Here is a 115,343-nt window from a genome sequence, read left to right on the forward strand (position 1 = left end):
TTTACGGCGTGACAAAAACGATCAAAGGCTCGTTCTGGCGTTAAATTTGATCTCACTCGCAAAATGAAATGTTTCTTCTGTAATCGTGTTTTATGAAAAATATATTTGTTTATAATCGCTTCACGTTTCAATTACCCCCGGTCGCCTTTTCCGAGGTTCTACATCGCCTACCGCGCTCGGATTTCAGGCACCACCAGCATGTAAAGGAAGAGCATATGGGCACAATCAGACTGACCACTGCACAGGCGCTGGTTAAATTTCTTGATAACCAATTCATTGATGTTGATGGCGTTGAGACGAAGTTTGTCAAAGGCATCTTCGCCATCTTCGGTCATGGCAACGTTCTGGGTTTGGGTCAGGCGCTGGAGCAGGATAGCGGCGATCTGGTAGTGCATCAGGGACGTAACGAACAAGGCATGGCGCATGCTGCAACGGGTTTTGCTAAGCAATCGCTGCGTCGTCAAATCATTGCTTGCACCTCTTCCGTTGGGCCGGGTGCGGCAAACATGATTACCGCCGCCGCTACCGCCACGGCAAACCGTATTCCTCTGCTGCTGCTGCCGGGCGACGTGTTCGCGACCCGCCAGCCCGATCCGGTGCTGCAACAAATTGAACAAGCGCACGATCTCAGCATCAGCACCAATGACGCCTTCCGCGCCGTCAGCAAATACTGGGACCGTGTCAGCCGCCCAGAACAGCTGATGACCGCCTGTATCAATGCGATGCGCGTGCTCACCGATCCGGCAGAAACCGGCGCGGTGACAATCTCTCTGCCACAAGATGTGCAAGGCGAAGCCTGGGATTACCCGGAATATTTCTTCCAAAAACGTGTTCATCGTCTGGATCGCCGCTTACCCACCGCGGCACAGTTAGAAGATGCCCTTTCGCTGATTGTGCGTAAACGCAAGCCAATCATTGTTTGTGGCGGTGGCGTGAAATACTCCGAAGCGGGCGAAGCGCTGCGTCAGTTTGCTGAACGCTATCAAATCCCTTTTGCTGAAACCCAGGCGGGTAAAGGCACAATCATTTCCGATCATCCGCTCAACGTGGGCGGCGTCGGCGAAACCGGCTGTCTGGCCGCCAACTTGCTGGCGAAAGAGGCTGATTTGGTGATTGGCGTGGGGACGCGCTACACCGATTTCACCACCGCATCGAAATGGATTTTCCAGAACCCCGAGGTCAGCTTCCTCAACGTTAACGTCAGTAATTTCGACAGCTACAAGTTAGATGGCGTGCAGTTGCTAGCGGATGCGCGTGAAGGATTAACGGCGCTGAGCGCGGCGCTGGTTTCCCAAAATTACAGCAACGATTGGGGCAACCAAATCGAGCAGGCTCAAAGCAAACTGCTGAAAGAGACGCAGCGTGTTTATCAGGTTGAATACAGCGAAGGCTTTACCCCAGAAATTGCCGATCACATCGATCGCGAAGCGGTATTTGCTGAGTTCAACCGTTTGACACAATCCCTGCTCACGCAAAGCAGCGTGCTCGGCACCTTAAACGAGCAGCTCCCAAAGGATGCAGTGATTGTGGCAGCCGCGGGCAGCTTGCCGGGCGACCTGCAACGCGTGTGGCGCACCAAAGATTACAACGCGTACCACGTTGAGTACGGCTATTCCTGCATGGGTTATGAAGTGAATGCCGCACTGGGCGTCAAACTGGCGCAGCCGCAACGTGAGGTTTACGCGCTGGTCGGTGATGGTTCATTCATGATGCTGCACTCCGAGCTGGTCACATCCATTCAGGAAGGCGCCAAAATCAACGTGGTGCTGTTGGATAACATGACCAACGGCTGCATCAATAACCTGCAAATGGAACACGGCATGGATAGCTTCACCACCGAATTCCGCTTCCGTAACCCGGAAGGTGGCAAGCTGGATGGGGGTTTTGTCCCGGTTGATTTTGCTTCTATTGCCGCCGGTTACGGCTGCAAAACCTATCGTGTGACCACGCTGGATCAGCTCAAAGCGGCGCTGGAAGATGCGAAGAAGCAGACGGTATCGACGCTCATTGATATTAAAGTCTTACCAAAGACCATGATTCATAAGTACTTCAGCTGGTGGCACGTGGGCGTGGCGCAGACGTCGGATTCAGAACGCACCCAAAGCGTCGCCGACAGCCTAAACGCGCACCTGGATCAAGCCCGTAAGTATTAATCTCAGGGCCGGTTCCCGGCCCCTTTCTCTTATCCGAATGAACCCTACAGGTATAATTATGACTTTGAAACTTGGCGTAATCGGTACAGGTGCAATTGGTCAGGAACACATTCGTCGCTGCAATAACGTGTTGCAGGGTGCGAAAGTGGTCGCCGTATCTGACATCAACGTTGATGGCGCACGCGCAGCGTTGCAACGCCTGAATATCGAAGCAGAAGTCTATCAAGATGGTCATCAGGTGATTCAATCGCCTGAAGTCGACGCCATATTAGTGACTTCATGGGATCCGACTCATGAAGAGTTTACCCTGGCTGCGATTGCTGCCGGTAAACCGGTGTTCTGTGAAAAGCCGCTGGCAATGAGCGCTGAAGGCTGCCGTCACGTGGTAGAGGCGGAGATCAAACACGGCAAGCGTCTGGTGCAGGTAGGCTTTATGCGCCCTTACGATTCTGGTTATCGCGCCCTGAAAAAGGTGATTACCGATGGTGAAATTGGCGAACCGCTGATGCTGCATTGCGCCCATCGCAACCCAACGGTGCCGGAAAATTACACCACCGATATGGCGATTACTAACACCCTGATTCACGAACTGGATGTGCTGCGCTGGCTGACCAACGACGATTATAAAAGCGTGCAGGTGGTCTTCCCACGCGTGACGTCGAAGAGCCACGCCAAATTGAAAGATCCGCAAATTGTGCTGTTTGAAACGCAAAAAGGCGTGCGCATCGACGTGGAAATTTTTGTTAACTGCGCTTACGGCTACGACATTCAGTGTGAAGTGGTTGGCGAAACCGGTATTGCCAAACTGCCTGAGCCCTCTTCTGTTCAGCTGCGTAAAGATGCCAAACTTTCGAACACCATTTTGGTCGACTGGAAAGATCGTTTTATTGATGCCTATGACGTTGAGCTGCAGGCGTTCATCAATGATGTGAAAGCGGGCCAGTTAACGGGCCCCTCAGCCTGGGATGGCTTTGCTGCTTCCGTTGCTGCCGATGCGTGCCTGAAGGCGCAAAACAGCGGCGCGATTGAGCCAGTAGAAATGCCGCCGCGTCCTGATTTTTATAACCACTGATCCCGCGCTTTCATTGTGGGCGGCACTGGCCCGCCCTTATCAAAAGGATTACAAGATGAACAAAGATAACGTGAAGCTGGCAATAGCGCCGATCGGTTGGACCAATGATGATATGCCTGATTTGGGCAGTGAAAACACTTTTCAGCAGACGGTGAGTGAGATGGCGCTGGCAGGATTTACTGGCAGCGAAGTGGGCAGCAAATACCCGCGCGATCCGGCAATTTTAAAGCCGATGCTGGATATTCGTGGCATTGAGATCTGTAACGCCTGGTTCAGCACCTTTTTTGCCAACGGCGACAAAGCTAAAACCATCGACGAGTTTGTGAACCACATGAACTTCCTGCACGCGATGGGTGCACGTGTCATTGGCTGCTCTGAGCAGAGCAAAAGTATTCAGGGCACCACGCTGGCGGTGCTGGAAGAGAAGCCTGTTTTCACCGATGAAGAGTGGCGTTTAACGGCGGAAGGTTACAACGAGCTGGCGGCTATCGCAGCTGAAAAAGGCATGCGCGTTACGCTGCATCATCATATGGGAACCGGCATTCAGACCACTGAAGAGATTGACCGTTTCATGGCGCTGACCAACGAAAACGTCGGTCTGTTGTATGACACTGGCCATGTTTACTACTCAGAAGGCTCACAAGAGAAGATGCTGGCAGTGCTGAAAAAATACCTGCCGCGTATCTTCCACGTCCATCTGAAAGATGTGCGCGATGACGTAGTGGCAGAGGTGCGTCAAAATAAACTCTCTTTCCTCGATGGGGTGAAAAAAGGCACGTTTACCGTACCCGGCGACGGCGTGATTGACTTCAAACCGGTGTTCAAAATCCTCGACGATTACGGCTACAAAGGTTGGATGGTGGTGGAAGCGGAGCAAGATCCTGCGCTGGCTAATCCCTTTGAATATGCCGTAAAAGCGCGCAAATACATTCGCGAAAATGCAGGTTTGTAACGTTTAATCCTTCTTTAACCTGAAATCTGACCGTAATAAAATGGTGGGGATGTCGTGCTTCGTCACGCATCTCCACGGATTCTGTGAGGTATTTCATAAACCCATGAAATAAAGCCCTCATTACACGCAAAGAAATGAAATTTTCCATCCATCTGGTACTATAGCGCTCATTATCCAGCCATTATTCTTATTAAACGGGCAGAAGTAATGACCAATAATCCCACCCAACTTTCCTTGCTGCAGGACGATATTCGTCGCCGCTATGAAACACTGAGCAAGCGTCTAAAACAGGTCGCTCGTTATATCCTTGATAACAGTAACAGCATTGCTTTTGATACCGTGGCTTCCATCGCATCCCAAGCGGATGTACCGCCTTCCACATTGATTCGCTTTGCCAATGCGTTTGGCTTCAGCGGTTTCAACGAAATGAAACAAGTTTTCCGTCAGCATCTGATGGAAGAAACGGTGAACTATACCGAGCGCGCCCGCCTGTTTCGTCAAACCTCTACCGATGACAGCGCCAGCGCACCAGAAAGCCCAGCCGAAATCCTTAACGTTTTCACTATGGTGAACAGCCAGGCATTGCAGCAGCTGGCGATGCAGGTGAATCCGGACCAGTTAAATAAAGCCGTTAAGCTGCTTAATGAAGCTGAAAACATTTACGTTATTGGCCTGCGCCGCTCGTTTAGCGTGGCGTCCTATCTGGTTTATGCTTTGCGCCACCTTGAACGTCGTGCCTTCCTGATTGATGGTCTGGGTGGGATGTTCACCGAGCAGCTCAGCCTGGTAAACCCGAAAGACGTGGTGATCGCCATTAGCTATTCACCTTACGCACGTGAAGCCGTTGAAGTGGTTGAATTAGGGGCTAAACGCGGCGCGCATCAAATCGCCATTACCGACAGCCAGGTCAGTCCGCTGGCCGCTTTCAGCGATGTCTGCTTCGTGGTACGTGAAGCGCAGGTTGATGGCTTCCGTTCTCAGGTCGCTTCGTTGTGCCTGGCGCAGACGTTGGCCGTTTCGCTTGCCTTGAATAATGCGGATAAGAATGTCGAAAAGAAGTCATAACTGATAGAGATCATTGCTGAGCAGGGTGTTTTATCAAACATTCGCGTTCAGGCATAAAAAAGGCAGCCATTTCAAGGCTGCCTTTTTGTTTTCCGCCATTATTTGCTGCGCGGATAGTCATCACTGTTTACCCAGGCGTGATCTTTCTCCCAGGTAAACTTCCACAAACGTTCCGGGCCAGCCATCACGTTGAGGTAATAGTTGTTATACCCCGCCAGAGTCGCGACCGGATGATAACCGCGCGGCACAGTAACCACATCGCGGTTATAGGGCGCCATGCACTCATCCAGCGAGCGATCTTCGGTATAAACGCGCTGCATCGCAAATCCACGCTCTGGATCGAAACGGTGATAATAGGTCTCTTCCAGATAGGTTTCGTTTTCGCTGTTTTCCTGATCGTGCTTGTGGCTTGGATATGAGCTGGTGTCGCCCTCATCGGTATACACTTCCACGACCAGCAGGCTGTCGGCGGGTTCATTATCCGGCAGAATATTATGTACCAGGCGTTTATTGCGCCCTTTTCCGCGCTGTTCAACGCCGACGTCAGCGGGCGCAATCAGGCGAGCCGGTAAATTGCCCTGACTTGGCGCATTACATACCGCCAGCTCAAGGTCGCTGTCCGCCTGAATCTCGACTTCATCGTTGTGCGGCACATACACCGAATAGGGTGGAACGCGTTCAAAGGGTGACATGCGTTTGCCGATGCCAGGAAACTCAGCGTGGCGCGTTTTCACTGATGCCAGCCCCGCCACTAACACTAAACAAAGCTCTTTTTCACCGCTGCTCAGACGCAGGATTTCTGCCTTTTTCAGCAGGTAAGCGTCAAAGCCAACATAACGCCAGCCTGCACTTTCCGGGGTGACATGCTGAATACGTCCCTGGCTGTCAGGCTGTTGTGCTTTAGAAAGTAAAGACATCCTAATCCTCCTTCTCCGTCATCATTCAAGCGACAACTGCGTTAATAGCGTCTGTTTACCTCTATCAAGGATTGAGGATGCAAACGCATGTTCCACTGCTGTCGCCTGAAGGTTTTCGGGTATAAAAATGAATTAGCCCAGCGTCGGCATGCTGAATTCAGAAACGGTTTGCTGACCACTCGGCCAACGGGCGGTTGCGGTTTTCATGCGGGTATAGAAGCGTACGCCGTCTGGGCCGTGCACGTTCAATGCACCAAAGACCGAACGTTTCCAGCCGCCAAAGCTGTGGAAGGCCATCGGCACAGGAACCGGTACGTTAACACCCACCATGCCCGCTTCAACATCCTGCACAAATTCGCGCGCGGTATTGCCGTTGCTGGTAAAGATAGCGCTGCCGTTGCCAAATTCGTGGCTGTTAACCAGTTTCAGTGCGCTGTCGTAATCAGGCGCGCGCATAATGCTCAGCACCGGTCCAAAAATCTCTTCACGCCAGATCACCATGTCAGACGTCACGTTGTCGAACAGCGTGCCGCCAACGTAATAACCTTCAGCATGGCCAGGCACCTGGAAGTTACGGCCATCCACCACCAGTTTTGCACCTTCCTGCTCGCCTTTATCTATGTAGCCAAGCACTTTTTTCTGATGTGCCGCAGAAACCACCGGCCCCATCTCATTCTCTTCTGAACCTTTGTTGATGCCAGGGCCGACACGCAGCGCTTTCACCAGCGGAGTCAGGCTCGCAATTAACTTATCAGCCGTATCATCGCCAACGGCAACCACAACTGGCAACGCCATGCAGCGTTCGCCTGCGGATCCAAACGCGCCGCCCATGATGGCGTTCACGGTGGCATCCAGATCGGCATCCGGCATCACAATGGCGTGGTTTTTCGCTGCACCAAACGCCTGAACGCGTTTGCCGTGGGCGCTGGCTGTTTTATAGATATGTTCTGCGACGCCGGAAGAACCCACAAAGCTAACAGCAGCGATGCGTGGATCTTTATACAACTGCTCTGCATCGTCGTTGGAACTGTGAACCACATTAAAGACACCGTCCGGCAGACCCGCTTCGGTCAGCAGTTCTGCCATGCGAACAGCGGCAGAAGGGTCGAGTGCAGGCGGCTTAAGAATGAAGGTATTACCGCACGCCAGCGCGATAGGGAACATCCATAACGGCACCATCGCCGGGAAGTTGAACGGGGTAATACCCGCCACAACACCCACCGGCTGCATCAGCGAGAAGCTGTCAACGCCAGTGCCGACGTTAGCCGAATATTCGCCTTTAATCAGGTGTGGAATACCGCAGGCAAATTCAATCACTTCGATGCCGCGCGTCAGTTCGCCCAGCGCATCTGACCAGACTTTACCGTGTTCAGAGACGATCAATGCCGCCAGCTCATCGCGATGTTGTTCCATCAATGCTTTAAAATTGAACAGCACGCGCGCACGACGTAGCGGAGAGGTTTTTGACCAGGCTGGAAAGGCATTGTGTGCAACTTCAATCGCCTGAGCGACTTCATCAGCGGTACTTTGCGTCAGTTCGCGGACCACTTTGCCGGTTGCCGGATCATAAACAGGAATGGTTTCGTTGCTGGCGCTGTGGGTGGTTTTGCCGCCAATAAAGTTTCCTACGATATTCATGTTGTTGCCTCTTTGAATGTTTACGTTCCCTGCAGACTGCGCGTGCTGGAAGTCACGTTGCCTGATCAGGCGAAGCCTAAAGCGTGTTATGAAGCTATTACAGTGGAACAAATTTTTCAAATAGTTCTTTTTGGAAAATTTCTTTTTAGCGGCACAGATCGCATTTTTCTTCGCGGCTTTGCGTGTTGGCATCAAAATGCATTTTAGCCAGTGATAATGCGCCTCCAGCAGCGGCAGCAGTGCCATAAAATCTTATGCGTTTTTTCAAAGAAACAGGGTGGAGGAGCTGTGCTATGGAACGAAATATGAAATTATTGCGAAGCAGATCTAATAATACGCATTCCATTATTCACTATTAATGAAATAAATGTTTTCTTTGCTGCATCTTATCTCCCCTAACAGGAGCCGCAGCATGGCCATTGATCCCACTCGTTTCTGTATTAACCGAAAAATTGCCCCTGCCCTTTCGCTGGAAGCCTTCTTCCAGTTAGTACAGCGCCTGGGATTAAGCAAAGTAGAGCTGCGTAATGACATGCCGAGCGGCAAAGTGACAGATGATTTATCACCTGAACAACTGCGCGCGCTTACCGAGAAATATCACATTGAAATTGTCACTATTAATGCGCTTTATCCCTTTAACCGTGCCGACGATGCGCTGTTGGAAAAAGCGGAGGCGCTGTTAAAAGAGGCAAAAAGTATCGGTGCGAAAGCCTTGGTGATGTGCCCACTGAACGAAGGCGTTGCCATCTCACCTCAGCAGACGCTGGAAGCGATGCAGAAACTCGCGCCGCGTTTTGAACATTATGGCGTGCAGGGTTTAGTTGAGCCGCTGGGTTTCCCGATCAGTTCGCTGCGTTCTGCCGTACAGGCACAGCAGTTGATTCGTGATGCCAACGTACCGTTTAAACTGCTGCTGGATACTTTCCACCACCATCTGTATGAAAATGCCGAACAAGAATTTCCGGCAGAGATTGATGTTAACCAGATTGGCCTGGTGCACTTGTCCGGCGTGGAAGATACCCGCCCAACGGCTGAGTTGACCGACGAAGAACGCATCATGTTGAGTGATCACGATGTGTTGAACAGCGTGGCGCAGGTGAAGCGCCTGGAGATGCTTGGTTATAAAGGTGTCTACGCGTTTGAGCCTTTCTCATCCGAACTAAACCGCTGGACGCCAACCGAAATAGAACGCCAAATTCGTTTCAGTATCGAACTGCTACAAGCCTAATCCCCTGCGCGGCGCTGACGTCTTTGCGCCGCGTGACCTTACCCTTATCTGTGTCTTGTGACACATTTTTTGGCCTCGGTCGGAGGCCGCTTTTTTACTTTTCCTCTCTTTCACTCTTCAGCGCGGTGGGCTGATGACGAATCATGCGTAATGTGCAAAACAGCGCAAAGCAGACCAACAGCGCGGTGAGCAGATAGACCAGCGGCACACCTGCGTAGCTCATGATAAACCCGGCAATTGGCCCGGTGATCCCCAGAGATAAATCCATAAACGCCGTGTAGGTTGCTAACGCGCTGCCCTGATTTTGCTGCGGCACCACTTTTACCGCCACCACGCCAATTGCCGGGAATACCAGCGAGAAGCCTGCGCCGGTGAGAAACGCCCCCGCTTTTGCCATCCAGGGCTCGAATGCGCCCGCCACCAGAAACAGACCAACCGCTTCCACTGCCAGGCAAACGCTGGCAACGCGCAGTCCACCGTGACGAGTAATCGCATTGGGAAACAGCAAGCGTGCACCGACAAAAGCGGCACTAAACAGCGTGAGCGCAAAGGCGGCACCTTCCCAGCCTTTCGCCTTGTAGAACAGTGTAATAAAGGTCGCAATAACGCCGAAGCCCGCGGATCCCATCGCCAGGATCAGGCCAAATCCATACACTTTTCCCAACACGGCGCGAAACGGCAGTGGTCTGCCTTTGCTCGCTTTTACCGCTGGGCGCGGTATTGCCAAAGCAATGGCGACCACAGAAATAGTGATAATAATGGCGGAGAGCCACAATAAGCCGCCCATACGAAAAATCATGACGCCGAGCGGCGCACCAATCGCCATCGCGCCATAGGTGACGATGCCATTCCAGGATATTACCCGACCAATATGCAGCGAGCCGACGCGCGCCACGCCCCATAGCGAGGTGCCCGTTCCCGAGAAACTTTGGCCCACGCCAAGAATTAATCGTCCCACACACAGCAACACCAGGCTCAACGTTGGTGTGCTGAGCGTCAATGCTGCCGCCAAAATGCATAACCCGCTGATCAAACACCCCACCAACCCCCAAACCACCACTTTTTTTGGTCCCCAGAGATCGGCGTATCGCCCAGCATGCGGACGACTCAGCAGCGTGGCGAGATACTGCAAGCTGATGACTAATCCCGCCCAAAAAGCGCTGTAGCCGAGCGTGTCGTTGACAAAACCCGGCAGCACCGCCAACGGTAAACCGATAGTGAGATAAGTAGCAAAGTTGTACATCACAATGGAGATAATCAGGAGGGTAATCTGGGAATGACGGGGTGCAGATTGCGCTGCGGGTTGGTCTGGCATGAGTGATTGCGCTCGTCTTTAGCTGAATTTTTTAGGCTCAAGAAATGACTATACCTTAAATAATTCGGATTGCGGCAAGGCGGTGGCTGATCGGCCCCGCTTACAGACAACAATAGAGAGGAGGTTCGCTATTGTGCTCTGCGAGCGGTTTACCGTACCGATTTGCGTCAGCGGCAACGCAAACCATCACGATTTTATCTGGCGACAGTGTGAACAGGGTGTGGTGGGACAATAGCAACAGTCGCATTGCTTTCCCGTCTGACATTGATATTGGGCGCGCGGGCATGACTGCGTCGCCACGTGAGTGAGCTCTTACCGTTTCTCTGATAAATCAGTTTGTTAATCCGGCTTAGGCTACACTTCTCTCAGCCAATTTTATTTCAGGAGAGGGAATGAGCGAGCTACAGCAGGAAAAAATTGGGCAAAATATTCTGATTAAACTGGCGATGCTGGTCATCGTTCTGGCGGGTATCCGCGCAGCTTCCGATATTCTGGTTCCGCTGTTACTCGCGGCCTTCTTCGCTATTGTGCTTAATCCGTTGGTGACGATGTTGATGCGCCGCGGGTTACGTCGTGGAGTGGCGATCACCTTGGTTATTACGGTGATTATGTTGGTGATGTTGCTGCTCATCGCGGTAATAGCCAGTTCGGTGAGTGAATTTTCGGATATCTATCCGCAATTACGCGCCACCCTGGAACAGAAAATGACGGTTGTGCAGCATTTAGCAGCGCAGTTTCACCTTAATATCTCCACCGAGTCTCTGGTACAACGCTTCGATCCCAGCATGATGATGAATCTGGCCACCAGTGCGCTAACCCGTTTTTCCGGTGCCATGACCAATATTGTGCTGCTGGTTCTGACGGTGGTTTTCATGCTGTTTGAAGTTCACCATCTGCCTTACAAAATGCGTAACGCACTGGTCAATCCCAAAATACGCATCGCGGGATTGCACAAAGCATTGAAAGGCGTCACGCATTATCTGGCATTAAAAACGCTGGTTAGCTTAGTTACCGGCGTTGCCGTCTGGCTCAGCTTAGTGTTGCTGGGCGTGAAGTTCGCGCTGCTGTGGGGCGTGGTGGCGTTTATTCTCAACTTCATTCCTAACATCGGTCCAATCCTTGCGGGTATTCCACCGTTTATTCAGGCGCTGCTGCTGAATAGCCTCTTTGATGCCGTGATGGTGGCGGCGCTGTTCTCTGCCATTCACATGGTGTTCGGCAATATGCTGGAACCGCGCCTGATGGGGCGTGGACTGGGTTTATCAACGCTGGTGGTCTTTTTGTCGTTGATTTTTTGGGGCTGGTTGCTGGGGCCGGTCGGTATGCTGCTGTCGGTGCCGCTGACCAGCATTACGAAAATATTGATGGAGACCACGCCGGGCGGTAGCCGTCTGGCGATCATGCTGGGTACCGGACGTCCCAAACGCGCGAAAGGATTAACCAAGTAAACGCTGCTGCACGTGTTGTAGATGCTTTTCCATCGACGCACGTGCAGCGGTTTCATCACCCGCGACAATCGCCTCGGCAATGTGCTGATGATCCTCATTCATTTCTTGGGCAAATGCGTTATCTGCGTAGTGCCGCTCCAACCGTTTAAAATGCGGACTTTGACGCTTGTTCCAGAGATATTCCATCATGTCGCGCAGCAGATCGTTGCCGCTCATTTCGCTGATTAACAGATGAAATTGTTTATCTTGTTCCAGAAACGCGGCGTCATTTTCATTAAACTGCTGCAATTCTGCTGTCAACGCCAGCAAGGCGGCGCGCTGTTGTGCAGTGCCATGACGCGCTGCAAAGGCAGCTAACATCCCTTCAAAAGCTTCACGCGCCTGAAGCAGGTCGTGCAGACTGAAGCTTTCTGTTTCTCTGATGTCATTTTTTACGCCGCCCTGCGGCAGCGCTTGCGCCACATAAATGCCATTTCCGGTACGAATATCCACCCAGCCCGTCATTTCCAAAACAATTAAGGCTTCGCGTACCGATGAGCGACTCACACCAAGTTGCTTCGCCAGCTCACGTTCCGCAGGCAATAATCCGCCCGGCACAAATTCGCCCTTTTTAATGCTGTCCATAATCGCGTTAGCGATTTGACGATATAAACGTTCTGCTTTCAGTACAGGTAGCGCCATCTCTTTCTCCTTTGCGTGCGCAGAAGACCGACGTGTCGCAGCGCTCACATTTTTTCATGCTGCGATCCCGATCACGGCCTTTTATAACGCACTATCTTACTCTTGGTCCAGCGGCCTGACCACTGGGCCAAATCACAAAGGGAGTGAAAATGGAACACACTTGGCGTTGGTATGGCCCGAACGATCCGGTTTCTCTGGATGATGCACGTCAGGCGGGTGCAACAGGCATTGTGACCGCGCTGCATCACATTGCGAATGGCGAAGTCTGGCCGGTGGAAGAGATCAAAGCGCGTCAGGCGTTACTGGCGGAAAAAGGCTTGATCTGGTCGGTGGTCGAAAGCATTCCGGTGCACGAATCCATTAAAACCCAGCGCGGCGATTATGCGCGTTACATCGCTAACTATCAGCAATCGATCCGCAACCTGGCGACCTGTGGCATTGATACGGTGTGCTACAACTTCATGCCGGTACTCGACTGGACGCGAACCGATCTGGCGTGGGAATTGCCCGATGGCGCAAAAGCCCTGCGCTTTGATGCGGATGCTTTTGCCGCCTTTGAACTGTTTCTGCTGCAACGTCCCGGTGCCGAAAAAGATTACAGTGCTGAAGAGCAGCAAGCTGCTGCTAACCGCTTCGCCGCCATGAGCGAAGAGGAAAAAACAACGCTGGTACGTAATATTATTGCCGGTTTGCCAGGCGCCGAAGAGGGCTATACGCTGGAACAGTTCCAGGCGCAGCTGGCGCAATATGACGGTATCGATAAAGCCAAACTGCGTGAACACATGGCGACTTTCCTGCGTGCCATCGTGCCGGTGGCGGAAGAAGTGGGTATTAAACTGGCGGTGCATCCTGATGATCCCCCGCGCCCTATTCTCGGTTTGCCGCGCATTATTTCGACGCAGGAGGATATGCAATGGCTCAAAGAAACTGTCGACAGCCTGCATAACGGCTTCTGCTTCTGCACCGGTTCATATGGCGTGCGGGCAGACAATGCGCTGGTCGAGATGGCGGAAACGTACGCTGACCGCATCAACTTTATCCATCTGCGCGCCACCAAGCGCGAAGAAAATCCCAACAGTTTCCATGAGGCGGCGCACCTGGCCGGTGACGTCGATATGGTCGGCGTGATCAAAGCGATTCTGACAGAAGAACAACGTCGCCGCCGGGCGGGGAACCAACGCGCGATTCCGATGCGTCCCGATCATGGCCACCAAATGTTAGACGATCTGCACAAGCGTACCAATCCCGGCTATTCAGCCATTGGCCGTCTGAAAGGATTAGCGGAATTGCGAGGCGTTGAAGTGGCGCTGCGCCAAACGTTTTTTCAGGATTAAAGGCCATAAGAAAGCCCCGAACAGGTTGCGCTTTTCGGGGCTTTCTTTCAGCGATTAAGGGGCTGCGTTAAATACGGTTCTATCCGTAATCGCCTGCACGTTCACGGCGTTTGGCAAAATCTTCAATTCGCTGAAGAGATTCGAGACTTCCTGCACTTTGGCAATATCGTCCGGTGTCACAGGGCGAATACCGTGGGAAATACGGGCGGTAATTTTCTGCGCATCCTGTGGTTTCAGGCGCGTTAGCTGTGCATAAACGTTGTTATACGCTTCTGGATGGCTGATCGCCCATTTACGGGCTTTTTCGAGTCGCTGGGTGAAATCAGCAATCGCCGCACGCTTACCCGGATCGTCGAGCGATGCTTGCGTAGCAGTCACAAATGACAACGCTGTGGTAAGCCCTTTTCCATCACGCAACACGCGTCCACCCTGTTGTTCCGCAATACCTAAATAGGGATCAAAGGTTGCCCAAACGCCGATTTGACCGGAGTTAAAGGCTGCACTGGCATCGGTAGGCAACACAAAACGTACCGGCACGCTGTCGCGTTTTACCCCCGCTTCATCCAACGCCTGATACAGCAAATACTGCGAGATACTCCCGCGTGCCGATGAGACCACCACTTCTTTACCCGTTAAATCTTTTACGCTGTGGATCGGCGAGTCGGCGGGAACCACCAAGCCATTTGAGCCGCCATCACCAACATTGGTGGCAATTATTTTCAGCGGCACGCCGCCGGAGGCGGCCATCAATACTGGCAGGTCGCCCGCGTAAGAGGTATCAACCGCGCCCGCCCGCTGTGCTTCAAACAAAGGTGCAGCACCCTGAAAATTCGCCCAGCGGTAGTGATAAGGCGCATCTTTCATTACGTCTGCCGCTTCCACCAGCGAGCGCAGATTGCGAGCTTGATCGCCCAACACCAGCGTCACCTTACTCAAATCCTCTGCTGCCTGCGCACTGAGATTCACACTGACTAACAGGGCGACGAGCGCCACTCTGATGATTTTCATCTTTATCCCTTACAGCGCGTTACGGTTGAGCTGGCGGATGTAGGCATCCCAATGCAGTAGATATTTTTTATTGGTAATGCTGTTTTCAAACGTCTGCGCGGCTTTCTCTGCCACCGCATCCGGCAGAATCAGTAATTCAGCGCCGCCAGACTGCGCCGCAAGCTGCGCCTGGCACGCTCGCTCAAGGTAATAAAGGTTGTAGAAAGCTTCTTCGATGCTGCCACCGCTGGTCAGCAAGCCATGATTGCGCAGGATCAGCGCATTGAGAGAACCGAGGTCGGCGACGATGCGCTGCTGTTCATCCAGATCGAGGGCGATACCTTCGTAATCGTGGTAACCCACGCGCTGGTGAAACCGGGTACTGTGCTGAGAAATCATCAGCAAACCCTGTTTTTGTGCCGATACGCCAATTCCTGCGGCGGTGTGGGTATGCATTACCGCATGTGCATCTGGGCGCGCACGATGAATAGCACTGTGAATAACAAATCCCGCTGGGTTAATTCCCAGCCCTGTTGGGTCGTCAATAATATTGCCGTCAATATCAATCTTCACCAACGTTTCAGGTCGAATTTCATCAAACGTTTGCCCATAAGCATTGATAAGAAAGTGGGGTTGATCGCCCGGCACACGCAGCGAAAAATGGGTGTAGATGTGATCGGTCCAACGGAGTTTTGCGGCTAATACGTAGGCTTGTGAGAGCTTAACGCGAGCCTGCCATTCGGCATCGCTTACGCGCTGTTGTAAGGAAGTTGAGGTCAGAATTGCCGTGCTCATGTCCGCTCCTTGTTGCTGAATATGTGCTTGCGGTCATCGTGACACAGCCTTTTCACGTCAGGGAAATGCCAAAAACGGCAAAACATTGTCAATATTTGCAATGAACGGTCGATAATTGACCTTAATCAGTTTTGATCTTAATCAAAACGCTACCCTGCATCGCCCGAGGACATGCTATGCTGCGCTGACTCATTAGCACCTCCTCAATACGGATCACTTTTAGAGGATTTTGCGGTGCCGCCACTGAAACGAAAACGTGATTACGCCAGGCTCATCATTCTCCTCGCCGGCGCATTGCCATTGATTCTTGGCACTATTTTTACCGTTATCGATGCTCACCATACGGTTCACCAGCAACAGGTGAGCGCCGCAAAAACGCTTTTGTCTCAGGCCGAAAAAATGAGCGACAGCGGCTGGGATATGATCACTTCTCTGCGTAAATACCATTACCAACCTTGCAACCAAATCGAAGATAAATTACAGCTTGCAGGCACGCTAAATGCCTATTTCAGGGCCATTGGGAAGTTACAGGATGACAGAGTGGCCTGCTCATCCGCGTATGGCTTAAACCCGGGTTCGCTCAAAGAGATGATCAGGCGCGATCCGCCGGTAACAGGCCGCGCCTGGTGGAGTTTGTCGATTGCCGGCACCGCAGGCGTGCCCAATCGCCCTGCGGTGATCTTTGTGCGCCAATTGCCAGACGGTGAAGGTTTTTGGGCGGTGATTGATGGTCAATACCTGATGGACTTCATGGAGGCCATTGGTGAATCGCGCGGTTATCAGCTCTCAATGCGCTTCAACGACGGCGCGCCTATTTCTGTCGGTAAAGTTGAGACGGTGAAAAATCGTTTTTTTGATGCTCAAACCTATCAGACGACCTCATTGCGCTACCCGATTAGCGTCAATATCGTGGCACCAGGCGCTGAATTAGCCCGTGCCTGGCGTCAGGTTCTGTTTGTCTTTCTGCCGATGGCTGCCATTTTTTCAATTCTGTTGATGATCCTTACCGCTAACTGGCTGCAACGGCGGATCTCATGGCGCGATGAAATACGCCGCGCCATTAATGGCCGCCAGTTTACCGTGCATTATCAACCGGTTTACAACGACCAACTGCAGCGCTGCTCCGGTGCCGAAGCATTAATGCGCTGGACGTTGCCTAACGGCACCGTGATCCGTCCCGACATTTTTATCAGCGCGGCTGAAGCCGAAGGCATGATTGTGCCGCTAACACGCCACTTAATGGAGTTGATCGCTGAGGATGTGCAGGATTGGGAAGTTGAGCCGGGTTTTCATTTAGCCATTAACGTGGCCGCTGAACATTTACAGCATCCTGAATTCGTCAGCGATATGCTGCAATTTGTCGAAAAAGTGAAGCATCAACAATTTGTTATTACGCTGGAATTAACGGAGCGCAGTCTGATTAAAGATGGCGACGCCGTGGCGCGTAAACTTGATGCGTTGCGTGAAGTCGGCATTAAGGTCGCGATTGATGATTTTGGCACCGGTCATTGCTCGCTGAGCTATTTAATGACCTTCTCGCTCGATTATTTAAAAATTGATCGGGGTTTTATTAACGCTATTGAATCGCTGGGCGGTGAAACACCGGTACTGGACGCTATTATCAATCTCAGCTTTAAATTGCGTTTACAGGTTTTGGGTGAAGGCGTGGAAACGCCGTTACAGCTTCTTTATTTGCAACAACGCGGCGTGGTGTTTATTCAGGGCTACTATTACGCTCAGCCCATGAGTAATAGCGCGCTGAAAATCTGGCTCAAAGAAAAAGGCCCCTTGCCCATTCACGTTGAGGATCATGATGCGTCTGAATTGCACCCTTCTTGATGATTATCAGAATATCGCCTTATCACTGGCGGACTGGGAATCGCTGCAACCCGTTGTCACCTCGCGTAGCCTGCAACAACATATTGATGAACCCGACCAGCTGGTTGAGCAACTTGCCAACAGCGATATTTTAGTGGTGATGCGCGAACGCACAGCCATTGATGCGGCGCTAATAGCGCGTTTACCTGCGTTAAAACTGATTGTGACCTCTGGCATGCGCAATGCCGCGATCGATCTGGCTGCTTGCCGTGAGCGTGGCATTGAAGTGTGCGGCACCAGCAGCAGCAGCGCGCCGCCAATGGAGCTGACATGGGGACTTTTACTCGCACTGGCACGGCGCATTACCGACGAGAATCAGGCGCTGCGCACCAACGGCCCTTGGCAGCAATCTCTGGGTATGACGCTGCAAGGTAAAACGCTGGGATTAGTGGGTTTAGGCAAAATAGGCAGCGCGATGGCAAAAGTCGCGCAGGCGTTTGATATGAAGGTCTGTGCGTGGAGCCAGAATCTGACGGCTGAACGCGCAGCAGAATGTGGCGTAACCCAAATGCCCACGTTAAAGGCGCTGCTGGCAAACAGCGATGTCGTCTCACTTCATCTGGTGCTTAGCGATCGCACGCGTAACCTACTGGACGCCAGCACGTTGGCGCACATGAAACCGGGCGCGCTGCTGGTTAATACTTCGCGTGCTGGGCTGGTTGATCAATCCGCGATGGTTGCTGCTCTCAAATCGGGGCAGCTTGCGGGAGCTGCACTGGATGTATTTGAAACTGAGCCGCTTCCTGCCGATCATCCTTTGCGCAATTTGCCTAACGTCGTGGCTACGCCGCATCTGGGTTACGTCGCCGACAGCAATTATCAGGCTTACTTTGCTCAGGCGGTAGAAAATATCGCGGCGTGGCTGGATAACAAGCCGCTGCGTTCTCTACTTAAATAGTGGCGCGCGGCGCTTCATGGCGACGCGTAACGCCACTTCAACGGAATCTTCATTCCCTGCCTGCAGCGGCGCGGCGGATTGCGCCTGAAGGCGCTGATTAATCCGCTCCAGCGTCGGCATTAATTGCCCCACCAAGCGCTGATATTCATCCAGTTGAGCGCTATTTTTGCCGGTACGGGTAGAAATGTGTAGCGCTTCGCCTAATTGCTGCAATTGTCGGATGCACTCCTTGCCCTGCCTGGTCAGCCAATCGTTTGCGCGCCGAAGCAAATCATCAGGATTTTGTGCTAGCTGTTGCAGTGCTTGTTCAGCGCGATCGTCACACTGAATCCACAACTGCGGAATCACCTTAGTAGCAGGCTTTCGTCGAGAGAGGGGCCGATAATTGATTAATTTTCTTTCTATGGTGTCAAATTGAGACAGCCAGGAGTTCTTGAAGGGCTGAAGCGATATCCGTGTCATTTATCCTCCTTACGTCATGACGCGCAGAGTATTACCGAATGTTTCAAATCTGGCAAGTTTCAATAAGCAGTCAAAATATACATTACTTTAACTTAAGATTAACCTTATTAAGCGCATTACTGGCGCTTTTCAGCACTGCGGAAAAATCCATCAATCGTCATCAGACACCGCCATTTTTAACCCACTAGCCTGCTGCTTGTTACCCGGCCAAAACGGTCATTATCAGGTCAAACATGACAAATATCACACTAAAACGGTATACTGTGTCGCTTGAAGCGATAATTTCGACAGGAATTAGTGCTTTTACCGCCAGGGGAAAAGGCACTTTTCCGGCTATGCTTAAATTTCCTCAACGCAGCGGTCTGAATGCATTTGCTCGGTTCGCGCCGTTGAGGACTTTCATGTTCCATTACAGGGTAATTCTATGAAATTGCGTAGGAAGCGTGTAAAACCAATTGGGCTTGATGATGTCACCATCATTGATGATGCCCGTTTACGTAAAGCCATCACCGCGGCATCTTTGGGCAACGCGATGGAGTGGTTTGATTTTGGTGTATACGGCTTTGTAGCCTATGCGCTGGGCAAGGTGTTCTTTCCAGATGCTTCTCCCAGTGTGCAGATGATTGCTGCGCTGGGTACTTTCTCTGTTCCTTTCTTAATTCGTCCTTTGGGCGGCTTGTTCTTCGGTAGACTGGGCGATAAATATGGTCGCCAAAAGATTCTCTCTATTACCATTATCATCATGTCGATCAGTACGTTCTGTATCGGCCTGATACCGTCTTACGCCTCAATCGGCATTTGGGCACCTATTCTGTTGCTGTTGGCAAAAATGGCACAGGGCTTCTCGGTGGGCGGTGAATATACCGGTGCATCGATCTTCGTTGCCGAATATTCGCCGGACCGCAAACGCGGCTTCATGGGCAGCTGGCTCGACTTCGGCTCCATCGCGGGCTTTGTGTTGGGTGCAGGCTTAGTGGTGCTGATCTCCGCCATTATTGGCGAAGAGAGCTTCCTTGAATGGGGCTGGCGCTTACCGTTCTTTGTGGCGTTACCGCTGGGCATCATTGGTCTCTATTTGCGTCATGCGCTGGAAGAGACGCCGGCGTTTCAGCAGCACGTTGAAAAACTGGAACAAGGCGATCGCGAAGGCCTGCGTGACGGTCCAAAAGTCTCTTTCAAAGAGATTGCCACTAAACACTGGCGCAGCCTGCTGGCATGCGTAGGGCTGGTGATTGCAACTAACGTAACCTACTACATGTTGCTCACCTACATGCCAAGTTACCTGTCGCATAACCTGCATTACTCCGAAGATCATGGCGTATTGATCATCATCGCCATCATGATTGGTATGCTGTTCGTTCAGCCCGTCATGGGAATGTTGAGCGACCGCTTCGGTCGTCGTCCCTTTATCATCATTGGCAGTATCGCGTTACTGATCTTCGCGATTCCGGCGTTCATGTTGATTAATAGCGGCGTATTAGGATTGATTTTTGCGGGTCTGCTATTGCTTGCTGTGATTCTGAATGCTTTTACCGGCGTGATGGCATCGTCGCTGCCCGCCATGTTTCCAACACACATCCGTTACAGTGCGTTAGCCAGCGCCTTCAACATTTCGGTACTGATTGCGGGTCTGACGCCTACCTTTGCTGCCTGGCTGGTTGAAACCACCAACAATCTTTATATGCCGGCTTACTACCTGATGGTCATCGCCGTGATTGGTTTAATTACCGGTATCTACATGAAAGAGACCGCGAACAAACCACTGAAAGGCGCTACGCCTGCGGCGTCTGACCTTAATGAAGCGCGTGAAATTCTTCAGGAACATCACGATAATATCGAGCAGAAAATCGAAGATATCGATGAAGAAATTACGCGCCTCGAAGCGAAGCGTAAAAACCTGGTGCAGCAGCACCCAGACATCAACGAGTAATCTTTTCTCTCCCGCCGCCCGGCGGGAGATTTTTTTCTGTCTCTGCTCTCCGCCGCACACAAACCTTCATCCCTTGCCGCCAAAGGGAGTAAACTATCGCCACTTTTTTATACTGGTAAGCAATGAATATGTCTGATTTCTCCCTTATTCAGCGCCCTAGAAGGCTGCGCTCTAGCGCGTCAATGCGCGCAATGTTTCAGGAATCCTCTCTTAGCGTGAACGATCTGGCGTTGCCAATCTTCGTTGAGGAAGGTGTTGATGATTACAAAGCGATTCAGGCAATGCCTGGCGTGGTTCGCATTCCAGAAAAACGTCTCGCTTATGAAATCGAACGTATTGCGAAAGCGGGCATCCGCTCAGTCATGACATTTGGTATTTCTCACCACCTTGATGCCACAGGCAGCGACGCGTGGAATGAGAATGGTTTGGTGGCGCGTATGTCGCGTATCTGTAAAGACACCGTGCCGGAAATGATTGTTATGTCTGACACCTGTTTTTGTGAATACACCAGCCACGGTCATTGCGGCGTGCTGTGCGATCACGGCGTCGATAACGACCAAACGCTGATCAACCTGGGCAAGCAGGCGGTGGTTGCCGCAGCAGCCGGTGCTGACTTTATCGCGCCTTCAGCGGCGATGGATGGCCAGGTGCAGGCGATACGTCAGGCACTGGATGCAGCTGGATTCACCCAAACAGCTATCATGTCTTACTCAACCAAGTTTGCTTCATCGTTCTACGGCCCGTTCCGTGAAGCTGCGGGCACGGCTCTGAAAGGCGATCGCAAGACTTATCAGATGAATCCGATGAACCGCCGCGAAGCGATTCGTGAGTCGCTGTTGGATGCCGCAGAAGGCGCAGATTCACTGATGGTGAAACCGGCTGGCGCTTACCTCGATATCCTGCGTGATATCCGCGAGCGCACAGAGCTGCCGCTGGCTGCGTACCAGGTCAGTGGTGAATACGCGATGATCAAATTCGCTGCGCAGGCTGGTGCTATTGATGAACGTAATGTGGTACTGGAAAGCCTCGGTGCGATTAAGCGAGCCGGTGCAGACCTGATTTTCAGCTATTTTGCCCTTGATCTCGCAGAACAAAAAGTGCTCTGATCCCCTCTCTCAAAGACAGCGTACTGCATCGCTTCAGTCGCTGTCTTTTTCTTCGCCGCAAGGCAAACACCAGAACCTGGCTTCAGCTAAAAAAATAAAAGGTCTCTGTGATGAAAGCACCTAAGTTTGCTGCCGACGAGGCACAACGTTTATCGCAACTGCGTGCGTTAAATATCATGAATACACCAGCGGAAGAGCGTTTTGATCGTTTAACCCGCCTGGCTCGCCGCCTGTTTAACGTTCCTATCGCGTTAGTCAGCCTGCTGGAAGCCGATTATCAATGGTTTAAATCTTCTCAGGGATTTGACCAAACCCGTTCCCCGCGCACCACCTCATTTTGTGGCCATGCCATTCTCCGGGACGACGTTCTGGTTGTCGAAAACGCATTAGAAGATCAGCGTTTTCACGATAATCCTCTGGTCACTGGCGATCCCCACATCCGCTTTTATGCGGGATGTCCGTTGCGGGCACCGGGCGGCGCAAAACTAGGCACCCTGTGCATTATCGGTCGGGAGCCGCGTCAATTTACTGAAGATGATGAGGTGACCTTGCGCGATCTGGCCGCCATGGCTGAAGCGGAGCTGGCAGCATTTCAGACCGCAACCTGCGATGAGCTGACACAAATTACCAATCGTCGTGGTTTTATGACGCTGGGCCAGCTGGTGTTGAATGAGTGCATTATCAAGCAAAAGCCTGCTTGTCTGACTTTTCTCGATCTCGACAAGTTTAAGCAGATCAATGACACGTTAGGACACCGTGAAGGCGATCGCGCCCTCATGGATTTTGCCGATGCGATGAAAGTGGTTTTCAATCACTCTGATCTTTTCGCCCGCCTGGGCGGAGATGAGTTTGTGGTGCTATTTAATGGCCTGAAGCAACCGCAGGCAGAAGCATTGTTGCAACAGTTCTCACGCTATTTGCAGCAGCAATTTAGCCACCTTAACCGCCGATATAACCTGCAATTTTCAGCTGGCGTGGTGGAATTTGATGCAGCCCAGCCGCAGACGCTGGAACAACTGCTGCATAACAGTGATGAACAGATGTACCTGAATAAAAAGAGCAAGCAAGCGCTGATATCCGCTATTCAGGCGCCGTAGCGCCTGAACGGGTTTACCTGGCCAGATCGTCTATCAACGTCTGGTTAAACTTAGCTGGCTCTTCCATTTGCGGCGCATGTCCCATACCAGGAAGCTCAATCAATCGCGCCCCTGGAATCAGCTTCGCAACCTCTTTGCCCAACACCTTATAGTTGCCCAGCGTCGCTTTCACCGCCGGTGAGGCGATATCGCTGCCGATAGCAGTGGTGTCTGAGGTACCGATGATTAACGTAGTCGGCACGTTAATCTCTTTAAATTCGTAATACACTGGCTGGGTAAAAATCATGTCGTAAATCAGTGCTGAGTTCCAGGCGACCTTTTTATGTCCTGGCCCGCTGTTCAGCCCAGCCAGCATATCAACCCATTTGTCATATTCTGGTTTCCAGCGTCCCACATAATAGGTTTGCTGCTCATATTTTTTAATGCCTTCCGCGCTTAATTTTAACTCACGCTCATACCATTGATCGACGGTGCGATAGGGTGCGCCTTTGGCTTTCCAGTCTTCTAAGCCAATTGGATTCACTAACACCAATTTTTCCGTTTGATTGGGATACATCAGCGCATAACGTGTTGCCAGCATGCCGCCGGTTGAATGCCCAATAATTACCGCTTTTTGAACGCCCAGTTTAGTCAACAGTTGATGGGTATTTTCAGCCAACTGTTGAAAGGTGTACTGGTAATTAGCGGGTTTGGTCGAGCTACAAAAACCAATTTGATCGGGGGCAATCACGCGATACCCTTTTTCACTCAGATCACGGATTGTCTCTTCCCAGGTGGCCCCGCAAAAATTCTTCCCGTGCATTAGCACTACAGTTTTCCCGTTGGCATTTTGCTGCGGCTTTACATCCATATAGCCCATGCTAAGCGATTGCTGTTGTGATGAAAAATTGAAGTGCTGCAACGTATAGGGGTAGGTAAAGCCTTCAAGCTGCTCGCCATAAACATTGGCGGCAAGGGCAGGTGCGGCGCTGAGTAAGGTCAGCGAGGTGAGCAAAGCGGCAAGCGGTTTCTTCAACACGTATGTCGGGCCCATCCGAATTTCTCCATGCGATAAAAAGAGCACTAAGCCTGGCACGACCCACCTGAAAATGTATTGATACGCCGTGCTATGTGGTTAATTCAGATTCAACCGTCATTTAACCCGGCGATGCCCTTGAATAGATAAATTATTTTGGAATAAGCAAATTAATTCCATCATCTAATTCCTCTATTCCTTCAGAATCTATAACATCCAAACAACAAAAGCCCTTAAAAAATCACCATTTCAAAGACCGGTCTTATATCTAAAAAATAAAAATTCATTTCCTGATAAATCTTTACTAAAGCAGCGTGTAGAGAAAGATAAATTATTCTAAACTTCCCGCATCTTAAATGAGGTGGCTTATGAACGAGAATAAATACAATGAAGGTGTGATTATCTCCATCACTGAATGGATTAATAACAATCTCAATCAGCGCTTGAGTATTAATGACATTGCCGAGAAATCCGGTTATTCCAAATGGTATTTACAAAAACTGTTTGCGCGTTATCACCATGAAACGCTGGCACGCTATATTCGCAAGCGGAAATTAGCCGCCTGCGTGCATGATTTAAAAAACAGTAACGCGCCGATTATTAGTCTGGCCGTGAAATACCATTTTGAAAGCCAGCAATCTTTTACTCGCTCGTTTAAACAGGTTATGGGATGCACACCGAGCGTATGCCGTAAACGACAGCTGAATGCAGAAACACAGGCGCAACTGGAGAAAAGTCATAACCCTTGTGCGCTCTGCTTTCACTCGACTAAGCAAGAGATTATGCGCTGCGGGTCATCACAACGCATGGCACTCGCTTCCACGCGACACCTTATTCCGTCGCGCTACGTTTCCTGATTAAGATTCGTCAGGCTGATAATATTGCACACCAATCTGAATACGCTCGCGACCATTGGCAACGCGATGACGATTGGTGTCGCGCAATGAATAAACGCAACCACAATACTCCTGTTGATAAAAGTGTTCGCGCTTGCTGATTTCAATCATGCGCGCTGCACCTCCGCCTTTACGCCAGTTAAATTCCCAGTAACTCAGATCGGGATAATGCGCCGCGGCGCGCACGCCACAATCATTAATTTGCTGCATATCCTTCCAGCGCGAAATTCCCAGTGAACTGGTGATCACCGGAAAACCATTTTCATGGGCGTAAAGCGCGGTGCGTTCGAAACGCATATCAAAACACATGGTACAGCGTGCGCCGCGTTCCGGTTCCCATTCCATGCCGCGCGCCCGTGCAAACCAGTCATCACGATCATAATCCGCATCCACAAACGGCACGCCAAATTTTTCGGCAAACCGAATATTCTCCTGCTTACGCAGCTCATACTCTTTAAGCGGATGAATATTTGGGTTGTAGAAATAGAGGGTATATTCGATGCCAGATGCCAGCATCGCTTCCATCACTTCGCCGGAACAGGGCGCACAGCAAGAGTGCAACAGGACTTTACGATGCCCACCGGGCAGCGGCAGCGGTGATCGTTGAAAGGGTTGAGTCATAAGCACCTTCAATGTAAAGCTTGAAAGCGGCAGTGTAGTTTCCGGCGCGTTATGTTGCAAAATTTCGCTTTATAAAGGCAGTAAGCCACCGCCCTTTGCGCATTTGTGCGGCAGCGCAGCTGAGCAAATCGTTGTTAACCTCTTTGTTCTCTAATGCTTTTCCTGCCGTATCACTTAAATCGACCCCGCTAAACTGACTTTTATGTGACCGGCAGCACGTCTGCATCAGCTATGTTTACATAACATTAACAATATTGACAAAGCTGAACCTTCAAGGAGAAATGCATGAGTGCCGCTCACAAAAAAACCAGCCAAAATCGTTTTACCTGGTTCGTCTGCTTCATGGCCGCATTGTCTGGCCTGCTGTTTGGATTAGATATTGGCGTGATTGCGGGAGCGCTGCCGTTTCTTTCCGACGACCTGCATATCTCTAATCACGAACAGGAATGGGTAGTCAGTTCAATGATGTTTGGCGCAGCAATCGGTGCGCTGGGTGCAGGCTGGATGTCTTCCAAGCTGGGACGCAAAAAAAGCATGCTGGCCGGCGCCACGCTTTTTGTCATCGGCTCATTGTGGTCAGCGTTTTCTCCTGATGTTGAATCGCTGGTGTGCGCCCGTGTGATGTTGGGTTTAGCAGTGGGCATTGCCTCTTACACCGCCCCCCTTTATCTGGCAGAAATCGCGCCAGAACGCGTGCGTGGCTCAATGATTTCGATGTACCAACTGATGTTAACCACTGGCATTGTCGTGGCTTATCTGTCGGATACCGCTTTTAGCTACAGCGGTAACTGGCGCGGAATGCTGGGTGTGATCGCTATTCCTGCGGTGATCTTATTCATTGGCGTGCTTTTTTTGCCCAACAGCCCACGCTGGTTGGCAGCGCATGGCCGCTTCAATGAAGCTCAACGGGTGCTAGACCGGCTGCGTAATAGCAGCGAACAAGCGAAGCAAGAGCTGGAAGAGATTCGTGAAAGTCTGCAAGTGAAACAACGCGGCTGGTCACTGTTTAAAAGCAACAGTAACTTTCGTCGTGCCGTGTGGTTGGGCATGCTGCTTCAGGTTATGCAGCAGTTCACCGGTATGAACGTAGTGATGTATTACGCGCCAAAAATATTCAATATTGCTGGCTTTTCCAGCACCAGCGAGCAGATGTGGGGCACGGTGATTGTCGGCCTGGTAAACATGCTGGCGACGTTGATTGCGATTGGCTTTGTCGATCGCTGGGGACGTAAACCGATGCTCACCACCAGTTTTCTGGTGATGGCGGTGGGTATGGGCGCGCTAGGCACGCTGCTGCACATGGGGGTTGAAACGGACTTCCGCAAATACTTCGCCATCGCCATGCTGCTGATGTTTATCGTTGGTTTTGCCATGGCGGCAGGGCCGGTGATCTGGCTACTTTGTTCTGAAATCCAGCCGCTAAAAGGCCGTGACTTTGGCATTACCGCCTCAACCACCACCAACTGGGTCGGTAATATGATTGTTGGCGCGACCTTTTTAACCCTGCTCGACAAGCTGGGCAATGCCAACACCTTCTGGTTCTATGCGGCGCTGAACCTGGTGTTTATTTTACTGACGATGTTGCTGGTGCCAGAAACCAAACACGTCACGCTGGAGCACATTGAGCGCAATTTGATGAAAGGAAAAGCGCTGCGGGATATCGGGGCGTAACCGCCCCGCTTTTTCTACCATTGCAGCGTATGGCCGGCGTAGTCAACAAAGTGATGACCGCCGCGCCCGCGCCAGGTATTGAGCTGCTGGATAATACCGGCAGCACTCTCTTCCGCCGTCAGCGGCGCAGATTCACCGCCCATATCCGTTTTTACCCAGCCGGGATGTAGCGTTAGCAGCGTGCCGCGTTGTGCTTCGACTTCACCCGCCAGCGTGCGAGTCAGCATGTTTAACGCCGCCTTACTGGCAGAATAGATCGGCATCTCTGCATCTGGGTTTTCATTCAGGCTACTTAACGTTGAGGAGGTAAAGGCAAGCACGCCTTTCTCATCACTCAGTAAAGGCAGCAGCACTTCTGCGGTGCGCACCGGCGCCACCGCGTTGGTAAGGAACAGCTGAGCCAGCTCATCATCTTCGCTTTGCGCCAGCTTTTGATGTGAAGGGCCAAAGATGCCCGCATTAATCAGGATCAGGTCAAACCGTTGCTCACCAAGCTGCGCCGCGAATGCGTTTACCGCCTGCGGCTGTGTCATATCCAGCCGGTGCCAGTCACTCTTCGCAACATGGCCCGCCGCAGGAATTTCACTGCGGTAAGTGGCTGTCACATCCCAGTTTTGAGCTGAAAATGCTTGAACAACTGCCAAGCCGATACCGCGTGACGCCCCTACCACTAATACTTTGCCTTGCTGTGCCATAACCGTTCCTCTTTTTTACGTTAACTGCCAGCTTAGCTTTTCATTCATGAGGCATTGATTCGCAAATGCGGTTTGACGGGCGCATAGCACGAGGTGTAAAAAGATGAGGCGAAAATGTGGCGAATGATGCCTGTCCAGATAATAAAAAGTCGGGACATTTCTCGCACAACTCCCCTTTTTATTGATTTTAAAGAAAAACATCAGCAATAGTTGCGGTTTTATAAGGTAATGTCCTTCATTAAAACGCAGCACCCGGACTTATTCATCATTTAAATCAGCGGGCATCCTGCTGATTTAATTTAACATTCAAACAGGAATAAAATGGATATTCTTAATAACCTGAATGGCCTTTCCAATAAAATTAAGCAGCAATCAGCCATTATTCAAACTGAGGAAGCCACAAAAAGCGCTTTTGTTATGCCTTTTATCAGTCAGGTCTTGGGTTATGATGTATTTGACCCGGCAGAAGTTATCCCAGAGTTCATTTGTGATGTCGGTACAAAAAAGGGCGAAAAAATAGATTTTGCCATTCTAAAAGGGGGGGAAATCCAGATCCTTATTGAATGCAAAAAAATCGGCGAGTCGCTTAATATCAAACATGCCTCACAGCTTTTTCGCTATTTCCACGTCACAAACGCCAGGATCTCCATTCTCACTAATGGACAGGTCTATAAGTTTTTTACCGACCTGGACGCGCCGAATAAAATGGACGAAAAGCCATTTTTAGAGCTTGATTTACTTGATATTGATGAACACGTCATACCTGAAATCAGCAAACTGAGCAGAAGCGCTTTTGATGTCGATTCCATTGTGAGCGCAGCAGGTGAACTCAAGTACATCAGCCAGATCAAAAAACTGATCTCCACTCAATTCAGTACGCCCGATGAAGACTTCGTTAAATTTTTCGCGTCACGCGTCTATGATGGAATTATCACACAAAAAGTCAGGGAGTTATTTCTGACCTTGACCAAGAAAGCCGCGACGCAATGGTTAAATGATCAGGTCAATGAGCGTCTTAAATCAGCAATAAATGGAACCGCTTCTGCCAGCATCAATATATCTACCGAAACGCCTAACAAAGAAGAGAATGCGCAGGAAGAGCAAGGTAGCGCACTCATCGTGACGACAGAAGAGGAAATCGAAGGCTTCCATATTGTGAAGTCAATCATTCGGAAAATGGTCAAGCCCGAACGCATTACCTACCGCGATACGCAAAGTTATTTTGGTATTTTATTGGATGACAACAACAGAAGACCGATTTGCCGCCTGCACTTTAATCGCAGCCAACTCTATATCGGGATTTTTGATAAAGAGAGAAAAGAAACGCGCCACCCTATTTCATCACTCAACGATATTTATAATTTTGCAGCAGTATTAAGAGAAACAGCGGTGCAATATCAGGGGTAATCATCCAGCCAGGATTTTATCCTGGCTTACTTTTAAAGCGGATCGGTGCGGTTACCTTCACCTAAATCACGCTGCATGATAACGGTGTCAAGCCAGCGGCCATGTTTAAATCCTACCGACTCTAGTGTGCCAATAAGCTTATATCCGCTGGCATAATGCACATTGAGCGAGCCTTGATTAGCGCTGTCGCCCACCACCGCCAGCAGTTGACGAAAACCTTTCTGCTCCGCCCAGCTAATGGCGCACTCCAGCAGCGCACGGCCTGCGCCACGCTTTTGAAAATCGACGTTGATGTAGATGGAATCTTCGAGGGTGAAACGGTAGGCAAAGCGTTCTCGATAACGGCCAAGGTAACAGTAGCCTTTTACCTCGCCGTCATGAATGACCACCAACCACAGCAAGCCTGCTTGCTGAATTTTCCTCAGCCGATTAAGCATCTCAGCTTCGCTGGGCGGTTCGGTTTCAAACGTTGCCGTGCCATGCAGCACATGCCAGGCATAAATTTTTTGTATTGCAGGAATATGTTCTTCTTCTGCCTGAATAATTTCCATCTCGACGACCCCCTCAGCGGCTTTTTTCACAGCCTACTCCTGTTGCGATTAAGAGAGGAGCGTCGTCGTGATAAGAAAAATTTATAACTCTTCTGGTGACTCTTCTGACTGCGGACTTTTAGTCACCGCTTGCGGATCGCCATAGGCCAAAGCGCTGGCGCTGGCCGGATCGAACAGGGAAAGGCTCTCTATCTGATCAACCATAAGCACTTTACGAAAGGCCATGGCATTTTTAGGTTCAGATTCCAGCGTAATATCATGCTCCGCGTACCATTTGCTGTAGTTGTGTTCGACCGCTAATTTCAGCGTTTTGCTGTCACGGTAGCCGCTGAGCATCGGGATCAAGACGATATTGGCCGTGCTTTCATATTCAAACGTGGCGGCGTGTATCATGCCAATATAGATACGACGTGATTTTAAAGTTATCCAGGCCAGCTCACCCTCTTCCATACATTGAAACAGCAACTGCTCAACGCCGTTAGAACGGGACAACTTCTGGTAGAGATCTTTGCGTCCCGGCGCATTGAGACGTGCGCTGCCGGACCAGTTGGAACGATAGAGGCAAAATAGTATCGCGAATGCCAGCATCACCACGACCGGCGCCTGGATGCCGAGGAAACTCCAGTTCATGAACTCGATTTGCCATTTTAAATGCACGCCGGGGATTTCCTGCAGTGCATTCGCAATCGCTGAGATACCTAACAGCACGATCCAAATAATACCGGTGGCAAACACGCCCTGTAATACGAAGATGCAGCCGTAAAGCGCGACCAGGAAGTAAACATCCCAACCCGATGATCGCCGAATTTTAAAGCGGCTAGAGAGATCGCGGCTGGTGTACCAATACCCGCTGACCATCAACACCATAAAGATTGCCGTACCCATGTCACACTCCTTTTAAAGCGTTCACATGGCGAGCGAAATCTTCGCGTACCTCATCACTGGTGACATTAACCGACGCGTTGCCATCCTCATCAATGATGATGCGATCACCATCAGCGATGGATTCGTTGATGTCCTGGCGTGACATGAGTTGAATGAATTTTTCTGGACTGGAAAAAACGGAAAGAACATATCTAAACATATTTCTCACTTCATTTGGCTTAAAGTGAAAGTATGTGACCGGATACCCATTCCTGCCATTTTATTAAGGGTAAAAGTTCCTAAATTCAAATAATTAACCAAGCGACTGGCACTTAGTTCAGGGAATACTGAGGCTTACGTAGCGCTGTTTTGCAGCGCGCTCTGTGTCGTGCAAAATATGTTTTGCCTTGCCGAGGATAATTTCCCCGGCGACGGAGAAACAGCGGGGATTATCGCCCCTTCTTTTTACGTCCCGGCTGGTTAAAACGCTTACGCGATGCAGCATTGCTCTCCGCTTTTTCTGCGATTTTAGGGCGGTTAACGCCCGGCTTTTTAGCCGCGCCTGACTTAGCCTGCGTTTTCTTCGCCGGTTTGGCTTCTGAAGAGGAGTTTTCAATCAGTTTAAACAACGCAATCAGCTCATCGTCATTTAAATCGCGCCATTCACCCAGCGGCAGCCCTTTAAGATTGACGTTCATGATACGCGTGCGTTCAAGCTTGGTGACTTCATAACCAAAGTGTTCACACATCCGACGAATCTGTCGATTAAGCCCCTGTACCAGCGTAATGCGAAACACAAAAGGCGCTTCTTTCTTCACTTTGCATTTTTTTGTCACCGTTCCCAGCATCGGCACGCCCGCACCCAAACCGTGAATAAATTCATCGGTTATCGGCTTGTTGACGGTGACCAGATACTCTTTTTCGTGATCGTTGCCAGCTCGCAGGATTTTGTTGACCAGATCGCCATGGTTGGTCAGGAAAATCAGCCCTTGCGAATCTTTATCCAGACGACCAATCGGAAAGACGCGTTTGCTGTGATTAACGAAATCAACAATATTGTCTCGTTCACCCTCTTCCGTCGTGCTGACGATTCCCACCGGTTTATTCAGCGCAATCAGTACTAAGTCCTCTTCGTCGCGCGGCTCAATAAGCTGACCATTGACTTTCACCACATCCCCGGCTGTGACCTGATCGCCGATTGCGGCTCGCTTGCCGTTAATAAAAACATTTCCCTGTTCGATATAACGATCGGCATCGCGACGAGAACAGATACCGCTCTCGCTAATGTATTTGTTAAGACGAATGGATGAGTTGATCAGCATGATGCCTCCTTAAAAATCGAACGATACATTAAAGCGCCTGCGCACATGCCCAGGCTGAGCTCCACGCCCATTGAAAGTTATAGCCACCTAACCAACCGGTTACGTCTACCACTTCGCCAATAAAAAACAGTCCAGGCACATCACGCGCTTCCATGGTTTTCGAAGAGAGTTGAGTGGTGTCCACGCCACCCAGCGTGACTTCCGCCGTGCGATAGCCCTCAGTGCCGTTTGGCTGAACTCGCCATTGATGTAGCGTTTGTACCAGCTCGGCCTGCTGTTTGCTGTTGAGCTGCTTCAGGCTGGCGTCCGGCACGACCTTCATCTCTTGCAGAATTTCGACCAGACGCTTAGGCAGCAATTTAGCCAGGCTGTTTTTTACACTGAGATTGGGATGCGCCTCGCGCTGCACGTTAATAAACGCGTCCAGATCATTGGCCGGCGATAAATTGATAGTGACGAATTCACCGGGCTGCCAGTAACTTGAAATTTGTAATACCGCCGGTCCCGACAAACCGCGATGCGTAAAGAGCATCGCCTCTTTGAACAGCGTGCCGTCCTGCGCTTCAATGGTACTGTCGATGGCGACGCCGGAAAGGGTTTGCAGCTGATCCAGCAACGGCTTGTGCAGCGTAAACGGCACCAGCGCGGCGCGAGTGGGAAAGACGCTAAGACCGAACTGCTCAGCAATTTTATAGCCAAACGGGGTTGCGCCCAATCCTGGCATCGACAATCCGCCGCTGGCGATCACCAGCTTTTTAGCCCGCACCGTGTCGCCATTCAGTTGCAGCGTATAGCCAGATTCATCACGACTGACACTCAATACTTCCGAGCGTAGACGCAGCGTAACCTCTGCTTTTTCGCACTCTTTCACTAATAGTTCGACGATTTGCTGCGCCGAATCATCACAAAATAGCTGTCCTAAGGTCTTTTCATGCCAGGCGATGCCATGTTTGTTCACCAGATCGATGAAATCCCATTGGGTATAACGCGCCAGCGCAGACTTGCAGAAGTGAGGATTGTGCGACAGATAAGCCGCGGCTTCGGTATAGAGATTGGTGAAGTTGCAGCGGCCGCCGCCCGACATCAAAATTTTACGGCCCGGCTTCTTACCGTTATCCAGCAGCAGCACGCGACGGCCACGAAGGCCAGCCTGCGCGGCACAGAACAGGCCTGCGGCACCTGCACCAATGATGATAACGTCAAACTGTTCCACTGCTTCTTACCCACTTTATCTGAAAGGCGCAGATTGTAGTGATCTGCTCACTCCGACGCCAGCGTCAAAAATTTGCCGTAAATGTGTCATAATGTAACTGACTAATTTTTAGACCTTTTTACCCCGTTATATCGTGTAAATTACAACTTAACAGTAAATTAGGACTATATTTTCCTTTCCCATACAGCACGTTGTCGCGGATAATGCGCCGCGTTCATGTCCTCCCAAAATGGCGTAACGTTTATGCTACATCTGTTTGCTGGCCTAGACCTCAGTACCGGCCTGTTATTGGTTCTTGCCCTGCTGTTTGTATTGTTTTACGAAGCAATCAACGGTTTTCACGACACGGCCAACGCAGTTGCGACGGTCATCTATACGCGTGCCATGCGTGCCCAGCTTGCTGTGGTGATGGCGGGTGTATTCAACTTCTTTGGTGTGCTGCTCGGTGGTTTGAGCGTTGCCTATGCCATTGTTCACATGCTTCCCACCGACTTGCTGTTGAATGTCGGATCGGCTCACGGTCTCGCTATGGTGTTTTCTATGCTATTAGCGGCGATCATCTGGAACCTCGGCACCTGGTATTTAGGGTTACCGGCTTCCAGCTCCCATACCTTGATTGGTGCCATTATCGGTATCGGTCTCACCAATGCGTTGATGAATGGCACTTCGGTGGTTGATGCACTCAACATCCCGAAAGTGATCAACATCTTCCTGTCACTGATTCTGTCGCCCATCGTGGGTCTGCTGATAGCGGGTGGATTGATTTTCATTCTGCGTCGCTACTGGAGCAACACCAAGAAGCGCGCCCGGATTCATATGACGCCTGCTGACCGTGAAAAGATCGATGGCAAGAAAAAGCCGCCGTTCTGGACGCGTATCGCGCTGATTGTTTCTGCAATTGGGGTGAGTTATTCGCACGGTGCGAATGATGGTCAGAAAGGCATTGGCCTGATCATGCTGGTCCTGATTGGCGTTGCGCCTGCGGGATTCGTGGTGAATATGAATGCGTCGGGTTATGACATCACGCGTACCCGCGATGCAGTTAATCATCTCGAACAGTATTATCAGCAGCACAATGAATCGCTGACGCACATCATCCAGATGGCTCCGCCTGCGCTGCCAACCCCGGAAGAAGTGCCGTCAGGTCCGCAGCAGTTCCATTGTGATAGCGCACGTGCGCTGCAAGCCGTTCAGCGTGCGCAAAGCTTGCTGAATAACCTGCAGAGCTACGATCAGCTTTCTGTGGAACAACGCAGCCAGATGCGTCGCCTGCTGCTGTGTATCTCTGATACCGCAGATAAAGCGGCTAAGCTGCCGGAAACCACTGGCGATGACAAACGCTTCCTTAACAAGCTGAAAAGCGATCTGCTCGGCACGATTGAATATGCGCCGGTGTGGATTATTGTGGCAGTTGCGCTGGCATTAGGCATCGGCACAATGATTGGCTGGCGTCGTGTTGCGACCACAATTGGTGAAAAGATCGGTAAAAAAGGCATGACTTACGCACAAGGGATGTCCGCGCAGGTCACGGCTGCGGTTTCAATTGGTGTGGCCAGTTATACCGGCTTGCCGGTTTCCACCACGCATATCCTCTCTTCTTCTGTCGCGGGTACCATGCTGGTAGACGGCGGCGGCTTGCAGAGTCGAACCATCAAGAACATTGCCATGGCGTGGATATTCACCTTGCCTGTCTGTATTGTTCTTTCAGGCTCGCTGTACTGGATAGCATTAAAACTGGTGTAAATCAGTTTGAATAGAGGGCGACGCAAGTCGCCCTTTTTTAATGCCAGATAGCCATCGCTATCAGGCTAATCACCACTAATCCGCACAAAGAACTGGTCAGCATAAACTGCCCACGTACCCGCTCGCAGCGACGAATAAACTCTTCATCGTGGTGATCAAGATAACGCTTAGCCCAGATATAACGTACCAGCCGGACTTGTTTGCTTGGCTGCCCATGAGAAGTGAAAAAGCCCGCGCCATCGACATATTGATAGAGCAGCGGATCGCAGCCTCGCAATACCGCCAGCAAGGCGCGCAGAGAAGAGAAATAGCGCGCCATATTCACAATACAAACCACACACAGAGCCCAAAAAAGCGCGATGGTGCTGATCATCATGTTCCCCCTCCCGGCTGGAGCCGCGGAGACGCTTGCAGCGGAATAACGCTAAATACGCCCCACAGAAATTGCCAACCACTGAATGAACCAGACTGCGATGTTGTTCTGACAAGCTCGGGCGCTCAGTACCATACGTGAGTAACCGTCATTTTCAGTGTAGGAGAAATGTTTCATTTTTTTCCAGCGATGATTTTCGTTCGGCGCGAGCAAAAATAGCGGACCTTTGATCTTATTCACAACCGTAGCGGCCGCGGAAGCATTTGTTAACATTCGCAGCTATACTCAACGGTAAAACAATATGACGCCTGCCTCGCAGGCAAACACTTTGGTGGCGCTCATCGCCCGTTCGCGCAAAGGATTTCGCCCAGCTGTGACGCGGCAGGAATACCGGTTGCCATCCTTAATCTCGTGGAAGGAGTTATATCATGGCTTATAAACATATCCTGATTGCAGTAGATCTTTCTCCCGAAAGCCAACTGTTAGTGGATAAAGCCGTTTCGTTGGCTCGCCCTTATGATGCAAAAATTTCTCTGATTCACGTAGACGTGAATTACTCCGATCTCTACACCGGTTTGATTGACGTAAATCTTGGCGATATGCAAAAGCGTATTTCTCAGGAGACGCACCAGGCATTAAGAGGCTTATCTGACTCGGCGGGTTATCCAATCAGCGAAACCCTGAGCGGCAGCGGCGATCTTGCCCAAGTGCTGGTAGACGCAATCAAAAAATATGATGTGGATATGGTGGTCTGCGGTCATCATCAAGATTTCTGGAGCAAACTGATGTCCTCAGCGCGTCAGCTCATCAACACCGTTCATATCGACATGCTGATCGTGCCGTTGCGCGATGAAGAAGACGAATAACGCGGTTTTTTCGCCTAAAAAAGCCGGTTGAATAACCGGCTTTTTTTATGCTTATTTTGCCAAGGGCGGATAGATATCGAAGCGATGGCTTTTTGTCACCACCGCCGATTGCGTCTCAATATTTGCCAGCGGCGGTGCGTAATCGGGGCGTTTCACCACGATGCGCTTTTTCGCTAAGCGCCGCGCCGGTTCCAGCAACGCGTCAGCATCCTCATCGGCACCTACCAGGGACTGAAATACCCGCATCTCTTTCTTCACCATGGCGCTTTTCTGGCGATGTGGATACATCGGATCGAGATAGACTACGTCAGGTTGTGGCGATATCTCGCTTAACGCCAGGGCGCTGGACGCATGGATCAATGTCAACCTTTCACGTAGCCAACCCCCGATTTCGGCATCCTGATAGCCGCGCTGTAAACCATCTTCTAACAGCGCTGCCACCACCGGATGACGCTCAAGCATCCGCACCCGGCAACCTAACGCTGCCAGCACAAAGGCATCACGTCCCAGACCGGCTGTTGCATCAACCACATCAGGCAAATAACCGCCTTTAATGCCCACCGCTTTCGCTACCGCTTCACCGCGTCCGCCGCCAAAACGGCGACGATGCGCCATCGCACCGGAGACGAAATCGACAAAAATGCCGCCCAGCTTCGGTTCATCGCGCTTACGCAACTCAAGATGTGTAGGCGTTTGTACCAGCGCCAGCGGTGCATCGTCGTCATGCTCCAGCTGCCAGCGCTGCGCTAAAAGTGATAAGGCGCCCTCTCCGGCGCCTGATTCATCGATCAAACAGATTTTCACGTAACGACTTATCCCTGAATGCCGTAATGTTCCAGCATCGCATCCAGCTGCGGCTCACGTCCACGGAAGCGTTTAAACAGCTCCATCGGCTCTTCAGAGCCGCCGCGCGTCAGGATGTTATCAAGGAAGGATTGACCGGTTTCGCGGTTGAAAATCCCCTCTTCCTCAAAGCGTGAATAGGCATCTGCGGCCAGTACATCTGCCCACAAATAGCTGTAATAACCTGCTGCGTAACCGCCGGCAAAGATATGGCTAAACGCGTGCGGGAATCGGCCCCATTCTGGGCTTGGCACCACGGCAACCCGGCTTTTCACTTCGCGCAGGGTTTCCAGAATTTGTGCACCTTTCTCTGGATTGAATTCCGTGTGCAAGCGGAAATCGAACAAGCCAAACTCCAGCTGACGCAGGATAAACAGCGCCGCCTGATAGTTCTTCGCCGCCAGCATTTTATCCAGCAATTCTTTTGGCAGCGGTTCGCCGGTTTCAAAGTGACCCGAAATAAACGCCAGCGCATCCGGTTCCCAGCACCAGTTTTCCATAAACTGACTTGGCAGCTCGACCGCATCCCAAGGCACACCGTTGATACCCGCCACGCCGGGGGTTTCCACGCGCGTGAGCATATGGTGCAAGCCATGACCAAATTCATGGAACAGCGTGATCACTTCATCGTGCGTGAACAGCGCAGGTTTCCCTTTCACCGGGCGGTTGAAGTTACAGGTGAGATACGCCACCGGTTTTTGCAGATTACCATCCGCTTTACGCATCTGGCCGACGCAATCGTCCATCCATGCCCCGCCGCGTTTGTGCTCGCGCGCATACAGGTCAAGGTAGAAGCTGCCGCGCAGCTCGCCGGTTTCATCAAACAGGTCGAAGAAACGCACGTCTGGATGATAAACATCAACATCGGTACGCTCTTTAGCGGTAATGCCGTAAATCCGTTTTACCACTTCAAACAAGCCCGCAACCGCGCGTGATTCTGGGAAGTAAGGACGCAGTTGCTCATCGCTGATGGTATAAAGATGCTGCTTCTGTTTTTCGCCGTAGTAAGTGAGATCCCAAGGATTCAGGCTTTCAACGCCATGCTCTTTTTCAGCAAAGGCGCGCAGCTGTTGCAGCTCTTTTTCACCCTGTGGACGGGCGCGTTTTGCCAAATCATTCAGGAAGTCGATCACCTGCGATGGGCTTTCCGCCATTTTGGTGGCCAGTGATTTGTGGGCAAAGGAATCAAAGCCCAGCAGCTGTGCCAGCTCATGGCGCAGCGCCAACTCTTCTGCCATGATCGGACCGTTGTCCCACTTACCGGCGTTCGGACCTTGATCAGACGCACGCGTTGAGTAAGCGCGATACATCTCTTCACGCAGTGCAGCGTTATCGCAATAGGTCATCACCGGCAAATAGCTTGGGATATCCAGCGTCAGCAACCAGCCCTCTTGCTCTTTCGCTTCGGCTTGAGCTTTGGCCGCCGCCATTGCGCTTTCCGGCATACCGGCAAGCTCGCTTTCATCGGTGATCAGCTTGCTCCAGCCCATGGTGGCATCGAGCACGTTGTTGCTGTAGGCAGAACCCAACTCAGAGAGGCGCGCGGCGATTTCGCCATAACGTTTCTGCTTCTCTTTATCCAGACCAATACCGGAGAGTTCAAAATCACGCAGCGCGTTATCGACCGCTTTTTTCTGTGCTAAATCCAGTGCCGCGTAATTTTCGCCCTCTTTTAGATTGCGATACGCCTGATACAAACCTTCATGCTGTCCTACCCATGTGCTGTATTCAGAGAGCAGCGGCAGCGTTTGTTCATACGCCTGACGCAGCTCCGGGCTGTTTTTCACTGAGTTAAGGTGGCTAACCGGCGAGAAGATGCGGCCAAGACGATCATCGGTTTCCGCCAGCGGCTGAACAAGATTATCCCAGGTGTAAGGTGCGCCTTGCGCCACGACTTTTTCCACCATGGCACGACAGTCGGTCAACACCTCGGTAACGGCGGGAACCACATGTTCAGGTTGGATGGCAGAAAATGGCGGCAGATCAAAAGAAGTGAGTAACGGATTGGTCATAGCGCAGTCCTTTATCGATGTATGAGGCGCGACAGGTCGCGCAATGCAATCAAAGTAACATGCGGTTAAGTGTAGCGAAAATCAATGGCAGCTATGATGAGGCGCGGAAGAAACGGACAGCGACGAGGCGCAAGGCATAAAAAGCGTCTTGCTACGCAAGCACAATTCACACATCTGGAACGGGTAGCGCGACATCACCCGATTGTTGAGTCACCGCTAACCGAATCTTTAATTTGCAGATATTTATTGGTTTGTGCGCCGGATTTCTGGAATTCAGCCACGTCGTACAGGTCGAAAGGGCCATAAAATGACTAAACTTAAGCTGCAAGCGCTGTTGAATAGCGCGAAACGTCAGCAATTGTTCGCATCTGACGTTATAATCCAGCGCACTCGCTGTATCCCTTTTTAGCTGCAACCTCGGAAATCCCATTTTTTATGCTGAGTTATCGCCACAGTTTTCACGCCGGCAACCATGCTGATGTGCTGAAACACACCGTACAAAGCCTGATCATCACCGCCCTTAAAGAGAAAGAAAAACCGTTTTTCTATCTCGATACGCATGCGGGTGCAGGACGTTATCAATTGAGCGGTGAGCACGCTGAGCGCACCGGCGAATACCTGGAAGGGATTTCGCGTATCTGGCAACAGCCAGACGCACCCGAGCTGTTGCAACCTTATTTCGATGCCATTAAATCGCTTAATCGTGGCGATACCTTGCGTTATTACCCCGGTTCGCCGCTGATTGCCCGTCATTTGCTGCGTGAAGATGACAAACTGCAACTGACCGAACTGCATTCCAGCGATTACCCGCTGCTGCGTAACGAGTTTGGCAAAGATAGCCGCGCCCGCGTAGAACGCGCCGACGGTTATCAGCAGTTAAAGGCCAAGCTGCCGCCGCCTTCACGTCGTGGCTTGATTCTGATCGATCCGCCGTATGAGATGAAAAGTGATTATCAGGCGGTAGTAAAAGGTATTCAGGAAGGCCACAAACGCTTTAACACTGGCGTCTTTGCGCTGTGGTACCCAGTGGTTATGCGTCAGCAGATCAAACACATGATGCGTGATTTCGAAGCGACTGGCATTCGCAATATTTTGCAGATTGAACTGGCGGTGCGCCCTGACAGCGCTCAACGCGGCATGACGGCATCGGGCATGATTGTGATCAATCCGCCATGGAAACTGGCTGACCAAATGAACACGTTGCTGCCTTGGCTGCATAAAAAGTTGGTTCCTGCTGGCACCGGTCATTTCAGCGTGACGCAGGTCGTACCCGAGTAACGCATAACGCTGCCGCGATGATAACGTCGCGGCAAATGTCATCTGTAGGCTTCTGTCATGTGGTTAGTTCTGGCTGGCGCGCTGATTTCACTGGCGCAGGCAAAACGCCTGGCGCTGCTGCTGCTGACACTCTCACTTTTGCTGGGACTTTATCAGGGTCTATTGAGCTGGCCAGCAGGCGTATTGATTTTACTTTCGGCAAGCCTCGTCGGGCTGCGTTTACGTTACCCAGCCAATCCTAAACTGCAAAGCAGCACCGAAGCGCTGTTAGTCTTCATCTGTATTGGGCTGTTTCTGCATCTTTTCCCCGGATTTCATCAGCCGCCGCACGTCGAAGCGGTGAGAGCAGGCCCGCAAAGCGTGCCTTTTAGCTTCTCGTTCAATCTTGATAAAGCATTAATTCCTTTTCTGCTGCTGGCCTGCACGCCCACGCTGTTCAACACTGCCGCCCATCCGCCACGGCATAACATCGTTTGGTTTGCCTTGGTGGCTGCTATTCCCCTGCTGCTTTGTTTGGCGGTGATGCTGGGTGGATTAGGATTTGAACCGCATTTTCCCGCGTGGATTTGGGCGTTCATGTTGGCCAATCTGTTTTTCGTGGCGCTGGCTGAAGAAGCTTTTTTTCGCGGTTATTTGCAGCACCGCTTGCGCCAGCGAGTAGGCGGAGGCAAAGCCCTGTGGATAACGTCACTGCTGTTTGGATTGGTGCATTTTCCAGGCGGTGTATTGCTGGTGATTTTTGCCACACTCGCCGGGATAATTTACGGCCTTGCGTGGCACTGGAGCGGCCGCTTGTGGATCGCAACCGCATGCCACTTCACCCTCAATATGACGCATCTGCTGTTTTTTACTTACCCTGCGCTGCAGCATTAAAAGGTGAAGACCGCCAAATCATGCGCTATCTCAGTCGCCGGAAAAATGGTCTGACATTCTGCCAGCAGGCGCGCCATATCCTGCGGCAGGTAGCGTGAGCTAAAGTGCGTGGCAATCAAACGCTTAGCCCCTGCGTCTTTCGCCGCTTGTGCTGCCTGAAGCGTGGTTGAATGCCCACGTCCGTTTGCCTTTTCAATCATCGCGGCTTCAAGCGTGGTTTCATGCACCATCAAATCAACATCCGCCGCGAGCTGAAGCGCAACCTCAGTCGGTGCAGTGTCGCCAAATATCGCCAGCGTTTTGCCTTTGGTCGCAGGCCCCAAATAGTGTGCGCCATTAATCACGCGGCCATCTTCCAGCGTCACTTTTTGGCCCAGCTTCAGCTGTTGATACCACGGCCCGCGCGGCACACCTTCCGCTTTCAGACGCGGCGCATCCAGAAAACCCGGTTTATCGTACTGTTCAATGCGATAACCAAAGCATTCAATGACGTGGTTCAACGGCCAGGCCGTCACCCGAAATTCGCCATCATCCAAAACCGTTCCGGCTTCAATCTCAATAATGTCCAGCGGATAGCTGGTAAAAGATCCGCTCAGTGACAGCGCAGTTTCAATAAAGGTTTTGATGCCTTTTGGCCCATAAACGGTAAAAGGATCAAGCAGTCCCGCCATTGAGCGGCTGGTTAATAAACCCGGCAGGCCAAAGATGTGATCGCCGTGCAGGTGCGTAATGAAAATCTTATCCAATCTGCCCGGTTTCAGCGCAGTGCGCATGAATTGAAGCTGGGTCCCTTCACCACAATCGAAGAGCCAGGTTTCGCCGCGAATTGAGCGGGTAAAAGCGATAGAGGTTACGTTGCGTTGCAGGCTGGGCGCACCGCCGCCGGTACCAAGAAAAGTAAGGTGCATGCTATGCTTCCCTGTAATGTGTGGAAAAAATTCGACCCTATTACAATCATAGGCGCAAACTTTGCGTCATTTCGACCCGCAGCGTTACACTCTATGCCAATTTTTCTTGCAACCAGATGGATACTGCAATGACCCGACATTTTGACTATCTCGCCATTGGCGGCGGCAGCGGCGGCATCGCTTCAATTAACCGTGCGGCGATGCATGGACAAAAATGCGCCCTGATCGAAGCCAAAGAATTGGGCGGCACCTGCGTCAACGTAGGTTGCGTGCCGAAGAAAATAATGTGGCACGCTGCGCAAATCGCTGAAGCTATCCATCTTTATGGCCCCGACTACGGCTTTGATACCACGGTAAACCGCTTCGATTGGGCGACCCTGGTGAAAAATCGCAGCGCCTATATTGATCGTATTCACACCTCCTACGACAACGTGCTGGGCAAAAACCAGGTTGAAGTGATCAGAGGTTTTGCCCGCTTCGTTGATGCGAACACAGTGGAAGTCAACGGTGAAACCATCACCGCCGATCACATCTTGATCGCGACCGGCGGCCGTCCAAGCCATCCTCGCATTCCGGGTGCGGAATATGGCATCGATTCCGACGGTTTCTTTGAACTCGACGCGTTGCCAAAGCGCACTGCGGTCATCGGTGCCGGTTATATCGCCGTTGAGCTGGCGGGCGTGGTGAATGCGCTGGGTTCGGAAACGCATCTGTTCGTGCGTCAACATGCGCCGCTGCGCACCTTTGATCCGCTGATCACCGAAACGCTGGTTGAAGTCATGAACACCGAAGGCCCAACACTGCACACCCATTCCATCCCTAAAGCGGTGATTAAAAATAGTGATGGCAGCCTGACGCTGCAGTTAGAAAATGGCAGCGAGCAAACGGTTGATTGTCTGGTTTGGGCTATTGGCCGCGAACCCGCTAACGATGTGTTGAACATTGAAGCCGCAGGCGTGGAACTGGACGAAAAAGGCTATATCAAGGTTGATAAGTTCCAGAACACCAACGTGCCGGGCGTTTACGCCGTGGGCGATAACACGGGCGCAGTCGAGCTGACACCCGTGGCCGTCGCCGCTGGCCGTCGTCTTTCCGAGCGTTTGTTCAACAACAAGCCGGACGAGCATCTGGATTACAGCAACATCCCAACCGTGGTATTCAGCCATCCACCGATTGGGACTGTAGGTTTAACCGAGCCACAAGCGCGTGAGCAATATGGCGACGATCAGGTAAAAATCTATAAATCGGCCTTTACCGCGATGTATACCGCAGTGACGCAGCATCGCCAACCTTGCCGTATGAAGCTGGTTTGTGTCGGCGCTGAAGAGAAGATTGTCGGCATTCACGGAATCGGATTTGGTATGGACGAGATGCTGCAAGGCTTCGCGGTGGCACTGAAAATGGGCGCGACCAAAAAAGATTTTGATAATACCGTCGCGATTCACCCAACGGCTTCGGAAGAGTTTGTGACAATGCGCTAATAGCCGCCATTGATTACACATTTATTTCTCATCAGAATCCTACATGTTGAATGTAGGATTTTTTTTGGCAATCTACCTAGGATCGGCAATTCATCCTTTATATGAACCCAGAGTTTTAAAAGAATAAAAAAGGCTCAATCTTGAGCCTTTTACGATCATACCAACCCTATAAGATGCTTGGTTCATAATAAAAGGGTTAGCTCTCCCTATAAGAACCTCGCGCTATCCACTTTATACGCAACTGACTTCTGCGCTTTCATCATGCCGGTGGCCTTACGGCTGTTTATTGACGCGGTGAAAGCCACCTGTCAGCCCTGACGCGCTGGCGCGTTGTGCACCAGCGTGTAAGCGTAATCAACGCCCATGCCATAAGCACCACTGTGTTCACGAACCAGATCCATCACCGCGTCATAGGTCTCTTTACGTGACCAGTCGCGTTGATATTCAAGCAGCACCTGCTGCCAGGTGACAGGAATAGCACCCGCCTGCACCATACGCTGTACTGAGCGTTCGTGTGCATCAACGCTGGTGCCGCCCGACGTATCGGTGACCACGTAGACTTCAAAGCCTTCGTTCAGTGCCATCAACGCCGGGAATGTCAGACAAACTTCCGTCCACAGCGCGGAAATCACCAATTTTTTGCGGCCCGTTTTTTTCACGGCTTCGACGAATTTGGCATCTTCCCACGAGTTCATCGAGGTGCGTTCAATCGGTTTAATCTCCGGGTGAACCGCCAGCAGTTCAGGCCAGATATAACCGCTGAAGCTTTCGGTCTCAACGGAGGTATAAATTGTCGGCACGTTAAAAATCTTGCCCGCCTTGGCGAGAGCAACAGTGTTATTTTTAAGCTGCTGACGATCAATATTGGCGACGCCGAAAGCCATTTGCGGCTGATGGTCGATGAAGATCAGGGTAGAGTTTTGTGGGTCAAGCAGGTCAAGTTTAGACATGATTATTTCCTCTCAGAAGCCGTTGATTAGGTTGTTGTGCTGTTGGAATAAACTTTACGGCGACAGGCGCATAAGAGATAACGGAATGCATTTGATAACTTGTTCAAATAATTTATAGAAGCCTGTTAAGAAAGGATTTTTCTGGAGGAAACAGCGAATTCAGGCATGAAAAAAGGCGGTTTTATGCCGCCTTATTAACATTTTTTGTGGGTGCAGCGCTGCACCGGTTCGGTGCAGATTAACTTAGTCTATCCAGCCAGCCTACATAGGCTTGATCCCACAGTGCGGCAGGCGTTCCCGCTTTACCTAAACCAAAACCGTGTCCGCCTTTACTGATTTGAATCAGCTCAACCGGGACACGATTACGCCGACAGGTATCGCGCATAAGTTCCGTATTGAAAGGGTTTGAGGTGTGATCGTCCTCGGCCTGCGCCAGGAACGTGGGCGGATAGCTGCGTGTAACGTAATTTTGCACCGACCAGTTAGCTTCATCTTGCGGCGTGGCGTTTTTCCCCACCAACATTAAATGGGTTGTGGTGTGCTGATACGGCGCTTCCAGCGTAATCACGGGGTAGATCAGACCTACGCTATCCACTTTCGGCACGACTTCATCCAGAGGATCCTGCGGAGCATAAGAGTCATATTCTGGGCGCGCGGCCGCCATTCCCAACAGATGACCACCCGCTGAGAAGCCCAGCACATGCACCTTGCGCTCAAAAGAGCGCACCAAGCGAATGGCGCGTTGCGCATCCTGTAGCGGCGCTAAATGCCCGGCTTGCCATTTTTCCTGCGGCAGACGGTAGCTCAGCACATACGCGGTATAGCCATGGGCGTTTAGCCAGCGCGCCACCGGCCAGGCTTCACGTCCCATTCCAATCCAACGATAGCCGCCACCGGCAGCAATTATTACCGCCTCGCCGTTGGGATTTTCAGGCTTAAACCGTTGAATTGACGGGCTAACAATGTTCGACCATGAACCCGTTTTATTGATATGCAGCTCGCCGGACGGTCCGCCACCGCCGGGCGGATCGTCCGGCCAGAGGGGAATAATGTCGTCTCGAGCAAACAATTTGCCAGTGGTCATAGAAAGCGCAAGGGCTCCCGTGCCGAGAATAAAGTGTCGACGCGTAATCATGATGCCTGTATTTCAATGCTCAAATGATCAGCAAACCGTTGCGGTTCACTGAGGAGTGATTATGTGATGCAAGTCCAGTGCCAAATGCTGGCGATTATGTACGCAACTTTGCCTTAAAATCCATAAAAAAACGCGCCAGCCAGGCGCGTTTATTCGTTAATCAAGCTGAACTAATCTTCTTGCTGAAACTGCGTCATGACAGTCTGTTCACACTGCTGTTCATTGGCACGTAATTTAGCGCGTTCTTCATCGCCCAGTTGCAGCCAGGCACTGGCCACTTCATTGGCGGTATCTTCATCAAACTCGGGCTGATTCATGGCTGAAGGTGACTGGCTTTGCGCGACATACGTCTTCATTTTTTCAACGTATTGATCAGCGCTGGAAACCGCGTGCTCGCTGCTAACAATGTGACACAGCTGGCTGGCATACACATTTTGTTCGCCTTCGTTGGCTGCCAGCGCACTGCCGGAAACCAGCATGCCCAGCAGCAGTAGTTGAGTAGCTTTCATTACTGACTCCTGTTTTTTTAAATTAAGCAAAAACGTTAGTTACGATGTCGTGCTTCAAGGCGTTTCTGCCGCCAATTCAACAGCGGTGTCACCGTTACACCGTGAACCACAATGCTGCTTACCACCAGCGTCAACGCCATATCCACCATCATTTCGGCCTGCGCACCTTCCATGCCGTGCACCCAGGCAAAAGCGATATAGTTAAGGCTACCGATGCCGCGAATACCCAGCCAACCTATCAGCAAGCGTTGCGCTGTGGGAATGCCGGCTCCGATAGTTACCAGCCACACCGCGACCGGCCGTACTACAACAAACAGTAGCAGGCCAAGCATCACACCGTTGAGATTCCAGTGATACGCCAGCGTTACGCCCAGCACCACCATCATCAACGCAGCCAATAAACGTTCAATAGTATCGCCGAATGACAACGCATCGCCTACGACCAAACCCACCGATTTCACCATGCCGTTGTCATCGTGCTCCATGCGTTTATTGGGATTTACCAAGGCTTCCGCTGGCAACACGCGCTCATCATCGGTCATATCATCCGTTTGATAGCGTTTGAACACCCCCAGCTCGGCACGACGTAAGCCTACGCCGGCAGCAAACGCAGCGAGAAAGCCAGACGCACCCAGCCATTGTGTCAACGCATAACTCAGGGCGATCAGCGCCAGCGCAAGAAAATCATTGGGTGCGACATTACCATGCGCACTACGTAAATTGGTTGCCAGCGAGCCGATCAATCGCCCAAGCACAAAGCCAATCAGCAAACCACCGCCAATCGCCCAAAGCACCTCAGTCGCGCCCCAATGTGTCAGCAGCGCGCCGTTCAGGCTTTTACCGTTAAACAGCGCCAGCGCCAAAACCAGCAACGGCAATGCCGAGCCATCATTCATGCCAGCTTCACTTGAGATTGCGACACGCAGTGAATCATCGTCACGCGCATCGTTAACAGAAATCAAACTCGCCAGCACCGGATCGGTGGGTGCGACAATTGCGCCAAACGCCAGCGACAGCGGCCATTCAAAACCAATTATCCAGTGCACCAGCGCAGTCATTGCGGCAACAGTGAGCAGCATAGCCGGGAACGCCAGCCTGACGCCAGTACGCCAGCTGAGCGCTTTTAACGGCAACCGTAATTTTAACCCGGTGATGAACAGCGACGCCGCCATGGTGATTTCAGTGATGTGCGCTACCAGCTCGGAATGGCGGATAATGTCAATTTGCAGGACGTTAAAAACCCACGGGCCGCATAACACGCCCGCAACCAGAAAAAGTCCAAATGAGGTCACTGGCCCACGGTGTATCCAACCGGCAGCCAGTGACATAAGCAGTAGCAGACAGCCGGTTGCGGCTGTCCAGGCGAGAAAATCCATAACGCTCCAATTATTTCCAGATTACCTTTAATCCTGGCACATCTTTTGAAAATGAGGTGAGCGTCATGGCAAGCACAATATAATCAGTTTTTAAGATGGCGACTGGCGAAGCGCACCGCCAAACTCGCGGCTCCGGCTAACGTGGATAACGCCACCACGCCGTTCCAACCCCAATGCGCCAGCGCCAGGCTTCCCAAGGCTGCACCGCTTGCCATCCCAATAAAGACAACGGTAAACAGCAAGGCATTCAGTCGGCTACGCGCTTCCGGGGCAAGGCCATAGACCAATGTTTGGTGCGCGACCAGGGTGGCCTGCACGCCCAAATCAAAACCGACGGTACTGATGATGATCAATGCTAGCTGAGCAGGCATCGGCAGCAACGGCAGTAAAAACATCAAGGCGAAAGAAACGGTCACTAACGCTGCGCCCACTTGGGTAACGCGTGCCGGGCCGATGCGGTCGGCTACACTGCCTGCCAGCGGCGCAGCCAATGCGCCCGCCGCGCCGGCCAAACCAAATGCACCCGCAACGGCGCTGTCGAAATGAAACCGCTCGCTAAGCATGATCGCTAACGTTGACCAAAAGGCGCTGAAACCCACCGATAACAATCCTTGCGCTAACGCTGCACGGCGCAATGTTTGATGCTGACGCCAGAGATGCACCAACGACAGCAGTAAACGTGGATAGCTCACCGATGTGCCCGGCGTAAAGCGTGGCAACACGCGCCACAGTGCCAGGCTAATGAAAAGCACCGCCAGCGCAGCGATCATATACATGGTGCGCCAGCCGAAATATTCCGCCACTACGCCGCTCACTACGCGTGACAGCAAAATCCCCACCAGCAAACCCGTCATGACGGTGCCAACTGTTTTGCCGCGGCTGCGCTCTGGTGCTAACGCTGCCGAAGCGGGAACGATATCCTGCGCCACGGTGGCGGTTAATCCGGTAGCAAAGCTGGCAACCAGCAGCGCACTCAGACCACCCGAAAATCCACACAGCAGCAGCGCCGCCATTAACAGCAGCCCTTTGATTAATATAATGGTGCGGCGATCGTGTCGGTCGCCGAGCGGTGCCAGCAGTAAAATGCCCAACGCATAACCCGCCTGCGTCAGCATCGGTACCATGCCCACCGCGCCAACGCCCACGTTGAATTGCTTGCTGATGATATCCAGCATGGGCTGGCTGTAGTAAATCGACGCCACGCTTAAACCCGCGCCGGCTGCGAGTGTAAAAACCAACGGGCCCGGAAGGGCTTCGGCCTGGTCGCTATTGATGCTGTTAACTGCTGACATAATCTCTTCCTATAAATTCATTTCGCACATTAAAGCGCACTGCGGCTATACGCGGTAGACTGCTTGAAGGCAAAACCGTTATGCATGAGGCGTATGAGCAACTCCATCAGCAGTGATCGCATTGAACTAATGCAAACTTTTATCCGCATTGTTGAGAGCGGCAGTCTGTCAGCCGCAGCGCAACAACTTGGCACTACGCAGCCGACCATCAGTCGTCGCTTGCAGACGCTGGAGCAGCGGCTCGGCCTGAAACTGATTATGCGCACTACCCATGCGCTGAAACTCACCGATGATGGTGAACGTTGCTATGCGCAAGCGCGGCAGCTGCTGGCAACCTGGTATGCGCTTGAAGACGATTTGACGCGTGCCAGCGACGATCCGGTAGGAACATTGCGCGTGCGTGCGCCGCATGCGTTTGGTCAAGATCAGCTGATCGCCCCGCTGCTCGACTACCTGCGGCGTTATCCACGCCTGAATGTCGAGTGGATGTTAAACGATCGCACGCCCGATTTTATGGCAGAGAACGTGGACTGCGCGATTCAGGTCGGTGCACCGACAGACACCTCGCTGGTGGCGATTTTACTGGCTGAAGTTCCGCGCATTGTAGTGGCATCGCCAGACGTATTGGCACAGCACGCTCCTGTCGAACAGGTTGAACAATTGTGTGATTTGCCTTGGCTGGCGCTGACCAGTTTTTATCGTAATGAAGTGGCATTGCAGCGAGTTCAGGATGGACAGCCCGTGAATCTGGCTATTACGCCAAGGTTGAGCAGCGACAGCTTATATGCGGTGCGCAAAGCGGCCTTAGCAGGAATGGGTGCAGCGATCGTGTCGGCTTGGGTAGTGCAGGAGGATTTGGCTGCTGGACGGCTCATTCAACTGACGCCGGAATGGCAAGCACCGCCGCTGCCCATTTGGCTAACTTATCCGTGGGCAAGTTATTACCCGGCAAGGCTAACCCAGTTTTTTGCAATGATTAAAGATGTAATGCCTACGCTGGCAGGTACAAGGCCAGCATCACGTTAGGTTTGGAAGGTGCGCATAGGTTTGGAAGGTGCGCGCTGTCCCCCATCCCGGCCTTCCCCCGCGACGCGGGGGAAGGAGACGCTGCCACATGCGGGTATTGAGCTGGCATATTGCAGCGTCTTCCTCCCCGATGTATGGGGGAGGATTGAGGTGGGGGACAAACGACTTTCTCTGCGCGCTGTCCCCCATCCCAGCCTTCCCCCGCACCGCGGGGGAAGGAGACGCTGCCGCATGCGGGTATTGAGCGGGCATATTGCAGCGTCTTCCTCCCCCATGTATGGGGGAGGATTGAGGTGGGGACAAACGACTCATCTGCGCGCTATCCCCCATCCCAGCCTTCCCCCGCGACGCGGGGGAAGGAGACGCTGCCACATGCTGGTACAGTTCGGACATATTGCAGCGTCTTCCTCCCCCATTTATGGGGGAGGACCGAGGTGGGGGACAAACGACCTCGCACTTAACCGGATTGAAGTGGCACAAACCCTGGCCACCGCTTAATTTCCTAATAATCTTTCTTTTGGTTACGCGACATATTGTCCAGCCAGCCCATCACAAACGCAGACAGCACAAAGGTCAGGTGAATAATCACGTACCACATCAGCTTGTCATTAGCGACATTGCGCGCTTCCATGAACACGCGCAGCAAATGGATAGACGAGATCGCCACAATCGAGGCCGCAACCTTGTTTTTTAACGAGCCAGAATCCATCTTGCCCAGCCAGCTCAGCTTCTCTTTGTCTTCATCAATGTCGAGTTTAGAAACAAAGTTTTCATAGCCCGACAGCATCACCATTACCAACAACCCTCCCACCAGCGCCATGTCGACCAACGACAGCAGGATTAAAATCAGATCGTTTTCCGCCACGCTGAAAATGTTGGGCAACAGGTGAACAATCTCCTGAAAGAATTTAATGGTTAGCGCCAGCAATCCCAGCGAAAGTCCAATGTAAACCGGAGCCAACAACCAGCGGGATGCATACATCAGGTTTTCGGTAAAACGTTCCATAATTTCCCAATAGTGATCAAATAAGCTGGGCAGTATAACCGAGGAACTGTGAAGTTATTTCAGTGCCTCTTCAGAAATTTCCGGCGCGGGCGGCAGCGGCAATGATAAGCGAAATGATGCGCCACCCTGTGGACGATTCTCTGCCCAAATCTGCCCGCCGTGGCTTTCAATAATGGTTTTGCAGATAGCTAAACCCAAGCCCACACCCGGCACTGCCGACTCCTTATTCCCGCGCGCAAACTTATCAAAGATACGGGTTAACTCTGCCTCGGCAATGCCCGGCCCGCCGTCCCAAATCGCCAGTTCCAGCCGGTCTTTTTCCTGCCACGCCTTGATACCGCGCGGTGCGCCGTGACCCGCATATTTCAGGCTGTTTTCAATCAAATTGGTCAACACCCGCTCAAGCAGCGTGCTGTCGCCTTTGATCAGTACCATCTCTGGCGGTAACTCCAGCTGAATATGTTGCCCTTTCAGCGAGGCAGCCATGCTGCTGAGGGCGCCGCCAATCACCTCTTCCAGCGCCAGCCACTCTTCACGTAAATTCAAACCGCCCGATTGGATACGCGCCATATCCAACATATTGCTCACCAGCCGAATCGTGCTCAACGTCTGTTCGCGAATCTGGCTGGCCTGCTGCACATATTTTTCATCTTCGCTGGCGAGATCGAGCATCAACATTTCCGCCTGCCCAAACAGCACCGTCAGCGGTGTGCGCAAATCGTGGGATAGCGCCGAAAGCAGTGCATTCCTCAACTGTTCACGTTCTGCTGACAAGCGCGACGCTGCTTCACTCTGCGAAAGTGCAATGCGCTCTAACGCGTTAGCGATCAGCACGGTAAAGGTTTCGACCAACCGCTGCTGCTCAGGAATCATCAACTGGCGCAGGTTTTGTGGCTCAACCACCAGCAAACCGCGACACAGCGCACCACTTTTAAGCGGCAGAATTTGATAAGGCACGGCGGACAAGGTGTCAGTGCCCGCGCCTGCGGGTTGGCCTTTGCTGAAGCTCCACTTGGCGATAGCGCGATCCGGTTCATTGGCGGGTAGCGCATCACCAATGGACTGTAACTCACCCTGCTCATCCGGCAGCAGCAGCAGACTGCGCGCCTGTAACGTAACGTCAATTACCCGCTGGCTGGTCGCAGCGATATCCTGCGGCGTTAACGCGCTGCTCAGCGATTTCGCCATCTCGTACAGATAGCGCGCCCGCTGCTCGCGGTAACGTGCAACCCGCGCCTGATAGCGCACGCCAGCGGTGAGATTCCCGACAATCACCCCCACCGCCAGCATCACCGCAAAGGTCACCAGATATTGCAAATCGGAAACCGCAACCGTGCCGGTCGGCGCGACAAAAAACAGATCGAAAGCGAGAATGTTCAAGATGGTCGCAATGATCGAAGGCAAGCGTCCATAACGCAGCGCGACGATCACCACCGCCAGCAAGTAGATCATCACGCTGTTAGCGGGATCGAAACCGATCAGCAACGTTTGCCCCACCGCTGTCACCAGCACGCACAGCACCAGCGCCATAAAGCAGCCACGCAGGTGCAACCGCCATTTATCGTTGCTAATGCGTCCTTCCGCCAGTGGATGCGGCGCATCCTTCACCGGTTCATCTAGCGCCACCACCAATAAATCGACATCCGGGCCAAGCTGACCCAGACGCTCGGCAAAGCTATCGCGTCGCCAGCGGCGTACCGGACGGCGACCCGTCACAATTTTGCCAAGATTGTGTTCGCGTGCGTAACGCAGCACCGCCTGGGCTTCATCAGGATCAGAGAGCGTAGCGGTTTCTGCGCCCAGCTCCTGCGCCAGTTGCAAAGTGCGGAGAATGGCACGACGGCGGGCTTCTGGCAGGCGATTCAGCCGCGGCGTCTCAACGTAAACCGCATGCCATTCGCTGCCCAACCTGGCGGCGAGCCGCGCCGCGCTGCGCACTAATTTTTCGCTGCCACTGTCGTCGCCAATGCATAGCAAAATGGCGTCACGCGTATGCCATACGCGATCGCTGCCTTGACGGTCGCGCCAGGCACGCATCTGGTCATCAACACGATCGGCGGTGCGGCGCAGCGCCAACTCACGCAGTGCAAACAAGTTACCTTTGCGGAAAAAGTTTTCGATGGCGCGTTCAGCGCGCTCACCCATGTAAACCTTGCCCTCTTTCAGCCGCTGGCGCAGGTCATCCGGCGGCAAATCGACCAATACCACTTCATCGGCGCTGTCGAAAAAGGGATCGGGCACGGTTTCGCGCACCTGAATGCCGGTCACGCCGCCAACAACATCGTTGAGACTTTCAAGGTGCTGAACGTTGACGGTGGTGAGTACGTCAATGCCCGCCTCCAGCAGCTCTTCAATATCCTGCCAGCGCTTTGGATGACGCGACCCTTGTACATTGGTGTGCGCCAGTTCATCCATCAGGATGACCGCAGGATGGCGCGCCAGCGCAGCATCAAGATCGAACTCGGCATGGCGCGAACGCCCCGTCGCGCGGCGTGGCAACAGCGCCAGACCTTCCAGCAGCTGCGCCGTCTCAGGCCGTTCATGGGTTTCTACCACGCCGACCAAGACATCCAACTCTTGCGCCCGCATGCGCTGCGCCTCTTGCAGCATGGCGTAAGTTTTCCCGACGCCCGCGCAGGCACCAAAATAGATTTTCAGCTTGCCGCGATGGCTGTCGCTGTTTTCCTGCAGCAGCGCATCGGGATTGGGCCGCAAAGGCTCGTCGTTCATAGCGTCCTTATTAAGGGTTTGCTGGCATCGCATCCAGCGCCATATTCAGCTGTAATACGTTCACTGTCGCTTCGCCGCTGAAGGTCAAAAACGGACGACGCGCCTGTTGTGTAATCAGCGCCTGCACCTGTTCTAACGGCAGCTGGCGCGCAGCGGCAATACGCGGCGCTTGCCATTGCGCGGCCGCAGGCGAAATATCGGGATCGAGGCCGCTGCCCGACGCGGTAACTAATTCAACCGGCACCGCTTTTGGCGCGAGCGGATTGGCTGCCCGCAACGCTGCAACGCGCTCAGCCACCAGGTTATCCAGCGCCGGATTGCTGCCCGCCAGATTGCTGCCGCTGGAAGCCAGCGGATTGTAAGGCGCATCGCCGCTTGCCGACGGGCGACCCCAAAAGCGATCTGGCTGGGTAAAGTTCTGGCCAATCAGCGCCGAACCGCGCACCACACCTTTTTCCTCTAATAACGAACCGTTGGCCTGAGCGGGAAAAAGCCATTGCGCCAGGCCGGTGGTGAGCAAAGGATAAACCACGCCGGTGACAACGGTAAGCAGCAACAACAGTAAAATCGCAGGACGTAACTGACTCATTTTTTTCTCCTCAGGCCACGCCAAACAGCACCAAGATTAGGTCGATGGCTTTGATACCGACAAACGGCACCAGCAGCCCACCTAATCCGTAGATCAACAGGTTACGACGCAATAATGCCGCCGCACTCAGGGGACGATAACTCACGCCTTTTAGCGCCAGCGGGATCAGGAACACAATCACCAGCGCGTTGAATATCACCGCCGAGAGAATGGCCGAGTTAGGGGAATGCAGCTGCATCACGTTGAGCGTATTGAGCTGCGGATACGTGGCGGCAAATGCCGCCGGAATGATGGCAAAATATTTGGCTACGTCGTTGGCGATGCTGAAGGTCGTCAGCGAACCGCGCGTCATCAGCATCTGTTTACCGATGTGCACTACTTCCAGCAGCTTGGTGGGATTAGAATCGAGATCCACCATGTTGCCCGCCTCTTTTGCGGCCTGGGTTCCCGAGTTCATCGCCACCGCAACGTCAGCCTGTGCCAACGCAGGCGCATCGTTGGTGCCGTCGCCTGTCATCGCCACCAGGCGGCCTTCAGCCTGATATTGACGGATCAGCGCCAGCTTGGCTTCCGGTGTTGCCTCCGACAAAAAGTCATCCACGCCCGCTTCCGCAGCAATCGCCGCCGCCGTCAGTGGATTGTCGCCCGTGATCATCACCGTTTTAATGCCCATTTTGCGCAGCTCGGCAAAACGCTCTTTAATCCCGCCTTTAACGATATCTTTCAGCGCCACCACGCCTAACACGTTCGCGCCTTCTGCCACCACCAGCGGCGTACCGCCGGTGCGCGCCACCTCTTCAACTCGCGCATTCACTTCAGCCGGAAAATGACCATTACTGGCTTCAATGTGACGACGTACCGCGTCCACTGCACCTTTACGAATCAAGCGATCCTGCACGTTCACGCCGCTCATGCGGGTTTGCGCCGAGAAGGGAATAAAACTCGCGCCCATGCTGCTAAGGTCGCGTTCGCGCAGATTAAACTTCTGCTTGGCGAGCACCACAATACTGCGCCCTTCGGGGGTTTCATCCGCCAGCGAGGCGAGCTGCGCCGCATCTGCCAGTTGCTCTTCGCTGACGCCGGGTGCCGGTAAAAATTGCGTGGCCTGACGATTACCCAGCGTGATGGTGCCGGTTTTATCCAGCATCAACACATCGACGTCACCCGCCGCTTCCACCGCCCGCCCGCTGGTTGCAATCACGTTTGCGGCTAACATGCGGCTCATTCCCGCCACGCCAATCGCAGAAAGCAGGCCACCAATGGTGGTCGGAATCAAACAGACCAGCAGCGCCACCAGCACCGTAACGCTAACCGGCGTACCGCCCCACGCGGAAAAGGGCCACAGCGTCACCGTTGCCAACAAAAAGACGAGGGTGAGCGACACCAGCAAAATAGTCAGCGCGATCTCGTTAGGCGTTTTACGACGTTTCGCGCCTTCAACCATGGCAATCATGCGGTCTAAAAAGGTTTCGCCCGGATTTGCGCTGCAACTGATTACCAGCCAATCGGAAAGAATGCGCGTGCCACCCGTCACCGACGCAAAGTCGCCACCCGACTCACGTATCACCGGTGCCGATTCGCCGGTGATGGCGCTTTCATCCACCGATGCGCCACCTTCAAGCACTTCACCATCGCAGGGAATGATGTCGCCCGCTTCCACTAACACCACGTCGCCTTTACGCAGCTGATCGGCCGCGACCTGCTGCCAGCTTGCGCCGTAGCGCGCCTCGGCGAGTTTTTTGGCGAAGCTGGTTTTCTTCACGCCTTTTAAGCTACTGGCTTGCGCCTTGCTGCGCCCTTCCGCCAGCGCTTCTGCCATATTGGCGAACAGCACGGTAAACCACAGCCAAATCGCGATCGCGCCGGTAAAGCTGGCGCTGCCGCTGGTTTTCCCCGCCAGCATCGCCAACGTTAAGAGGCTGGTCAGTACGCTGCCGAGGTAAACCACAAACATCACCGGATTACGAAATTGCACGCGCGGATCGAGCTTTTTCATGGCATCGAGCACCGCAACGCGCAGCAGCGCTGCATCAAACAGCGCTTGTTGTTGACGACTCATGATGTTTTCACCTGAAGATTAAGATGCTCAGCGATCGGGCCTAAAGCCAGAGCAGGAATGAAAGTCAGTGCACCCACCAGCAGCACGGTGCCAATCAGCAGCGAAATAAATAACGGGCCGTGTGTCGGCAGAGTGCCGTTGCCAACCGGCTGCACTTTTTTCACCGCCATCGCACCGGCAATCGCCATCACTGGAATGATGATGCCAAAGCGTCCCAGCAACATGCAGCTTGCCAGCAGCAGATTCCAGAAAGGGGTGTTAGCACTTAGACCCGCAAAGGCGCTGCCGTTGTTGTTCGCCGCCGATGAAACGGCATACAGCACTTCGCTGAAGCCATGAATGCCGGGATTTAACATGCCAGCACGTCCAGCATCGGTCATCATCGCCAATGCCGTTCCGATCAGTACCAGCGCCGGCGTGACTAAAATCGCCAGCGCGGTCATTTTCATTTCCCACACATCGATTTTTTTGCCGAGAAATTCTGGCGTACGACCGATCATCAGGCCCGCGATAAACACCGCTAACAGCACAAACAGCAGCATGCCGTACAAACCTGCGCCCACGCCGCCAAACACCACTTCACCCAACTGCATCAACCACATCGGCACCATGCCGCCCAACGCGGTAAAGGAATCGTGCATGGCATTCACCGCCCCGCAGGAAGCCGCAGTGGTGATCACCGCAAACAGGCTGGAGTTGAGAATGCCAAAGCGCGTCTCTTTGCCTTCCATATTCATCGCGCTGTCAGCGCCTAATGCGATGAAATGCGGATTACCCTTGACCTCTGCCCACATCACAACACTCACCGCGACCACAAACATCAGCGTCATCGCCCACAGCAGCATGTTGCCCTGACGCCGATCTTTGACGCTTTCACCAAAGGCAAAGCAGAGCGCGGCGGGGATCAAAAAGATGCTGAGCATCTGCACCAGATTGGTTAATGCGTTGGGGTTTTCAAAGGGATGAGCGGAGTTAACGTTAAAGAAGCCACCGCCGTTAGTGCCGAGCATTTTGATCGCTTCCTGCGATGCCACCGGCCCCATCGCCAGCGTTTGCTGTGCCCCCTCCAGCGTGGTGATGCTGTGATAGGGTAAAAAGTTCTGGATGCTGCCCTGGCTGACAAAAAACAGCGCCATCAGCAGGCTAATTGGCAGCAGGATATACAGCGTAATGCGTGTGAGATCGCGCCAGGCGTTGCCTAAAGTTTCAAGCGAACGACTGGCGAAGCCGCGGATCAGCGCAAACGCCACCGCGATGCCGGTGGCTGCCGACAGGAAGTTTTGTACCGTTAATCCCACCATCTGACTGAAATAACTCAGCGTGCTTTCGCCACCATAAGATTGCCAGTTAGTGTTGGTGACAAAGCTCACGGCGGTATTCAGCGCCAGATGCCAACTCAGGCCCGGCAACTGCTGCGGGTTAAGCGGCAATTTGCCTTGTAGCAATAAAATGGCCAGCAACAGCAGCAAACCAAGGGCATTAAACAGCAGAATCGCCAGCAGATAATGCGGCCAGCGCATGCCTGGCTGCTCCGTTCCCAACAGACGCCACAGCGGGCGTTCCAGCCCGGCAAACAGCGGCTTGTCAGCCACGAAACGTGCCAGCCCGCGTCCCAGTGGCTGCGCCAGTATCATGAGCAGCAGCACATAGACGGCGATCAGTAAAAATGCATTGGCCGCCATTAGAACGCCTCCGCATTGAGCAAGGCATAAACTAAATAGCCCAGCAATAACACCACCAGCACAATGCCGGTTATTACGTCCACGCTCACAGTCACCTCCAGAGAATTGGATTGGCTGATTAGCTTGCGCTGAGGCGTATAAAGAAGGTGTTAAAATGCGTGGCGTGGGTGTAAATAAAGTATAAAAATGGCGATAAATCAGGCGTTTTATGTGGGGTATGCAGGCTGCATTAATAGGCGGCGCTTAAGCTGCATGCAGCGCCCAAATACGGTTGAGATCGACGTTTATCCATAAATTGCTCTCTTCTGCGCTAACAATACTGTCAGTACAAAAGCTGTCACCGAGATCGACTATTTCAGGCTTCATTTCGCGCTGGGCATGCAGCGACCAGAATACGTGAACACAAGGACGCAACAGGGATTTTTCGCCTGCCTTTACCACCAGCGCAACCCGGCCCGATGCCAGACGCACCAGCGATCCCACCGGATAAATGCCAATAGTGCGCACAAAACTATTGAGCAGGTGGCTGTCAAAATGACCGCGCCAGCTCAGCATGTTGTGCATCGCTTCTGCGGGCGTCCAGCCTTTACGATAAACACGCGTCGACGTCAGTGCATCGTAAACATCGCACACTGCCGCCATGCGAGCGAACCGTGTAATCTGTTCGCCTTTCAGCCCATGTGGATAGCCATTTCCGTCATATCTTTCATGGTGATGCAGGGCAATATCCAGCAGATCTTCGTCAGCGTCAGCCTCCATTAAAATCTGTGCTCCGATAATGGGATGCTGACGCATGACGTTGAACTCTTCCTCTGTCAGCTTGGTGGGTTTATTGAGAATATCCAGCGGCACCGCCGCCTTGCCCACGTCATGCAGCAAGCCGCCCATACCCACGCGACGAAGCTGCTGTTCGTTGAGACCCAATGTTTTACCCAGTGAGATCATCAAGCCGCAGACCGCCATGGAATGCAGATAGGTGTAATCATCGTGGCTTTTTAGCCGCGCCACGCTCAGCAAAGCAGAAGGTTCACGCTCAATGGATCCGGCGATTTCATCGACTAAATCGATCATAAAAGAGAGATCGAGGCTGTTACCCAGACGCGCTTCGTTGAACATCGCTAACACTTTCGGCTTGCCCTGCTGAAAGATCAGCTGCGCCTTATCCAGTTCCTGAAAAAACGGCGTACGTGGAATAGCTTTTTTTTCTACTGCTGGCGCAAGCGGGGCCTGTACCGATTTATCGAGATCGATCCAGATCGATTGGATCCCTTCGTTACGTAAAGTGATGATCTGATGAGGATCAGTGATCAGCATTTGGTTGCGAATGCGCTTGTCTTTCATCCACCAAACGTCCAGTTTGTGGATGAACATTCCGAGCCGCAGTTCGCCAACGGCAATCAGCTTTATCACGATATCACTCCTTAATATCAGCGGGTGGTAGGGTGATATCGGCAGCTGAGCAAATATTCTTCAACAGGTTTTGTGCAAACTGTGTGGTACGACGAGACGGGGATTGTGCGCGCTGTCTCCTGTCCTCTGCGCGCTGTCAAACGGCCTCATCTGCGCGCTGTCCCCCATCCCGGCCTTCCCCCGCACCGCGGGGGAAGGAGACGCTGCAACATGCAGCTTCAATACTCGCATGTGGCAGCGTCTTCCTCCCCCATGTATGGGGGAGGATTGAGGTGGGGGACAAACGGCCTCATCTGCGCGCTGTCCCCCATCCCGGCCTTCCCCCGCACCGCAGGGGAAGGAGACGCTGCAACATGCAGCTTCAATACTCGCATGTGGCAGCGTCTTCCTCCCCCATATATGGGGGAGGATTGAGGTGGGGGACAAACGGCCTCGCACTTAAGGAGGATTGAGGTGGGGGACAGACGACCCCGCATTTATGGGGGGCTTTTATCAGCACGTTAAATTGCTTTAATGCCATCTTCTTTCCCCTGTTTTTCGAAGCCTTGGTGATTTTCCTGCTGCTCTTCCCCGACACGTTCGATAGGCCCCATCACAAACAGGAACAATACTGCGGCAAGCACGCAGTGCGCGCCGACAAACACCAAACCGATACTGTAACTGCCGGTCAAACCCACAATGATGCCGAACAGCAGCGGCGTGGTGAAACCCGCGATATTACCGATACCGTTAAAGATTGCGCCCGCCAAGCCAACCGCTTCTTTGGGAGCGGTATCGCTGATCACGGTCCAGGTTCCTGCGCCCGCTGCCACACCTTTGCCAAAGAAAGCAAACGACATGATGGCGATAATGCCCACATTGCTGGGGATCACTGCCGCCAGAATCAAGCTGGCTGCCATCAACATACCCACGATGTAAGGCGTTTTACGCGCCCAGGAAACGCTCCAGCCTCTGGCCAGCAGTTTGTCAGAGATATAACCGCCGCTGATGCCGCCGAGGAAGCCAAACAGCGCCGGTGCAATGGTAGCTAAACCAGCATCCATGATGTTCATGCCGCGCGCCTGCACCAGATAGATAGGAAACCAGGTAATGAAGAAGTAGCTCAGCGCGATGATGCAGTACTGGCCGAGATAGGCACACCACAACATGCGGTTGGTCAGCAGTTTTTTGAACATCGCTTTGCTCAGTGCCGGACGCTCTTTCAGTGTTTTGGCTGAGTCGATATCCACCAGCGCGCCACCCTCAACGATGTGGCGGAATTCGTTTTCCGACACACCGGGATGATTGCGCGGTTCACGCATATAGGTTGCCCAAACAAACACCGCCAGCACGCCAATGCCGCCAAGCACAAAGAAAGGCCATTCCCAACCGTGACGTGAAACCAGCCAGGCAGAAAGCGGCGAAAAAATAGCGACAGCAAAGTACTGCGCCGAGCTAAACAGCGACGACGCACGACCGCGTTCAGCGCCAGGAAACCACATGATCACCACGCGGGCGTTGGCAGGAAAGCTGGGTGCTTCTATCAATCCCAGCAGAAAACGCAGGCCAAACATCAGTATCAGTGCACCTGTCATGCCGCTGGAAAACTCACCGACAAATCCCATCGCGATAGTGGATACCGACCAGAGCGCCAGCGTGACGCCATAGACTTTTTTAGCCCCAAAACGATCCAAAAAAAGTCCGCCGGGGATTTGGCCGATCACATATGCCCAACTGAATGCCGACAGGATCAGCCCAAGCTGGATCGCGGACAGGCCAAATTCATCTTTGATCGCCGATCCTGAGATCGACAGGATCGAACGGTCAGCATAGGCCACCACCGATAAAAAGAGGATCAGACACAAAATCCAGATACGAACATGCGAGGTTTTCGTCGCGAGCTTATCTTTCAACATGAGGTGAATTCCTTAAAAAGGGGCAGCGTCCTGCCGCATAGTTTTTTTTCAGGAATACCGCTGAGATTCCCTTGTGAAGAGAATATAGATAGGAGCCTAACTAAAGGTCATTGTGCGAATGGTGAGATTGTCGGCCATGTTTAGCGCTAATTTTGGCATCTGCCACAATGCGCAGTGCGACGCTGCACATAAGCTGAAAAAGTACGCCCTTTTTGCCGTGGAATGTGCGCCGTGTCTGAGAAATCAGCACCAGAGAACGCTATGCAGCATAAATTTTTTCAGCAAAATGTGCACCCGCTTGCAAGAGTAAAATCAGGCAATTGTCAAAGCACGCGCCGACTCGTAGGCTGCAAATGAATTCATTAAACCGTTTCCTTTATTAATGAAAAGAAAATTCCAAAAATAGCCTGCGGAGTCTGCAATGAAAAAGAAAGCGTTAGTAATGCTGTGCATGATGAGTCTCTCCGCTTCGGCGCTGGCTGAAAAAATCGGCGTATCGATGGCTTACTTTGACCAAAACTTTCTCACCATTATTCGTCAGTCGATTGATAAAGAGGCTAAAACGCAGGGGCTGGAATCGCAGTTTGAAGATGCGCGCGGCGATGTCGGTCGGCAAACCGATCAGGTACAGAGCTTTATCGGCTCAGGTGTAGACGCCATCATTGTCGATCCGGTTGATTCTGCCAGCACGCCTGCGCTCACCAAGCTGGCGCAACAGGCAAAAATTCCGCTGGTGTTTGTTAACCGTACACCAGGCGATAAAACGCTGCCGCCGGGCGTGGTGTTTGTGGGTTCTGACGAACGTGAATCGGGCGTGTTGCAGATGGAAGCGCTGGCAAAAATGGCTAACTATCGCGGCAACGTCGCCATCATGATTGGCAACCTCACCGATGCGGGTGCATTACAGCGTACCAAAGACGTTGAGCAAGTGGTGGCGAAATACCCCAACATGAAAGTGGTGCTGAAACAAACCGCCAACTATTCACGCAGCGAAGGCATGGATTTGATGTTGAACTGGCTGTCGAACGGTGAAGATATCGACATTGTTGCGGCCAATAACGACGAAATGGCGATTGGTGCCACCATGGCCATCGCGCAGGCAAAACCGAAGAAAAACATTCTGGTCGGCGGCATTGATGCCACGCCGGATGGATTAAAATCGATGGCTAACGGTAGCATGCAGGTCACGGTATTTCAGGATGCGGTGGGACAAGGCAAGAAGTCTGTTGAGGTGGCGCAGCGTTTAATAAAAGGCGAAAAAGTGGATTCGCATCAGTGGATCCCGTTTGAGCTGGTCACTAAAGAGAACATGCAGCAGTACGTCGATAAAAGTAAATAACCTGAAACCGGAGCGGCCTGTCCGCCGCTCCGGGCTTGGTTAACTATCCAGCAGCTTCGCCATCATCACCACGTCATGCCGTTTTCCGTCGCGCAGCGATGCCTGACGCCGTACGCCTTCACGCTCAAACCCAAGACGCTCATACAAGCGCAGCGCACGGTGATTATCGTGAAACACTTCCAGTTCGATGCGCGTCACGCCCAGCCAGTTTTGCGCGTAATCTATCCCGGTACGAATCAATCGCTCGCCCACGCCGCGCCCGGCAAAGGCCGGATCAACACCAATACCAAAACTGATGCAGTGGCGCGTCCGCGGCCTGTTTTCAACAAACAGGGTTAATTCGCCCACCATTTTGCCGTCAATTTCAGCAACAAAAGCGATGAATCCTTCAGCATCCATTTTCAAAAATTTCTTTTCCCAGGTCGCTACGCTCGGATACGGCAGCTGAAGCGTCCAGGGATAAACATCAGGATGGCTGTACAAACGCTGATAAGCCGCAGCATCGCTGGGTTCACGTCCACGAACGGTAATTTCCATATTTTCTCCTGTTAGACGGTGGGTTTCACTGCACCAAATTGCACTAAGCTGTAATTCTTTATCGGTTGGAAAGAGTGATTCTATGTTGTATCGCCGTTTTGAACGTTTTATCAATATTTTTCAGGATGCGCCCACCGAATCGCCGCCCTCATCAGTTTGGCCCTTTTACGCGTATTATTTGCGTCAGGTGTGGCCCAGTTTTGCGGCGCTGTTGGTGGTTGGGCTGGGATCGGCGTTGGTGGAAGTCGCGCTTTTCAGCTACCTGAGCCGCATCATCGACCTGGTCAATCATTCAACGCCCGCCAGCTTGTTCTGCGACAACTGGCAAATTCTGCTCTGGATGGGATGTGTCGCCTTGATTCTGCGACCCATCTTTATCGCGCTGCATGACATGCTGGTGCATCAAAGTATTAACCCCAGTATGACCAGTATGATCCGCTGGCAGCACCACAACTATGTGTTGCGCCAGAGCCTGAACTTTTTCCAGAACGACTTCGCTGGACGCATTGCGCAGCGCATCATGCAAACCGGCAATGCGCTCAGAGATTCATCAGTCCAACTGGTGGATGCCATCTGGCACGTGCTGATCTATTCCGTAACCTCGCTGATTCTGTTTGCCGAAGCGGACTGGCGATTGATGATCCCACTGATTATCTGGATTGTTGCTTATGCCGCCTCGCTGCGCTTTTTTGTGCCACGCGTGAAAGCGCGTTCAGTGGTCTCTTCAGAAGCGCGTTCAAAATTGATGGGCACGATTGTCGATGGCTACACCAATATCACCACCATCAAACTCTTTGCCCACAGCGACCTGGAACGCAAATATGCCCGCGAAGCGATTCAGGAACAGACCAACAAAACGCAGCACGCCAGCCGCATGGTTACGAGCATGGATCTGACCTTATCAGCGTTGAATGGCCTGCTGATAGTCTCCACTTCCGGGCTGGCGCTGTGGCTGTGGCTGTGGAGCGAGTCGCTGATCAGCGTCGGTGCTATCGCACTGGCAACTGGTTTGGTGATCCGCCTGGTCAACATGTCCGGTTGGATCATGTGGGTGGTGAACGGCATTTTTGAAAATATCGGCATGGTGCAGGATGGCCTGAATACCATCGCCCAGCCGCTGAGCGTGCAGGATGCGCCAAAAGCCGAAAACCTTGAAGTGACACGCGGCAATATCCGCTTTGAGGATGTGCGCTTTGATTACGGTGGCGGCCGTCAGGTCATCAATCGCCTTAATCTCGACATCAAACCGGGCGAGAAGATTGGGCTAATTGGCCCGTCTGGCGCGGGCAAATCCACCTTGGTTAACCTGCTGCTGCGGCTGTATGACCTGAACGGGGGCCGCATCGTAATTGATGGCCAGAATATCGCGGAAGTTACCCAAGAAAGCTTGCGCAGCCAGATTGGTATGATCACCCAAGATACCTCACTGCTGCACCGTTCGATTCGGGAAAACCTGCTGTATGGCCGCCCCGATGCCAGCGAACAAGCGCTGCAATTGGCTATTCATCGCGCCCGCGCAGACGAATTCATTCCGCTGCTCTCTGACCCGCAAGGACGTACCGGGCTGGATGCGCAAGTTGGTGAGCGCGGCGTGAAGCTTTCTGGCGGGCAGCGTCAACGTGTGGCGATTGCGCGCGTGCTGCTGAAAGATGCGCCGATTTTGATCATGGATGAAGCCACATCGGCACTCGACTCGGAAGTCGAAGCGGCTATTCAGGAGAGCCTGGAATCGCTGATGCAGGGCAAAACAGTGATTGCTATCGCTCACCGCTTGTCGACCATCGCCAAGATGGATCGCTTAGTGGTGCTGGAGAAAGGTGAGATTGTCGAGATGGGCAGCCACCGCGAGTTGCTGGCGCAAAACGGACTGTACGCCCGCTTGTGGCAGCATCAAACCGGCGGCTTTGTCGGCACCGATTAATCACCGCGTCGATAGGGCAAGGCGTCGCGCGCCTCCTCTTCCCAGGCGCGTACGCCCTCCCTTTCTCGCTGAAGAAAATCATCCACCGCTTCACGCAATCCCGGATGCATTAAGTAATGCCACGAGTGGGTAATATGCGGCTCAAAGCCGCGCACCAGTTTATGTTCGCCTTGTGCGCCCGCATCAAAACGCTGCAATCCTTCTGCAATGGCAAAATCCATTCCCTGATAGAAACAGGTTTCAAAATGCAGCCGGTCAAATTCGGCTAAACATCCCCAATAACGTCCATACAGTGCGTGTTCATCTTTGAGGTAAAACGCCATCGCTGCGGGCTGCTGCTGAAGGTGCGCAATCACCACGCGGATATTTTCTGGCATCCGCTCCGCCAGCAAACTAAAGAAATTGCGCGTTAAATAGGGCCGCTGGCCGCGCACTGCGTAAGTGTTGGCGTAACAGGTATACACAAAATCCCACTGATCTTCACGGAGCTGATCGCCGCGATACCCGCTGAATTCAAAGCCACTCTGCGTCACCTGTTCACGCTCTTTGCGCAGCTGTTTACGCTTGCGTGACATCAACGTGTCGAGGAAATCCTGAAAGTCGCGGTAGCCGCGATTGTGCCAGTGATACTGCAGGCCCCAGCGTTCAAGCCAGTTGGGCTGCTCGTGCAGCAGATGATTGGTCTGCACATCGGTAAAATTAATGTGCGCGCCGCTCAATCCGTTTTTTAGCAGCGTTTCCGGTAAGGCTGCCAGCAATTGTGCCGCCGCGTCGGGCGCGCCAATCAGACGTGCGCCCGTGACCGGACTGAATGGAATGGCCCCAAGCCATTTTGGATAATAACGGATTCCTGCACGCTGGCTGGCATCGGCCCATGCATGATCAAATACATATTCGCCCTGCGAGTGACGCTTGCGATAGCCAGGAATAGCAGCGCGCAGCACGCCGTTTTCACGCCACAGCAGATGATCCGGTTGCCAGCCCGATTCAGCGCGCACGCTGCCGCTCTCCTCCAGACTGGACAGAAAGGCGTGGCGTAAAAAAGGTTGATCATCAGGTAACAGCGCATCCCATTCGGCGGCAGCAATCTCTGCTAACGAAGTCAGGTGAATCAGTGACATCAACAACTCCAGACAAGAACGGGCGAACCGTCAGTCAAGCAGGTTTTTGAGTAGAGGGAAAGTGTAATGGTATCAGCAGCGGCCAGACGTTATCTATTGATCGAACGGGAGAGATCGTTCCGTGATGACAACGCATTGAAACTGCACCCGTTCGATGGTGCGCATTTTACCCGCTCACTCGTCATTTGGCACAGACATCACGCTAGCTGCTCGATGTGGATGTCGCCTATTTTCACTCCGTATCCGCTTAACGTATCACCGCGACTATTCTTTCCATTTTGGAAATAACGTTTACCTTTTGGACCGGATTATCACTGAACCCGCAGCGGGTTAAGCTGCTTCTTATTATCATAGAGGAGCAGAATGATGTTAGTGAACGGCAAATGGAGTGCAGAATGGCATCCGGTGCAGGCCACCGATAAGCAAGGCGGATTTGTTCGCCAGACTTCACGCTTCCGCGACAGGATCAGCAGCGATGGCTCAACGGAGTTTGCTGCCGAACCCGATCGCTATCATCTCTATGTTGCGCTGATTTGTCCTTGGGCATCACGTACATTGATTACCCGTAAACTCAAAGGGTTGGAATCACTGATTAGCGTGTCGGTGGTTGAACCGCTACTAAGTGAGCAAGGCTGGCGTTTCGGTGATTATCCGGGCGCCGATCGCGACAGCGTAAACGGCGCAGAATATCTGCACGAACTTTATACCCGCGCTGACGCTGACTTTACCGGTCGCGCCACGGTACCAGTATTGTGGGATAAAAAGACCGGCACCATTGTAAATAACGAATCCGCTGATATTGTGCGAATGCTGAACAGCGGGTTTGGCGGTTTGGCGGATAACCGCATCAATCTCTATCCTGAATGTCTGCGTGAAGAGATTGATGCCCTGAACGCGCAAATCTATCCACGCCTGAATAATGGCGTCTACCGGGCGGGATTTGCCACCACGCAAATCAGCTATCAGCAAGCGTGCAATGAGGTGTTTGAGCAAATGGATGAGCTGGAAACGCGCCTACAAGATGGCCGCACTTTTCTGCTTGGCGAGCGCATCACCGAGGCGGATATCCGCTTGTTTGTCACGCTGATTCGTTTTGATGCGGCCTACTTCGGGTTGTTTAAATGCAACTTGCGCCGGGTGCGTGACTATCCGTTGCTCAACCGCTACCTGAAGAGCATGCTGTCGGTGTCTGGCGTGCGCGAAACCGTCAATATTGATCATATTAAACAGGGTTATTACTCGATCAAGGCGCTGAACCCCAACGGCATTGTGCCCGCAGGCCCAGACCTGAGCGATTACGGCTTTTAAGGAATAAACATGGCAAAAGCATTGGTGATATTTTTACACGGCGTTGGCAGTAATGGTGACGATCTTGCTCCGATTGGTCAGCATTGGACTGCATTGTTACCCGATGTTGTTTTTGCCTCGCCTGACGCGCCTTATGCTTTTGAGCAGGGATTCGGCTATCAATGGTTCAGTCTGGCCGGTGTAACAGTAGAAAATCGCCCAGCCCGCGTGCGTGAAGCGCGAGCCGCATTTGATGCCCGACTAAGCGAGATCATGGCGCAAAACAATATGGCCGATCAGTGGGATAAAGTCGTGCTGGTGGGGTTTTCACAAGGCTCAATAATGGCGCTGGATGCGCTGGTAGATGGCCGTTATCCGTTGGCCGGCGTGGTGGCTTTTTCAGGTCGACTGGCTTTTGATGGCCCCCTAACGCCGCAGCCTTATACGCCAGCGATGCTGATTCACGGGCACGCCGATGACGTGATTCCGTGGAGAGAAAGCGAATCGGCAGCGCATCGGCTTAAAAGCGCCAATGTCCCGACCGAAACGCTGTTTGAACCCAAAACGGGTCATTCGATTTCAGGGCAAGGCGCGATGCATGCTGCCGCTTTTATCGCCCAGTGTTTGCAGGATTAAGGCCAGTAACGATTTAATGCTCGCCACGCGTGTTGTGCCGCTTCGGCGGGCGGCAAGCGTTTGAGTTCATCGTTAAACACTTCAATGCCCACCGGGCCTTGATAGCCGGCACTTTTCAGCTTATCAACGAAATGTTCAATATTGATGATGCCGTCGCCGGGCAACAGGCGTTGATGGCGCGCGGTGTCGATCAATGCCTGTTTATCCTGTGACGGTTTTTCCGCCATATCGCACAGTTGCACTTCATAGATGCGATCGGCAGGAATGCCGTCCAGCTGCGAAGCATCGCCGCCAAGGGCGCAAATGTGAAACAGATCCACCACTAAACCGATGTTGGGCTGATCGAGACGCTGCAAACGTTCCCACGCCAGCGGTAGCGTGTTATCCACGCTGCACCACGCCATTGGCTCATACATGATGCGCATTTTGTAGCGGGCGGCTTCCGACGCCATCCAGCGTAAATCGTCATCAATGCATTCGGGAAGACAATCTTCACGTGTGGTTGCCGGTGCCTGAATGGTATCGCAGCCCAGCGCCTGCGCGATCTGAATAAACTGACGTAGCTCCTCGCGTTTTTCAACGCGCAGGCCATCGGATGCGCCGGTAAAATCGCGTAACACTTGTAGATTGGTAAAACCTATTCCCTGTTGGCCCGCAAACTGCGCTAACGCCGCTGCACCCTGCTCACAAGCTTGTACATCCTCACGCCATATTTCGACCTGATCGAAACCTGCTTCTCGTGCCGCCTGCAATTTTTGCTCGGGTCCACCGTTTAACAACACCAGGTTAAGGAATTTAGGGTTGTGGCTCATCAACGTGCTCCTTAATCGTCCGGAATAATCGGTGACTTAACGTTCAGGTTCTGTTTTTACTCTTTACTGAACCTGAAACAGTATCTACCTCTTTAGGGTTAATTCAAGGGCGATCTCGCTGCCTTTCCGCGCCAGGGATTACCCCAGCACGTTGACCACGGCAAAGCCGGCAAAGGTCATCAGCAGCGAACCGATAACGTGTACTAACACGCTCGACATCGCCCAAAGGTATTTACCTGATTGTAGCAGCACGACAATTTCAGCGGAGAAGGTCGAAAACGTGGTCAAGCCGCCGCATAACCCGGTGACGATCAGCAATTTCCAGGTTGGGTCGATTTGAGGATTTTTTACGAACCACGCCAGTGCGGCACCAATGACAAACCCGCCTACCAGATTCACGATTAACGTGCCTGGCGGCAGATTAGGAAACAGCGTATTAAAACGCAGTGAAATGAGCCAGCGCAGGGCACATCCAACCGCCCCGCCTAACATCACGGCTAACAGAGATTTCAACATCAGTAATGCTCCTGTTTAGGGATACGCGCAGGATCGCGGTGGCAGGCAAAACACGCGCCTGACACATCCGCTCCTGCGTGAGGATTACGGTGTATGTCAGGCGTCATCAGCCGCGGATTAACGCCGCAAGCGGTTGGGAAAGGTGGAACGCCATCACCTTAAGGCGATGATAATACTCGCGAGATTGGCCGCTGACAACTCAGGGTTTTAAGGGGAAAAAGAGCGTGAAGCGGGTTAATCCCTGCTCACTCTGAACCGCGCAGCGTCCATGATGTAACTGCATTATGCTGCGCACAATCGACAAGCCTAAACCGCTGCCGCTGGAAGAGAGATGACGTGAACTGTCGGCGCGCCAGAAGCGATCAAACAGTCTGGCTTGCCGTTCTGAAGGAATGGTTGGGCCGTGATTTTCCACGCTGATTGTTACGCCATTCGCGCCTGTTTCGCTGAACAACCGAATCACGCTGCCGCTGTCACCATAGCGCAGCGCGTTGGCGAGTAGATTGGCCAACGCACGCAGCAGCAGGTCGAGATCGGCCTGCACTTCGCCCTGTAATTCAACCCGTAACGCCATCTGACGCTCTTCAGCCAGACCTTCAAAATAGTCTGCTAAGCGTGTACCCAAACTCTCAAGATCCAGGATTTGTAGGGCAATCGCCTGGCTGGCATCTTCAGCTTTCGCCAGAAACAGCATGTTATCAATCATCTTTGCCAGTCGTTCAAGCTCTTCATAATTCGAGCCGAGCAGCGCCTGATATTCAGCGGGCGTGCGTTGCTGGCCCAGCGCCACTTCGGTTTGCCCGATAAGCGTATTCACGGGTGTGCGCAGGTCGTGAGCCATGTCCGCTGAGACCTGACTCAATTGCTGATAGCCCGTTTCCAGCCGCGTCAGCATTTGGTTAAACGCCGCCACCAGCGGCTGGAGTTCAAGCGGCACTTTTGTGAGTCGAATGCGATGAGAAAGGTGGCGAACATCTATCGCATCCGTTTCTGAAGCCAAATGACGTAGCCCAACCAATCCTCGGCGCAGGGAAACATGCGCGATTAACGCCACTAACAGCGTAGCCAGTAAGGTAAAGGTAATAATTTGATCACGATAGCTGGCAAGGGTTTGGGTACGTTCGGTCATCAAACGTCCGGTGACAATTTCTATTTTTCCCGGTCCGTCACGCGTGTTGGCCAGCGCGGCAGCGGCGATAAACGGCGTGGCATCTGATGACTGTAAATGATGAACAGCATTGAGCGTCAGCGGCTGTTCGGCGGACATCGGCGTGATGGCAGGCAAGGTGCGCTGGCCAGGATTGACCTCAATCAGTGGCGATTGACCGGGAAAACGCAGCATTAATAGCGACTCGGTGTTTCCCAACATGTTGGCAAACAGTCGCGGCTTTTGATGAATAAGCGCAATCGCGTCCTCATCACGCAGCAGCGTGCGAATTTGATCCATGCGCGCCAGCAACGCGCCATCATCACGCACACTGATTTGCTTCGCCAGCGAGTGATACAGCGCCAGCCCCGTTAACGCCATCACTACCAGCATGGTACACGCCAGAATCAGCGACAGCCGCGTGGTGAGTGACAGCGGTTTCATGCTTCCGCTTCGCAGCGATAACCGACGCCGTGCACGGTGTGAATCAGTGGCCGGGAAAAGGGTTCATCTACTTTCTGTCGTAAGCGGCGCACCGCCACATCCACGACGTTGGTATCGCTATCAAAATTCATATCCCAGACGCGTGAAGCGATCAGCGTGCGCGTTAACACCTCGCCGGGATGCTGCATAAACAGCAGCAGCAGATTGAACTCTTTATTAGTGAGATCGATGCGCTGACCAGCACGCTCAACCCGCCGTTTAGCAATGCTAAGCCGCAGGTCGGAGAGTGTCAGAATATCGGGAAGCTTCTGCTGGCTGCCGCGTCGCAACTGCGTTCGTACCCGTGCCAGCAGCTCAGCAAACGAGAACGGTTTCACTAAATAGTCATCTGCGCCCAGCTCCAGACCTTTAATGCGATCCTCTAGCGTGCCTTTCGCCGTCAGGAAAATCACGGGCGTGTGGATCTGTTGATCCAGCGAGGCCATCACTTCCCAGCCGCTCATTTCCGGCATCATGACATCCAGTAAAATCAGATCGTAATGGTGTTCTTGCGCGCAAAACAGGCCATCCTGGCCATTTGCGGCGACATCGACAACATAACCCGCTTCCGTCAGGCCATGTCGCATGTATTCACGGGCCTTCGCCTCGTCTTCAATCACCAGAATTTTCATCGTGTTCTCCGGGAATATCTGCGGGCGCGCCGGTGGTCAGGATTTGGCGTGTTGAGCTGCTTGCTCAATTAAACTGGCGACCGCATCAGGATGTGATTCATACACCGAATGGCTGGCGCCGGCCACTTCTACTGTGTGACTGTGGGCGCGTTTGGCGTACATCCGCTCGAGATCGGGATTAATAATTTTGTCGGCTTTCGCCACCATGTACCAGCTGGGTTTGGTTTTCCATGCAGGATCAGGAATGTTGGCGGTAAACACGGCAGCAGACGTCGGCATCTGTGCATGCGCTTCAAAGTCGGCTTGTTTAGCCGTCAAATCGGCAGCAAAGTCGCTATGAAAGTGTTGCGGCGCAATCATCAAAAATCCATCCGGCGTTTTCATGAAAGGGTGCGCGCTATTAGGGAATTTTTTGCCGTTGCTGGCTTCGGTTTCCCCATTATCCAGCGCATGTGCCGCGATATAGACCAGTCCCGCCACATGGTTGTCGTTGCCCGCTTCGGTAATGATCGCGCCGCCGTAGCTGTGGCCGACCAAAATCGCCGGCCCCTCTTGCTGATCAAGCACGCGCCGTGTCGCGGCAACATCGTCAGTAAAACCGGTTAACGGTTCCTGCACCAGCGTGACGTGATAGCCGTCGTGCGTCAGCCGATCGTAAACCGGACGCCAGCCCGAACCGCCCACAAAGGCGCCGTGGACTAATACAATATTTTTTACTGTTTCCGCCTGTGCCGCTGTTCCTGCCAGAGCACACAGCATACCTGCGGCCAGAATGATTTGCTTTTTCATGATCGTTTCCTCATTGATTTGATGTGAAGAGGATAACGAATCGGCTCTGACACAGAGGTGAGGAAGTTATGACAAAAGAATGACCGTTCGTTTCGATTATTTCGATTACATTGAAACCCAGTGTAAACATCAGGCGCTAAACAGGCGCGCCAGAGTTACTTGACGCGCTGGCACTCAGCGCTGTAATGCTGGGTACTTAATACGTTTTTCGGAGGACACCATGCGCACCCTGATTTTTGATACTGACATCGGCGTTGATGACGCATTTGCGTTGGCGTATGCAGCAAAAACCCAGCGTTTGCTCGGTATCACTACCGTGTTTGGTAATGTTGCGGTTGGGCAAGCGACAAAAAATGCCCGGCTATTTTGTGAAAAAATGGGCATTGATGTGCCGGTTTATCGCGGCTGTTCACGTCCGCTAGCGCAGGCGCCCAGTGCGCCCGCTAAACTGCACGGTGAAGACGGATTGGGTGATGCCTTTGAAAACCCACACAGCGATCAGGCCACGGGCGCGGTGCAATTCATCATTGATAGCGTGCGGGCGCAGCCGCATGACATCACGCTGGTGGCGATTGGTCCGCTGACCAATATCGCCAGCGCCATTAATCAGGCGCCTGACATCATTCCGCTGGTGAAAGAGTTGGTCATCATGGGTGGCGCGTTTGGTACAGAAGGCCATTCAGGCAACGTAACGCCCTTCAGTGAATTTAATATCTGGAAGGATCCGCACGCCGCCGATCAGGTACTGTCATCGGCGTTACCGGTGGTTTTGATGCCGCTGGATGTTACGCACAAGGTCTTAATTCGCGAGGCAGAAGTGCATCAGCTGAACCAGCCCGTGTTAAGTGCCATCTGCCGTCCTTACCTTGCCTACAGCCTGGCAAAAGAGGGTTTTGCCGGCATGGCGCTGCATGACACGCTGACCATTTCCTGGCTCTGTTTGCCCCACGCGTTCACATTGATCGAAAGCCCGCTAAGAGTGATCACTGAAGGCATCGCCAGCGGGCAAACGGTCAGAAAACTCAGCAGGTTAGCATCACGCGAAGATGCGTTTCGCGATCTCCCTGCGCAGCGTATTGCGTTATCTGTCGATGCCGATGCGGTTCGCGCACACTTCTTCTCTACCCTTTCCGCACAGCCATCATGACTTCAAGCGGGTTAATCCTTGAGAATGGGGTTAACCCGCCAGGCTAGCGCGGTACATCAGCGGTCAAAATAGATAACACCTTTGATCAGCTCACGATTGTTAATCACCTGCGGTTCAAAATCTTCCGCCAGCGTTGAGAAAGCGAAGTGTTCATTTAACATCATTTCAGCACGCAATTTTCCGCTGGCCATCAACGCACGAACATGGTCGAAATCTTCACGCGTCGCGTTGCGGCTGCCCATTAGCGTGGTCTCTTTTTTATGAAACTCGCTGTCGGGGATCACCAAATCACCTTTATGCAGACCGACGTAAACGATGGTGCCGCCGTGACGCATTAAATTCACCGCGTTGTTCATCGCTGCTGGACTGCCGGTGGCATCAATGACTTTCAGGGCCAATCGGCCATTAAACTGCTCGCGCAGCGCATCGTAAAAGTTTTCGTCGGCGGGATTAAGCGCCGCTAATGCCAACTTATCGTTGACGTGCTGGCGACGGAATTCGCTGGTATCTGCTACCACCACGCTTGCACCGTTTGCGGCGGCAATCGCGGCCACGCCTAACCCAATCGGCCCGGCTCCCACTACTAAAACATGTTCACCGGCAACGATTCCGGCGCGGCGCACTGCATGTGCACTGATAGCGAAGGGTTCAATCAGTGCGGCAGCTTCGGGTGCCACATTGTCCACGGCCAGCAGATTGCTAACCGGCACGTTCAGGTATTCACAAAAACCGCCATCCTGATGAACACCAATCACAGAGATTTTTTCGCAGCAGTTAGTTTTGCCGCTCTGACAAGCATCGCATTGCTGGCAGGAAATATAGGGGATCAGCGCTACGCGTTGGCCCCGTTCAAACCCGCGAGCATCGCTGCCCAACTCCACGACTTCGGCACACAATTCGTGGCCTAACACGCGTGGATAGCTGAAGAAAGGTTGATTGCCTGCCCAGGCATGAATGTCGGTTCCGCAAATACCGGCGGTGAGAATTTTAATTAGCGCTTCGCCCGCCGCTGGCGTCGGCTTGTCACGCGTAGTCCAAACCATTTTGCGCGGTTCAGCGATAACCAGCGTTTTCATTGTCGTCATGATGATTCTCCCGTTGTCTTGCAGGCATTTATGGCGAATCTCAGCGCAACCGCGGATTTAAACAGTAGGAACTGTGAAGCACGACGATTTTTTTGGGCTTTGAATGGTTTTTAATGCATAAAAACCCGGAGGCGTCATGAGTCGAAGTCAAAACCTGCGTCAAAACGTGATCAACCAGATGTTGGAAAGCATTGCGCAGCACCACATTCGCTCACCACTGCCGCCGCAGGCTGCGTTGGCGGAAATGTTTAACATCAGTCGCACCACGGTGCGTCACACATTGCATTATCTGCATCAGCGTGGCGTGCTGGAGAAAGTGGAAGAAACCTACGTTATTGTGCGCGATCCTACTCAAGAAGATGGCTTCAGCGCCCTGACGCCGCCAATTGAACAGCAGGCCAGTCAGTTTGAGCAGGCGTTTTTCAATATGATTAACCAGCGTCAGTTAACGCCTGGCGATGCGTTTAGCGAGTTGCAGTTGGCCCAGCAGGTGAAAGTCAGTCCGGTGGTGGTGCGCGAATTCCTGCTGCGCTTTATGCGTTACGACTTGTTGGAACCGGTTAAGCGTGGCCAATGGCGAATGAAGAAATTCACGCAGGATTACGCTGAGAAGCTGTTCGAACTGCGAGAAATGCTGGAAACCCATGCACTGAGCCGCTTCCTCAATTTACCTGCCGACGATGAACGCTGGATTCAGGCGCGCGATCTGCTGAACCGTCATCGATCAATGCGCGACACCATCGCCAGTAATTATCGTCATTTCGCTGCGCTGGATAAGCAGATGCATTCCCTGATTTTATCCGCTGCCAATAATCCTTTTTTTAATCAATCGCTGGAGATTATTTCAGTTATTTTTCATTCGCATTATCAATGGGATGAGAGTGATTTAAAGCAGCGTAATATTGTGGCGCTGGAAGAGCATATGGCGATTCTCACCGCGCTGATTGGCCGACAAGATGTTGATGCGCTGTGCGCATTACACAATCATCTAACGACAGCCAAGACCTCAATGGTGCGATCCATTCGTCAGTACAATTAAGAACCGATTAAAAACCGATTAAAAACCACAAAGCATTAGCTCCCGCACGAATCAGAAACATCTTTGCAACATCGTTGACCCTTTGCTTCTAGTCTCAACTGCAACGTCATGGCGGCCCCTTTTACCGTCACGCGAACACTGACTTTCACCATAACGATAAGTACCCAGTTCCGGGAGGTTGCAATGGACAATACATCGGTTACCGGTCGCGATACCTCGCCCGGCAAGCCCTCGCCAGGTCAGGATTACATCCCGATGCGTAGCGATGTGGTGCGCTCACCGCGCATTCGCAAAATTCAAATTACGGCAATGCTGCTGTTGCTGTTCGCCGCCATCATTAACTATCTCGATCGCAGCTCGCTTTCTGTCGCCAATATGACCATCCGTGAGGAAATGGGCTTAAGCGCCACCGAAATTGGGCTGCTGCTGTCAGCGTTCTCGCTGGCTTACGGTTTGGCACAGCTGCCGTGTGGCGCGTTGCTGGATCGCAAAGGTCCCCGCATCATGTTGGGGTTAGGCATGTTCTTCTGGTCGCTGTTCCAGGCGGCATCAGGACTGGTCAACAACTTCACTCAGTTTATTTTGGTGCGTATCGGCCTGGGAATCGGTGAAGCGCCGATGAACCCGTGCGGCGTCAAAGTGATCAACGATTGGTTCAATATCAAAGATCGCGGCATGCCGATGGGCATGTTCAACGCTGCCTCGATGATTGGCCTTTCCGTTGCGCCACCCATTCTGGCAGCAATGATGCTGGTGCTCGGCTGGCGCGGCATGTTTGTCACCATTGGGATTCTGGGCATTTTCCTCGCCATCGGCTGGTATATGATTTATCGCGATCGTGACAACAGCAAGCTGAGTGCAGAAGAGATTAATTATCTGCAAGCGGGCAGCGTGGCGTCGCGTAAAGAACCGATCAGTTTCAAATCCTGGCGTGGTTTGTTCAAGCAACGCACCATGTGGGGCATGATGATTGGCTTCAGCGGCATCAACTACACCGCATGGTTGTATATTGCCTGGCTACCGGGTTACCTGCAATCCACTTACAACCTTGATCTGAAAAGCACCGGCCTGCTGGCAGCGATTCCGTTCTTGTTTGGTGCGGCAGGCATGTTGCTGAACGGCTATGTGGTTGATGCGCTGGTACGTCGCGGTTACGACGCCGTGAAAACCCGTAAAGTCTGCATTGTGAGCGGCATGGTGTTGTCCGCAGCGTTTACCGCGATTGTGACGCGGGCCACCGATACCACCAGCGCAGTGACGCTGATTGGCATGGCGCTGTTCTGCATCCACTTTGCGGGTACCTCATGCTGGGGCCTGATTCACGCTAACGTGACGGCGCGTATGACCGCATCTGTGGGCAGCATCCAGAACTTCGCCAGTTTTATCTTCGCCTCGTTCGCGCCGGTTATTACCGGTTGGGTACTCGACACCACCAAATCCTTCAGCCTGGCGCTGATGATTTGTGCCTGCGTCACCTTAGTTGGCGCGCTGGCTTATTTGGTGCTGGTACGTAAACCCATTACCGACAACGATTAATCTCCCCGCGAAGGCGCTGATCAGTTCAGCGCCTTCAGCGTTACGCCATGCCGTACGCCGTAACGCTGAATCCCTGAAATCACCTTTTCAACACTCAGCGGCGGCGGCGGCGGAAGCAGCGCTGCGCGCTCACGCAAAGCAGAATCGAAGCGTGCCAGCGTGGCAAAATCACGTGGGAAACGCTCCGTATCTACCCCAACAAAAGCGCCTTCATCGCGGGCAAAATTTAATAACTCCTGCCAGCGCGAAATCTCGGCCAACCCAATACTCTCGGTGCCATGTGAAAACAGCATCATGTCGATGTTGCGGAATGGCGGCTGTTTCTCCAGGAATTTTTGCAGCGCGGCCGCTGAAGGCGAGGTACAGAACACCAACCAGAAGGGAATCGCGTGCTGGTGCATGCTGCACCACGGATCCATCAGTAAGAAGCTGTCCACCGTCAGGCGCGTCGGCAAAATTCCGGCGGCCAGATACCAGTCTCGATAGATTTCAGCCACGACAAAACTCAGCGCTTCCGGGTCTTCGTAGCGAATTTCCATCAGCTTGAGACCTTGTGATGTCGCCAGATTTTTCAGCGGCGGAATCAGATAACCGTCCAGCCCCCATTCCGCTTCCGGCACACTGTCGGTGGTGCGAGGCGCATCCCATTTTTCGCGATCAATACCGTAACGTGCCAGATACTCAGCCACGCGCGGCCCGCCCTCCAGATACTCTTTTTCGGTTGCTCCCCCCAATGCACCAAATTGGAAAAAGGAGCGATCGCTGGTGCGTGTCACCGGCCATTGACGCGTGCAATGATTGATAAACAGTGTTGAACCGGCGGGCAAACTGCCCATTAAAAATTCGTTAAACGCCAACGGCAACGCGCGCAGCTTCAGTCGGTAATAGCTCATCTGATCAAGCATCAACCGATCCTGATTTGGATCCTGCATGTGGTGCACCGCCAGTTGCGGCCAGGCAGCAAGCAGAGCCGCAGCCACGTGTTTGCCCTGCTCAAAACCGGCCTGCGCATCATCGGGATCGTTGTTGAGTGCCCGCACCGGACAAAGAAAGGTTTGTGGCAACCACGGCACGCCCATTGCCGCCGCGAGATGAATCATTGCGCCATTTGATGAGCCGATAAACGCCGCCGGATAGGATTGCTGTGGATATTCGCTCACCATCCATTCGGCAATACCTTCAATATCCAGTTCGCCAGCCTGTGCCACGCTGATCCCTTCCGCCATGCCGCCAACGGCGTATCCCCATTCTCGCAGCCGCGTCGGCAGTTTATTCAATGACGGCAACAGGCGATCCAGTGTTGGCGACTGGCTGGGGCTGGCAAACGGGCGATCGTGTAGCGCATTGGCTAACGCCACTAACATGGCAGCAGAGGAATCGAAACGGGCGATGCCTTTTGGCGGTTTACTCATGATGATTCTCCTGCTGAATGCGCGCCAGGAACGGACGAATTGCGCGACAGAAACTCCACGGATAAACAAAATGTAGCGTATGGGTGCCGCCGCGCAGCGTAAGGGTTTCACCGTTGGCCAGCAGTGCACCCAGCTCTTCAACCCAGCGTGCGGGCGAGACCGTATCACGCGAGCCGCGCAGTAACAGCGTGGGTGCCGTAATGTAGGTGAGCCTTCGTTCGATATGGTCGCGCATCATGGCGCGCAGGGTGCCAAAGGCGCGCCACAGTCCCGCTTTGGCGTAGTCAACACGCGACAGCTGACTGGGAGAGCGATGTGATTCCAGTCGCCCGTTGTGCCAGTCGCGCCAAATTTGACGGGGCAGGCTTCTGGCGTGACGATCAACCGTTGGGCCTTGCAGCACCAAACCTGCCACGGCTTCAGGATGATTAACCGCTAACGCCGCCAAAATTTGGCAGCCAAACGAGTTACCGATCCAAATCGCGCGCTGAAAATTGTTGTGCTGTAGCCAGAGCCAAAGCGCTTCGGCTAACTCATCCACCGACAAGATGGGCGCTTTCGCCGGTAACGCGCTGGCGCCAAAGCCGGGCAAATCTGGCACTAAAACGTGGTAATCGCGGCTTAATGCTAAAGCCAGATCTTCCATCGACCTGCCCGACAACACCAGACCGTGAATCAGCACCACCGGCAAGCCGTGGGTTTCATTGGGTGTGACTCGCGTAAACATGCGCCAGTCACCAATTTGCTGATAATAACCGGCCAACCCGGCGTGATGGCTACGCGTTGAGACTGGCGGAGTTTGCTTCAGCTGTTGCCATTTTTTGATGCCCCACCACGCGGCGGCGGCCCCTAAACCTACACCGGCGACCAGCGCCGCACGCTGCCGCCGTTTACTCTGGATAGTTCGCCCCATCTGCTGCTCCTGTTCAGACGTAGACTTTCAGTGTAGGACGGGATTCAGCGGCAGGCGGTTTATCAGATTAATGGGGCCATAAATTGTATTTCACACTGGCGGGCAATTTCCCACAGCTTGCTGCGGATCACCTGTTTCAGGTGCAGCGTAGATTGTGATTGTGGCTGGTCGCGACGGCTAATCAGCATCACTTCAAACGGCAGCGGTTGTGCGATGGGCAGCAGCTTGAGTTTGTCGGCGTAGCGGCAAGCCGTAAACAGATCAACCACGCCTACACCGCCGCCCGCCAGCACCATATCGGCAATGACTGAATAGGTTTTGATCGACAACGATAGTGCCGAATGCAGCTGCTTATCACGCAGGGCGCGATGCAAAACGCGCCCAAGCGGATCCTGATTCTGCATCATCAACAGATTGTTAGCACACAGCCATTCCAGCGTAACCGGAGCCTGCTGCGGCGAGTCGGCTGGCAACAAGGCTACCATGGATGATTGAAACAGCGGCTCGGCCAGTAAATCAGCATCGACCTGTTGACCAAACACCAGCGCGAAATCGAGTTGATTATCAAGCAGACTGCGACACAGCGTGCCGAAGTGTTCGGTCACTAGCTCAACGTTTACCGCCACCGCCTGTTGTTGATAGGCCACCAGCGCGGGTGCCAATACCATTTGACCAAAGGCGTGCGCCGCGCCCACGCGCACCGTTTGCCCTTCGCCACGTCGCAGCTGCTCAGCGAGCAGATTGATCGCCTGCAAGCGATGATAAAGCTCATCAATTTCCGGTAACAGGCGACGCCCTTCAGCAGTGGCCACCATGCCCTGCGCACGCCGCTCAAACAGCGTAAAACCGAGCTGCTGTTCGGCGTGATTAAGTACCCGACTCACATTGGGCTGTGACACATTCAGCAGGCGCGCCGCACCGCTGATGGTGCCGGTCTGCACAATCGCCTGAAAGACTTCAATATGCCGCAGCCGCATCGTTATTCGCCCCAGGTCGCTTCGAGCACGCGCAACCAGTTGCCATGACAAATTTTATTCAGCAAGGCGTGGCTGTACCCGCGCTTCGCCAGCGCCTCGACCAGCAGCGGGAAGCCCGCCACATCTTTCAGCTCATCCGGCATGGTTGCGCCATCCAGATCTGAACCAAAACCCACGCCATCTTCACCGACTTTTTCCAGCAGATATTCAACGTGGCGCACGATCTCATCCACGCCGGTTGCTGCATGACGATCGCCATCGGCACGCAAAAATGGCACAGCAAAGTTAACGCCGACAAAGCCTTGGGTTTCAGCGATTGCCGCAAGTTGGCGATCGGTGAGATTACGCGACTGCGCACTTAACACATGCGCATTGGAATGACTGGCGACCAACGGTGCATCGCTGATTTCAGCGGTATGCCAGAACCCTTTCTCATCCATGTGCGACAGGTCAACAAGGATACGGCGACGATTACAGTCGCGCACCAGCTGTTTACCTGCGGGTGTTAAGCCCTCGCCAAGATCTGGCGACGAGGGATAACGGAACGGCACACCATAACCAAATTGGTTGGTGCGGCTCCAGAGTGGGCCAAGCGTGCGCAAACCGCTGGCGTAGAGCATATCCAGCAGATCACCGTTGGTATCCAGCGCTTCCGCACCTTCAACGTGCATCACCACCGCCAGAACCTGTTGCGCCATACATTCACGAATCTCTCGCACGCTATGGCAGATTTTGATCTTACCGGCTGAAGCCGCCTCAATTCGTAGCAGCAACGCCAGCATAGAAAAAGTGGCATCGCGTGCCGCTGAGACAATTTCCTGAGGAAAATCCAAGGCATCTGGCTCGCTTCTTGCAACAGACGGATGCGTTGGCACCCACGTGGCGAAAATGCCGCCCGCCATATTGCCTTGGCGGATGCGCGGAAAATCCATTTGGCCTGAATCGGTGCCCTGCAAAAAAGCGCGGACCGGATCCGGCTGATGGTGCTCCCACAGCTTGTTTAACACGTCGTTGTGCCCATCAAACACCGGGATGGCAAGCCGTGCAGCGGTAATTTTGTCAGACATATTTATCCATTCCGTTAACGAGAGAGCGCGCACAGCGCAGGCAAGCTGACCGCGCGAACGCACCAAAAAGAGGCAAAGGGTTTTCGGCTATAGGCGTTATTAATCCGCTTGCCGCAGAAAGATGTCAAGACAAAAAAAGCACAAGTATAAAATAATTCTATTAATAATCAATTAGTTGGAGATAGCATGGTCACCAGAAGACGTTTTCTCGCAGGATGCAGCGCCGTTCCGTTCGTTTCCTATCTCAGCCTTAATTCTGCCTTTGCCGCTACGCCGCCCAGCATGCTGGTGATGGCGATGCAGCTCGATAATATAACCAGCCTCGATCCGCATGAAAGTTTCGAAGCGACCGGCGGCCAAATCTGCGGCAACCTCTATCAACGTCTGGTGATGGCTGACCCGGTTCAGGCCGATAAAGTGATAGGTCAACTGGCAAAAAGCTGGGACGTCAGCAGTGATAATAGCGTGTTCACTTTTCATCTCGACCCGGCGGCAAAGTTCGCTGACGGAACCGCTTTGACCGCTGAAGATGCGGCTTTCTCACTCCAACGCATCGTCAAACTGGATAAAAGCCCGGCGTTTATCATCAACCAGTTCGGTTTTACTAAAGAGAACGTTGACCAGATGATCACGGCGACCGATGCGCAGACATTGCAGATGAAGCTTGGTGGCCCGGCATCGGAATCGTTCCTGTTGTATTGCCTGTCCGCGACGGTGGGCAGCATTGTGTCGAAGAAAGCCTGTTTAGCGAATCAGCAAGGCAACGATTTCGGTAACGCCTGGCTGAAACAGCACAGCGCGGGATCGGGCGCCTTTACGCTGCGCGGCTGGAAAGCCAGTGAAAGCGTGATTCTGGAACTGAACCCGGCTTACGCCAGCCAGAGCAAAATCAAACGTGTGATCCTCAAACACATCGCCGATCCCGCTGCGCAGGCGCTGATGCTGAAAAAAGGCGACGTGGATGCGGCGTATGATTTGACCACCGAACAGCTCAAGCCGCTGGTGAATGACACCAGCGTGTCGCTGGTGAAACAGCCGCTCTCCGCCATCATGCTGATGTCTTGCAATACCACCAATGAACTGCTGAAAAAGCCGCAGGTATGGCAAGCGATCAAGTGGGCGCTGGATTACGACAGCATCCAGAAAAACATTCTGACGCTGACGTATAACGTGCATCAAAGCTTCTTGCCGAGCGGCTTCCCGGCGGCGCTGGATGACACACCGTTCCATAAAGACGTCAGTAAAGCCAAAGCGCTGTTGGCAGAAGCGGGTTATCCAGACGGTTTCGACATCACGCTCGACCACTATTCAATGCAGCCTTACCCAGATATCGCTCAGGCGGTTCAGACTCAGTTAGGCGCGATTGGTATCAAGGTGTCGCTGATCTCTTCAGAAAACCGTCAGGTGCTAACCAAAATGCGCGCCCGCCAACATCAGCTTGCGCTGACATCATGGGGCGCAGATTACTTTGATCCCAACTCCAATACCGAAGCGTTCTGCGTCAATACCGACAACAGCACCAATGCGCGCAACCGCACGCTGGCGTGGCGTTGCGGCTGGTCCGACGATGAATTCAACACGCTCACCGAGCAGGCACTGCATGAAAGTGACCCAGCGAAACGCATTGCGCTCTACCAAAAAATTCAGCAAATGGGCCGGGAAAAAAGCCCGTTCATTTATATGATGCAGCAGATTCAAACCGTGGCCTGCAATAAAAACATCTCTGATGTGCATCTCACGGTGCTGGAACAGTGGTCCTATGCGCAGGTGAAAAAAGCCTGATGGGGGCGTTGAAAAAAACCTTCAGCACCTTGGGCAGTTTAGTGCTGACGCTGTTTGGCTTATCCGTGTTGACCTTTTTCATTGGCCGCGTCATGCCCACCGATCCGGTGCTGGCGGCGGTGGGTGATAACGCGCCGCAATCGGTGGTTGAGCGCGTGCGGATGGAAATGGGGCTGGATCAGCCCCTCTACATCCAGTTTGGTCACTACCTGAATCAACTGCTACACGGAGATTTAGGCAAATCCATTCTCACCTCTAACGCTGTCACCAGCGATATTGCGCGCTTCTTTCCGGCGACGATGGAGCTGGCAACGGCGGCGATCGTGATTGCCGCGCTGGTTGGCATTCCCCTTGGGGTCTGGGCCGCAGTACGCCAGCGTTCGTGGATAGATCAAACCATTCGCGTGATATGCCTTGCTGGCCATTCGCTGCCGGTGTTTGTGCTGGCGCTGCTCAGCCTGCTGGTGTTCTACGCGGTGTTGGGTATCGCGCCTGGCCCGGGACGCCAGGACATTATTTGGCAGGACATGGTGCCGCAGGTCACGGGATTTTTAACCATCGATTCCCTGCTGGCGGGCGAATATGACGCCTTTTGGGATGCGCTGGCGCACATGGCGCAGCCGGTGTTGATCCTGGCATATTTCAGCATGGCGTATATCACCCGCATGACGCGTACCTTCATGCTCAACGCATTAGGCGGCGAGTTTGTGATCACTGCCCGCGCCAAAGGGTTGTCGTCCCGTCGGGTGATTTGGCGACACGCCTTTCCCACCGTGGCGGTGCAGTTGGTCACGGTGCTGGCGCTTACCTACGCCGGATTACTGGAAGGCGCGGTGGTGACGGAAAACGTCTTCGCCTGGCCTGGTCTCGGCCAATATCTCACTACCTCGCTGATGAACGCTGATATGAATCCAGTGGTCGGTGCCACGCTGCTGGTCGGCGCGGTTTACGTGTTGCTAAATCAGCTAGCTGACCTTCTCTATCGACTTTGGGATCCCCGCGTAAAATGACTTTTTTCTCACGAGCCTGTCTGCTCGACGACACGCCCAGCAACCGCCGACAGGCAGTTTGGGGCCGCCGCTACCGCTTGTGGCTCAACCTGCGCAGCAATCCGCTGGCCGTGGCAGGATTGATTGTCATTATGCTTATGCTGCTGCTGGCGCTGTTTGCGCCTCTGCTGAGTGGTTTCGCTCCCAGCGCACAGCATCTGGAGAATCGCCTGGCCGCGCCCTCTTTTACACACTGGCTCGGTACCGATGAACTCGGGCGCGATGTCTGGACGCGCATTATTTATGGCGGCAGAACCACGTTGGGCATGGTGATCGCGGTGGTGCTGCTTACCGCCCCGCTCGGCCTGCTGATTGGCTGCATTGCGGGTTATTGCGGCGGCTTTATTGATAAAGCGTTGATGCGCATCACCGACATTTTTCTCGCCTTTCCGCGTTTGATTCTGGCGCTGGCGTTTGTTGCTGCGTTGAAACCGGGCATTGAAAGTGCGGTGCTGGCGATTGCCTTAACTTCATGGCCGCCTTACGCACGTCTGGCGCGTGCCGAAACGCTGCAATATCGCCACAGCGATTTTATCGCCGCCAACCGCCTGACGGGTGCAACACCGCTGCGCATTATCCTGCGTCACATCATGCCGCTGTGCGTGCCCAGCCTGATTGTGCGCATCACGTTAGACATGAGCTCCATCATCATCACGGCTGCCAGCCTGGGCTTTCTCGGCATGGGCGCGCAACCGCCATCACCCGAATGGGGCACGATGATCGCGACTGCACGCCGCTTCCTGTTCAGCGAATGGTGGGTACCGCTGATGCCGTGTATCGCCATCTTCCTGACATCGCTGGCGTTTAACTTTTTAGGCGACGGTTTACGCGACGTCCTCGATCCCAAGGAGCGCTAAATGCTGGTGGAAATTGAAAACCTGCGCATCGCCTTTCGCAGTCGCAGCGAAACCGTTGAGGCGGTGCGCGGCGTCAGCCTCAGCGTCGGCAAAGAGAAGTTTGCCATCGTCGGCGAAAGCGGTTCCGGCAAGTCGCTTACCGCACGCAGCCTGATGCAGCTGTTGCCCGGCAATGCAGACGTTAGCGCGGATGTGTTGCGCTTTGACGGCATCGATCTGCGCCAGGCGAGTGAGAAAGTGCTGCGCCAGATTCGCGGCAAGCGTGTCGGTTTTATCCTGCAAGATCCGAAATATTCGCTTAATCCCGTGATGACCATCGGTCAGCAGGTGGCAGAAGCCTGGCGTGAGCACAAAGGCGGCAGCAAAAAAGCCGCCATGCAGGCAGCCATTGGTTTGCTGGAGCAGGTCAAAATTCGTGACGCTGAAGCAGTCGCACAGCGGTATGCGCATGAAGTTTCTGGCGGCATGGGCCAGCGCATCATGATTGCCATGATGCTGGCACCCGATCCTGAATTGCTGATTGCCGATGAACCCACCAGCGCACTGGATGCCACGGTGCAGGCGGAGATCCTCAAACTGATTGACGATCTGGTTTCTGCGCGCGGCATGGGATTGATCCTGATCAGCCACGATCTGCCTTTGGTGTCGCACTTCTGCGATCGCGTGGCGGTGATGTACGCCGGCAAGATTGTTGAACAGCTAAAGGCGGGCGAACTGCATCAGGCGCAGCATCCTTATACGCAAGGTTTGCTGGCCTGCCTGCCGTCGCTGCGCCATCCGCGCGCGCGTTTACCGGTATTGCAGCGCGATGCCGCGTGGCGCGATTAAGGGAATCAAGATGATTGAGATTGATGATCTGCGCATCGCTTTTGGTGCGCACGAAGTGGTGAAAGGCGTGAGTTTTCGTGTGGCCAATGGCGAAAGTTTTGGGCTGGTGGGCGAAAGCGGTTCCGGCAAATCCACCCTTTTGCGGGCGTTGGCCGGGCTGAATCACGACTGGCACGGTACGATGCGGTTTGGCGAAATGGCATTGAGCGCAAAACGCGGACGCCATTTCTACCAGCAGGTGCAGATGGTGTTTCAGGATCCCTATGGTTCGCTGCATCCGCGCCAAACCATCGACCGCATCCTGCACGAGCCGCTGCTGGTGCATCGGCTGGATCGCGCTGAACAGCGCATCAGCCAGGCGCTGAGTGAAGTTGGTTTAGCGGCGGCGGTGCGTTTTCGTTTTCCGCATCAGCTTTCTGGCGGTCAGCGCCAGCGCGTGGCGATTGCCCGTGCGCTGATTGCTGAACCTGAAGTCCTGCTGCTGGATGAGCCGACGTCAGCGCTCGATGTTTCGGTGCAGGCGGAAATCCTGAATTTGCTCAGTGATCTACGCAGCGAACGCAAACTCACCTACATTATGGTGACGCACAATCTGGCAGTGGTGGCGCATCTCTGTCAGCGCATTGGCGTGATGCAAAACGGTGAGATGGTGGAGCAGCTGAGCGCGGACGATTTGCGCGCCAGGCGCATTCAGCATCCGCATACTGCGCAGCTTTTTGATCTCAGCATGACGCTTGAGGAACCTGCATGACAGTTAACTGGCAACACGCGGCAGACGTCGCGGAACAGATCACCCAAAGCTGGCAACAGCCGGGCGCACCGGGCGGCGCAATCGTACTGTTCGACGCCCATCAGATCCACTCAGCGCACAGCGCGGGCCTGGCCGATTTAGCCCAGCAAACGCCGTTCAGCCCCGACAGCGTGGTGCGCTTTGCTTCAATTACCAAACACATTTTCGCAGCACTGGTTACTGGGCCGGGCCGTCACTATTTATCGCTCGACGATAAGCTGGTGCAGCATTTACCCCAGCTGCGCGGCGCGAACGGTCAGATTACTGTGGGCCAGGCACTCGATATGAGCAGCGGTTTACCCGACGTGCGTGAAACGTTATCGCTGCTGGGTTTGTCGGTTTACAACGCGACTTCAGCCGCAGATCTGCTGCACTTTGTAGCGGAAGAAGGCGAGTTAAATTATTCGCCGGGCAGCGAAATTTCTTATACCAATACCGGTTATCGCCTGGTTGAAGAGGCGTTGAAAGCCAAAGGGGTGCGCTTTCGCGACCTGCTCCAGCAGTATCTCTGCGAACCACTGGAGATTGATCTCACCGCCGCCGAAACCTGGTTTGATATCGTACCGGGTTTGGTGCCAGGTTACTGGCATGATGGTGAGCGCTGGTTGCTTTCCAGCGCTGGCCTGCATCTTTCGGCATCAGGTTGTATCACCGGTAGCCTGCGTCATTTGACGCGCTGGTTGCAAACCTTGCTGGCAGACAGCGGACCAGGCGCGGGCGTGTTGCAGCGACTCAGTGCGCCACGCACCTTGGCAGATGGCCGCACCAGCGGCTACGGCTTGGGGCTAACCAGCAGCATGATCGGCAGCCAGACGCTGTTTGGTCACGGCGGTTCGCACGCGGGTTATAAAAGTTATTTTCTGCTGCACCCGGAATTAAAAATTGGCGTGGCGTTGGTTGCCAATCGTGAGGACATTACAACCTCTGAAAGCGCGATGCGGGTGATGGCGGCGCTGATTAATCGTTCCCTGCCAGAAAAAGGTCATGACTTAACGCCTGGGCTGTATGTGGCAGAAAATCCGGCTGACGCCGATTGGCTGGAAATCGCTGGCGTGACCGCGACCTGGCTGGGCGCAGGCGAAACGCTGTGGCGCGGCGATGCGCATGGCGATGCCGTGTCGCTTTCCAGCACTTTCCCGCTGCGTTTACGTCATGAAGGGCAGGCAATTGTCGGTGAAATTGGTCACGCGGCACGCCGCTTTGTACCGGTAGAACCGGATGAAGCATCAATTACGGCACTACAAGGCCGCTGGTTTGCGCCAGAACAGCGCGCGGAACTGACGGTGGAAGGCAAGGTGTTGATGATGGGAATCGGGCCCGCCGCAATCCCCGCCACGCTGCAATCGCTGGGGCAGGATCGGGTTCTCGCCACCGGTAAGGATGGTCCGTGGCAGAAGCGCTTTGTGATACAGCGCCAGGGCGAGCGTATTCGACTCCAACTCAGCCGCAGCCGCGTGGTCTATTTTCAGCGCTCACCAACCTGAGCCGCAGCAGCGTCGTCTTTTCCAGCGCTCACCGAGGCGAGCCGCAGCAGCGTCCTCTTTTTAGCCTCAGCGCTCACCGAAGCGAGCCAAAATAATTCGTGCTGCAGGAAGGCGGCAAACGGGTTAATCCCCGGGAGCTTACATAAGTAAGTGACCGGGGTTAACCCGTGCAGCCAACGCACCTACAGCGCGAAGTATGAAGGCGCTACGTGAGAGCAAGTAAGTGACCGGGGTTAACCCATGCAGCCAACGCACCTGCAGCGCGAAGTATGAAGGCGCTACGCGATTGCGTTAACTAAACGGCCGATTTTTTCGATATGTACTTCGATGACATCTCCGCTAAACATAAACAGCGGCGGCGTGCGTTTCTTGCCGACACCGCCCGGTGAACCGGTGATGATCACATCGCCAGGTGATAGCGGGCTGAATGCCGAGATATATTCAATAATCTTCGCCACCGGATGCACCATGCTGCTGGTGTTGTCGTTCTGCACTTCCCGATCATTCAGGAAGGTTTTGATTGCCAACTGCTGCGGATCGGGGATTTCATCGGCGGTGGTCATCCACGGCCCGAATCCCCCGGTTTGCGGCCAGTTTTTCCCAGCGGTGAACCAGGTAAACTGCATATCGCGTACTGTCGCATCCATAAAGCAGCTGTAACCGGCGACCACATCTAACGCCTCTGCGGCTTTTACCTGATGCGCAGCTTTACCGATAATCACCGCCAGCTCACCTTCATAATCAAACTCTTGTGTAGTAGCTGGCTTCTGCAAGGGTGAATCGTGGCCGGTCAGCGAATCGGCGAAACGAACAAATAAAGTCGGCGCGTCGAGGGTTTCGGCGAACTCTTTACGCTTATCGGCGTAGTTCATGCCTACGCAGAAGACTTTACCCGGGTTTTCAATCACTGGCAGAAAGCGCAGTGCAGAGAACGGATGATCAGCGGGCATGGCACGAAACGCATCGAGATCGGCCAGCGATGAGCGGGTCAGAAAGCTTTTAAGATCGGGACATTCTGCGCCAAAACGCAGGCCGAGATCGATAACGCCATTTTCCAGCACAATACCAAAACTTTTTCTTTCCTGGTCAGGAAGGTAAAAACTGCAAAGCTGCATTACTGCCTCATTTGTTATATACCCATCACTCTTCAATTCGAATGATTTTGGGTATCGCGTGTTGTGAACGCTGTTTTAAAAACGTGTGCTTAATCAATGCCGTGCAGGGTAACAAAAGCGACGCTAAAAATCGTACAGAGTTCTGCTCATCGGATGACCTAATTTTGCGTCGTCGCCAGATAAGAGAATGCGCTTAACAGGCTGATAATTGTCGCCATGCGGTCAGCCTGATAACCCACCGTCACCGCATCAATCCGCTCTACACCCGGTATCAGGCTGAACAAATCGGCTAATACCGGTTTGCTGGCCTGCAAACGCAGCTGATAAGGCGCGGTGAGCAACGTCGTCGATTTCAGGTCCGCCCGTTTAACGGCATGTTCTGCGGCTTCACGAATTGCGGTTCGGGCCATTTCAGGGCTGAGCGATTCAGCGCTGGTTTGTGAAATGGCACGCTTCACCTGGACATACTCCACTGACGGATAATATTCGCCAATCCACTTTTTCAGGCAATCGTCGCCGCTTACCAGCCACAGTGGCGTGCCCTGCTCCGCGCCTGCTGCGGCATAGATGTCGCTTTCACCCATCACCTGGCCGTTGATCTGAATACGCCAAAATGCGCGCCCGTTAATGGTATGCGCCAGCACGCCAAACTCACCCGCCGCGCTGTGATAGCCGATAAACATCATGCCGTCGAAAGCTTGCTGCTCCAGCCCTTCCACCATTGATAAGCCGCGCGGTTTACCCTGCACCAGCCGGGCGCGCGGATCGATATTTTCAGCACGCAGATTGGTCATTTGTGCGTGACTGTCGGCCACTACCACCTCCGTTGCACCACCAGCAAACGCGCCAGCAATGGCGGCATTCACCTCTTGTTCCATCAGGCCACGCGCCAACTGATGTTCTGCATGTCCTGGAGAACACTGCTCCGGGCGCATGACGCCAGCGATGCCTTCAATATCGGCAGAGATAAAGATTTTCATTGGTCAGATTCTCCTTGTGCAGCCAGTCGATCCAGCACCTCACGCAAAGCCGGACGATGATGATCGCGAAAACCGGTTACTGCCTCGGCGCTGAGTAACGCATCCAGCACCGCGTGCTCGGTGGCATCTGCGGCGGCGGCCAACAGCGGCTCTAGCGCAGCGTCATCGGGCGGTTGCGGCGTTGCTTGAGTGGAAAACGCGACGGCGATGTCACCGGAACCGTGGCCCCAATAACTGCCAAGTCGCCCCAAACCCGCACCGGCGCGTTTCGCGACGCGCTTAAGCTGACGAGCATCGAGCGGCGCATCGGTTGCCATGATGATGATGATCGAACCGGCATCGCGCTGCGGCGTCAGTTCCGGCAGCAGCGGCGCAATCATCTCGCCCAGGCGAACGCCATCCAGCGTTAACGCGGTTAATGCGCCGAAGTTTGCCAGCACCAAAACACCGAGCGTGGCGTTCAACGTGGGAATGAGCCGCGAGGCGCTGCCGATCCCCCCTTTCAGGCTGAAACAGCTCATGCCACGCCCAGCACCCACGCTGCCACACGCAAAATCTGCATCGGCATTGCTAAGCGCAGAGCGCGCCATCTCTTCCGTGATCGCCAGCGCCTGAATATCATTTAGCCAGCCATCATTGCACTCCAGCGCCAGCGGGTTCACGGTGGGTAAACTGCGGCCTAATTCCGGATTAGCAAGAATCGCCTCACGCACCAGCGTGGTATACAGCGTGCCCACCGCCAGCGTGTTGCTTAGCAAAATTGGGGTTTGCAGCACGCCCAACTCACTGAGCTGCACTAAGCCAACCGGCTTGGCAAAACCGTTAAATACTGCCGCCGCACAGGGCAGCGGCTGGGTAAAAAGATTATCGCCGGGCGGCACAATTGCCGTGACACCGGTCTGCACTTCGCCTGCTGCTATTGTGTGATGCCCGACGCGTACGCCCGGAACATCGGTGATACGATCAGTTGCACCACATTCGCTGCGCGGTTGACCGAGTTGACGTTCGCTGCGCCAGCGCTGCAACAGCAGGTCACGCTGCATCTGTTGAAAATCCATGATTAGCTCTTCAGTTTTGGATCCAGGGTGTCACGCAGGGCATCGCCCAGCAGGTTAAACGCCAGCACGGTGATAAATATCGCCAGCCCCGGAAAGACGCTGACATGCCACAAGCCCGCCATCATCATGCTGCGGCTCATGGCCAGAATATTGCCCCATTCAGGCACGTCTGGCTCCGGGCCAAGGCCAATGAAACTCAGGCCCGCTGCGGTGAGAATACTGGTGCCAATACGCATGGTGAAATAGACGATTACGCTGGAAAGCGTGCCGGGCAAAATGTGGCGTAGCAGGATAATCCGATCTGGCGCACCGGCGCAGCGCACGGCTTCCACATAGGCCGCCTGTTTCAGCGTCAACGTGGAGGCACGCACGATGCGGGCGAAGACCGGCACACTGAACACCGCTACGGCAATGATCACGTTATTCAAGCCGGGACCAAGAATCGCCACCACCGCAATTGCCAATAGCATGCCGGGAAAGGCGAACAATACGTCAGAAGCGCGCATGATCAGCATATCGACCCAACGTCCGTAATAACCCGCCAGCAGGCCAAGGAAAATCCCCACCAGCATGCCGAGCGTGACAGACACCACGCCGACGTACAGCGAAATGCGCGCACCATAAATAATACGACTTAATACGTCGCGGCCCAGATCATCGGTGCCCATCCAGTGTGTGGCAGACGGCGGCGAAGAGAGCGCCATCCAGTCCGGCTCCATGGGGTTCCACGGGGCTAACCAAGGGGCAAAAATCGCCACCAATACCAGCAGTAGCACAAAGCTGCCCGAAACCAGCGCCAGCGGATTACGCACTAAAGCGTGCAAAAAATCGCGCCACGGCGAGCGGATAGTGTCAGGCACAACAGCAGAAAGCGTTTCGCTCATCTCTGACTCCTATTTCAAACGGATGGCAGGATTAACCACCGCGTAGAGCAGATCGACCAGCAGGTTGATCGCAATAAATTCAAACACAAACAGCATCACCAGCGCCTGGATCACTGGCTGATCTTGCGATTTTATCGACTCGATCAACAGCCAGCCTAAACCCGGCCAGTTGAAGACACTTTCCACCACAATTGATCCACCCAGCAGAAAACCAAACTGCAGACCCAGCATGGTGATCACCGGGATCAGTGCGTTACGCATCACATGTTTCCAGGTGACCAGCCGCTGGCGCAACCCTTTGGCGCGCGCGGTGCGCACGTAATCTTCCTGCGCCACTTCGAGAAAGGCTGAGCGGGTAAAGCGTGCCATGACCGCCGCTACTGAGGAACCCAACGTGATAGCAGGCAGGATAATATCGGCGGGCTTATTGAAGCCGCTAACGGAGAACAGGCCAAACGGCATGGCAACAAACTGTATCAGCAGCAGGCCAAGCCAAAAGGTTGGCATTGAGATGCCGCCAACCGCCACGCTCATTAAAGTCCAGTCTTGCCATTTTCCGCGACGCAGCGCGGCGATCACCCCCAAAATGAGGCCCAGCACGACTGACCAGGCAAAACCGGCCAGCGCCAACCACATAGTTGGCATAAATCCTTGTTTGATCACCTCTAATACCGGTTGCTGGGTACGATAGGTGACGCCCAGGTCGCCACGAAAAATGCCGCCAAGCCAATGAATATATTGCTGTGGTAGCGGATCGTTAAGACCAAGGTGCTGACGTGCTGCTTCGACCGCCTCGATGGGCGCATCGGGTCCCGCGTAGATACGTGCCGGATCGCCGGGCAGCAGCTTGATGAAGCCGAAGACCAGCAGTGAGACCACCAACAGCACCGGGATCATCTCCAGCAGTCGACGAATGATGTATGCGAACATGAGGTTCCTTTTTATTGACTCGGTGCTTATTGTCCAGGGACAGGGCGCGGACCCAAGATTGTGCTCGCTGTCTGCAAGATTGTGCTCGCTGTCCCCCATCCCGGCCTTTCCCCGCCAGCGGGGGAAGGAGACGCTGCCATATGCAACTTCATTACTAACATAAAGCAGCGTCTTCCTCCCCCATGTATGGGGGAGGATTGAGGTGGGGGACAAACGACCTCATCTGCTCGCTGTCCCCCATCCCGGCCTTTCCCCGCCAGCGGGGGAAGGAGACGCTGCCACATGCAACTTCATTACTCGCATATTGCAGCCCCTTCCTCCCCCACATGTGGGGGAGGACCGAGGTGGGGGACAAACGACCCCGGACTAAAGAGGACCGAGGTGGGGGACAAACGACCCCGGACTAAAGAGCAACGAGATGGGAGGCAAACAACGCCCTGCCCCAACAAAGCCTTACTTAAACGCCGCTTGGGTAAACAGCAAATTGCCGTCTGGCAGCATCGAGACGCCGCTCAGCGCTTTGGTCTTGCCGACTAAATTGTCCGGCGTACCTAAGAATGCAATCGGTGCATCTTTCCACAGCAGCGTCTGCGCTTCTGCGTAAGAGGCAGCGCGCTTGGTTGGATCGGCTGTCGCTAAACCGCCTGCAATGGCTTTATCCACCGCGGGATTGCTGTAGTAAGAAACGTTATAGGAGGTCGGTACCCAAGATTCAGTGGCGAACAGCGGACGCAACGCCCAGTCTGCATCACCGGTTGAGGTAGACCAGCCGCCGTAATAGAGATCATATTCAGCCTGCTTAGGATCTTTCACACCCCAGAGTTTGGCGTTGCGGGTGCCGGAATCCATTGGCGTTACCGTTACGCGGATGCCCACGGTTGCCAGTTGGGCCTTCAGGAACTGCGCAGCACGCACGCTGGCTGTGGCATTGGTGCTCCACAATTTCAAGTCCAGCCCGTTCGGGTAGCCCGCCGCTTTCAGCAGCGCCTTGGCTTCGTCAGGCGCATAGCGGTAATTCGGCTCGCCTTGTTTCTGATAAAACTGGACGCCCGCTGGAATCGCCGAGGTCGCTGGCGTTCCCATGCCGGCAAAACCAACTTTCAGCCAGAGATCGCGGTTAATGGCGTAGTTGATCGCCTGACGCACGCGCACATCAGCCAGTGCTTTATGCTGCGTGTTGATCGCCATGTAATAGAGATAAATGCTCGGATCGCGCTGAATCGCCAACTTGCTGTCGCTTTGCACGGTGCCAATTAAATCGGACGGCAGCGGGTAAATCGCATCTACCTGGCCTGACTTCAATGCTGCTACGCGTGTAGCATCTTCTGGGCTAGGCGAGAAAATCACGTTGTCGACTTTCGGCCAGCCTTTATTCCAGTAACCCGTATATTTCGCCATGGTGACTGCTTTGCCCGGCTGCCATGCAACGAATTTGAACGGGCCGGTGCCCACAGGATGCAAACGCAGTTGCGACTCTTCTGGGTATTGCTTGAGAATCGCCGGGCTCCACATGACGGCTGATGGATGCGCCAACGTGTTGATGAAGGCACCAAAGGATTCATTCAAATCGATCTGCACCTTATTCGGTGCCAGCACCGTGACGGTGTTAATCATGCGATACAGGCTGTTGCGTTTCAGCCCTTTGCTCTGATCGGCAAGGCGATCAAGGTTAGCTTTCACCGCCTCAGCATCAAACGGCGTGCCGTCCTGGAAAGTCACGCCATCGCGCAGCGTAATCGTAAATTGAGTCGCGTCTTCATTGCTGGTGTAAGCGGTGGCGAGCCACGGTGTCAGCGTCATTTTGGCGTCGAACTGGAACAAGCGTTCAAAGATGCCGCTCTGCACCGAATAGCTGATGTTATCGGAGGTATCGTGCGGGTCTAGCCCGGTAATGTCGGCATACATGGAGATGCGCAGATCCTGCGCCTGGGCAACATTCGCCAGACACAATGACAGCCCAAGGGCGAGAGACGTACGACGTAATAACGGCTTCATGGTGGCTCCTGGTATTGATGAATTAACGCGGAAAAGCGCCTTCGGCTACCCAATGATGGGGAGCCACCTGGCGATAACGATTTTTCTCTACCGTCTCGCCAACCTTGCGCAGCGGCGAGGGAATTTCGCTGTCATCGAAATGACGCTCAGGACGGTTCAATGGATCGGCAACCGGCACCGAAGCCAGCAGACGTTGGGTATAAGGATGTTGCGGATGGTTGAAAACTGACTGGCGCGGGCCGATCTCGACAATTTGGCCGAGATACATCACCGCCACACGATTGGCAATACGCTCAACCACCGCCATATCGTGAGAGATGAAAATCCATGCCACGCCGGTTTGCTGCTGCAAATCCATCATCAAATTGACAACCTGCGCCTGAATCGAGACGTCGAGCGCCGAAACGGCTTCATCAGCAATAATGACTTTGGGTTTGAGCGCCATCGCGCGGGCGATAGCAATACGCTGGCGCTGACCGCCAGAAAACTCATGCGGATAGCGCTGCGCATGTTCCGGCAGTAAACCGACACTTTTCAACAGCGCCTCAACCTGCGGCGTGGCCTCTTCCAGCGACTTCACCACGCCATGTAATAGCAGCGGTTCCGCAATGGTAAAACCCACGGTTAACCGAGGATTGAGCGAGGCATAAGGGTCCTGAAAAACCATTTGAATTTCACGGCGCAGCGGTTGGAATTGCGCCTCTTTCAGGTTGGTAATTTCATTGCCTTGAAAGTGAATGCTCTCGGCATCGCTGTGTAATAAACGCATCAGCGCCCGTCCGGTGGTGGACTTTCCACAACCGCTTTCGCCGACAATCGCCAGGGTTTCGCCTGGCCAGAGCGTGAAGTCGATCTGCTCTACCGCATGAACCTGATGGGTTAGCGCTGAAAAAATACCGCTGCGTATCGGGAAGTACACTTTCAAACCGCGTACATCTAGCAACGGTTTTTCCTCGTAACGGGCGGTGTGTTGGCTGGATGCGGCGGTGGTTTCTGCGCCCAGTAATGGAAAGCGCTGCGGCCATGGCAGCTCACGCATGTCGCCGAGTTTGGGTACTGCCGCCAGCAATGCCTTGGTGTAGTCATGCTGCGGTGCAGTGAAAACCTCTGCGACCGTGCCCTGCTCAACAACGTTGCCGCGATACATCACCACAACGCGATCGGCAACTTCTGCCACTACGCCCATGTCATGGGTGATGAACAACACCGCCATCTGCTTTTGCTGTTGTAAATCACGCAGGATATGCAGAATGCGCGCCTGCACCGTAACGTCGAGCGCGGTGGTCGGTTCGTCGGCAATCAGCAGTTGCGGATCGCACGCCAGCGCCTGCGCAATCATGACGCGCTGGCGCATACCGCCAGACAGCGAATGGGGATAGCTTTTCATTACGCGATCAATATCGGCGATGCGCACCTGACGTAACAGCTCACGCGCCCGTGCATGGGCCTGCGCTTTATCGCACAACTGATGGTCGCGCAACGCTTCAGTGAGTTGATCGCCCACCCGCAATACCGGATTGAGTGACGTCATCGGCTCCTGAAAAATCATCGCCATTTCACGACCACGCAGCGTTCGCCGCTGTTCATCGCTCAATTTGCTCAGATCATGCTCTTTTCCGGCACGATCGCGGAAAAAAATGGAACCCCGTTCGGTGCGCGCCGAGGCGGCCAGCAATCCCATTATCGCCAGCGAGGTCACGGATTTACCGGAACCACTTTCGCCGACTACAGCAACAATTTCACCGGGATGAATAGCAAAAGAGATGCCCTTGAGCGCCTGATGAACGCCGCTGCGCCCACGAAAGCTGACGCAAAGATCTTGAATGGCGAGTACCGGCGCGGAACGCGTATCGGCAACGCTGGCGGGGGCAGTTAAAAAGGAGGTGTCCGTCATCGTTGCTCCAGAGTGTTACAGCCAGATGCGGCCTTGCGAATAGGTGAGAAACGGCGAACTGTCTGCCGCTAACCAAATGGGGCCGTCGAGATCGACATGCTCTGCATCAATCGCCACCGGCAGCGCGGCTTCCATTGCCAGCGACGAACCCAGCATGCAGCCCACCATCACCCGCATTTCCTGCCTTTTCGCCTCGACAACCATCGCCAGCGCTTCGGTCAAACCACCGCACTTATCGAGCTTGATGTTGATCATTTCATAGCGATTGCGCAGACCTTCAATGTCGGCAACGGTGTGACAGCTTTCGTCAGCGCAGAGAGGAATGGAATGGGTGAAACGTTGTAAATCACCATCCTGACCAGCAGGTAACGGCTGCTCAATCATGGCGATGTTGTAGGGCAGCAAGGCGTTGAACAGGCTTTGCAGATCAAGGCCCGCCCAGGCTTCATTGGCATCAATGATCAGCGTCGCATGGGGCGCAACGGCACGGATTGCCGCCACTTTTTCCAGAATCTCATCACGGTTGAGTTTGATTTTCAGCAGCACGGCACCGCGCGATACCGCATCTGCGGCAGCTTCTGCCATGTTTTCGCGCGTATCCAGACTCAACGTTTCAGCGGTCACAACGGAGACCGGCACCTTGCGGGCCGCCTGCTGCCACAGCGTTTGTTTCGCCAGTGCGGCATCCAGCCGCCATAAAGCGCAGTCCAGCGCGTTACGGGCTGAACCGGCAGCGAGACGGGTTTGCAACGCGTCACGGCTGAGGCCAGCTTCAATATCGGCCTGTAACGCTTCAAGCTGAGCATGCACGCTTTCAGCGGTTTCGCTATAACGCGGCGTTGGCGTACATTCACCGCGCCCGATAAAACCGTTCTGTTCTAACGTGACGCGAATGACCGTTACCGCAGTACGGGTGCCGCGTGAGATGGCAAACGGACGCGCTAAAGGCAACTCCAGCAGCTGAATCTGCATGCGACGCATCTTAGCCCTGCTCCTTCAGCAACGCTGCGATCGCGTCGATACCAAAGCGCACCGGATCGGTCGCAGGAACACCAAACTCAGCACTGACCTGTGCGCAATAGTCGCGGGCTTCTTGTTCAGGGAAATTAGAGGTGTTGATAGCAAAACCGGCGAGTTGGACATTGTCGCTGGTCACTGCGGCAGCGCGCAGGTTAGCGTCAACGCAATCGGCCAGGCTAACCATCGGTTGATGCGGCAAGTGACGCATATGCGGACGGCCCATTTCATGACACATCACCAGCCAATGTGGCTGTGCGCCATGAATCAGCCCCATGCTGACGCCTGCATAAGAAGGATGGAACAGTGAACCCTGACCTTCGACAATATCCCAGTGATCGTCATCGTTAGCTGGCGAAAGCGCCTCTGCTGCACCTGCGATGAAATCGGCAATCACTGCATCAATCGCAATGCCTTCGCCTGCAACCAGAATGCCGGTTTGCCCGGTAGCGCGGAAATCCGCTTTCATTCCGATCTCGCGCATTGCCGTTTCCAGCGCCAGCGAAGTGTACATTTTGCCGACCGAACAATCCGTACCGACCGTTAAGATGCGTTTACCGCTGCGTTTTTTACCGCTGCCAACATCCAATTTTGGCCGCATATGGCGAATATCGAACAGTTCCACGCCATGCTCTTGTGCTAACGCCACCAGTTCCGGTTCATCAGCCAGGCGATGATGCAAGCCGCTGGCAACGTTCATTCCTGCGGTGATCGCCTCGGTTACGGTTGCTAGCCAATGCGTGGGCAAATATCCGCCTGCGTTAGCGGTACCGAGTACCAGTGTTTTCGCGCCGCGCGCCTTCGCTGTCGCGATGTCGAGTTCTTCCAGGCCAAGGCTGACCGTGCAGCCCGGCAAACGGATTTCACCAACGCATTGTTCAGGACGCCATACATGAATGCCGCGCGCTGTTTTGGCTGCCAGCGGATCGGTGACATCACCAAGGAAAAGCAAATAAGGTTGAGGGATCAGCATGATGTTTCTCTTTATTCCGTCAGAGTTTAGGGGGCCTGAACGGAATATTTCATGCAGATGACAGCGTGACGAATGCTTGTTTGATGCTGGGGTATAACCTACAGCTATGTGTAGATCGCCTGCTTATGGTTGTAAGTCTGAGGGCGCTTAAAAAGGCGAATAAGAGGGCGTTACAGCGAAAAAGCGAGAGGAAAAAGTGATAATCACCGGTCGATCCCTGACCGCGATTATCGAGGGTTTCTTGCGGGGTGTTTAGTACATTGCACCCGGCGGTACGTGTTTAAACGTTTCAACGTAAGCGCGGAACACGTACTTAATAATGCGTTTCATGTGTCACCTGTTTCAAAATTTGTTGAAGAAATACGCGAAAAGTATAACTTCCGCGCATTTTACAGGCAATAAATTTTGAAGTAGATCACATTTTTTGGGTTTTTTGCTTTTTACTCAGTCACGGCTTAAGCGAAGTAACCAAGATGTTGGAACAGAATAGTTGAGCCTACTGCAATCAAGACTAAACCCCCGAGCACTTCGGCCCATTTGCCAAGAATGGGACCGATAAAACGCCCGACCAGTACGCCGGTGGTGGCCATGACGGTGGTAGCCGCGCCGATGGTTAACGCCGTGGTAATAATATTGACCTGCAAAAAAGCCAAACCAACGCCGACCGCCAGCGCATCCAAACTGGTTGCTACGGCCGTGGTGGCCAGCACCATAAACCCGTGCTGCTGTGGCGCTTCGCAAGGTTCTGCGACATTTTGGCGAAAACCTTCCATCATCATACGGCCACCCAGAAAGGCCAGCAGAATAAAGGCAACCCAATGATCCCACGCCATAATGTAGCGGCTGGCTGCAAGCCCGATTGCCCAGCCAATTAATGGCGTTAAGGCTTCAATCGAACCAAAAATCAGACCGGTACGCAGCGCTTCTTTGAATCCAGGACGATGCAGCGTGGCACCTTTGCCGAGTGCAGCGGCAAAAGCGTCCATGGACATACCTAAGGCAAGAATGAGCGTGGCAATAAAAGTCATGATTTCAGGTATTGCGATGAAAAAAGCCAGAGTTACCGCTGATTTCACCACACATTTTGTTCAGTAATGAAAAAGTGGCCGCAGTCTAGCACGCATTACTAAAGATAAAAAGACAGTAAAATCATGGATTTAAGTATAGCAAAGGCTATAACTTTTAACAGCCGCTATGTTTGACGCTAAGTTGATGGTGTAAAAGCATTTTCTGAGACCTGTCTTAGTGATTTGAGACCGTTTTTTAACGCCCGGTTCGGCATTGTGGGATTGAACCGCAACGTGGATTGCCCGAAAATAGCGGGCTAACCCTTTGAGAAAGTCGCTAATGAATAACCCATTCGAAACAGTCATTATCCCAGGCGGTATTTTATTGCTGGGTTTCCTCTCCGCCCTGCTGCTGCCCGCGCCCGCTTTTGGCATCGCTTTGGCGCAACGCCTGATGGAGATGTTTCATTTCCAGGATCTCAGCCAGCTTTACACCGTGGTTTTTTGCATTTGGTTTTTGCTGCTGGGAACGGTGGAGTTCTTTGTGATTCGTTTTGTCTGGCGCCGCTGGTTTAGGGTTTAAACCTGAGCTTGAAAGCGGCTCTTTCTCTCTGCTGACATAACAAAGCGCGATGGCTGTTTAGGTTTGCAGCCTGTTTGAATACACACAAATATGTAACATAATTTTTACAGAAAGGTGATTCAGATCACGTAACCAAAAAATCGCATAAATTCTCAACTATTTTTTTATTGTTTATAATCATTAAGTTAATTAATTCCTTAAAAACTCAACGGTTTCCTCTGCTGTTTTTCGCTTAAACCCACCTGCAACATATTACTCGGTTAACTTACTGAGTTAATGGTAAAAACACCTTATATCCCGCCGCCTTTGATGATTAATTCTTATGCTGAATCATTTCTGCATTTAAAAAATAAACAAATGTTTAATTCAGATGCGAGAATGTTATATTCCTAAGACAAAGCATAACGTGCAGTTAACCGTTATCACCGCTTTAACCTATACCTGAGTCTTAACCTTAAGAGATAGCGCAACGCGCTCGAACGAAGCGTGTCTATTTCGCCTGCAAACCTGTTGAGCTTCAGGTCAACAGAAGAGGAGATGTCGCCTCATGTGCAATTCAGCTGTAAACCTTGCGCTCGCGATGAGTGCCATTGGCAAGGACACCACCACGCAGGAGCGTAAAGACGTCGATGTTCTGCTTATCGGCGCGGGCGTCATGAGCGCAACCTTAGGCGCATGGCTGCAAGACTTAGAGCCAGACTGGTCAATCGAAATGGTTGAGCGTCTGGACAGCGTGGCTGAAGAGTCGTCGAATGGCTGGAACAATGCGGGCACCGGCCACGCTGCGTTGGCCGAGCTGAACTATACGCCGCAAAAGGCCGACGGCAGTATCGACATCTCTAAAGCGGTGGCGATCAACGAATCCTTCCAGATTTCACGCCAGTTTTGGGCTTATCACGTCCAGAAAGGCAATCTGAAGAACCCTAAAAGCTTTATCCACAGTACGCCGCACATGAGTTTTGTCTGGGGCGAGGATAACGTTTCGTTTCTGCGCAAGCGCTTCAAGGCGTTGCAGAAAAGCACCTTGTTCCGTGGCATGGATTACTCAGAAGATGCTCAGCAGATTGAGGAGTGGATCCCGCTGGTGATGAAAGGCCGCGATCGCAGCCAGAAAGTGGCCGCGACCTGGACCGAAATGGGTACCGACGTTAACTTCGGCGAAGTCACGCGTCAGCTGATTGCAGCGCTGGAGAAAAAGCCTCATTTCCGTCTGCGCCTGCATCAGGAAGTGCGTGATATCAGCCGCCTCGATGATGGTCGCTGGCAGGTCACGCTGCACTGTCTGGCAAGCGGTACGCAGCGCACGCTGACGGCGAAAACGGTGTTTATCGGTGCAGGTGGTGCGGCGCTGCCGCTGCTGCAAAAAGCCGGCATCCCGGAAGCCAGCGGCTATGCAGGTTTTCCGGTCGGCGGTTCTTTCCTGGTCACCGAAAACCCAGAAGTTGTGAAACAGCACATGGCGAAGGTCTATGGCAAAGCCAGCGTTGGCGCACCGCCGATGTCTGTGCCGCACGTTGATACTCGCGTGTTGGATGGTAAGCAAGTGCTGCTGTTCGGGCCGTTTGCGACCTTCTCTACTAAGTTTTTGAAGCAAGGTTCACTGCTGGATATGTTCGCTTCCATGAACAGTTCGAACCTGCTGCCGATGATGCATGTGGGTTTGAAAAGTTTTGACCTGGTGAAATACCTGATGGATCAGGTACTGCAAAGCGATCGCGATCGAATGGATGCGCTGCGCGCGTACGTTCCGCAAGCTAAGCAGGAAGACTGGCGTCTGGTGACAGCGGGCCAACGTGTGCAAATCATCAAGAAAGATGAGAAAGAAGGCGGCGTGCTGCGCCTTGGCACCGAAGTAGTGGCATCGGAAGATGGCTCGATTTCTGCCCTGCTTGGCGCATCACCAGGTGCATCAACCGCCGCACCGATCATGCTGGAGTTGATGCAAAAAGTGTATCCCGAGCAGATGGCATCGCCGGAATGGCAGAACAAAATCCGCACTGTGATCCCATCCTGGGGCCGCAAACTGAATGGTGATGTGGCGCTGACAGAACGCGTACTGGCTGATACCAGCCGTATTTTGCAGCTTGAATACGTCGCGGTCACGCCCATGGCTGCCAACGACGAAGGCCGCGAAACCGCGCACGTTGTGGGAAAGTAACCGGCTAAGCTTTCTTCAAAGGCCTCGCATTGCGAGGCCTTTTTGTTTGCTGCTGGCCTGGTCGACTCACTGATTCTCTATTAGGGTTAGTGGTGTGCTGCACACCATTTGCCCACTGAATCAGGAGGAAATGATATGTCCCAACCGACCGCCGCCGCTGAACTCACCTTGCTGGATCGCTATTGGCGCGCTGCCAATTACCTTTCTGTTGGGCAGATTTACCTGATGGCAAACCCGCTACTGCGTGAGCCGCTGAAACCGGAACACATCAAGCCCCGCCTGCTTGGGCATTGGGGCACTACACCCGGTCTGAATTTTATCTATGCCCATCTCAATCGCATCATCCGCCAGCAGGATCTCAACCTGATTTATATCTGTGGGCCAGGACATGGTGGCCCAGGAATGGTGGCGAATACCTGGTTAGAGGGCAGCTACAGCGAAATTTATCCGCACATTAGCCAGGATGCGGAAGGTATGCAGCGGCTATTTAAGCAATTTTCTTTTCCCGGTGGGATTCCAAGCCATGCCGCGCCGGAAACGCCGGGTTCGATAAACGAAGGGGGTGAGCTGGGCTATTCGCTTTCTCACGCGTTCGGCGCGGCTTTTGATAACCCCGATTTAGTGGTGCCTTGTGTGATAGGCGATGGCGAAGCGGAAACCGGGCCGCTGGCGTCAAGCTGGCACGGCATCAAATTCCTTAATCCTGAACGTGACGGCGCGGTGCTACCGATCCTGCATCTCAACGGCTACAAAATTGCTAACCCGACGATTCTTGGGCGCGCCAGCGATGACGATTTGCATCAGTTGTTCAGCGGTTATGGCTACGAACCGCTGTTTGTGTCGGGTCATGAACCTGAAAAAATGCATGTGCAGATGGCTGATGCCCTGGATAACGCCTTTGCGAAAATCGCCACTTACCAGCGTGAAGCACGCGAAGGCCATGCCACAGAAGATATTCCGCGCTGGCCAATGATTATTCTGCGCAGCCCTAAAGGTTGGACCGGCCCGCAAACCGTTGATGGCAAAAAAGTAGAAGATTTCTGGCGTGCGCATCAGGTGCCGGTTTCAGGCTGTCGTGAAAATGATGATCACCGCAAAATTCTTGAAGAGTGGATGCGCAGCTATCAGCCAGAAGATCTGTTTGATGAAAACGGTACGCTGAAAGCTGAATTACAGGCGCTGGCACCGCAGGGCGACAAACGCATGGGCGCTTCACCCTTTGCTAATGGCGGCTTACTGCGGCGCGAACTGAATGTGCCAGATATTCGCGAATTTGCTTTTGATACGCAAAAACCCGGCTCACAACAGGCGCAAGCTACCGAGCATCTGGGTCGTTATTTAAGCGCCATCTTTCAGCGAAATAAAGACAATTTCCGTCTGTTTGGCCCAGATGAAACCGCGTCAAATCGCCTGACGCCCGTGTTTGATGTCACCAGTAAAACGTGGCTTGAGGCCGTTAAGCCTTATGACGAACAGCTGGCCCGCGATGGTCGGGTAATGGAAATTCTCAGTGAACATCAGTGTCAGGGTTGGCTGGAAGGTTATTTACTTACGGGCCGCCACGGCTTGTTCAACTGTTATGAAGCGTTTATTCATATCATCGATTCTATGTTTAATCAGCACGCTAAATGGCTGAAAGTGACGCGCAAGCTGGGCTGGCGTAAACCGATCTCCTCGCTGAATTATCTGCTCTCTTCGCATGTCTGGCGGCAGGACCATAATGGCTACAGTCATCAGGATCCGGGCTTTATCGATCATGTTGCCAACAAGAAAGCTGACATTGTGCGTATCTATTTGCCGCCAGATGCCAACACATTGCTGTGGGTTGGCGATCACTGTTTACGCACCTGGGATCGTATCAACGTGATTGTGGCAGGCAAGCAGCCCGCGGCGCAGTGGCTGGATATGGACAGTGCGATTGCGCACTGCGAAGCGGGCATGGGCGAATGGCGCTGGGCAGGCACCACACCAGAAGGCGAATCGCCCGATGTCGTCATGGCCTGCGCCGGCGATGTGCCGACGCTGGAAACCCTGGCCGCGGTCGATTTACTGCGCGGCTATTTGCCTGATTTGCGTATTCGCGTGGTAAACGTGGTGGATCTTCTTGCACTGCAAACGCAAGATCAGCATCCGCACGGCAAATCCGAAGCAGATTTTGATGCGCTGTTTACGCAAGATAAACCGGTGATTTTTGCGTTCCACGGTTATCCGAGCCTGATTCATCGCCTGACCTATCAGCGTAACAACGACCGCAACTTCCATGTACGCGGTTTTAATGAAGAAGGCACTACCACCACGCCATTTGATATGACAGTGCTTAATGAACTCGATCGTTATCATCTGGCGCAGGAGGCGATTCTGCGCGTGCCGGGCCTTGCCGATAAACACCCCGAGCTGTTGGATGACCTGCAAGAACGCATTGCGGAGCACCATCGTTACGTACGGGAATATGGCGAAGATATCCCGGAAGTGCGCGACTGGTTGTGGCCATCACAGGACGCGCCGGGCGCACCCGATTAAGCCGCGAGTGCATCCACCAGCATCCACGCTGTCGTTGCAACCAGCGACAGCGCCATCAAACTGTTAAACAGGCGGCGCTTCCACTCAATTTGCAGGTGGCTGCGCAGCCGATCACCCAATGCCGCCCAGACTAAAATGCACGGCAAATTAAGCAGCATAAAACCGATCATTACCGTCAGTACGCCGCTGCTGGTGCTGTAAAGCAGCGCGACGTTACTCGCCATCAGCCAGGCTTTAGGGTTAATTGCCTGAAAACAGGCACCGCCTAACAGCGACATCGGCTGCGGCTTAGCCCGCAATTCCGGCGCGCCTGCCCGAAACAGCTTCCACGATAGCCATAGTAAATAGGCACATCCCACCAGCGTTAGCGGCAGGCGAATCGTCGCCATCCAGTGCAGCAAGAGTTCCAGTGCCATGCCCGCAATCGCCGTTTGCACCGCACAACCAATCATAATGCCAAACACCATGGGCAAGGTACGTCGCATACCAAAATTGACACCTGATGTTGCAAGCAACAGGTTATTGGGGCCAGGCGTAATGGACATAACGGTGACATAACTGAAAAAAGAGGGATCGAGCATGATGGCTTTCCGGGTAGTGAACAGAGCTTCATGCTACGGCGATAAAAACAATGGTAACAGAGACACAAAATTACTATTGTGATGGTTACAGTTAAGATTATTTAAAATTGTACCCGTTAATTTTGGAGGCTTCTGTGTCCCTTGCGCCATCAACCGATCAACGCCTTTATCATCAGCTAGCAGATAACTTTGCTGAGGCGATCCATCAAGGTACGCTGAAGCCTGGCAAACGCCTTCCCGCTATTCGTCGGGTAGCCCAATCGCAGCAGGTTAGCGTTAATACTGTACTCAATGCCTGGCAACTGCTGGAAGATCGCGGCTTAATCGAGGCGCGTCCCCAATCAGGTTATTATGTCCGAAGCGTTTTACCGGCGGTGACGCGCGACGCGCCGCATAAAGCGCGCGTCAGAGATCCCAGCAGTGAAAAACTGGACCTGATCGATAAAGTATTTGCTGCGCAAAATCACCCTGATTACATCAATATTTCGCTGGCTTGCCCGCAAGATAGCGAGCTGTTTCCCTCGGCGCGGATTGGCCGCATTACCGCTTCATTATTACGTCGAAATCCCAACATGATTGGGCGCTATGCGCTTCCGCCTGGTAGTGAGCGCTTACGGGAGGAGATTGCGCGGCGCGCTTTGCATGCCGGGCAATCTTTGACTTCTGATGAGATCACGCTGACGCACGGTTGCATGGAGGCGTTGCAGCTGGCCTTACGTGCGGTAACTCAACCGGGCGACTGTATTGGGCTGGAGTCACCGACTTACTTTTTCCTGTTTCCGCTGCTGGCGTCGCTGGGCCTGAAGGCGCTGGAGATTCCTACCGATCCGCAGCAAGGCTTATCGCTGGATGCGCTGGAAATGCTGCTGCAGGAGAAGCGTATCCAGGCGCTGATTACCATGCCGAGTGCGCAGAATCCGCTGGGTTACTGCATGTCGCTGGAGAATAAGAAGCGGCTTGCGAAGTTAGTGAATACTTACCAGATTCCAATGCTGGAAGATGGCCTGTATGACGAATTGCAGTTTGACTGGCCGCTCTCACCTGCCGTGAAAGCCTTTGATCAGCAGGGTTGGGTGCTTTACTGCACCAGCTTTACCAAAACCGTGGCACCCGATTTTCGCATTGGTTGGATTGCTGCCGGGCGTTTTCATGATGCGGTGGCGCGACTCAAAGCGGTTTCTTCTATGGCTGAGTCGGCGCTGCTGTCTGAAACCCTGGCGGAATTTTTAGCTAACGGCGGTTACGATCATCATCTTCGTACGTTACGACGTCGTTATGCCGCGAATCTGGATGAAGCGCGAGGATTGATTGCGCGTTACTTCCCGCAAGGCACGCGCGCGACGTTGCCGCGCGGTGGTTTTGTATTTTGGGTCGAGCTGCCGGGTGGAGTGAATACTACCGAAATGTTTGATCGCCTGCTGCGCGAGCAAATTTGCGTCACGCCCGGCGCGCTCTACTCTTTGAGTGAACGCTATAACCATGCGTTGCGCCTCTCCTGCTGTTACCCGTTTGATGACCGCTATACCTGGGCTATCAAGCGGGCTGGCGCGGTGGCTTGCGAACTGGCGGGTTTGCCGCCAGGCCAGGATCAAGGCGTACCGTTACGGCCCCAAACGGTGTAGCCGTGGCGTTCGGTCAGCCGTTCGTAATAGGTGCGCACCGCCGGATAATCGGGATGATCCAATGGAGTTTCAAACCAGCGGTTCACCGCCAGGCCAACCGGAATATCAGCCAGCGTAAAGTTACGCCCTGCGACGTAGCGCCCGGTTTTTTTTAGCTGCTGATCAAGGATATTCATGGTGTGCGACCAGCCTTTACACGCGGCAGCCAGCAAGCGTGGATCCTGATGGGCAGGCGAATTGCGCACCAGCGACATAAACGCGTAGCGCCAGGACGTATTAAGCTCGGTGGACTGCCAATCCATCCACTGATCGACAGGCGCACGCGCCTGCGGTTGTGTCGGATAAAGCCATTCGCCGCTGTAAGCGTTGACCAGGTAGCGCAGGATGGCGTTGGATTCCCACAGCACGAAGTCATCATCTTTGAGTACCGGAATCAGCGCATTGGGATTGAGCGCCATGAACTCGGGCGAGTGCAGCGATTTGTTGCTGTCGCCCCACTCTTCGCGTTCGTAATCAAGATCCAATTCTTCACACAGCCATAAAACTTTGCGCACGTTGATTGAGGAAGCGCGTCCAAGAATTTTCAACATAACCAGCTCCACCAGCGAAATCTTTAACTTATTCATAACGCTGTTAACAGTGATAAGCAATCACCAGACAGAAAAAGCCTTTTGCAAACCCTAATCAGCAAGGAGAGACAATGAAGGTCGCGTTTAAGCAAGTAGATGTGTTTACTTCGTCAGCATTTAACGGTAATCCGCTGGCTGTGATCATGGATGCACAGGGATTGAGTGATGAACAGCTGGCCGCGATTGCGCGCTGGACGAATTTGTCAGAAACCACCTTTGTGCTGCCACCACAAGATGCGCAGGCGGATTATCGCGTGCGCATTTTTACCGTTGAAGGCGAGCTGCCGTTTGCTGGACATCCCACGCTGGGCACCGCTCATGCGCTGCTTGAAGCGGGTTGGCCGACTAAAACGCCAGGAGAGATTGTACAGGAGTGCGGGGTGGGTAACGTCACGGTGAAAATCGGTGCCGGCGGTGTGCTGGCCTTTGCGGCACCGGCTGCAACTTTAACGCCCTATAACGATGCCTTGATGAGCAGTGCCTTAAACAGCGACGCGTTCGATCATACGCACAGCGCCACGGTGGCAGACATGGGAATCCGCTGGTTGTTGATTCCGATGATCAGCGCCGACGCGGTGTTGGCAATCCAACCTGACGTCAGCGATATGCAGCGCTTGAAGAAACATGCTGGCGTAAATGGCGTGATGGTGTTTGGTCGCCTGCCAGAAGGCGAAGCGGAGCAGTATGAAGTACGCGGATTACTGGTAGAAAATGGCAGCCTGACAGAAGATCCGATCACCGGCAGCGCTAACGCCTGCCTGGCGCGTTACTTTGCCGCGCAAGGCCAAATCAGCGCGTATCGTGTACGTCAGGGCACCGCCATTCAGCGTGCAGGCCGCGTGCAAGTCGATTTCGACGGCGAAAGAATTTGGATTGGTGGTAACACCGTTACGGTTATCGACGGCACGATTCAGTTATAAAAGAAGTCAGCGGTCAGCGGTAAAAGAAACGGGCGACATCTTGTCGCCCGCACGCTTAAATCGACTGCCCGCCTGATGCTTCAATGCGTTGACCGGTGATCCAGCCGGTTTCGTCACTCAGCAATGCGGTGATGGCATTGCCAATATCGTCTGGTAAGCCCACGCGTCCCAACGCCGTTAGTGAAGCGATGTGCTTGTTCATTTCTGGGTTGTCACGCACCCGACCGCCACCAAAATCGGTTTCTATCGCACCTGGCGCCAAAATGTTGACGCGGATACCGCGCTCACCTAACTCTTTCGCCTGATAACGCGTTAAGACTTCCATCGCTGCTTTGATCGAGCCGTAGGTGCCAGAACCTGGCAGGATGATGCGTGTCAGTCCGCTGGAGATATTCAGGATGCGTCCGCCATCGGCAATCACGGGCAACAGTTTCTGCGTCAGGAAAAAAGGGCCTTTGAAATGGACATTGATCAGACTATCAAATTCCTCTTCGGTGGTTTCCGCGAAAGGTTTGTAATGACCGATGCCAGCATTGTTCACTAAATAGTCAAAGCTTTCTCTCTGCCAGCGATTTTGCAGCGCGTTTTTTACTGCGGCCACGAAGCCGTCAAATTGTTGAGTATCGCCGACATCCAGTGCCAGCGCGACTGCACGGCCACCGAGCGCTTCAATCTCCTTAACAACCGCCTGCGCCTCTTCTGCCTGACTACGGTAGGTCAAAATGATATCGGTCTGCCTGGCTGCCAGTTTTAGGGCTGCATTCTTGCCTAAACCACGACTTCCGCCAGTAATTAACGCTATTTTATGACTCATACTTCGCTCCTGTTGCAAAATTGAACACGCGTTAAGGATATTCGCTAATAATTGATCCATAAACGCAGTTCAATACGCATCACTGTTTCACTTAAAACAACAATCGGTGAACAACATGGATAAAATTCACGCAATGCAGGTGTTCGTCCGGGTTGCCGAAATGGGCAGTTTTACCCGAGCTGCAGAAAGTTTAGGTCTTCCTAAGGGCAGCGTGTCGCGGCAGTTACAGGCGCTGGAAAATCAGATGGGAACGCGGCTACTGCATCGCACCACGCGTCGCGTGCAACTGACTCAAGATGGGCTGGTTTATTACGATCGCTGCCTGGACATGCTGTCGATCCTGGATGATATGGACAGTCTGTTTCAACACGATCCCGCCACCCTAAGCGGCAAGCTGCGCGTGGATATGTCGGTGGCGATGGCAACCGGCTTTGTCCTGCCGCGCTTGCCGGAATTTTTGCAGCACTATCCCGGTATCGAATTAGAACTCAGCAGCAGCGATCGCCAGGTTGATGTGGTTCGGGAAGGGTTTGATTGCGTGATTCGCGTTGGCGATTTGAAAGATTCAGGCTTGATTGCCCGTAAGATCGGCAGCTACAGCTTGATCAACTGCGCAAGTCCTGGCTACCTTTCGCGCTTTGGTATGCCGATTCGCCTGGAAGAATTATCGCAACATGCGATGGTGCATTACACCCAACAGCTGGGCCAACCTTCACCCGGTTTTGAGTATTTCGATGGCAAACTGACGCATTTCGTCAAGACGGGCGGCGTGGTGACGGTGAACAGCACCGAAACGTATCGCGCTGCCTGCCTGGCGGGTTTGGGCATTATTCAGGTGCCGGCGATTGGCATTCAAAAACTGCTGGAGTCGGGTGAGCTGGTTGAAGTGCTGCACCATTTTCCGGCGAAACCGATGCCTATCCATCTGCTCTACCCACATCGGCGCAACGTAGCACGGCGCGTGCGGGTGTTTATGGAGTGGCTGAGCCAGGTCTTGCAGGAGTACGTTACCTGACAAGCTATAATTTATTTTTGATTAATAACAGGATGATGAGCGTCTATGACAGACAACCAGGAAAAACCACACGATACGCAGCCTGATAAGCCGCTGATCGATATCAAGACCGGCAATAAATCTGTCGATAAATCCATTGTTCGCGTGTCGCGTTTTGCCGCCTGGTTTCAGGCTATTCCCGCGGTTGCGCATTTCATTCGTGCGCTTGATCGCTTTAACGATCGTCTCGGCAGCCAGTTTGGTGCCGCCATTACCTATTTTTCTTTTTTATCGTTAATCCCGATTTTGATGGTCTCCTTTGCCGCGGTGGGTTTTGTGTTGGCATCAAATCAGGATCTGTTGACCGATGTGATCAACAAGATCGTGAGCAGCATCAGCGATCCCACGTTGGCAACCACGCTAAAGAACACGGTGAATACGGCGGTTCAACAGCGTGCGACGGTGGGAATCACCGGTTTACTGCTGGCACTCTATTCAGGATTGAACTGGATGGGCAATCTGCGTGAAGCGATTCGCGCGCAGTCGCGTGACGTTTGGGAACGCAAGCCCGACGATAAAGAGAAGATTTGGAAACGCTACCTCCGCGATCTCTTGTCGTTGATCGGTTTAATGCTGGCGTTGGTTATCACCCTATCGCTGACCTCTGTTGCCGGTTCTGCGCAGGAAACCATTGTGCGTGCGTTAGGGCTGGATGGCATTGAATGGCTGCGCCCCGCGCTGACTATCATCGCGACGTCGATTTCCGTCTTAGCCAACTATCTGCTGTTTCTGTGGATTTTCTGGATTCTGCCGCGCCACAAGCCACGTAAAAAAGCGCTGTTTCGCGGTACGCTGCTGGCGGCGATTGGCTTTGAGGTGATTAAATTTGTGATGACGCTGACGCTGCCCAAGCTGGCTAGTTCACCTTCTGGCGCCGCCTTTGGCTCGGTGCTGGGCTTAATGGCCTTTTTCTATTTCTTCGCGCGTTTGACGCTGTTTTGTGCGGCCTGGATCGCTACGGCTAAGTACAAAGATGACCCGCGCATCTCGGAAACGGTTAAAGATTCACGTAACCGTTGATGACAAAGCGTTAACAACAGCGGAAAATCTTTCCCCTCGCCTATTTTTCATGCAAATAGCAGGATGAATAGCTGAGGGGTCTCTTTTATTAAGCCATTTTGTAGAGTATCCCGCCAAAATTCCGCCACTTCACCCTGACATAACCCGACATTAGTTAAGAGACAGAAATTATCCACTTTTTGGCCGCTAAAGCCTGTTGTGTCGCGGTTTTTCGTCATTGAATGACGTCATACAGGTGCGTAAGATTCTTGGTCTCATTTACAAATAAGATACAGTTATGCAAGCCTCCATCTCAGAAAAAATCGACAAGCAATATGATCCAACGCCGGTCAATTCGCGTAGCAAAGTGGTTATTGCATCGCTGGTCGGTACAGCCATTGAATTCTTCGATTTCTATATTTATGCCACTGCCGCCGTGATTGTTTTTCCGCACATCTTCTTCCCACAAGGTGATGCCACCGTCGCGACGCTACAATCGCTGGCGACTTTTGCCATCGCCTTCGTGGCGCGTCCAATTGGCTCCGCGCTATTTGGCCACTTTGGTGATCGCATTGGCCGTAAAGCCACGCTGGTCGCTTCACTGCTGACCATGGGCATTTCTACCGTGGTGATTGGCCTGCTGCCAAGTTATGAAACCATTGGTGTGATGGCACCGCTGCTGCTGGCACTGGCGCGATTTGGGCAGGGTTTGGGATTAGGCGGCGAATGGGGCGGCGCGGCGCTGCTGGCAACCGAAAACGCACCGGCTAAGAAGCGTGCGCTGTACGGTTCATTCCCGCAGCTGGGCGCACCGATCGGCTTCTTTTTTGCCAACGGAACGTTCCTGTTGCTCTCCTGGCTGCTTACCGATCAGCAGTTCATGGATTGGGGCTGGCGCGTGCCGTTCATCCTTTCCGCCGTGCTGGTGTTAATTGGTTTGTATGTGCGCGTTTCGCTGCATGAAAGCCCGGTGTTTGCCAAGGTGCAAAAAGAGAAGAAACAGGTGCGTGTACCGATTGTGGCGCTGCTAAGCAAGCATATGACCGCGACGATCCTTGGCACCTTTATCATGCTCGCGACCTATACGCTGTTTTACATCATGACCGTTTACTCCATGAGTTACGGCACCGCAGCGGCCCCTGCTGGCCTTGGGTTCTCGCGTAACAGTTTCCTGTGGATGCTGATGGTGGCCGTGATTGGCTTTGGCATCACGGTGCCGATTGCCGGTATCCTGGCTGACCGCTTTGGTCGTCGTAAAACCATGATCACCATTACCCTGCTGATTATCGTTTTTTCGTTTATGTTCCCGATGCTGTTGGGTTCAGGATCGCAAGCGCTGGTCATGGTCTTCTTGCTGCTCGGCCTGAGCATCATGGGTTTGACCTTCGGCCCAATGGGCGCGCTGCTGCCGGAGTTGTTCCCGACAGAAGTGCGTTATACCGGCGCGTCGTTCTCCTATAACCTCTCATCGATTCTTGGTGCGTCCGTTGCGCCTTATATCGCAACCTGGCTGAACACCCACTATGGTTTGCAGGCGGTAGGGTTTTATCTGGCTTCAATGGCGGTGCTGACGCTGATTGCGTTGATTGCCTGTAAAGAGACGCGTAACCAAACGCTGTATGAGGCGTAATTGCTAAGGCTTCGGCTTCAGTAGTGATGAGAAACCCGGCTCAGGCCGGGTTTTTTATTGGGGTTGGGTTGAGTATTTGATGGTGCACGCTGTCCCCCATCTCGGTTACTCCTGAGTAAGGTGTCGTTTGTCCCCCACCTCGGTCCTCCCCCATAAATGGGGGAGGAAGATGCTGCTATCTGTTAATTATGAAGCTACATGCGGTAGCGTCTCCTTCCCCCGCTTCGCGGGGGAAGGCCGGGATGGGGGGCAGCGCGCACCGACAAACGACACCTTATCTAGCCTGCCTGGAATGGGGCAGCGCGCACCAACAAAGACACCTTATTTAGCCTGCCCGGAATGAAGCAGCGTGTACCCAATTCAGCCCATAAAAAAACCCCGGCAAGCCGGGGTTTCTCTGCTGAAAATCGTGTTACTGAGGATTAACCAGCGACAGCGATACGCTTCATATCAGTCATGTAGCCACGCAGTTTGCGGCCTACGGTTTCGATTGCATGCTGACGAACCGCTTCGTTGACATCACGCAGCTGTGCGTTATCAACCTGAGTCCCTTCAACCGCTTTGCCCAGATCGCCCGGCTGCAGAGTGGTCATGAACTCTTTCAGCAGCGGAACAGCCGCGAAGGAGAACAGATAGTTACCGTACTCGGCGGTGTCAGAGATAACTACGTTCATCTCATACAGACGCTTACGTGCAATGGTGTTAGCAATCAGTGGCAGCTCATGCAGTGATTCATAATAAGCTGACTCTTCAATGATGCCTGCATCAACCATGGTTTCGAAAGCCAGCTCAACGCCTGCTTTCACCATGGCAACCATCACAACGCCTTTGTCGTAGTATTCTTGCTCTTCGATTTTACCTTCGTACTGAGACGCGGTTTCAAACGCAGTTTGGCCGGTCTCTTCACGCCAGGTCAGCAGATTTTTGTCATCATTCGCCCAGTCAGCCATCATGCCAGAAGAGAATTCGCCGGAGATGATGTCGTCCATGTGCTTCTGGAACAGGGGAGCCATGATGGTTTTTAACTGTTCAGACAGCGCATAAGCGCGCAGTTTCGCCGGGTTAGAGAGGCGATCCATCATCAAGGTAATACCACCAAATTTCAGCGATTCGGTGATGGTTTCCCAGCCGAACTGAATCAGTTTTTCAGCATAGGTCGGATCGGTACCTTCAGCCACCAGCTTGTCGAAGCACAGCAGTGAACCCGCCTGCAGCATGCCACACAGAATGGTTTGCTCGCCCATCAGGTCAGATTTTACTTCAGCCACGAAAGAGGATTCCAACACACCAGCGCGATCGCCGCCGGTTGCCGCAGCCCAGGCTTTAGCGATGGCCATGCCTTCGCCTTTTGGATCGTTTTCTGGGTGAACCGCGATCAGCGTAGGTACGCCGAAACCACGTTTATATTCTTCACGCACTTCGGTGCCCGGACATTTCGGTGCAACCATCACCACGGTGATGTCTTTACGGATAGTTTCACCGACTTCAACGATGTTAAAGCCGTGCGAGTAACCCAGCGCAGCGCCATCTTTCATCAGCGGCTGAAC

General features: G+C 53.3%; 100 protein-coding genes and 1 riboswitch (1 of these 101 running past the window's edge). Of the genes, 42 read left to right on the forward strand and 58 right to left on the reverse strand.

The genetic code is table 11. The features are described 5' to 3' along the window. Nucleotides 1–215 precede the first annotated feature (215 nt). The 4 genes from iolD to MUG06_RS20705 all read left to right on the forward strand — a co-directional run bounded on the left by iolD (nt 216) and on the right by MUG06_RS20705 (nt 5,242). Nucleotides 216–2,153, forward strand: a complete 1,938-nt coding sequence (iolD, locus tag MUG06_RS20690; RefSeq protein ID WP_243079884.1) for a 3D-(3,5/4)-trihydroxycyclohexane-1,2-dione acylhydrolase (decyclizing) — start codon at nt 216–218, stop codon at nt 2,151–2,153. Between the two features lie 58 nt (nt 2,154–2,211). Beyond that, nucleotides 2,212–3,225 (forward strand): Gfo/Idh/MocA family oxidoreductase, encoded by a 1,014-nt coding sequence (locus tag MUG06_RS20695; RefSeq protein WP_215845345.1) that lies wholly within the window; start codon nt 2,212–2,214, stop codon nt 3,223–3,225. Between the two features lie 55 nt (nt 3,226–3,280). After that, nucleotides 3,281–4,177, forward strand: a complete 897-nt coding sequence (iolE, locus tag MUG06_RS20700) for a myo-inosose-2 dehydratase (RefSeq protein ID WP_215845344.1) — start codon at nt 3,281–3,283, stop codon at nt 4,175–4,177. 207 nt (nt 4,178–4,384) lie between these two features. Further along, nucleotides 4,385–5,242, forward strand: coding sequence for a MurR/RpiR family transcriptional regulator (locus tag MUG06_RS20705; protein ID WP_243079885.1), 858 nt, complete (start codon nt 4,385–4,387; stop codon nt 5,240–5,242). 98 nt (nt 5,243–5,340) lie between these two features. Here the strand turns inward: MUG06_RS20705 and iolB are convergent, their stop codons facing one another. Next, nucleotides 5,341–6,159 carry a 5-deoxy-glucuronate isomerase gene (iolB, locus tag MUG06_RS20710; RefSeq protein WP_243079886.1) on the reverse strand — a complete coding sequence of 273 codons (819 nt, stop codon included), beginning with the start codon at nt 6,157–6,159 and terminating at the stop codon, nt 5,341–5,343. A 132-nt stretch (nt 6,160–6,291) separates the two neighbouring features. Next, nucleotides 6,292–7,797 (reverse strand): CoA-acylating methylmalonate-semialdehyde dehydrogenase, encoded by a 1,506-nt coding sequence (locus MUG06_RS20715; RefSeq protein ID WP_243079887.1) that lies wholly within the window; start codon nt 7,795–7,797, stop codon nt 6,292–6,294. A 412-nt stretch (nt 7,798–8,209) separates the two neighbouring features. Between MUG06_RS20715 and MUG06_RS20720 the strand changes: the two genes are divergently transcribed. Continuing rightward, nucleotides 8,210–9,025 carry a TIM barrel protein gene (locus MUG06_RS20720; RefSeq protein ID WP_215845340.1) on the forward strand — a complete coding sequence of 272 codons (816 nt, stop codon included), beginning with the start codon at nt 8,210–8,212 and terminating at the stop codon, nt 9,023–9,025. A gap of 94 nt (nt 9,026–9,119) precedes the next feature. Here the strand turns inward: MUG06_RS20720 and MUG06_RS20725 are convergent, their stop codons facing one another. Further along, on the reverse strand, nt 9,120–10,340 hold the full coding sequence (locus MUG06_RS20725; RefSeq protein ID WP_243079888.1) for an MFS transporter: 1,221 nt from the start codon (nt 10,338–10,340) through the stop codon (nt 9,120–9,122). Between the two features lie 392 nt (nt 10,341–10,732). On the opposite strand from MUG06_RS20725, the gene MUG06_RS20730 reads away from it, so the two are divergent. Continuing rightward, nucleotides 10,733–11,788: an AI-2E family transporter gene (locus MUG06_RS20730; protein WP_243079889.1), complete on the forward strand. Its 1,056-nt coding sequence runs from the start codon at nt 10,733–10,735 to the stop codon at nt 11,786–11,788. On the opposite strand, the gene MUG06_RS20735 is transcribed toward MUG06_RS20730, so the two are convergent. Continuing rightward, a complete protein-coding gene (locus MUG06_RS20735; RefSeq protein ID WP_215845339.1) occupies nt 11,777–12,469 on the reverse strand; it encodes a FadR/GntR family transcriptional regulator in 693 nt (230 codons plus the stop codon). The two genes, MUG06_RS20730 and MUG06_RS20735, sit on opposite strands and share 12 nt — an antisense overlap. Before the next feature lie 149 nt (nt 12,470–12,618). Here MUG06_RS20735 and uxuA point away from each other — a divergent pair, with 149 nt between their 5' ends. Next, nucleotides 12,619–13,803: a mannonate dehydratase gene (gene uxuA / locus MUG06_RS20740; RefSeq protein WP_243079890.1), complete on the forward strand. Its 1,185-nt coding sequence runs from the start codon at nt 12,619–12,621 to the stop codon at nt 13,801–13,803. 54 nt (nt 13,804–13,857) lie between these two features. Here uxuA and MUG06_RS20745 read toward each other — a convergent pair whose 3' ends face one another. Next, a complete protein-coding gene (locus tag MUG06_RS20745) occupies nt 13,858–14,811 on the reverse strand; it encodes an ABC transporter substrate-binding protein (RefSeq protein WP_215845337.1) in 954 nt (317 codons plus the stop codon). Nucleotides 14,812–14,820: 9 nt separating this feature from the next. After that, nucleotides 14,821–15,585, reverse strand: coding sequence for a class II aldolase/adducin family protein (locus tag MUG06_RS20750; protein WP_243079891.1), 765 nt, complete (start codon nt 15,583–15,585; stop codon nt 14,821–14,823). 234 nt (nt 15,586–15,819) lie between these two features. On the opposite strand from MUG06_RS20750, the gene MUG06_RS20755 reads away from it, so the two are divergent. Together MUG06_RS20755 and MUG06_RS20760 are read left to right on the forward strand one after the other, a co-directional pair. Further along, nucleotides 15,820–17,424: an EAL domain-containing protein gene (locus MUG06_RS20755; RefSeq protein ID WP_243079892.1), complete on the forward strand. Its 1,605-nt coding sequence runs from the start codon at nt 15,820–15,822 to the stop codon at nt 17,422–17,424. Further along, entirely contained in the window at nt 17,399–18,361 is a 963-nt protein-coding gene (locus MUG06_RS20760; protein WP_243079956.1) for a D-2-hydroxyacid dehydrogenase family protein, read from the forward strand. The genes MUG06_RS20755 and MUG06_RS20760 overlap by 26 nt, the downstream gene beginning before the upstream one ends. Here the strand turns inward: MUG06_RS20760 and MUG06_RS20765 are convergent. Next, nucleotides 18,350–18,823: a hypothetical protein gene (locus MUG06_RS20765; RefSeq protein WP_243079893.1), complete on the reverse strand. Its 474-nt coding sequence runs from the start codon at nt 18,821–18,823 to the stop codon at nt 18,350–18,352. The two genes, MUG06_RS20760 and MUG06_RS20765, sit on opposite strands and share 12 nt — an antisense overlap. Nucleotides 18,824–19,247: 424 nt before the next feature. Here MUG06_RS20765 and proP point away from each other — a divergent pair, with 424 nt between their 5' ends. The 3 genes from proP (at nt 19,248) to MUG06_RS20780 (ending at nt 22,956) form a co-directional block, all read left to right on the forward strand. Beyond that, nucleotides 19,248–20,753 (forward strand): glycine betaine/L-proline transporter ProP, encoded by a 1,506-nt coding sequence (gene proP / locus MUG06_RS20770; protein ID WP_215845333.1) that lies wholly within the window; start codon nt 19,248–19,250, stop codon nt 20,751–20,753. 128 nt (nt 20,754–20,881) lie between these two features. Continuing rightward, the gene (hemB, locus tag MUG06_RS20775; protein WP_215845332.1) at nt 20,882–21,859 is read left to right on the forward strand and encodes a porphobilinogen synthase; all 978 of its coding nucleotides are present in this window, start codon (nt 20,882–20,884) and stop codon (nt 21,857–21,859) included. Nucleotides 21,860–21,969: 110 nt separating this feature from the next. Beyond that, nucleotides 21,970–22,956: a sensor domain-containing diguanylate cyclase gene (locus MUG06_RS20780; protein WP_215845331.1), complete on the forward strand. Its 987-nt coding sequence runs from the start codon at nt 21,970–21,972 to the stop codon at nt 22,954–22,956. A gap of 13 nt (nt 22,957–22,969) precedes the next feature. Here MUG06_RS20780 and MUG06_RS20785 read toward each other — a convergent pair whose 3' ends face one another. Further along, a complete protein-coding gene (locus MUG06_RS20785; RefSeq protein WP_243079894.1) occupies nt 22,970–23,989 on the reverse strand; it encodes an alpha/beta hydrolase in 1,020 nt (339 codons plus the stop codon). Nucleotides 23,990–24,339: 350 nt separating this feature from the next. Here MUG06_RS20785 and MUG06_RS20790 point away from each other — a divergent pair, with 350 nt between their 5' ends. Beyond that, a complete protein-coding gene (locus MUG06_RS20790) occupies nt 24,340–24,828 on the forward strand; it encodes a helix-turn-helix domain-containing protein (RefSeq protein WP_215845329.1) in 489 nt (162 codons plus the stop codon). On the opposite strand, the gene MUG06_RS20795 is transcribed toward MUG06_RS20790, so the two are convergent. Continuing rightward, complete coding sequence (locus tag MUG06_RS20795) at nt 24,829–25,488, reverse strand: epoxyqueuosine reductase QueH (protein ID WP_243079895.1); 660 nt, start codon at nt 25,486–25,488, stop codon at nt 24,829–24,831. 285 nt (nt 25,489–25,773) lie between these two features. On the opposite strand from MUG06_RS20795, the gene MUG06_RS20800 reads away from it, so the two are divergent. Beyond that, on the forward strand, nt 25,774–27,159 hold the full coding sequence (locus tag MUG06_RS20800; RefSeq protein WP_243079896.1) for a sugar porter family MFS transporter: 1,386 nt from the start codon (nt 25,774–25,776) through the stop codon (nt 27,157–27,159). 14 nt (nt 27,160–27,173) lie between these two features. Here the strand turns inward: MUG06_RS20800 and MUG06_RS20805 are convergent, their stop codons facing one another. Next, nucleotides 27,174–27,854, reverse strand: coding sequence for an SDR family oxidoreductase (locus MUG06_RS20805; protein WP_243079897.1), 681 nt, complete (start codon nt 27,852–27,854; stop codon nt 27,174–27,176). A 321-nt stretch (nt 27,855–28,175) separates the two neighbouring features. On the opposite strand from MUG06_RS20805, the gene MUG06_RS20810 reads away from it, so the two are divergent. After that, a complete protein-coding gene (locus MUG06_RS20810; RefSeq protein ID WP_243079898.1) occupies nt 28,176–29,261 on the forward strand; it encodes a type I restriction endonuclease in 1,086 nt (361 codons plus the stop codon). Nucleotides 29,262–29,293: 32 nt separating this feature from the next. On the opposite strand, the gene MUG06_RS20815 is transcribed toward MUG06_RS20810, so the two are convergent. The 5 genes from MUG06_RS20815 to MUG06_RS20835 all read right to left on the reverse strand — a co-directional run bounded on the left by MUG06_RS20815 (nt 29,294) and on the right by MUG06_RS20835 (nt 33,211). Then, the gene (locus tag MUG06_RS20815; RefSeq protein ID WP_243079957.1) at nt 29,294–29,812 is read right to left on the reverse strand and encodes a GNAT family N-acetyltransferase; all 519 of its coding nucleotides are present in this window, start codon (nt 29,810–29,812) and stop codon (nt 29,294–29,296) included. An 81-nt stretch (nt 29,813–29,893) separates the two neighbouring features. Beyond that, nucleotides 29,894–30,697 (reverse strand): hypothetical protein, encoded by an 804-nt coding sequence (locus tag MUG06_RS20820; RefSeq protein ID WP_215845326.1) that lies wholly within the window; start codon nt 30,695–30,697, stop codon nt 29,894–29,896. A 1-nt stretch (nt 30,698) separates the two neighbouring features. Continuing rightward, nucleotides 30,699–30,896, reverse strand: coding sequence for a hypothetical protein (locus MUG06_RS20825; RefSeq protein WP_215845325.1), 198 nt, complete (start codon nt 30,894–30,896; stop codon nt 30,699–30,701). 229 nt (nt 30,897–31,125) lie between these two features. Further along, nucleotides 31,126–31,998 (reverse strand): 23S rRNA pseudouridine(2604) synthase RluF, encoded by an 873-nt coding sequence (gene rluF / locus MUG06_RS20830; RefSeq protein ID WP_215845324.1) that lies wholly within the window; start codon nt 31,996–31,998, stop codon nt 31,126–31,128. A gap of 28 nt (nt 31,999–32,026) precedes the next feature. Next, a complete protein-coding gene (locus MUG06_RS20835; protein WP_215845323.1) occupies nt 32,027–33,211 on the reverse strand; it encodes an NAD(P)/FAD-dependent oxidoreductase in 1,185 nt (394 codons plus the stop codon). Nucleotides 33,212–33,454: 243 nt separating this feature from the next. Here MUG06_RS20835 and pitA point away from each other — a divergent pair, with 243 nt between their 5' ends. Continuing rightward, nucleotides 33,455–34,954: an inorganic phosphate transporter PitA gene (gene pitA / locus MUG06_RS20840; RefSeq protein ID WP_215848204.1), complete on the forward strand. Its 1,500-nt coding sequence runs from the start codon at nt 33,455–33,457 to the stop codon at nt 34,952–34,954. Nucleotides 34,955–34,991: 37 nt separating this feature from the next. Here the strand turns inward: pitA and uspB are convergent, their stop codons facing one another. Next, nucleotides 34,992–35,327, reverse strand: coding sequence for a universal stress protein UspB (gene uspB / locus MUG06_RS20845; RefSeq protein WP_215848203.1), 336 nt, complete (start codon nt 35,325–35,327; stop codon nt 34,992–34,994). A 428-nt stretch (nt 35,328–35,755) separates the two neighbouring features. On the opposite strand from uspB, the gene uspA reads away from it, so the two are divergent. Further along, a complete protein-coding gene (gene uspA, locus MUG06_RS20850; RefSeq protein WP_215845322.1) occupies nt 35,756–36,193 on the forward strand; it encodes a universal stress protein UspA in 438 nt (145 codons plus the stop codon). Between the two features lie 51 nt (nt 36,194–36,244). Here uspA and rsmJ read toward each other — a convergent pair whose 3' ends face one another. After that, on the reverse strand, nt 36,245–36,997 hold the full coding sequence (gene rsmJ / locus MUG06_RS20855) for a 16S rRNA (guanine(1516)-N(2))-methyltransferase RsmJ (RefSeq protein ID WP_243079899.1): 753 nt from the start codon (nt 36,995–36,997) through the stop codon (nt 36,245–36,247). Nucleotides 36,998–37,005: 8 nt separating this feature from the next. Next, on the reverse strand, nt 37,006–39,048 hold the full coding sequence (prlC, locus tag MUG06_RS20860; protein WP_215845320.1) for an oligopeptidase A: 2,043 nt from the start codon (nt 39,046–39,048) through the stop codon (nt 37,006–37,008). 435 nt (nt 39,049–39,483) lie between these two features. On the opposite strand from prlC, the gene MUG06_RS20865 reads away from it, so the two are divergent. Then, a complete protein-coding gene (locus tag MUG06_RS20865; RefSeq protein ID WP_243079900.1) occupies nt 39,484–40,326 on the forward strand; it encodes a 23S rRNA (adenine(2030)-N(6))-methyltransferase RlmJ in 843 nt (280 codons plus the stop codon). Nucleotides 40,327–40,383: 57 nt separating this feature from the next. Next, nucleotides 40,384–41,199 carry a CPBP family intramembrane glutamic endopeptidase gene (locus MUG06_RS20870; protein ID WP_243079901.1) on the forward strand — a complete coding sequence of 272 codons (816 nt, stop codon included), beginning with the start codon at nt 40,384–40,386 and terminating at the stop codon, nt 41,197–41,199. Here the strand turns inward: MUG06_RS20870 and rnz are convergent. Then, the gene (gene rnz, locus MUG06_RS20875; RefSeq protein ID WP_215845318.1) at nt 41,196–42,107 is read right to left on the reverse strand and encodes a ribonuclease Z; all 912 of its coding nucleotides are present in this window, start codon (nt 42,105–42,107) and stop codon (nt 41,196–41,198) included. The two genes, MUG06_RS20870 and rnz, sit on opposite strands and share 4 nt — an antisense overlap. 128 nt (nt 42,108–42,235) lie before the next feature. Here rnz and gorA point away from each other — a divergent pair, with 128 nt between their 5' ends. After that, a complete protein-coding gene (gene gorA / locus MUG06_RS20880; protein ID WP_243079902.1) occupies nt 42,236–43,588 on the forward strand; it encodes a glutathione-disulfide reductase in 1,353 nt (450 codons plus the stop codon). 308 nt (nt 43,589–43,896) lie between these two features. Here gorA and MUG06_RS20885 read toward each other — a convergent pair whose 3' ends face one another. The 5 genes from MUG06_RS20885 to MUG06_RS20905 all read right to left on the reverse strand — a co-directional run bounded on the left by MUG06_RS20885 (nt 43,897) and on the right by MUG06_RS20905 (nt 48,850). Continuing rightward, nucleotides 43,897–44,538 (reverse strand): hydrolase, encoded by a 642-nt coding sequence (locus MUG06_RS20885; protein WP_215845317.1) that lies wholly within the window; start codon nt 44,536–44,538, stop codon nt 43,897–43,899. A gap of 238 nt (nt 44,539–44,776) precedes the next feature. Continuing rightward, a complete protein-coding gene (locus MUG06_RS20890; RefSeq protein ID WP_215845316.1) occupies nt 44,777–45,673 on the reverse strand; it encodes an alpha/beta hydrolase in 897 nt (298 codons plus the stop codon). 170 nt (nt 45,674–45,843) lie between these two features. Beyond that, nucleotides 45,844–46,182, reverse strand: coding sequence for a hypothetical protein (locus tag MUG06_RS20895; protein WP_215845315.1), 339 nt, complete (start codon nt 46,180–46,182; stop codon nt 45,844–45,846). A 35-nt stretch (nt 46,183–46,217) separates the two neighbouring features. Further along, nucleotides 46,218–47,558, reverse strand: coding sequence for a cation:proton antiporter (locus MUG06_RS20900; protein WP_243079903.1), 1,341 nt, complete (start codon nt 47,556–47,558; stop codon nt 46,218–46,220). Between the two features lie 83 nt (nt 47,559–47,641). Continuing rightward, complete coding sequence (locus MUG06_RS20905; RefSeq protein WP_215845314.1) at nt 47,642–48,850, reverse strand: MFS transporter; 1,209 nt, start codon at nt 48,848–48,850, stop codon at nt 47,642–47,644. A 93-nt stretch (nt 48,851–48,943) separates the two neighbouring features. Here MUG06_RS20905 and MUG06_RS20910 point away from each other — a divergent pair, with 93 nt between their 5' ends. Beyond that, nucleotides 48,944–49,876 carry a LysR family transcriptional regulator gene (locus tag MUG06_RS20910; protein WP_243079904.1) on the forward strand — a complete coding sequence of 311 codons (933 nt, stop codon included), beginning with the start codon at nt 48,944–48,946 and terminating at the stop codon, nt 49,874–49,876. Between the two features lie 502 nt (nt 49,877–50,378). On the opposite strand, the gene MUG06_RS20915 is transcribed toward MUG06_RS20910, so the two are convergent. From MUG06_RS20915 to MUG06_RS20950, 8 genes are all read right to left on the reverse strand, one after another. Further along, nucleotides 50,379–50,882, reverse strand: coding sequence for a TIGR00645 family protein (locus tag MUG06_RS20915; RefSeq protein WP_215845312.1), 504 nt, complete (start codon nt 50,880–50,882; stop codon nt 50,379–50,381). A 54-nt stretch (nt 50,883–50,936) separates the two neighbouring features. Then, on the reverse strand, nt 50,937–53,612 hold the full coding sequence (kdpD, locus tag MUG06_RS20920) for a two-component system sensor histidine kinase KdpD (RefSeq protein WP_243079905.1): 2,676 nt from the start codon (nt 53,610–53,612) through the stop codon (nt 50,937–50,939). A gap of 10 nt (nt 53,613–53,622) precedes the next feature. Further along, entirely contained in the window at nt 53,623–54,201 is a 579-nt protein-coding gene (kdpC, locus tag MUG06_RS20925; RefSeq protein WP_215845310.1) for a potassium-transporting ATPase subunit KdpC, read from the reverse strand. Between the two features lie 10 nt (nt 54,202–54,211). After that, nucleotides 54,212–56,260 carry a potassium-transporting ATPase subunit KdpB gene (gene kdpB / locus MUG06_RS20930; protein ID WP_243079906.1) on the reverse strand — a complete coding sequence of 683 codons (2,049 nt, stop codon included), beginning with the start codon at nt 56,258–56,260 and terminating at the stop codon, nt 54,212–54,214. Further along, nucleotides 56,257–57,942 (reverse strand): potassium-transporting ATPase subunit KdpA, encoded by a 1,686-nt coding sequence (kdpA, locus tag MUG06_RS20935; RefSeq protein WP_243079907.1) that lies wholly within the window; start codon nt 57,940–57,942, stop codon nt 56,257–56,259. Before kdpA ends, kdpB begins: the two co-directional genes overlap by 4 nt. Next, a complete protein-coding gene (gene kdpF / locus MUG06_RS20940; protein ID WP_215845309.1) occupies nt 57,942–58,031 on the reverse strand; it encodes a K(+)-transporting ATPase subunit F in 90 nt (29 codons plus the stop codon). Before kdpF ends, kdpA begins: the two co-directional genes overlap by 1 nt. Before the next feature lie 154 nt (nt 58,032–58,185). After that, nucleotides 58,186–59,352, reverse strand: a complete 1,167-nt coding sequence (locus MUG06_RS20945) for an HD-GYP domain-containing protein (RefSeq protein WP_243079908.1) — start codon at nt 59,350–59,352, stop codon at nt 58,186–58,188. Between the two features lie 500 nt (nt 59,353–59,852). Beyond that, complete coding sequence (locus MUG06_RS20950; RefSeq protein ID WP_243079909.1) at nt 59,853–61,247, reverse strand: MFS transporter; 1,395 nt, start codon at nt 61,245–61,247, stop codon at nt 59,853–59,855. A gap of 421 nt (nt 61,248–61,668) precedes the next feature. On the opposite strand from MUG06_RS20950, the gene MUG06_RS20955 reads away from it, so the two are divergent. Further along, complete coding sequence (locus MUG06_RS20955; protein ID WP_243079910.1) at nt 61,669–62,586, forward strand: sugar ABC transporter substrate-binding protein; 918 nt, start codon at nt 61,669–61,671, stop codon at nt 62,584–62,586. Nucleotides 62,587–62,625: 39 nt separating this feature from the next. Here the strand turns inward: MUG06_RS20955 and MUG06_RS20960 are convergent, their stop codons facing one another. Continuing rightward, entirely contained in the window at nt 62,626–63,123 is a 498-nt protein-coding gene (locus tag MUG06_RS20960) for a GNAT family N-acetyltransferase (protein ID WP_215845306.1), read from the reverse strand. 82 nt (nt 63,124–63,205) lie between these two features. On the opposite strand from MUG06_RS20960, the gene MUG06_RS20965 reads away from it, so the two are divergent. Next, nucleotides 63,206–65,044: an ABC transporter ATP-binding protein gene (locus MUG06_RS20965; RefSeq protein ID WP_243079911.1), complete on the forward strand. Its 1,839-nt coding sequence runs from the start codon at nt 63,206–63,208 to the stop codon at nt 65,042–65,044. On the opposite strand, the gene MUG06_RS20970 is transcribed toward MUG06_RS20965, so the two are convergent. Next, nucleotides 65,041–66,165 carry a GNAT family N-acetyltransferase gene (locus tag MUG06_RS20970; protein WP_243079912.1) on the reverse strand — a complete coding sequence of 375 codons (1,125 nt, stop codon included), beginning with the start codon at nt 66,163–66,165 and terminating at the stop codon, nt 65,041–65,043. The two genes, MUG06_RS20965 and MUG06_RS20970, sit on opposite strands and share 4 nt — an antisense overlap. 366 nt (nt 66,166–66,531) lie before the next feature. On the opposite strand from MUG06_RS20970, the gene MUG06_RS20975 reads away from it, so the two are divergent. Beyond that, nucleotides 66,532–67,473 carry a glutathione S-transferase family protein gene (locus MUG06_RS20975; protein WP_215848202.1) on the forward strand — a complete coding sequence of 314 codons (942 nt, stop codon included), beginning with the start codon at nt 66,532–66,534 and terminating at the stop codon, nt 67,471–67,473. A gap of 9 nt (nt 67,474–67,482) precedes the next feature. Beyond that, a complete protein-coding gene (locus tag MUG06_RS20980) occupies nt 67,483–68,088 on the forward strand; it encodes a prolyl oligopeptidase family serine peptidase (RefSeq protein ID WP_243079913.1) in 606 nt (201 codons plus the stop codon). Here MUG06_RS20980 and MUG06_RS20985 read toward each other — a convergent pair. The 5 genes from MUG06_RS20985 to MUG06_RS21005 form a co-directional block, all read right to left on the reverse strand. Then, entirely contained in the window at nt 68,085–68,900 is an 816-nt protein-coding gene (locus MUG06_RS20985; protein WP_243079914.1) for a sugar phosphate isomerase/epimerase family protein, read from the reverse strand. The two genes, MUG06_RS20980 and MUG06_RS20985, sit on opposite strands and share 4 nt — an antisense overlap. A gap of 138 nt (nt 68,901–69,038) precedes the next feature. Further along, entirely contained in the window at nt 69,039–69,416 is a 378-nt protein-coding gene (gene crcB / locus MUG06_RS20990) for a fluoride efflux transporter CrcB (RefSeq protein ID WP_215845303.1), read from the reverse strand. 90 nt (nt 69,417–69,506) lie between these two features. Beyond that, a riboswitch (Fluoride riboswitch) is annotated at nt 69,507–69,583 on the reverse strand. A 32-nt stretch (nt 69,584–69,615) separates the two neighbouring features. Further along, the gene (locus MUG06_RS20995) at nt 69,616–71,007 is read right to left on the reverse strand and encodes a heavy metal sensor histidine kinase (protein WP_243079915.1); all 1,392 of its coding nucleotides are present in this window, start codon (nt 71,005–71,007) and stop codon (nt 69,616–69,618) included. Further along, nucleotides 71,004–71,678, reverse strand: coding sequence for a heavy metal response regulator transcription factor (locus tag MUG06_RS21000; RefSeq protein WP_215845301.1), 675 nt, complete (start codon nt 71,676–71,678; stop codon nt 71,004–71,006). Before MUG06_RS21000 ends, MUG06_RS20995 begins: the two co-directional genes overlap by 4 nt. Before the next feature lie 36 nt (nt 71,679–71,714). Continuing rightward, nucleotides 71,715–72,467 (reverse strand): alpha/beta hydrolase, encoded by a 753-nt coding sequence (locus tag MUG06_RS21005; protein ID WP_243079916.1) that lies wholly within the window; start codon nt 72,465–72,467, stop codon nt 71,715–71,717. A 220-nt stretch (nt 72,468–72,687) separates the two neighbouring features. On the opposite strand from MUG06_RS21005, the gene MUG06_RS21010 reads away from it, so the two are divergent. Further along, nucleotides 72,688–73,614 (forward strand): nucleoside hydrolase, encoded by a 927-nt coding sequence (locus MUG06_RS21010; protein WP_243079917.1) that lies wholly within the window; start codon nt 72,688–72,690, stop codon nt 73,612–73,614. A 56-nt stretch (nt 73,615–73,670) separates the two neighbouring features. On the opposite strand, the gene MUG06_RS21015 is transcribed toward MUG06_RS21010, so the two are convergent. Then, a complete protein-coding gene (locus MUG06_RS21015) occupies nt 73,671–74,699 on the reverse strand; it encodes a zinc-binding alcohol dehydrogenase family protein (RefSeq protein WP_243079918.1) in 1,029 nt (342 codons plus the stop codon). A gap of 136 nt (nt 74,700–74,835) precedes the next feature. Here MUG06_RS21015 and MUG06_RS21020 point away from each other — a divergent pair, with 136 nt between their 5' ends. Continuing rightward, complete coding sequence (locus MUG06_RS21020) at nt 74,836–75,738, forward strand: GntR family transcriptional regulator (protein WP_243079919.1); 903 nt, start codon at nt 74,836–74,838, stop codon at nt 75,736–75,738. A gap of 183 nt (nt 75,739–75,921) precedes the next feature. Beyond that, complete coding sequence (locus MUG06_RS21025; protein ID WP_215845298.1) at nt 75,922–77,274, forward strand: MFS transporter; 1,353 nt, start codon at nt 75,922–75,924, stop codon at nt 77,272–77,274. Nucleotides 77,275–77,294: 20 nt separating this feature from the next. On the opposite strand, the gene MUG06_RS21030 is transcribed toward MUG06_RS21025, so the two are convergent. From MUG06_RS21030 to MUG06_RS21045, 4 genes are all read right to left on the reverse strand, one after another. Beyond that, nucleotides 77,295–78,686: a hypothetical protein gene (locus MUG06_RS21030; protein ID WP_243079920.1), complete on the reverse strand. Its 1,392-nt coding sequence runs from the start codon at nt 78,684–78,686 to the stop codon at nt 77,295–77,297. Further along, nucleotides 78,679–79,599: an alpha/beta hydrolase gene (locus MUG06_RS21035; RefSeq protein ID WP_243079921.1), complete on the reverse strand. Its 921-nt coding sequence runs from the start codon at nt 79,597–79,599 to the stop codon at nt 78,679–78,681. The genes MUG06_RS21030 and MUG06_RS21035 overlap by 8 nt, the downstream gene beginning before the upstream one ends. Nucleotides 79,600–79,661: 62 nt before the next feature. Continuing rightward, nucleotides 79,662–80,576 (reverse strand): LysR family transcriptional regulator, encoded by a 915-nt coding sequence (locus tag MUG06_RS21040; RefSeq protein ID WP_243079922.1) that lies wholly within the window; start codon nt 80,574–80,576, stop codon nt 79,662–79,664. A 2-nt stretch (nt 80,577–80,578) separates the two neighbouring features. Beyond that, entirely contained in the window at nt 80,579–81,643 is a 1,065-nt protein-coding gene (locus MUG06_RS21045) for a dipeptidase (RefSeq protein WP_243079923.1), read from the reverse strand. A 186-nt stretch (nt 81,644–81,829) separates the two neighbouring features. Between MUG06_RS21045 and MUG06_RS21050 the strand changes: the two genes are divergently transcribed. From MUG06_RS21050 to MUG06_RS21075, 6 genes are read left to right on the forward strand one after another with little or no spacing between them, the layout of a single operon-like run. Next, nucleotides 81,830–83,425, forward strand: coding sequence for an ABC transporter substrate-binding protein (locus tag MUG06_RS21050; RefSeq protein ID WP_243079924.1), 1,596 nt, complete (start codon nt 81,830–81,832; stop codon nt 83,423–83,425). Further along, the gene (locus MUG06_RS21055; protein ID WP_243079925.1) at nt 83,425–84,435 is read left to right on the forward strand and encodes an ABC transporter permease; all 1,011 of its coding nucleotides are present in this window, start codon (nt 83,425–83,427) and stop codon (nt 84,433–84,435) included. The genes MUG06_RS21050 and MUG06_RS21055 overlap by 1 nt, the downstream gene beginning before the upstream one ends. Further along, entirely contained in the window at nt 84,432–85,331 is a 900-nt protein-coding gene (locus MUG06_RS21060) for an ABC transporter permease (RefSeq protein WP_243079926.1), read from the forward strand. Before MUG06_RS21055 ends, MUG06_RS21060 begins: the two co-directional genes overlap by 4 nt. Further along, nucleotides 85,332–86,159 carry an ABC transporter ATP-binding protein gene (locus MUG06_RS21065; RefSeq protein ID WP_243079927.1) on the forward strand — a complete coding sequence of 276 codons (828 nt, stop codon included), beginning with the start codon at nt 85,332–85,334 and terminating at the stop codon, nt 86,157–86,159. A gap of 10 nt (nt 86,160–86,169) precedes the next feature. Then, complete coding sequence (locus MUG06_RS21070) at nt 86,170–86,910, forward strand: ABC transporter ATP-binding protein (RefSeq protein WP_215845292.1); 741 nt, start codon at nt 86,170–86,172, stop codon at nt 86,908–86,910. After that, entirely contained in the window at nt 86,907–88,433 is a 1,527-nt protein-coding gene (locus MUG06_RS21075; RefSeq protein ID WP_243079928.1) for a serine hydrolase domain-containing protein, read from the forward strand. Before MUG06_RS21070 ends, MUG06_RS21075 begins: the two co-directional genes overlap by 4 nt. A 278-nt stretch (nt 88,434–88,711) precedes the next feature. Here MUG06_RS21075 and MUG06_RS21080 read toward each other — a convergent pair whose 3' ends face one another. From MUG06_RS21080 to mntP, 10 genes are all read right to left on the reverse strand, one after another. Then, the gene (locus tag MUG06_RS21080; RefSeq protein WP_243079929.1) at nt 88,712–89,548 is read right to left on the reverse strand and encodes a fumarylacetoacetate hydrolase family protein; all 837 of its coding nucleotides are present in this window, start codon (nt 89,546–89,548) and stop codon (nt 88,712–88,714) included. A 158-nt stretch (nt 89,549–89,706) separates the two neighbouring features. Then, on the reverse strand, nt 89,707–90,528 hold the full coding sequence (locus MUG06_RS21085) for a M55 family metallopeptidase (protein WP_243079930.1): 822 nt from the start codon (nt 90,526–90,528) through the stop codon (nt 89,707–89,709). Continuing rightward, nucleotides 90,525–91,586 (reverse strand): P1 family peptidase, encoded by a 1,062-nt coding sequence (locus tag MUG06_RS21090; RefSeq protein WP_243079931.1) that lies wholly within the window; start codon nt 91,584–91,586, stop codon nt 90,525–90,527. Before MUG06_RS21090 ends, MUG06_RS21085 begins: the two co-directional genes overlap by 4 nt. Nucleotides 91,587–91,588: 2 nt before the next feature. Further along, nucleotides 91,589–92,470, reverse strand: coding sequence for an ABC transporter permease subunit (locus MUG06_RS21095; protein WP_243079932.1), 882 nt, complete (start codon nt 92,468–92,470; stop codon nt 91,589–91,591). Nucleotides 92,471–92,479: 9 nt separating this feature from the next. Further along, nucleotides 92,480–93,400 (reverse strand): ABC transporter permease subunit, encoded by a 921-nt coding sequence (locus MUG06_RS21100; protein WP_215845288.1) that lies wholly within the window; start codon nt 93,398–93,400, stop codon nt 92,480–92,482. Between the two features lie 453 nt (nt 93,401–93,853). After that, a complete protein-coding gene (locus MUG06_RS21105; RefSeq protein ID WP_243079933.1) occupies nt 93,854–95,395 on the reverse strand; it encodes a glutathione ABC transporter substrate-binding protein in 1,542 nt (513 codons plus the stop codon). 22 nt (nt 95,396–95,417) lie between these two features. Then, nucleotides 95,418–97,289, reverse strand: coding sequence for an ABC transporter ATP-binding protein (locus tag MUG06_RS21110; RefSeq protein WP_243079934.1), 1,872 nt, complete (start codon nt 97,287–97,289; stop codon nt 95,418–95,420). Between the two features lie 15 nt (nt 97,290–97,304). Then, a complete protein-coding gene (gene dgcA, locus MUG06_RS21115; protein WP_243079935.1) occupies nt 97,305–98,270 on the reverse strand; it encodes an N-acetyl-D-Glu racemase DgcA in 966 nt (321 codons plus the stop codon). Between the two features lies 1 nt (nt 98,271). Then, nucleotides 98,272–99,279, reverse strand: a complete 1,008-nt coding sequence (gene dgcN, locus MUG06_RS21120) for an N-acetyltransferase DgcN (protein ID WP_243079936.1) — start codon at nt 99,277–99,279, stop codon at nt 98,272–98,274. Nucleotides 99,280–99,734: 455 nt separating this feature from the next. After that, nucleotides 99,735–100,307 carry a manganese efflux pump MntP gene (gene mntP / locus MUG06_RS21125; protein ID WP_243079937.1) on the reverse strand — a complete coding sequence of 191 codons (573 nt, stop codon included), beginning with the start codon at nt 100,305–100,307 and terminating at the stop codon, nt 99,735–99,737. 319 nt (nt 100,308–100,626) lie between these two features. Here mntP and MUG06_RS21130 point away from each other — a divergent pair, with 319 nt between their 5' ends. The 3 genes from MUG06_RS21130 (at nt 100,627) to MUG06_RS21140 (ending at nt 105,547) form a co-directional block, all read left to right on the forward strand. Beyond that, nucleotides 100,627–100,869: a DUF1158 domain-containing protein gene (locus MUG06_RS21130; RefSeq protein ID WP_243079938.1), complete on the forward strand. Its 243-nt coding sequence runs from the start codon at nt 100,627–100,629 to the stop codon at nt 100,867–100,869. A 547-nt stretch (nt 100,870–101,416) separates the two neighbouring features. Next, nucleotides 101,417–103,027: a malate dehydrogenase (quinone) gene (gene mqo, locus MUG06_RS21135; RefSeq protein ID WP_215845283.1), complete on the forward strand. Its 1,611-nt coding sequence runs from the start codon at nt 101,417–101,419 to the stop codon at nt 103,025–103,027. A gap of 135 nt (nt 103,028–103,162) precedes the next feature. Continuing rightward, on the forward strand, nt 103,163–105,547 hold the full coding sequence (locus MUG06_RS21140) for a phosphoketolase family protein (protein WP_243079939.1): 2,385 nt from the start codon (nt 103,163–103,165) through the stop codon (nt 105,545–105,547). Here the strand turns inward: MUG06_RS21140 and MUG06_RS21145 are convergent. Next, complete coding sequence (locus MUG06_RS21145; protein WP_215845282.1) at nt 105,544–106,128, reverse strand: LysE family translocator; 585 nt, start codon at nt 106,126–106,128, stop codon at nt 105,544–105,546. The two genes, MUG06_RS21140 and MUG06_RS21145, sit on opposite strands and share 4 nt — an antisense overlap. Before the next feature lie 134 nt (nt 106,129–106,262). On the opposite strand from MUG06_RS21145, the gene MUG06_RS21150 reads away from it, so the two are divergent. After that, the gene (locus MUG06_RS21150; protein ID WP_243079940.1) at nt 106,263–107,750 is read left to right on the forward strand and encodes a PLP-dependent aminotransferase family protein; all 1,488 of its coding nucleotides are present in this window, start codon (nt 106,263–106,265) and stop codon (nt 107,748–107,750) included. Here MUG06_RS21150 and MUG06_RS21155 read toward each other — a convergent pair. Next, the gene (locus MUG06_RS21155; protein ID WP_243079941.1) at nt 107,717–108,340 is read right to left on the reverse strand and encodes a glutathione S-transferase; all 624 of its coding nucleotides are present in this window, start codon (nt 108,338–108,340) and stop codon (nt 107,717–107,719) included. The two genes, MUG06_RS21150 and MUG06_RS21155, sit on opposite strands and share 34 nt — an antisense overlap. A gap of 110 nt (nt 108,341–108,450) precedes the next feature. Between MUG06_RS21155 and MUG06_RS21160 the strand changes: the two genes are divergently transcribed. Then, entirely contained in the window at nt 108,451–109,299 is an 849-nt protein-coding gene (locus tag MUG06_RS21160; RefSeq protein ID WP_243079942.1) for a PhzF family phenazine biosynthesis protein, read from the forward strand. Nucleotides 109,300–109,354: 55 nt separating this feature from the next. Here the strand turns inward: MUG06_RS21160 and MUG06_RS21165 are convergent, their stop codons facing one another. Beyond that, entirely contained in the window at nt 109,355–110,113 is a 759-nt protein-coding gene (locus tag MUG06_RS21165; protein WP_243079943.1) for an SDR family oxidoreductase, read from the reverse strand. A 115-nt stretch (nt 110,114–110,228) separates the two neighbouring features. Here MUG06_RS21165 and MUG06_RS21170 point away from each other — a divergent pair, with 115 nt between their 5' ends. The 3 genes from MUG06_RS21170 to MUG06_RS21180 all read left to right on the forward strand — a co-directional run bounded on the left by MUG06_RS21170 (nt 110,229) and on the right by MUG06_RS21180 (nt 113,796). Continuing rightward, nucleotides 110,229–111,128, forward strand: coding sequence for a LysR family transcriptional regulator (locus MUG06_RS21170; protein ID WP_243079944.1), 900 nt, complete (start codon nt 110,229–110,231; stop codon nt 111,126–111,128). A gap of 45 nt (nt 111,129–111,173) precedes the next feature. After that, complete coding sequence (gene yhjD, locus MUG06_RS21175; protein ID WP_215845277.1) at nt 111,174–112,187, forward strand: inner membrane protein YhjD; 1,014 nt, start codon at nt 111,174–111,176, stop codon at nt 112,185–112,187. 277 nt (nt 112,188–112,464) lie between these two features. Further along, nucleotides 112,465–113,796, forward strand: coding sequence for an MFS transporter (locus tag MUG06_RS21180; RefSeq protein ID WP_243079945.1), 1,332 nt, complete (start codon nt 112,465–112,467; stop codon nt 113,794–113,796). A 422-nt stretch (nt 113,797–114,218) separates the two neighbouring features. On the opposite strand, the gene ilvC is transcribed toward MUG06_RS21180, so the two are convergent. Further along, nucleotides 114,219–115,343: the 3' portion of a ketol-acid reductoisomerase gene (ilvC, locus tag MUG06_RS21185; RefSeq protein WP_243079946.1), read on the reverse strand. The gene runs 351 nt beyond the window's last position; 1,125 of the gene's 1,476 nt are visible here — the last part of the coding sequence; the start codon falls outside the window, past its right edge; it ends in the stop codon at nt 114,219–114,221.

The sequence above is a fragment of the Pantoea sp. MQR6 genome (assembly GCF_022761075.1).
Lineage (GTDB): Bacteria > Pseudomonadota > Gammaproteobacteria > Enterobacterales > Enterobacteriaceae > Pantoea > Pantoea phytostimulans.

Coding starts and splice junctions, on each gene's coding strand:
- iolD (WP_243079884.1), top strand. CDS start 216: ATGGGCACAATCAGACTGACCACTGCACAGGCGCTGGTTAAATTTCTT.
- MUG06_RS20695 (WP_215845345.1), top strand. CDS start 2,212: ATGACTTTGAAACTTGGCGTAATCGGTACAGGTGCAATTGGTCAGGAA.
- iolE (WP_215845344.1), top strand. CDS start 3,281: ATGAACAAAGATAACGTGAAGCTGGCAATAGCGCCGATCGGTTGGACC.
- MUG06_RS20705 (WP_243079885.1), top strand. CDS start 4,385: ATGACCAATAATCCCACCCAACTTTCCTTGCTGCAGGACGATATTCGT.
- iolB (WP_243079886.1), bottom strand. CDS start 6,159: ATGTCTTTACTTTCTAAAGCACAACAGCCTGACAGCCAGGGACGTATT.
- MUG06_RS20715 (WP_243079887.1), bottom strand. CDS start 7,797: ATGAATATCGTAGGAAACTTTATTGGCGGCAAAACCACCCACAGCGCC.
- MUG06_RS20720 (WP_215845340.1), top strand. CDS start 8,210: ATGGCCATTGATCCCACTCGTTTCTGTATTAACCGAAAAATTGCCCCT.
- MUG06_RS20725 (WP_243079888.1), bottom strand. CDS start 10,340: ATGCCAGACCAACCCGCAGCGCAATCTGCACCCCGTCATTCCCAGATT.
- MUG06_RS20730 (WP_243079889.1), top strand. CDS start 10,733: ATGAGCGAGCTACAGCAGGAAAAAATTGGGCAAAATATTCTGATTAAA.
- MUG06_RS20735 (WP_215845339.1), bottom strand. CDS start 12,469: ATGGCGCTACCTGTACTGAAAGCAGAACGTTTATATCGTCAAATCGCT.
- uxuA (WP_243079890.1), top strand. CDS start 12,619: ATGGAACACACTTGGCGTTGGTATGGCCCGAACGATCCGGTTTCTCTG.
- MUG06_RS20745 (WP_215845337.1), bottom strand. CDS start 14,811: ATGAAAATCATCAGAGTGGCGCTCGTCGCCCTGTTAGTCAGTGTGAAT.
- MUG06_RS20750 (WP_243079891.1), bottom strand. CDS start 15,585: ATGAGCACGGCAATTCTGACCTCAACTTCCTTACAACAGCGCGTAAGC.
- MUG06_RS20760 (WP_243079956.1), top strand. CDS start 17,399: ATGCGTCTGAATTGCACCCTTCTTGATGATTATCAGAATATCGCCTTA.
- MUG06_RS20765 (WP_243079893.1), bottom strand. CDS start 18,823: ATGACACGGATATCGCTTCAGCCCTTCAAGAACTCCTGGCTGTCTCAA.
- proP (WP_215845333.1), top strand. CDS start 19,248: ATGAAATTGCGTAGGAAGCGTGTAAAACCAATTGGGCTTGATGATGTC.
- hemB (WP_215845332.1), top strand. CDS start 20,882: ATGTCTGATTTCTCCCTTATTCAGCGCCCTAGAAGGCTGCGCTCTAGC.
- MUG06_RS20780 (WP_215845331.1), top strand. CDS start 21,970: ATGAAAGCACCTAAGTTTGCTGCCGACGAGGCACAACGTTTATCGCAA.
- MUG06_RS20785 (WP_243079894.1), bottom strand. CDS start 23,989: ATGGGCCCGACATACGTGTTGAAGAAACCGCTTGCCGCTTTGCTCACC.
- MUG06_RS20790 (WP_215845329.1), top strand. CDS start 24,340: ATGAACGAGAATAAATACAATGAAGGTGTGATTATCTCCATCACTGAA.
- MUG06_RS20795 (WP_243079895.1), bottom strand. CDS start 25,488: ATGACTCAACCCTTTCAACGATCACCGCTGCCGCTGCCCGGTGGGCAT.
- MUG06_RS20800 (WP_243079896.1), top strand. CDS start 25,774: ATGAGTGCCGCTCACAAAAAAACCAGCCAAAATCGTTTTACCTGGTTC.
- MUG06_RS20805 (WP_243079897.1), bottom strand. CDS start 27,854: ATGGCACAGCAAGGCAAAGTATTAGTGGTAGGGGCGTCACGCGGTATC.
- MUG06_RS20810 (WP_243079898.1), top strand. CDS start 28,176: ATGGATATTCTTAATAACCTGAATGGCCTTTCCAATAAAATTAAGCAG.
- MUG06_RS20815 (WP_243079957.1), bottom strand. CDS start 29,812: ATGGAAATTATTCAGGCAGAAGAAGAACATATTCCTGCAATACAAAAA.
- MUG06_RS20820 (WP_215845326.1), bottom strand. CDS start 30,697: ATGGGTACGGCAATCTTTATGGTGTTGATGGTCAGCGGGTATTGGTAC.
- MUG06_RS20825 (WP_215845325.1), bottom strand. CDS start 30,896: ATGTTTAGATATGTTCTTTCCGTTTTTTCCAGTCCAGAAAAATTCATT.
- rluF (WP_215845324.1), bottom strand. CDS start 31,998: ATGCTGATCAACTCATCCATTCGTCTTAACAAATACATTAGCGAGAGC.
- pitA (WP_215848204.1), top strand. CDS start 33,455: ATGCTACATCTGTTTGCTGGCCTAGACCTCAGTACCGGCCTGTTATTG.
- uspB (WP_215848203.1), bottom strand. CDS start 35,327: ATGATCAGCACCATCGCGCTTTTTTGGGCTCTGTGTGTGGTTTGTATT.
- uspA (WP_215845322.1), top strand. CDS start 35,756: ATGGCTTATAAACATATCCTGATTGCAGTAGATCTTTCTCCCGAAAGC.
- prlC (WP_215845320.1), bottom strand. CDS start 39,048: ATGACCAATCCGTTACTCACTTCTTTTGATCTGCCGCCATTTTCTGCC.
- MUG06_RS20865 (WP_243079900.1), top strand. CDS start 39,484: ATGCTGAGTTATCGCCACAGTTTTCACGCCGGCAACCATGCTGATGTG.
- MUG06_RS20870 (WP_243079901.1), top strand. CDS start 40,384: ATGTGGTTAGTTCTGGCTGGCGCGCTGATTTCACTGGCGCAGGCAAAA.
- rnz (WP_215845318.1), bottom strand. CDS start 42,107: ATGCACCTTACTTTTCTTGGTACCGGCGGCGGTGCGCCCAGCCTGCAA.
- gorA (WP_243079902.1), top strand. CDS start 42,236: ATGACCCGACATTTTGACTATCTCGCCATTGGCGGCGGCAGCGGCGGC.
- MUG06_RS20885 (WP_215845317.1), bottom strand. CDS start 44,538: ATGTCTAAACTTGACCTGCTTGACCCACAAAACTCTACCCTGATCTTC.
- MUG06_RS20890 (WP_215845316.1), bottom strand. CDS start 45,673: ATGATTACGCGTCGACACTTTATTCTCGGCACGGGAGCCCTTGCGCTT.
- MUG06_RS20895 (WP_215845315.1), bottom strand. CDS start 46,182: ATGAAAGCTACTCAACTACTGCTGCTGGGCATGCTGGTTTCCGGCAGT.
- MUG06_RS20900 (WP_243079903.1), bottom strand. CDS start 47,558: ATGGATTTTCTCGCCTGGACAGCCGCAACCGGCTGTCTGCTACTGCTT.
- MUG06_RS20905 (WP_215845314.1), bottom strand. CDS start 48,850: ATGTCAGCAGTTAACAGCATCAATAGCGACCAGGCCGAAGCCCTTCCG.
- MUG06_RS20910 (WP_243079904.1), top strand. CDS start 48,944: ATGAGCAACTCCATCAGCAGTGATCGCATTGAACTAATGCAAACTTTT.
- MUG06_RS20915 (WP_215845312.1), bottom strand. CDS start 50,882: ATGGAACGTTTTACCGAAAACCTGATGTATGCATCCCGCTGGTTGTTG.
- kdpD (WP_243079905.1), bottom strand. CDS start 53,612: ATGAACGACGAGCCTTTGCGGCCCAATCCCGATGCGCTGCTGCAGGAA.
- kdpC (WP_215845310.1), bottom strand. CDS start 54,201: ATGAGTCAGTTACGTCCTGCGATTTTACTGTTGTTGCTGCTTACCGTT.
- kdpB (WP_243079906.1), bottom strand. CDS start 56,260: ATGAGTCGTCAACAACAAGCGCTGTTTGATGCAGCGCTGCTGCGCGTT.
- kdpA (WP_243079907.1), bottom strand. CDS start 57,942: ATGGCGGCCAATGCATTTTTACTGATCGCCGTCTATGTGCTGCTGCTC.
- MUG06_RS20950 (WP_243079909.1), bottom strand. CDS start 61,247: ATGTTGAAAGATAAGCTCGCGACGAAAACCTCGCATGTTCGTATCTGG.
- MUG06_RS20955 (WP_243079910.1), top strand. CDS start 61,669: ATGAAAAAGAAAGCGTTAGTAATGCTGTGCATGATGAGTCTCTCCGCT.
- MUG06_RS20960 (WP_215845306.1), bottom strand. CDS start 63,123: ATGGAAATTACCGTTCGTGGACGTGAACCCAGCGATGCTGCGGCTTAT.
- MUG06_RS20965 (WP_243079911.1), top strand. CDS start 63,206: ATGTTGTATCGCCGTTTTGAACGTTTTATCAATATTTTTCAGGATGCG.
- MUG06_RS20970 (WP_243079912.1), bottom strand. CDS start 66,165: ATGTCACTGATTCACCTGACTTCGTTAGCAGAGATTGCTGCCGCCGAA.
- MUG06_RS20975 (WP_215848202.1), top strand. CDS start 66,532: ATGTTAGTGAACGGCAAATGGAGTGCAGAATGGCATCCGGTGCAGGCC.
- MUG06_RS20980 (WP_243079913.1), top strand. CDS start 67,483: ATGGCAAAAGCATTGGTGATATTTTTACACGGCGTTGGCAGTAATGGT.
- MUG06_RS20985 (WP_243079914.1), bottom strand. CDS start 68,900: ATGAGCCACAACCCTAAATTCCTTAACCTGGTGTTGTTAAACGGTGGA.
- crcB (WP_215845303.1), bottom strand. CDS start 69,416: ATGTTGAAATCTCTGTTAGCCGTGATGTTAGGCGGGGCGGTTGGATGT.
- MUG06_RS20995 (WP_243079915.1), bottom strand. CDS start 71,007: ATGAAACCGCTGTCACTCACCACGCGGCTGTCGCTGATTCTGGCGTGT.
- MUG06_RS21000 (WP_215845301.1), bottom strand. CDS start 71,678: ATGAAAATTCTGGTGATTGAAGACGAGGCGAAGGCCCGTGAATACATG.
- MUG06_RS21005 (WP_243079916.1), bottom strand. CDS start 72,467: ATGAAAAAGCAAATCATTCTGGCCGCAGGTATGCTGTGTGCTCTGGCA.
- MUG06_RS21010 (WP_243079917.1), top strand. CDS start 72,688: ATGCGCACCCTGATTTTTGATACTGACATCGGCGTTGATGACGCATTT.
- MUG06_RS21015 (WP_243079918.1), bottom strand. CDS start 74,699: ATGACGACAATGAAAACGCTGGTTATCGCTGAACCGCGCAAAATGGTT.
- MUG06_RS21020 (WP_243079919.1), top strand. CDS start 74,836: ATGAGTCGAAGTCAAAACCTGCGTCAAAACGTGATCAACCAGATGTTG.
- MUG06_RS21025 (WP_215845298.1), top strand. CDS start 75,922: ATGGACAATACATCGGTTACCGGTCGCGATACCTCGCCCGGCAAGCCC.
- MUG06_RS21030 (WP_243079920.1), bottom strand. CDS start 78,686: ATGAGTAAACCGCCAAAAGGCATCGCCCGTTTCGATTCCTCTGCTGCC.
- MUG06_RS21035 (WP_243079921.1), bottom strand. CDS start 79,599: ATGGGGCGAACTATCCAGAGTAAACGGCGGCAGCGTGCGGCGCTGGTC.
- MUG06_RS21040 (WP_243079922.1), bottom strand. CDS start 80,576: ATGCGGCTGCGGCATATTGAAGTCTTTCAGGCGATTGTGCAGACCGGC.
- MUG06_RS21045 (WP_243079923.1), bottom strand. CDS start 81,643: ATGTCTGACAAAATTACCGCTGCACGGCTTGCCATCCCGGTGTTTGAT.
- MUG06_RS21050 (WP_243079924.1), top strand. CDS start 81,830: ATGGTCACCAGAAGACGTTTTCTCGCAGGATGCAGCGCCGTTCCGTTC.
- MUG06_RS21055 (WP_243079925.1), top strand. CDS start 83,425: ATGGGGGCGTTGAAAAAAACCTTCAGCACCTTGGGCAGTTTAGTGCTG.
- MUG06_RS21060 (WP_243079926.1), top strand. CDS start 84,432: ATGACTTTTTTCTCACGAGCCTGTCTGCTCGACGACACGCCCAGCAAC.
- MUG06_RS21065 (WP_243079927.1), top strand. CDS start 85,332: ATGCTGGTGGAAATTGAAAACCTGCGCATCGCCTTTCGCAGTCGCAGC.
- MUG06_RS21070 (WP_215845292.1), top strand. CDS start 86,170: ATGATTGAGATTGATGATCTGCGCATCGCTTTTGGTGCGCACGAAGTG.
- MUG06_RS21075 (WP_243079928.1), top strand. CDS start 86,907: ATGACAGTTAACTGGCAACACGCGGCAGACGTCGCGGAACAGATCACC.
- MUG06_RS21080 (WP_243079929.1), bottom strand. CDS start 89,548: ATGCAGCTTTGCAGTTTTTACCTTCCTGACCAGGAAAGAAAAAGTTTT.
- MUG06_RS21085 (WP_243079930.1), bottom strand. CDS start 90,528: ATGAAAATCTTTATCTCTGCCGATATTGAAGGCATCGCTGGCGTCATG.
- MUG06_RS21090 (WP_243079931.1), bottom strand. CDS start 91,586: ATGGATTTTCAACAGATGCAGCGTGACCTGCTGTTGCAGCGCTGGCGC.
- MUG06_RS21095 (WP_243079932.1), bottom strand. CDS start 92,470: ATGAGCGAAACGCTTTCTGCTGTTGTGCCTGACACTATCCGCTCGCCG.
- MUG06_RS21100 (WP_215845288.1), bottom strand. CDS start 93,400: ATGTTCGCATACATCATTCGTCGACTGCTGGAGATGATCCCGGTGCTG.
- MUG06_RS21105 (WP_243079933.1), bottom strand. CDS start 95,395: ATGAAGCCGTTATTACGTCGTACGTCTCTCGCCCTTGGGCTGTCATTG.
- MUG06_RS21110 (WP_243079934.1), bottom strand. CDS start 97,289: ATGACGGACACCTCCTTTTTAACTGCCCCCGCCAGCGTTGCCGATACG.
- dgcA (WP_243079935.1), bottom strand. CDS start 98,270: ATGCGTCGCATGCAGATTCAGCTGCTGGAGTTGCCTTTAGCGCGTCCG.
- dgcN (WP_243079936.1), bottom strand. CDS start 99,279: ATGCTGATCCCTCAACCTTATTTGCTTTTCCTTGGTGATGTCACCGAT.
- mntP (WP_243079937.1), bottom strand. CDS start 100,307: ATGACTTTTATTGCCACGCTCATTCTTGCCTTAGGTATGTCCATGGAC.
- MUG06_RS21130 (WP_243079938.1), top strand. CDS start 100,627: ATGAATAACCCATTCGAAACAGTCATTATCCCAGGCGGTATTTTATTG.
- mqo (WP_215845283.1), top strand. CDS start 101,417: ATGTGCAATTCAGCTGTAAACCTTGCGCTCGCGATGAGTGCCATTGGC.
- MUG06_RS21140 (WP_243079939.1), top strand. CDS start 103,163: ATGTCCCAACCGACCGCCGCCGCTGAACTCACCTTGCTGGATCGCTAT.
- MUG06_RS21145 (WP_215845282.1), bottom strand. CDS start 106,128: ATGCTCGATCCCTCTTTTTTCAGTTATGTCACCGTTATGTCCATTACG.
- MUG06_RS21155 (WP_243079941.1), bottom strand. CDS start 108,340: ATGTTGAAAATTCTTGGACGCGCTTCCTCAATCAACGTGCGCAAAGTT.
- MUG06_RS21160 (WP_243079942.1), top strand. CDS start 108,451: ATGAAGGTCGCGTTTAAGCAAGTAGATGTGTTTACTTCGTCAGCATTT.
- MUG06_RS21165 (WP_243079943.1), bottom strand. CDS start 110,113: ATGAGTCATAAAATAGCGTTAATTACTGGCGGAAGTCGTGGTTTAGGC.
- MUG06_RS21170 (WP_243079944.1), top strand. CDS start 110,229: ATGGATAAAATTCACGCAATGCAGGTGTTCGTCCGGGTTGCCGAAATG.
- yhjD (WP_215845277.1), top strand. CDS start 111,174: ATGACAGACAACCAGGAAAAACCACACGATACGCAGCCTGATAAGCCG.
- MUG06_RS21180 (WP_243079945.1), top strand. CDS start 112,465: ATGCAAGCCTCCATCTCAGAAAAAATCGACAAGCAATATGATCCAACG.